This window comes from Niastella soli, assembly GCF_017742245.1.
Taxonomy (GTDB): Bacteria; Bacteroidota; Bacteroidia; order Chitinophagales; family Chitinophagaceae; genus Niastella; species Niastella soli.
Window position 1 is genome coordinate 57,672 of sequence record NZ_JAGHKO010000024.1, and the last position, 115,343, is coordinate 173,014.

General features: G+C 43.4%; 88 protein-coding genes (1 of these 88 only partly in view). 54 read left to right on the forward strand and 34 right to left on the reverse strand.

Features of this window, described 5'->3' with window-relative positions:
* Both J7I42_RS33075 and J7I42_RS35255 read right to left on the reverse strand, forming a co-directional pair.
* Nucleotides 1-115, reverse strand: the beginning of a protein-coding gene (locus tag J7I42_RS33075) for a lysylphosphatidylglycerol synthase transmembrane domain-containing protein (protein ID WP_209144467.1). Its footprint begins 809 nt before the window's first position; the window shows 115 of its 924 coding nt (coding positions 1-115); its start codon is at nt 113-115; its stop codon lies beyond the left edge, outside the window.
* A 10-nt stretch (nt 116-125) separates the two neighbouring features.
* Nucleotides 126-785: a phosphatase PAP2 family protein gene (locus J7I42_RS35255; protein ID WP_209144469.1), complete on the reverse strand. Its 660-nt coding sequence runs from the start codon at nt 783-785 to the stop codon at nt 126-128.
* A 175-nt stretch (nt 786-960) separates the two neighbouring features.
* On the opposite strand from J7I42_RS35255, the gene J7I42_RS33085 reads away from it, so the two are divergent.
* Both J7I42_RS33085 and J7I42_RS33090 read left to right on the forward strand, forming a co-directional pair.
* Nucleotides 961-1,566: a GDSL-type esterase/lipase family protein gene (locus tag J7I42_RS33085; RefSeq protein ID WP_209144471.1), complete on the forward strand. Its 606-nt coding sequence runs from the start codon at nt 961-963 to the stop codon at nt 1,564-1,566.
* 98 nt (nt 1,567-1,664) lie between these two features.
* Entirely contained in the window at nt 1,665-2,342 is a 678-nt protein-coding gene (locus tag J7I42_RS33090) for an esterase family protein (protein WP_209144473.1), read from the forward strand.
* A gap of 150 nt (nt 2,343-2,492) precedes the next feature.
* On the opposite strand, the gene J7I42_RS33095 is transcribed toward J7I42_RS33090, so the two are convergent.
* Nucleotides 2,493-4,211 (reverse strand): ArnT family glycosyltransferase, encoded by a 1,719-nt coding sequence (locus J7I42_RS33095; protein WP_209144475.1) that lies wholly within the window; start codon nt 4,209-4,211, stop codon nt 2,493-2,495.
* 13 nt (nt 4,212-4,224) lie between these two features.
* Nucleotides 4,225-4,833: a phosphatase PAP2 family protein gene (locus J7I42_RS33100; RefSeq protein ID WP_209144477.1), complete on the reverse strand. Its 609-nt coding sequence runs from the start codon at nt 4,831-4,833 to the stop codon at nt 4,225-4,227.
* 192 nt (nt 4,834-5,025) lie between these two features.
* On the opposite strand from J7I42_RS33100, the gene J7I42_RS33105 reads away from it, so the two are divergent.
* The 8 genes from J7I42_RS33105 to J7I42_RS33140 all read left to right on the forward strand — a co-directional run bounded on the left by J7I42_RS33105 (nt 5,026) and on the right by J7I42_RS33140 (nt 10,071).
* Nucleotides 5,026-5,598: an RNA polymerase sigma factor gene (locus tag J7I42_RS33105; protein WP_209144479.1), complete on the forward strand. Its 573-nt coding sequence runs from the start codon at nt 5,026-5,028 to the stop codon at nt 5,596-5,598.
* A 176-nt stretch (nt 5,599-5,774) separates the two neighbouring features.
* A complete protein-coding gene (locus J7I42_RS33110; protein ID WP_209144481.1) occupies nt 5,775-6,830 on the forward strand; it encodes a FecR family protein in 1,056 nt (351 codons plus the stop codon).
* A 134-nt stretch (nt 6,831-6,964) separates the two neighbouring features.
* Complete coding sequence (locus J7I42_RS33115; protein ID WP_209144483.1) at nt 6,965-7,120, forward strand: hypothetical protein; 156 nt, start codon at nt 6,965-6,967, stop codon at nt 7,118-7,120.
* Nucleotides 7,121-7,276: 156 nt separating this feature from the next.
* A complete protein-coding gene (locus J7I42_RS33120; protein ID WP_209144485.1) occupies nt 7,277-7,453 on the forward strand; it encodes a hypothetical protein in 177 nt (58 codons plus the stop codon).
* Between the two features lie 26 nt (nt 7,454-7,479).
* The gene (locus J7I42_RS33125) at nt 7,480-7,794 is read left to right on the forward strand and encodes a RagB/SusD family nutrient uptake outer membrane protein (protein WP_236065636.1); all 315 of its coding nucleotides are present in this window, start codon (nt 7,480-7,482) and stop codon (nt 7,792-7,794) included.
* Between the two features lie 162 nt (nt 7,795-7,956).
* The gene (locus tag J7I42_RS33130) at nt 7,957-8,793 is read left to right on the forward strand and encodes an endonuclease/exonuclease/phosphatase family protein (RefSeq protein ID WP_209144489.1); all 837 of its coding nucleotides are present in this window, start codon (nt 7,957-7,959) and stop codon (nt 8,791-8,793) included.
* Nucleotides 8,794-8,877: 84 nt separating this feature from the next.
* Nucleotides 8,878-9,447 (forward strand): helix-turn-helix domain-containing protein, encoded by a 570-nt coding sequence (locus J7I42_RS33135; protein ID WP_209144491.1) that lies wholly within the window; start codon nt 8,878-8,880, stop codon nt 9,445-9,447.
* Nucleotides 9,448-9,768: 321 nt separating this feature from the next.
* Nucleotides 9,769-10,071: an FAD-dependent oxidoreductase gene (locus tag J7I42_RS33140; RefSeq protein WP_209144493.1), complete on the forward strand. Its 303-nt coding sequence runs from the start codon at nt 9,769-9,771 to the stop codon at nt 10,069-10,071.
* A gap of 1 nt (nt 10,072) precedes the next feature.
* Here the strand turns inward: J7I42_RS33140 and J7I42_RS33145 are convergent, their stop codons facing one another.
* Nucleotides 10,073-10,330, reverse strand: coding sequence for a hypothetical protein (locus J7I42_RS33145; protein ID WP_209144495.1), 258 nt, complete (start codon nt 10,328-10,330; stop codon nt 10,073-10,075).
* A 194-nt stretch (nt 10,331-10,524) separates the two neighbouring features.
* On the opposite strand from J7I42_RS33145, the gene J7I42_RS33150 reads away from it, so the two are divergent.
* On the forward strand, nt 10,525-10,989 hold the full coding sequence (locus tag J7I42_RS33150; RefSeq protein ID WP_209144497.1) for a hypothetical protein: 465 nt from the start codon (nt 10,525-10,527) through the stop codon (nt 10,987-10,989).
* Between the two features lie 291 nt (nt 10,990-11,280).
* Here J7I42_RS33150 and J7I42_RS33155 read toward each other — a convergent pair whose 3' ends face one another.
* Nucleotides 11,281-11,619, reverse strand: coding sequence for a hypothetical protein (locus J7I42_RS33155; protein ID WP_209144499.1), 339 nt, complete (start codon nt 11,617-11,619; stop codon nt 11,281-11,283).
* Nucleotides 11,620-12,315: 696 nt separating this feature from the next.
* Here J7I42_RS33155 and J7I42_RS33160 point away from each other — a divergent pair.
* The 10 genes from J7I42_RS33160 to J7I42_RS33205 all read left to right on the forward strand — a co-directional run bounded on the left by J7I42_RS33160 (nt 12,316) and on the right by J7I42_RS33205 (nt 27,142).
* Nucleotides 12,316-12,903 carry an RNA polymerase sigma factor gene (locus J7I42_RS33160; protein WP_209144501.1) on the forward strand — a complete coding sequence of 196 codons (588 nt, stop codon included), beginning with the start codon at nt 12,316-12,318 and terminating at the stop codon, nt 12,901-12,903.
* A 9-nt stretch (nt 12,904-12,912) separates the two neighbouring features.
* Nucleotides 12,913-13,416, forward strand: coding sequence for a DinB family protein (locus J7I42_RS33165; RefSeq protein WP_209144503.1), 504 nt, complete (start codon nt 12,913-12,915; stop codon nt 13,414-13,416).
* A 58-nt stretch (nt 13,417-13,474) separates the two neighbouring features.
* Nucleotides 13,475-14,476, forward strand: a complete 1,002-nt coding sequence (locus J7I42_RS33170; protein ID WP_209144505.1) for a FecR family protein — start codon at nt 13,475-13,477, stop codon at nt 14,474-14,476.
* A gap of 62 nt (nt 14,477-14,538) precedes the next feature.
* Complete coding sequence (locus J7I42_RS33175; RefSeq protein ID WP_209144507.1) at nt 14,539-17,712, forward strand: TonB-dependent receptor; 3,174 nt, start codon at nt 14,539-14,541, stop codon at nt 17,710-17,712.
* A gap of 46 nt (nt 17,713-17,758) precedes the next feature.
* Nucleotides 17,759-20,443 (forward strand): MBG domain-containing protein, encoded by a 2,685-nt coding sequence (locus J7I42_RS33180; RefSeq protein ID WP_209144509.1) that lies wholly within the window; start codon nt 17,759-17,761, stop codon nt 20,441-20,443.
* Between the two features lie 42 nt (nt 20,444-20,485).
* Nucleotides 20,486-21,595, forward strand: coding sequence for a type IX secretion system outer membrane channel protein PorV (porV, locus tag J7I42_RS33185; RefSeq protein ID WP_209144511.1), 1,110 nt, complete (start codon nt 20,486-20,488; stop codon nt 21,593-21,595).
* Between the two features lie 341 nt (nt 21,596-21,936).
* Nucleotides 21,937-23,304, forward strand: coding sequence for a hypothetical protein (locus J7I42_RS33190; RefSeq protein ID WP_209144513.1), 1,368 nt, complete (start codon nt 21,937-21,939; stop codon nt 23,302-23,304).
* Between the two features lie 94 nt (nt 23,305-23,398).
* Nucleotides 23,399-24,136 carry a hypothetical protein gene (locus tag J7I42_RS33195; RefSeq protein WP_209144515.1) on the forward strand — a complete coding sequence of 246 codons (738 nt, stop codon included), beginning with the start codon at nt 23,399-23,401 and terminating at the stop codon, nt 24,134-24,136.
* 26 nt (nt 24,137-24,162) lie between these two features.
* Nucleotides 24,163-25,596, forward strand: coding sequence for a T9SS type A sorting domain-containing protein (locus J7I42_RS33200; protein ID WP_209144517.1), 1,434 nt, complete (start codon nt 24,163-24,165; stop codon nt 25,594-25,596).
* Between the two features lie 241 nt (nt 25,597-25,837).
* Complete coding sequence (locus J7I42_RS33205) at nt 25,838-27,142, forward strand: S41 family peptidase (RefSeq protein WP_209144519.1); 1,305 nt, start codon at nt 25,838-25,840, stop codon at nt 27,140-27,142.
* A 65-nt stretch (nt 27,143-27,207) separates the two neighbouring features.
* Here J7I42_RS33205 and leuB read toward each other — a convergent pair whose 3' ends face one another.
* The 4 genes from leuB to leuC all read right to left on the reverse strand — a co-directional run bounded on the left by leuB (nt 27,208) and on the right by leuC (nt 32,031).
* Nucleotides 27,208-28,281, reverse strand: a complete 1,074-nt coding sequence (gene leuB, locus J7I42_RS33210) for a 3-isopropylmalate dehydrogenase (RefSeq protein WP_209144521.1) — start codon at nt 28,279-28,281, stop codon at nt 27,208-27,210.
* A gap of 77 nt (nt 28,282-28,358) precedes the next feature.
* Nucleotides 28,359-29,852, reverse strand: coding sequence for an alpha-isopropylmalate synthase regulatory domain-containing protein (locus J7I42_RS33215; RefSeq protein ID WP_209144524.1), 1,494 nt, complete (start codon nt 29,850-29,852; stop codon nt 28,359-28,361).
* A 134-nt stretch (nt 29,853-29,986) separates the two neighbouring features.
* Nucleotides 29,987-30,583 (reverse strand): 3-isopropylmalate dehydratase small subunit, encoded by a 597-nt coding sequence (gene leuD / locus J7I42_RS33220; protein ID WP_209144526.1) that lies wholly within the window; start codon nt 30,581-30,583, stop codon nt 29,987-29,989.
* A gap of 44 nt (nt 30,584-30,627) precedes the next feature.
* Nucleotides 30,628-32,031 carry a 3-isopropylmalate dehydratase large subunit gene (gene leuC / locus J7I42_RS33225; RefSeq protein WP_209144528.1) on the reverse strand — a complete coding sequence of 468 codons (1,404 nt, stop codon included), beginning with the start codon at nt 32,029-32,031 and terminating at the stop codon, nt 30,628-30,630.
* A 257-nt stretch (nt 32,032-32,288) separates the two neighbouring features.
* Here leuC and J7I42_RS33230 point away from each other — a divergent pair, with 257 nt between their 5' ends.
* From J7I42_RS33230 to J7I42_RS33250, 5 genes are all read left to right on the forward strand, one after another.
* Nucleotides 32,289-32,837 (forward strand): hypothetical protein, encoded by a 549-nt coding sequence (locus tag J7I42_RS33230; RefSeq protein ID WP_209144530.1) that lies wholly within the window; start codon nt 32,289-32,291, stop codon nt 32,835-32,837.
* A gap of 138 nt (nt 32,838-32,975) precedes the next feature.
* Nucleotides 32,976-35,354 (forward strand): glycoside hydrolase family 3 N-terminal domain-containing protein, encoded by a 2,379-nt coding sequence (locus J7I42_RS33235; RefSeq protein WP_209144532.1) that lies wholly within the window; start codon nt 32,976-32,978, stop codon nt 35,352-35,354.
* A gap of 237 nt (nt 35,355-35,591) precedes the next feature.
* Nucleotides 35,592-36,119 carry a hypothetical protein gene (locus tag J7I42_RS33240; RefSeq protein ID WP_209144534.1) on the forward strand — a complete coding sequence of 176 codons (528 nt, stop codon included), beginning with the start codon at nt 35,592-35,594 and terminating at the stop codon, nt 36,117-36,119.
* A 224-nt stretch (nt 36,120-36,343) separates the two neighbouring features.
* Nucleotides 36,344-37,741 (forward strand): hypothetical protein, encoded by a 1,398-nt coding sequence (locus tag J7I42_RS33245; RefSeq protein ID WP_209144536.1) that lies wholly within the window; start codon nt 36,344-36,346, stop codon nt 37,739-37,741.
* 229 nt (nt 37,742-37,970) lie between these two features.
* Entirely contained in the window at nt 37,971-38,426 is a 456-nt protein-coding gene (locus J7I42_RS33250; protein WP_209144538.1) for a YhcH/YjgK/YiaL family protein, read from the forward strand.
* A gap of 95 nt (nt 38,427-38,521) precedes the next feature.
* Here the strand turns inward: J7I42_RS33250 and J7I42_RS33255 are convergent, their stop codons facing one another.
* The 8 genes from J7I42_RS33255 to J7I42_RS33290 form a co-directional block, all read right to left on the reverse strand.
* On the reverse strand, nt 38,522-39,847 hold the full coding sequence (locus tag J7I42_RS33255; protein WP_209144540.1) for a vanadium-dependent haloperoxidase: 1,326 nt from the start codon (nt 39,845-39,847) through the stop codon (nt 38,522-38,524).
* Nucleotides 39,831-43,166 (reverse strand): VCBS repeat-containing protein, encoded by a 3,336-nt coding sequence (locus J7I42_RS33260; RefSeq protein ID WP_209144542.1) that lies wholly within the window; start codon nt 43,164-43,166, stop codon nt 39,831-39,833. Before J7I42_RS33260 ends, J7I42_RS33255 begins: the two co-directional genes overlap by 17 nt.
* Before the next feature lie 115 nt (nt 43,167-43,281).
* Nucleotides 43,282-45,168, reverse strand: a complete 1,887-nt coding sequence (locus J7I42_RS33265; protein ID WP_209144544.1) for a RagB/SusD family nutrient uptake outer membrane protein — start codon at nt 45,166-45,168, stop codon at nt 43,282-43,284.
* A gap of 18 nt (nt 45,169-45,186) precedes the next feature.
* Nucleotides 45,187-48,723: a TonB-dependent receptor gene (locus J7I42_RS33270; protein ID WP_209144546.1), complete on the reverse strand. Its 3,537-nt coding sequence runs from the start codon at nt 48,721-48,723 to the stop codon at nt 45,187-45,189.
* A gap of 265 nt (nt 48,724-48,988) precedes the next feature.
* Nucleotides 48,989-50,050, reverse strand: a complete 1,062-nt coding sequence (locus J7I42_RS33275) for a FecR family protein (RefSeq protein WP_209144548.1) — start codon at nt 50,048-50,050, stop codon at nt 48,989-48,991.
* Nucleotides 50,051-50,257: 207 nt separating this feature from the next.
* Nucleotides 50,258-50,707 carry a hypothetical protein gene (locus J7I42_RS33280; RefSeq protein WP_209144550.1) on the reverse strand — a complete coding sequence of 150 codons (450 nt, stop codon included), beginning with the start codon at nt 50,705-50,707 and terminating at the stop codon, nt 50,258-50,260.
* An 88-nt stretch (nt 50,708-50,795) separates the two neighbouring features.
* Nucleotides 50,796-51,686: a PD40 domain-containing protein gene (locus tag J7I42_RS33285; RefSeq protein ID WP_209144552.1), complete on the reverse strand. Its 891-nt coding sequence runs from the start codon at nt 51,684-51,686 to the stop codon at nt 50,796-50,798.
* 31 nt (nt 51,687-51,717) lie between these two features.
* A complete protein-coding gene (locus J7I42_RS33290) occupies nt 51,718-52,293 on the reverse strand; it encodes an RNA polymerase sigma factor (protein WP_209144554.1) in 576 nt (191 codons plus the stop codon).
* A gap of 303 nt (nt 52,294-52,596) precedes the next feature.
* Here J7I42_RS33290 and J7I42_RS33295 point away from each other — a divergent pair, with 303 nt between their 5' ends.
* On the forward strand, nt 52,597-53,202 hold the full coding sequence (locus tag J7I42_RS33295; protein WP_209144557.1) for a DinB family protein: 606 nt from the start codon (nt 52,597-52,599) through the stop codon (nt 53,200-53,202).
* 86 nt (nt 53,203-53,288) lie between these two features.
* Here J7I42_RS33295 and J7I42_RS33300 read toward each other — a convergent pair whose 3' ends face one another.
* From J7I42_RS33300 to J7I42_RS33310, 3 genes are all read right to left on the reverse strand, one after another.
* Nucleotides 53,289-53,861: a hypothetical protein gene (locus J7I42_RS33300; protein ID WP_209144560.1), complete on the reverse strand. Its 573-nt coding sequence runs from the start codon at nt 53,859-53,861 to the stop codon at nt 53,289-53,291.
* A gap of 134 nt (nt 53,862-53,995) precedes the next feature.
* Entirely contained in the window at nt 53,996-54,370 is a 375-nt protein-coding gene (locus J7I42_RS33305) for a hypothetical protein (protein ID WP_209144562.1), read from the reverse strand.
* A 489-nt stretch (nt 54,371-54,859) separates the two neighbouring features.
* Nucleotides 54,860-55,714 (reverse strand): MBL fold metallo-hydrolase, encoded by an 855-nt coding sequence (locus J7I42_RS33310; protein ID WP_209144564.1) that lies wholly within the window; start codon nt 55,712-55,714, stop codon nt 54,860-54,862.
* Between the two features lie 143 nt (nt 55,715-55,857).
* Between J7I42_RS33310 and J7I42_RS33315 the strand changes: the two genes are divergently transcribed.
* Genes J7I42_RS33315 through J7I42_RS33325 form a run of 3 tightly spaced genes read left to right on the forward strand, consistent with a single transcriptional unit; the run spans nt 55,858 to nt 57,828 of the window.
* Nucleotides 55,858-56,595, forward strand: coding sequence for a dioxygenase family protein (locus tag J7I42_RS33315; RefSeq protein ID WP_209144566.1), 738 nt, complete (start codon nt 55,858-55,860; stop codon nt 56,593-56,595).
* 11 nt (nt 56,596-56,606) lie between these two features.
* Nucleotides 56,607-57,128: a hypothetical protein gene (locus tag J7I42_RS33320; RefSeq protein WP_209144568.1), complete on the forward strand. Its 522-nt coding sequence runs from the start codon at nt 56,607-56,609 to the stop codon at nt 57,126-57,128.
* Nucleotides 57,115-57,828 carry a pirin family protein gene (locus tag J7I42_RS33325; RefSeq protein ID WP_209144570.1) on the forward strand — a complete coding sequence of 238 codons (714 nt, stop codon included), beginning with the start codon at nt 57,115-57,117 and terminating at the stop codon, nt 57,826-57,828. The genes J7I42_RS33320 and J7I42_RS33325 overlap by 14 nt, the downstream gene beginning before the upstream one ends.
* Nucleotides 57,829-57,996: 168 nt before the next feature.
* Here the strand turns inward: J7I42_RS33325 and J7I42_RS33330 are convergent, their stop codons facing one another.
* The 3 genes from J7I42_RS33330 to J7I42_RS33340 form a co-directional block, all read right to left on the reverse strand.
* On the reverse strand, nt 57,997-59,481 hold the full coding sequence (locus J7I42_RS33330; RefSeq protein WP_209144572.1) for a RagB/SusD family nutrient uptake outer membrane protein: 1,485 nt from the start codon (nt 59,479-59,481) through the stop codon (nt 57,997-57,999).
* A gap of 141 nt (nt 59,482-59,622) precedes the next feature.
* Nucleotides 59,623-60,843: a TonB-dependent receptor domain-containing protein gene (locus J7I42_RS33335; protein ID WP_378573371.1), complete on the reverse strand. Its 1,221-nt coding sequence runs from the start codon at nt 60,841-60,843 to the stop codon at nt 59,623-59,625.
* Nucleotides 60,844-61,010: 167 nt separating this feature from the next.
* Nucleotides 61,011-62,660, reverse strand: coding sequence for a SusC/RagA family TonB-linked outer membrane protein (locus tag J7I42_RS33340; RefSeq protein WP_209144574.1), 1,650 nt, complete (start codon nt 62,658-62,660; stop codon nt 61,011-61,013).
* 386 nt (nt 62,661-63,046) lie between these two features.
* Between J7I42_RS33340 and J7I42_RS33345 the strand changes: the two genes are divergently transcribed.
* The 7 genes from J7I42_RS33345 (at nt 63,047) to J7I42_RS33375 (ending at nt 73,758) form a co-directional block, all read left to right on the forward strand.
* Complete coding sequence (locus J7I42_RS33345) at nt 63,047-63,517, forward strand: DUF5991 domain-containing protein (RefSeq protein WP_209144576.1); 471 nt, start codon at nt 63,047-63,049, stop codon at nt 63,515-63,517.
* Nucleotides 63,518-63,627: 110 nt separating this feature from the next.
* Nucleotides 63,628-64,233, forward strand: coding sequence for an RNA polymerase sigma factor (locus tag J7I42_RS33350; protein ID WP_209144578.1), 606 nt, complete (start codon nt 63,628-63,630; stop codon nt 64,231-64,233).
* A gap of 102 nt (nt 64,234-64,335) precedes the next feature.
* Nucleotides 64,336-65,499: a FecR family protein gene (locus J7I42_RS33355; protein ID WP_209144580.1), complete on the forward strand. Its 1,164-nt coding sequence runs from the start codon at nt 64,336-64,338 to the stop codon at nt 65,497-65,499.
* 367 nt (nt 65,500-65,866) lie between these two features.
* On the forward strand, nt 65,867-69,379 hold the full coding sequence (locus J7I42_RS33360; RefSeq protein ID WP_209144582.1) for a TonB-dependent receptor: 3,513 nt from the start codon (nt 65,867-65,869) through the stop codon (nt 69,377-69,379).
* Nucleotides 69,380-69,410: 31 nt separating this feature from the next.
* Nucleotides 69,411-70,985, forward strand: coding sequence for a RagB/SusD family nutrient uptake outer membrane protein (locus J7I42_RS33365; protein ID WP_209144584.1), 1,575 nt, complete (start codon nt 69,411-69,413; stop codon nt 70,983-70,985).
* 20 nt (nt 70,986-71,005) lie between these two features.
* Complete coding sequence (locus J7I42_RS33370) at nt 71,006-72,103, forward strand: glycan-binding surface protein (RefSeq protein WP_209144586.1); 1,098 nt, start codon at nt 71,006-71,008, stop codon at nt 72,101-72,103.
* 23 nt (nt 72,104-72,126) lie between these two features.
* Nucleotides 72,127-73,758: an endo-1,4-beta-xylanase gene (locus J7I42_RS33375; protein WP_209144588.1), complete on the forward strand. Its 1,632-nt coding sequence runs from the start codon at nt 72,127-72,129 to the stop codon at nt 73,756-73,758.
* A gap of 110 nt (nt 73,759-73,868) precedes the next feature.
* Here J7I42_RS33375 and J7I42_RS33380 read toward each other — a convergent pair whose 3' ends face one another.
* On the reverse strand, nt 73,869-74,468 hold the full coding sequence (locus J7I42_RS33380) for a 3-keto-disaccharide hydrolase (RefSeq protein WP_209144590.1): 600 nt from the start codon (nt 74,466-74,468) through the stop codon (nt 73,869-73,871).
* Between the two features lie 306 nt (nt 74,469-74,774).
* On the opposite strand from J7I42_RS33380, the gene J7I42_RS33385 reads away from it, so the two are divergent.
* The 12 genes from J7I42_RS33385 (at nt 74,775) to J7I42_RS33440 (ending at nt 101,270) form a co-directional block, all read left to right on the forward strand.
* Entirely contained in the window at nt 74,775-76,451 is a 1,677-nt protein-coding gene (locus J7I42_RS33385; protein WP_209144592.1) for a glycoside hydrolase family 43 protein, read from the forward strand.
* Nucleotides 76,452-76,941: 490 nt separating this feature from the next.
* Nucleotides 76,942-78,003: a saccharopine dehydrogenase family protein gene (locus tag J7I42_RS33390; RefSeq protein ID WP_209144594.1), complete on the forward strand. Its 1,062-nt coding sequence runs from the start codon at nt 76,942-76,944 to the stop codon at nt 78,001-78,003.
* A gap of 150 nt (nt 78,004-78,153) precedes the next feature.
* Nucleotides 78,154-79,047 (forward strand): DUF1338 domain-containing protein, encoded by an 894-nt coding sequence (locus J7I42_RS33395; protein WP_209144596.1) that lies wholly within the window; start codon nt 78,154-78,156, stop codon nt 79,045-79,047.
* 142 nt (nt 79,048-79,189) lie between these two features.
* Nucleotides 79,190-79,933: a ThuA domain-containing protein gene (locus J7I42_RS33400; RefSeq protein ID WP_209144599.1), complete on the forward strand. Its 744-nt coding sequence runs from the start codon at nt 79,190-79,192 to the stop codon at nt 79,931-79,933.
* A 729-nt stretch (nt 79,934-80,662) separates the two neighbouring features.
* Nucleotides 80,663-81,106: a hypothetical protein gene (locus J7I42_RS33405; RefSeq protein WP_209144601.1), complete on the forward strand. Its 444-nt coding sequence runs from the start codon at nt 80,663-80,665 to the stop codon at nt 81,104-81,106.
* Between the two features lie 37 nt (nt 81,107-81,143).
* Nucleotides 81,144-82,058, forward strand: a complete 915-nt coding sequence (locus tag J7I42_RS33410) for a hypothetical protein (protein ID WP_209144603.1) — start codon at nt 81,144-81,146, stop codon at nt 82,056-82,058.
* A gap of 41 nt (nt 82,059-82,099) precedes the next feature.
* Nucleotides 82,100-84,409, forward strand: a complete 2,310-nt coding sequence (locus J7I42_RS33415; protein WP_209144605.1) for a hypothetical protein — start codon at nt 82,100-82,102, stop codon at nt 84,407-84,409.
* A gap of 1 nt (nt 84,410) precedes the next feature.
* Entirely contained in the window at nt 84,411-85,481 is a 1,071-nt protein-coding gene (locus J7I42_RS33420; protein ID WP_209144607.1) for a hypothetical protein, read from the forward strand.
* Between the two features lie 27 nt (nt 85,482-85,508).
* Nucleotides 85,509-92,444: a hypothetical protein gene (locus J7I42_RS33425; RefSeq protein WP_209144609.1), complete on the forward strand. Its 6,936-nt coding sequence runs from the start codon at nt 85,509-85,511 to the stop codon at nt 92,442-92,444.
* Nucleotides 92,445-92,463: 19 nt separating this feature from the next.
* Nucleotides 92,464-93,321 carry a hypothetical protein gene (locus J7I42_RS33430; protein ID WP_209144611.1) on the forward strand — a complete coding sequence of 286 codons (858 nt, stop codon included), beginning with the start codon at nt 92,464-92,466 and terminating at the stop codon, nt 93,319-93,321.
* A 36-nt stretch (nt 93,322-93,357) separates the two neighbouring features.
* Nucleotides 93,358-100,815 carry an RHS repeat-associated core domain-containing protein gene (locus J7I42_RS33435; protein ID WP_209144613.1) on the forward strand — a complete coding sequence of 2,486 codons (7,458 nt, stop codon included), beginning with the start codon at nt 93,358-93,360 and terminating at the stop codon, nt 100,813-100,815.
* A gap of 8 nt (nt 100,816-100,823) precedes the next feature.
* A complete protein-coding gene (locus J7I42_RS33440) occupies nt 100,824-101,270 on the forward strand; it encodes a hypothetical protein (protein ID WP_209144615.1) in 447 nt (148 codons plus the stop codon).
* A 95-nt stretch (nt 101,271-101,365) separates the two neighbouring features.
* Here J7I42_RS33440 and J7I42_RS33445 read toward each other — a convergent pair whose 3' ends face one another.
* The 9 genes from J7I42_RS33445 to J7I42_RS33485 form a co-directional block, all read right to left on the reverse strand.
* Nucleotides 101,366-102,010, reverse strand: coding sequence for a hypothetical protein (locus J7I42_RS33445; protein ID WP_209144617.1), 645 nt, complete (start codon nt 102,008-102,010; stop codon nt 101,366-101,368).
* Nucleotides 102,011-102,108: 98 nt separating this feature from the next.
* Nucleotides 102,109-102,594, reverse strand: coding sequence for a hypothetical protein (locus J7I42_RS33450; protein WP_209144619.1), 486 nt, complete (start codon nt 102,592-102,594; stop codon nt 102,109-102,111).
* A gap of 32 nt (nt 102,595-102,626) precedes the next feature.
* Nucleotides 102,627-103,157: a hypothetical protein gene (locus J7I42_RS33455; protein WP_209144621.1), complete on the reverse strand. Its 531-nt coding sequence runs from the start codon at nt 103,155-103,157 to the stop codon at nt 102,627-102,629.
* A gap of 17 nt (nt 103,158-103,174) precedes the next feature.
* The gene (locus J7I42_RS33460; RefSeq protein WP_209144623.1) at nt 103,175-103,813 is read right to left on the reverse strand and encodes a M949_RS01915 family surface polysaccharide biosynthesis protein; all 639 of its coding nucleotides are present in this window, start codon (nt 103,811-103,813) and stop codon (nt 103,175-103,177) included.
* Between the two features lie 40 nt (nt 103,814-103,853).
* On the reverse strand, nt 103,854-104,357 hold the full coding sequence (locus J7I42_RS33465) for a DUF2004 domain-containing protein (RefSeq protein ID WP_209144625.1): 504 nt from the start codon (nt 104,355-104,357) through the stop codon (nt 103,854-103,856).
* Between the two features lie 281 nt (nt 104,358-104,638).
* Nucleotides 104,639-105,607 carry a YeiH family protein gene (locus tag J7I42_RS33470; RefSeq protein ID WP_209144627.1) on the reverse strand — a complete coding sequence of 323 codons (969 nt, stop codon included), beginning with the start codon at nt 105,605-105,607 and terminating at the stop codon, nt 104,639-104,641.
* A 53-nt stretch (nt 105,608-105,660) separates the two neighbouring features.
* Nucleotides 105,661-106,557 (reverse strand): LysR family transcriptional regulator, encoded by an 897-nt coding sequence (locus J7I42_RS33475; RefSeq protein WP_209144629.1) that lies wholly within the window; start codon nt 106,555-106,557, stop codon nt 105,661-105,663.
* 20 nt (nt 106,558-106,577) lie between these two features.
* On the reverse strand, nt 106,578-107,204 hold the full coding sequence (locus J7I42_RS33480; RefSeq protein WP_209144631.1) for a hypothetical protein: 627 nt from the start codon (nt 107,202-107,204) through the stop codon (nt 106,578-106,580).
* A gap of 44 nt (nt 107,205-107,248) precedes the next feature.
* On the reverse strand, nt 107,249-108,034 hold the full coding sequence (locus tag J7I42_RS33485; protein WP_209144633.1) for a hypothetical protein: 786 nt from the start codon (nt 108,032-108,034) through the stop codon (nt 107,249-107,251).
* 238 nt (nt 108,035-108,272) lie between these two features.
* Here J7I42_RS33485 and J7I42_RS33490 point away from each other — a divergent pair, with 238 nt between their 5' ends.
* The 5 genes from J7I42_RS33490 to J7I42_RS33510 all read left to right on the forward strand — a co-directional run bounded on the left by J7I42_RS33490 (nt 108,273) and on the right by J7I42_RS33510 (nt 115,110).
* A complete protein-coding gene (locus J7I42_RS33490) occupies nt 108,273-110,897 on the forward strand; it encodes an RHS repeat domain-containing protein (protein ID WP_209144635.1) in 2,625 nt (874 codons plus the stop codon).
* A gap of 31 nt (nt 110,898-110,928) precedes the next feature.
* The gene (locus J7I42_RS33495) at nt 110,929-111,801 is read left to right on the forward strand and encodes an RHS repeat-associated core domain-containing protein (RefSeq protein ID WP_209144637.1); all 873 of its coding nucleotides are present in this window, start codon (nt 110,929-110,931) and stop codon (nt 111,799-111,801) included.
* An 11-nt stretch (nt 111,802-111,812) separates the two neighbouring features.
* Entirely contained in the window at nt 111,813-112,307 is a 495-nt protein-coding gene (locus J7I42_RS33500; protein ID WP_209144640.1) for an Imm26 family immunity protein, read from the forward strand.
* A gap of 816 nt (nt 112,308-113,123) precedes the next feature.
* Entirely contained in the window at nt 113,124-113,741 is a 618-nt protein-coding gene (locus tag J7I42_RS33505; protein WP_209144642.1) for a hypothetical protein, read from the forward strand.
* Between the two features lie 79 nt (nt 113,742-113,820).
* Nucleotides 113,821-115,110, forward strand: a complete 1,290-nt coding sequence (locus J7I42_RS33510) for an RHS repeat domain-containing protein (RefSeq protein WP_209144644.1) — start codon at nt 113,821-113,823, stop codon at nt 115,108-115,110.
* Nucleotides 115,111-115,343: the final 233 nt, after the last annotated feature.

The following is a 115,343-nucleotide window of genomic DNA, read 5'->3' on the forward strand; positions in this document are numbered from 1 at the left end:
TCAGATCTATTTTATGCGAAATATACCAAATGCACAAGGCAGTGATGACGATCTTTATTGCCAGTTTCAACCATTTTCGCACGTTCTCTGACGGCATACGGAATGTAAGGATCATGACACTTTGTTTAATAGTATTTCAAATAGGATTCCCCCCTCTCGACGCCTACCCATTCAATTCTTACCTGACGCAAATACCAGTATACCAGTAACCCCGACAATGTTCCTATTAAAGCACCGGCCGTTACATCGGCCAGAAAATGCTGTCCCAGGTAGATGCGGGAATAGCCAGTAATAATAGCGGTGATCAGATAAATGAGTGAAAAACGTTTATCCTTTGTGTTCAATGCAAGGATGGTGGCAAGGGCAAAAACCGAAGTGGTGTGACCCGATGGAAAACTGGTCGTGCCCGTATGAGTTATGCCTTCTATAAAATAAGGGTACTCGGCATTGGAAATAATGGCATGCGGCCGGGGTGCCTGTACTGCCCGTTTTAATAGTTGTGAAACAATGCCTGAGAACAGGTAACTCGTGATCACCTGCATGGCCAGGGCAGTTCTTTCCACCAGTAACAGGATTAAAAAAATGGCAATGGAAAAAACGCCATCGCCCAGTAAAGTATAATTCTGAAAAAAAGTATCCAGGTATAGTGTATGGATTGAATTAAGACTGAAAAAGATCTCTCTGGAAGAAAAAACGGCCAAACTAATTCCGCTTATGGTGAATACGATAAGCAAAACACTCCAGAATGCAGGATCAGCTTTACATGTACGAATAAATCCCTTCACGGTTTTTGACAAAATTATCCCGGGTGTGCTACCCCAATGTTACAGCAACGTTATCAGTATGTTACGCACATTTAGTAGAATAGGCGGTATCCCATTAGTAATTACTGTAATTTCGGTGCAAAATTTACGTGACCCCGCGGAGACCGCGGGGTATTGTTGTAAGTAATTCAATCACATGTACTGGTACGAAGACGACGTCAAAAAACTGGAAGCATTAAAAGGAACTTTACCATATACCCCCGAAACAATTCTGTACGGCAGTTCCTCCATCAGATTATGGACAGATATGTACGAAGACCTGAAACCGCTTCATCCCGTTAATCTGGGTTTTGGCGGTTCCACCCTGGCAGCCTGCGTTTGGTTCTTTGATCGCATCATGGAGCCCTATGCGCCCCGTCACATTGTTTGTTATGCCGGCGAAAACGACCTGGGCGATGGTCGCACGGCCGAAGAAGTGTATATCTTTTTCTGTCAGTTCCTGGCCTGTTTAAAAAGAAGGTTTCCTGATGTGCCCATGACATATATTTCTATAAAACCCAGCATTACCCGCTGGAGCCTGGAAAAAACAGTGCGCTATGCCAATCAGCTGATCAAGGCTGAGATTGAAAAAAACAACGGGCATTATTATTACCTCGATGTGTTTGATCGCATGCTGGATGCAAATGGTCTTCCCGTAAAAGATTTATATGACGCCGATGGCTTGCATTTAACCAGAAAGGGGTATCTTATATGGAAAGACGTGTTGCTGCAGCATTTTGCAACAATCTTCAAAATTTCATAACAGGCATGTAACAAGCTTTTTGCTGAAATTACCTGTCATTTGAGTAAGTAATGACGCGCAAGTATTATAAGTGGTTTAGTCCTTCTCTTTACAGGCACATGGAATTGCTTGTTTTCGGTCATGCCGGAGCATCAGTGCTTTTTTTCCCCACCCGCACTGCCCGCTTTTATGATTATGAGAACTGGAAGATCGTAGAAGCGTTACGCGATAAAATAGAGCAGGGGATTTTGCAATTATTTTGTGTAGACAGTGTTGATATAGAAAGTTTTTATGCGCCTGTTCCCCCCAATGAAAAAATTGCCCGCCATCTCCAGTATGAATACTACATTTTAGAGGAAGTGTTACCCCTTATAATGTTCAGGAATAAATTCACCACGCTCACTGCGGCGGGGTGTAGCCTCGGTGGTTACCATGCCATGAACATTGCCTTTAAATACCCGGAATATTTTAATAAAGTGCTGGCCATGAGCGCCCGATATGATCTTACGTTATCTGCTCATTCTTTCCCCGATCTGTTTAATGGGTATATCGATGAGAAGATATACTACAATATGCCCAGTATGTATATGCCCAATTTAACCGATACGGCTATGTTGAACAGGATCCGAAAACTCTCGATCAGTATGGTGGTGGGCAAGGAAGATCCCTTTTATGAAAACAACCTGCAATTAAGTACCGTGCTTACCGGTAAAGACATTCAGCATACGCTGTATGTGTGGGACGATGAAGCTCATCGGCCCTATCACTGGCGAAAAATGGTACGGTTGTATTTATAGGGCAGAAGGCAGAAGGCAGAAGGCAGAAGGCAGAAGGCAGAAGGCAGAAGGCAGAAGGCAGAAGGCAGAAGGCAGAAGGCAGAAGGCAGAAGGCAGAAGGCAGAAGGCAGAAGGCAGAAGAATTTTGGAGACGCAAGATAGTGATTAGTCTCAATAGTCGCGAGTTATGTTTGCCGTTTGCCGTTTCACGTTTGCCGATAATGTGGCAATCACAAAATGATCAATTGCCTGATCGCGCTTCTTGTAATAAAGGAATTTTCCGGTAAGCTGACTGATATGGAAATGCGGGAATTGCTGCATTACCTGCACCTGGTATCCCAGCCGTTTTAATGAATCTACTTTTACCTGTGACGTATATACCACTATATTGTTTTTAATGGTATCCAGCTGATGGGTATCGATCTTATGTACAGGTCTTTTATAATAAAACTGAAAAGCATATTCCGAAGATACCCCATTAAACATATACACCGGCCCCTGGTGTACTACATTCAGGGTAGCCGCCGCCGCATTGCCCGACTGGTACTTAAACAAGGCCGGGTAGAACAAGGTATTCAAAAACAGGTTCACCACCATTATTACTGCGAACGATCTGAGCAGTACAGGCTGTAAGGAATTTCCAGGAAACAGACGCATGATGACAAATCCCCAAAACGCCAGTATAACAACAGTCAGGACCTGGAACGGAAGACCTACTATAAAAAGTAAACCAATACACGCTGCAAAAAACAGGTAGTACAAAGTGTTCTGGGTGTATGAAATTGCCTTCAACAAACCCTTGTGCTGAAGATTTAACAACCAGGTAGCCAGTATTATGGCAAAAAACGGATACAGGATATTTAAATAGTGCGGTAGCTGAAAACGCGATAAAGAAAATACCAGAAAGCCGGTCAGGGAAATGCCGCTGCAGATATAATTGCCGGTTTTTGCAAGACGCGTTTTGTAATTCTTTATTGAATCTCCCACCATCATAAAAAAGATGACTGACCAGGGAAGGAAGGCCCATAAAAGAGTATGAACGTAGAATAATTTATCACCCTTGCCCTTTATAGGACCAGTATTGAAAAAGCGACCAAACTGGCTATCCCAGAAAAAGAAGCGAATGCCGGAAACATGGTGTTGCCCGAAGACCAGTTTTTCGGGGTGTTGGTCAAATTGCAGGTACAAAGCGATCAACTCTGGCAGTATAAACACGAGCATCAGTATAATACTCAGCCACCAGCGATAATTAAGGAATTGTTTCCAGTCTTTTTTAATTATCCATTCTATAACAAAACCCGCCATTACCATACAGGCAATGAATATGCCCTTTGTCATTACAGCAAAAGCCAGTAATAAAGAGCCGGCCACATAATGTGTTAACTTATTATTGCGATAGGCCAGGTAATAATAATAGGCGGCACCGATCATTAGGCCGGTTAAAAAAGGTTCGGCCCGAACATCGTTGTTGGAAAGAATTAAATGCTCTATGGAAATGTAAATGAGTACTGCCCATTGAGCGGTTTGCTTATTATATAATTTATTGGCAAACGCATAAGTGTAGTACATACCTGCCAGCCAGAATAATAGTCCCGGCAATTTATAAGCAAATGAATTTATGCCAAAGAGTTTGAAACTAAATGCGGTGATCCAGAAAGGGAAATGCGGTTTGTCGAGCCAGTCATTGCCTTCCATCATCAGTTTAACATAGTCGCCACTTTGCGCCATGTTTTTGGCAATGGTGGCATACAGCGCGCCATCCGGTTCAAGAATGGGCAACAGTAAACCACTGGCATTCACTATAACACCAATGATGGCTAACCAGATGAACCAGTTATCAAAAGGGAACTCCCCCTTTTGGGGAAGTTTCGGCGAGGGTAACAACTTCATATCGATTTAAAAGCTAGGGCAAACTTAAGGAAGGATTTTTTAAATACTTATCATAATCCCGTTTAACCCAGGCTTCAAATAATTTAAACATACACAAACCGGAAAAAATGCCCAATGTGCCGCCACCAACTATGTCGAGCGGAAAATGTTTACCAACATATACCTGTGCCAGCCCGATGGAAAAAGCCCACAGCCACAGCCAGTGCCACCTTTGCTGCTTTAAATGAAGAACAGTAAAGAACCAGAAGGTGGCCAGTCCAAAATGATTGGCCGCATGTGAAGAAGGAAAGGAATATTTACCACCACAACCAATGATACCACGGATCACAGTGGTCATATCCTCATCATAACAGGGACGTAACCGTTCAAAATGATATTTAAGAATACCACCGCTGGTGAAATCAGTGATGGCAAAACATAATAAGGTCAAACAAAGGAACTTTAAACCCGTTGGCCTGTCGAGCTGGTAAGTCCAATATAACATGAACATGTATATAGGTATCCAGGTGTATTGATTGCGCAGTAATAGCATAATGAAATCGAGCCAGCGGGCGCTCATGTCTTTGTGAATAAAAGTAAAAGCAATTTTGTCAATGTGATCGAGCCAGTCGAAAAAATACATTCCTGGTAATTTTAATGGTGAAAATAGTAGCGGTATATGATGTCACTTTTACCGGTGTATTAAGTGTGTGTGATCATATACGTTGGAATAATATATATGCCGGGTGGTGTATTAAGTAATTATTTATTGTACCTTTTTCTTAACAATCAGTTAATCTGGCTCTGCCTGTATTGTATAATAACTTGCATGCCAATGAGAGAGTTGAACACGGATTTGGTATTGATAACTGACATCCGGTCGGGTTGTGAGAAGGCGTTCTTATTGGTGTACCGTCAGTTTCACGAAAAACTGTATTTCTATTTTCTGCAAAAGACCCGGTCAGAGGATGTAAGCGAAGAATTGGTGCAACTTACTTTTATAAAACTCTGGCAATACCGGCAAAGTTTAAATCCCCAACTTCCCATCTCCCAGCAAGTATTCCGCATTGCAAAAACCACGTTGATAGATGTATTACGCAAAAAAGCTGCTAACAGGCTTGTTCCAATTGAAACCATGGCAACTATTGACCTGGTGGAAGAAGAGAACAGCGCAAACGCTGAACACCAGGTAGAACTGGTGCAGGCCAGTCTGTCGCATTTGTCGCCCATGCAACAAAAGATCCTGTCGTTCAGACTGGAGGGGTTGTCGAACAAAGAAATTGCCGGACAAATGGCCATTTCCAAAAAGACGGTAGAAAACCAGGTGAACCGCGCCATCAGGAGTATAAAGAAGAAGGCTAAGATCTCCTTTGTTGTTTTGCTCCTGCTTAATCTGCTTAACGCCTAAATATAACAGGTGGGGTTTGGCAAGTTGGCGAAGGCTCTCCTTGAGCGATAATTCAGGGTGGATGCTCCCCAGTCGGTGGAGGATCCACCCTTTTCAATATTAAAGAATTGTTGCCCGTGGGTGTAAACGCATCCGTAAAACGTAATCTTTAATAACAGCACACCGAAAAGTATACGATGCAAGTAACGAAAGCTTTATTGGTAAAATTTATAGAGAACAGATGCAGCAGGAAGGAAGCGGAACTGGTCTACGACTACCTGATGAACAATCCGCATGCACTGAATGAATTACTGAACGAAGCCGACTGGGAGGCGTACAACTCAAATGGTGTTGTTGAAAAACAACGAAGTGAGCACTGGTTTGCCGCCATCCAGCAACAAAAAGGGAATGGCAACATAATAACCCTGAAAAAAGTATTGCGTTTTTCTGCGGCTGCAGTGGTCTTGCTGACAGTTAGTTTGGGTGCTTATCAATTTATAAAACCGGCCGGTGAAAAAACTGCGCCACTGGTGACGATTGTACGCCCCGAAACTAAACCGCCTGCCACAAAACAAAAGCGATTTGTAAACAGTGGCAGTAAACCGGCTACTTATACATTGACAGACGGGTCAGAAATAACCCTGTATAAAAACAGTATCCTTGAATGTAACCAGCCATTCGATAGCAGTAAACGAGACCTGGTATTACATGGCGAGGCATTGTTTAAAGTGGCGAAGGATAAAACCAAACCCTTTACGGTGTATACCGATGATTTTTCAACCACCGCATTGGGCACGGAATTTACTATCAGGGCCTATTATGAACAACGCCAGTCGAGCGTAAAATTGTTAAGTGGGAAAGTAGTAGTAAAGAACCTTCAAATCGCCGCTGATCCGGTTTATATGAATCCCGGTGATGAATGTTTCTTTAAAGCAGATCACAAAACACTGGAATTGCATACTATAAAGACAATGTCGGTTAGCAAGCCGGTTATGCAATATGAGCAGGCTGTTGTAGAAACGGAAGAGGCCATTGTGTTCTCAAATGCTCCTTTGCAACAGGTATTCAACAAGATCAGTGGTCTTTACCATATAATTATAAGAGTGGAGGGAAAGCAGCTGGAGAACAGGAAGTTTACAGGCACACATTTGAAAAGTGATCCACCCGATGATCTGTTGAGTACCATTGCCTGGTTGAACAATTTACAGTTAACCAAAGAAGGGAATGATTTCCTGTTACAGTATAACGAATAGCATACAACGGGTTAGTTAATACGCTACATAAAATTGGCAGGATCTATAGTAACACCTCTTTAACCGGGAGGGAACGCCAGTCCTATGCCCTATGATCAACCTGCAATTGAAAAATTAATACAAAATACGCTGATATGCGACACATGTACCAAAACCTGAAATGGGTCAGTTGTATACTATGGCTGCTCATTGCGCAACTCTCTTATTCGCAGGAAAAACAACCTGCAGTAAAAGGGATCATTAAAAATCAAAAAGCAGAACCACTCGAAGGGGTCTCTGTATTAATTTAAAACAGAAAAACACAATTTAAAAAGATTGCTTTAACCGATGCTGCCGGCACATTTGTAATTAATGAGCTGGAAGGGGAAGGTTCTTACAGCTTTACTTTTACCTATGTAGGATATGATAAGAAAACCCTGACCGGGTATCGTTATAAAAAAGGCGAGATGATCACCCTGGCCATCAAGCTGGAACCCGCCAGTAGTGCTATGGAGGATGTGGTGGTCGTTGGTTATGGTACAACCCAAAAGATCAATTTGACCGGCGCGGTTGACCAGGTAAGCGGGGAGGAACTGGAAAACCGTTCAGTGCCTTTGAAGGTTTGCGCTTTTATGATCTGGTAAGATGGCACAAGGGTGACCTGCTGTCAATGCCCTGGAAAGGTTTTTATGTGCCTGCCCTTGATGTGCCTATGGACCTGAACGGCGATGGCAAAAATGATGTGTGCTTTTACAAAACGTTGCCCACCACCCAGGAAAAAGGTGTTACCTATGTAAATGTAAGCGCCACCTTGTCGCCAAACAATACCGCCAATCCACAACGATTGTCTAACGACACGTATGGCGAGTTGACCTGGTTGAATACGATAAAGCGGGACTGGCAAGAGAAAAAATATGTATATCCGGTGCCCCAGGCTGATATTGTAATAAATCCGGCCCTGGACCAAAATCCGGGATGGAAATAAATGCAATAAATTTTATGATGGAGCAAGCGTCGGCTTGTGCCATTATAGGGCGCAACTTAAAGGTGGGTCACTCTTTCAGAGTGGCTCACCTTTAAAAGGTGAGCCACCCTTTAAGGGTGACCCACCCTTATATCTTATTTTCGTAACAAATAACCTTATATAATGGCAGTAAAGAAGATTACGTTTTTCACTATTGCGTTTTTTTGCGTGGTGCTTGTACAGGCCCAGTCGCTCGTAGTGGGCACCTTTAATTTGCGGTACGACAATCCCCGCGATACCGGTAACCTGTGGGTAAACCGCGCGCCGATTGTTGCTTCCCTTATTCAGTTTCACGATTTTGATGTGCTGGGTACCCAGGAAGGATTACGGAACCAGCTTGATGATATAAAAAATGCATTGCCCGATTATACTTATTATGGTATCGGTCGTGATGATGGCCAAGCCAAAGGCGAACATTCAGCCATCTTTTATAAATCCGCTAAATTCAATGTGCTCAAAAGCGGTGATTTCTGGTTAAGCGCCACCCCTGAAAAACCTGGACCCGGCTGGGATGCCCACCTGAACCGCATCTGTTCCTGGGTGCAATTGCAGGATAAGAAATCTAAAAGGAAATTCTATTTCTTCAATGTGCACTACGATCACCAGGGTGTACAGGCCCGCCGCGAAAGCAGCTTGCTTATTCTAAAGAAAATAAAAGAGATCGCAGGCAATGACCCCGCTGTATTTACTGGCGACCTGAATGGTGGCCATGACAGTGAATGGTATCAAAGCCTAAGCAATTCCGGCTGGTTAAAAGATACCTATAAACAGGTGGCTCATCCTTATGCCAATAATGGTTCTTTTAACAGTTTCGGTACCGCTTTGCAACGCACGGAGATAATCGACCACATCTTTATTACTGCGCCATTTACCGCGCAAAAATGGGGTATCCTGTCAGATCATTATCATGGCAAATACCCATCTGATCATTATCCGGTGCTGGCTGTAATTAAATTATAATTAAAACAGACCTAGGGGCGAGCTTAGACCAATTGGTCGGGGCTCGCCTTTTTATTTGGTAACTTTTCAACTACCTTGCCTGCTATGCACGAAGATCTAATTCTACTGATAGGGCAGCATATAAAATCGAAACGAACTGATAAGAACATTACTCTGGAAGAACTGGCCAACAGGGCAGGGGTCACCAAAGGTTTGATTTCTCAGATCGAAAACAACCGTACTGTTCCCTCCTTGCCCGTACTGTTTAATTTAATACATGGGTTGAATGAAGACATCAAAACCTTCTTCGATGATATGCATGAGCATTTCACCAATGGACATGTATTAATTGTTCGAAAGGGGGAAGAAAAGACATTTGAAAAAGAACCGGTAAAAGGGTTTTCTTACAAACGGATACTCACCAAAAGTCTCATTACACAGGCGGTTGATTTTGTGTTGCTGGAATTGAAAAAAGGGGCCGGAAGAAAACAGATGATCCGTACCGATGCCTTTGAATGTAAACATGTTTTAAAAGGAAAGATCGAATACGAAATAGAAAAAGAAAAATTCATCCTGGAGGCTGGGGACACTTTATTCTTCGATGGGCGGGCCCGTCACAGACTACGCAATATAGGTACGTCAGACGCATCGCTGCTAGTGGTTTATTTCTTTTGACGGCAAATGGGCCCTCCTTCGCTAAAGCTTCGGCGGGCGAATCAATGGGAGGCGGGCAGGCTCCACCATCCTCGTCAGCTGATCATCTGATCAACTTCCTATTTCATACCTCTTACTATCTATATAAATTCCTTTATCAACTCTTTCAACCCTATTTGTTACCTATCAACTTCTTCCTCCTTGTCAACTGATCAACCGACCAACTAATGTCTATATGTAGAATTTATTAATACTATACAATCGTTTAGTATGTGTATACAATTAATATTTTCATAAAACAGCTTTAACACGTCCTTTACAGCATCCTTCTACGTGCATGTAATGGTGTCACAAAACAGCCGGTACGAACTAACGGTGGAGGATTCCCATGAATACGGGTTATCGCCTGATCCATTCGATAAGACCAGCATTAATCAATTGATACTTGATTACTTACAAACCTTTGCCCGGTTCAAGACCAATGCCATTACCGCCACCTGGAATGGGGTGTATGCAAAACTTACCAACGGAGAAAACCATCTGTTTGAATCGCCCGAGTCAGGGGTTTATATTTTTAATGGGCTGGGAGGGGCAGGTATGACCCTCTCGTTCGGATTGGCGGAAGAAATTATCGCTGCTTTGTAAGTTATTGAGAAACAGCAGTCTTTTCTTTCTTTGCTGCTTTTTTACGACGAGCTGATTTATCTTTTTTAGGAGCTTCTTTTTTCAGCACTTTAGCAATGTCGCCGGCCAGTTGCTTACTAACCTTATCTAACCGGTTTTCGAGTTTTTTATCTTTTAAATGGTAATCAGTAAGGCTACCGGTTAATTTTTCATAGACAACTTTGGAAAGCTTTTTCTTAGATACTTTTCCTGATGCAGGTTGTTTTTTTGTAGTGCTCATGCAAGAATAGTTTTTTAAAGACTTAATATAAAGATAACAAAAGGGTAATATTCCCAATGTTAAGTTTTTGACCAAAAATCCAATACCGGTATCTGATAAATCTTGTATAAGATAAATTTGGTAACAGTGATTTAATATTGGACTTTCTATGTAAAGGCTACCTTGCGGCGATTTTGACCATATAAACTAACTGCATGAAATGGACCCTGATAAGCAACGTATCAACCGGCATTAAGGAATATCATCTGATAAAGGATGAGTCGGTACTGGCTGTAATGAAATTCAGCATTGAGCAACAATCGGTACGTATTTCATATGAAGAAGAACGACTGGTATATTTTATGGAAACAGCAGGCAATGCCAATCGCCTCGTTTTTAAAAATGTGTATGGTGTTGATCAGGGAAAGTTTGCCCACCATAACCACAATAACACCGGCCGCCTTGAGATCAACAATCAGATCTTCGACTATAATATTGTAGACAATAGTCAGCCAAAGCTCATCATTCATCAGCATAACAAACAGGAACCACTGGCAGTATGTCAAATACCGGCTAGCTCCCCACGACAAACTTCGTTTTTTGAACAGGCTGGAATTGTATTGGGTATTTGCCATTTTGCCAATATGGCTGCAGTAAGAAAAACGCAGGAGGTATTATAAAGGATACGGCTGGTTATTTGTGCCGTGGAATTATTCACATCTGCCATGTCAGATTATATTTTTCATCAATAAACTAGCGACTTTACAGCCAGCCAGATTTTTCTGGATACCTAAGTAGGTAAAAGATTTTGAAGAAAAGGTGCCGTAAAACTAGCTAAAAAATAATAAGGCTAACCAGGTCTGCAGACCGTAGATAGCCTATATTGTTCTTCGTTTTGTAAAAAGTATGTCCCTATTTAGCTTGCCTGTAGCTTTGGAAGCGTTTCTAAGGAAAACAAGCCGGTTTATCCATCAGTTAAGTGAGGAAATGCTGAGGCTTTGCGTTACCTTATCTTCAGCAAGATGTACAAAATCGGCAAACTCTTTTATGGAAACATAATCTTTTTTCTTTCGGCCCAATTCTTCCCGAATAGTTTGTAATAATCGCTGTGCGGTGCGAATGTTTATGCCAAGGATCTTGGTGATATCATTGGTATGTATTACCAGACGTTGAGTGGTTGTTTTAGAGCTGGCGGATGCTTTTTTTACAGTCTTTTTCTTTTTAACGGCAGCCTTCTTTTTTGGAGCAGCTGCTTTTTTCTTTACCAAAACGGTCGTTCTTTTTGCAGCAATGCGTTTCTTTTTAGCCATGCTGTTCAATACATTTAATTGGTTAAGCCAATAGTGGCAAGTTGGCTTACTAATCTGAGCTATGTGTACAAAACTTCCAAAGTGAAAGAATTAGAAGTTTTATTGATCTGACTGTGTAAATTAAAGGACTTTTTGAAATCAGGCAAATAAAAATGCTATTTGAAACCTATACTATTGTAATACTGCCCTGAAACCAATTTACCAGCGCCAGGTTTCAGAAAGCAACCACGCTGATAAAAAGAGGTAGGGGTAGTTAATGCTCATGGCGTGCCAGGTAGGAACATTATGAGCTAAAGGTGTTTGTTGCAACTGATCATGATTCAGCAAATCAGGGTTAGTTTTTTTAAGAAATGGCTATATTATTGGGGTTTATCGAATTTGTTTTATTATACGCCATTCATGACCATCAAAAGTAATCATGACAGGTTTGTTGAAAGCAACCGGCAAATGGGCAAGTGGAATCTTATATGCATTCCATTATGAGATGGAACGGTATTGTAATAACACCAATCGGATTTTTATTGAGGTTAAAAGGTGTATAACGGGTCAAACATCCGCCCGTCCAATGGTTGAACGGATTGTAAATATTCTTACTGCAATTAGGCTGCAGTTAATATTAACTTTTTGCATGTGTTCATATTTTGATAACAGTATAATTTAAAGCGTTGGTATAATTTGCACATCTCTGTTATAGTTATGTGGCAGGACCGACCAAATAAACCGAAAGCCCAATCCCCCAATACTGATGAACATCTCTTTAATGAATGGTATCATCAGCATTGGGAGCTATTATTTAAGCTGGCCTGTAAGAAAACAGGGTCGTCTGATGACGCATACGACCTGGTGCATGATCTTTTTGCCGACATCTGGCGCAATATGCCTAAGATAACCGATGATACCACCATTAGGTCTTACCTGGTAGCCTGTTTGTACAATAAGATCTTCAATTATTTCCGGTCAAAAGGGTTAAGGGAAAAGCACTATAAAAATCTGGAAACCTTTTTAACGCATCAGTCTATTGCCGCCCCTAATTATACACTGGTACAGGAGGAGCAGCATCAGGAAACCATCCATCAGGCTATTGAAAAAGAAATCACGGGCATGCCTGACAAAATGAAAAGGATCTTTATCCGGAATTATTATCATGATCAATCAATTGCCGAAATAGCAGGCGAATTATCACTTTCCCGGCAAACGGTAAAGAACCAACTCCATATTGCTTCCAAACGTTTACGCCGGGCTGTCAGGCAGTTTGCAGTACACATTTTCAGTATTTTCCCGTAAATTGGCTGAATGAGATACTCAATCAGCGATGGATTTCCCTACTATATTGAATTATTAGGCGACAGGGATTATATTCAATTATTCAATTCAAAGGAACATGTAAACCTGCTCAAAGCACTCACCGATGAGCAGGCTGCTTTTAGGTACGCACCAGGTAAATGGAGTATTAAACAGATCATCGGGCACATTACAGATCACGAACGCATTATGACCTACCGGGCATTGCGTTTCAGCAGAAAAGATAAAACGCCTTTACCTGGTTATGACCAGGATACGTTTGTTGATAACAGCCGTTTTGATGAACTTCCTGTTAGCCAGTTGGTAACTGATCTTGAAAATGTAAGAAACGCCTCTGTCAGTTTCATCAATTCCCTCTCCCAAACGCAACTGGCGCTTACCGGCACCGCCTGGAAATATGAACTTACTGTAGAGTCATTCCTGAAGGCTACCATTGGTCACGAATTGCACCACATGAATGTTTTAAAGCACCTTTACTCGCCCGCGCTCCCTTAACATTTTGGTAATATACACGGCATGGTACTATCTGCCGTCCGTGTTATTACTATGATGTATGAAACAAAGCCCCCTACCAGTTGAAGAACTTATTCAACGGTTCAGGAATAATGAATGCACTCCCCAGGAAATCGAGTTATTACAGCAATGGATGGCCCAGCTCGATCTCTCTGATGAATTGACCATACTGTCGCCAGAACAGCTGGATGCGGTTAAAAGCCGTATGCACCTGCAATTGATGAGCGAACGTACGATAGTGCCTGAACGTCACAGATTGCCGTATCGTCGTCGTTTGCTGGTAGCTGCCAGCTGGCTGGTATTGGCAGTTTCTACAATATTAATATGGTATTTTAACCGGCCATCTTTTCCCGGGAATGCCGATAATAAACCCCTTTTCACTGTTATAGAGAACAATCATGCCGGCATCAGGCGCGTCACACTGCCAGATGGTTCGCAGGTATGGTTAAATATGTATTCCCGTCTGGAATTTGACCCCAAACAATTCAACCGCACCAGGCGCCTGGTGAAACTATCAGGCGAAGGTTTTTTTGAAGTAGTTCCTTCTCTGGAACCTGGTACCGCCAATAAAAAGATCCCGTTTGTTGTTGAAACCGGCAGCTTGCATACCCGCGTATTGGGAACTGCTTTCAATATTGAAGCTTATGAACAGGAATCTGAAGTACGGGTTTCCCTGGTTCATGGGAAGGTGGCGTTGGATGATACCGCTACCGATCAAACAACCGAGCTTTCTCCCAATCATATGGTGCGATATTCAAAGCAAACTCAATCATGGGAAGTGTTGCCTGTAGAAGCTGCCAATGTAGCACTATGGACACAAGGTTACCTGGTCTTTAATGAGGTACCCCTGAAAGAAGCCCTAGAACGGGTTGAAAACAGCTATCAGGTACATATAGAATATGAACCTGCACTGGTACAACATAAACGCATTACGGCCAGTTTCCGCAACAGCACCTGGTCAACAGTTCTCACTAATATTCTCTTTGTACATGACCTGCAGTTTAAAAAAGCAGGGGAGAAGATTGTCGTTGTCAGGAAGTAAGGAGCTCCGCATACAAATAGCTATTAATACTGTAAATAAAGCCATCAGAACAAGACTGTGATATGAATAAACTAACTGGTATACTAACTGTAATCATTTTTTTCTCCTTTCACCTGTTTTCATTTGGACAGGTCATTACTTTAAAAGATAAGATCTCCATTCAGTTAAAGAACACCACGGCTGCCCAGGTTATTGAAGAACTGGACAGACAAAGCAATTATACATTTTCCTATACCCGCGAACAGCTGGAGAAGATTGCGATTAAATCATTCGTATTCGACAACACTTCGTTGGGTGTAGCATTGGATAACCTTCAACGCCTTGCCAATCTTGAATTCAATTTGCTGGGTAATACCATTGCCGTAAAGGTTAACGCAAAATCAGCGACTGTTCCAGTTCAGGCCAGTCAGGGAAAGCCTGGTAAGCTCATTGGTGTTGTACGCAATGAGAAAAATGAGGTAATGCCCGGTGTGACGATCATTGTGGATGCGACAAACAATTCAACTACTTCTTCAATCAATGGGGATTATGCACTGACACTTCCACCAGGAACGTATACTTTATTGTTTTCATTCGTAGGATATCAATCTAAAAAGATCACCGATGCGGTGGTAAATGAAGATGAGATGACCGACCTGAGCGTTGTGCTTACGGCAGCTTCAAAACAGATGCAGGCCGTGGTGGTAACCAGTGGCGCCCGTAGGGAAAGTACCCGCTCCTTACTGCTGGCGCAAAAGAACAATGCCAGTATGACGAATGGTATAAGTGCTGAGCAAATACGCGTTACACCCGATAACAATACCGCACAGGTATTAAAGCGCGTAAGCGGGATCACCGTACAGGGTGAAAAGTTTGTTACTATACGCGGCGTAAGTGACCGTTACAATAATGTATTGATCAATGGAGCCACTTTGCCCAGTACTGAGCCTAACAGAAGAAATTTCAGCTTTGATATTGTTCCCAGTGCACTGGTAGATAATATTGTAGTGAATAAAACCGCCACTCCCGATCTGCCCGGTGAATTTACCGGTGGACTTATACAGATCAATACCAAAGATGTACCCGTTGAAAACTTTCTAAATCTGACAGTAGGAACTGGCTTTAACTCTGCCAGCGTGGCTAAGGAATTCATTGGGTTCAAACGTGATAAAAAGGCATATCTGGCCAACGTGGATGGAGATAGAAAGTGGTTTGGCGACGGAAGAATATTTCAACAGCAGGAATATGTAAAATACTATGGGAGTAATGATACGGCAGCTATGCGTAAAATAGGCGCGCAAATCCCCATTCGGTGGCAAGCCTATCGATATAATTATACGCCGCAGCAAAATTATCAGCTTGCTGGGGGCGTGAACAAACACTTAAAGAATAACTCCGTAATAGGTGCAATTGCGGCAGTCACCTATTTGAATGAACAGTTTTATGAAGAGGGCGAAGCCCGCAGTCTTCAGAACTTTGACGTATCCTCAGATCGCTACCGCTTTAACACCACTATAGGCGGCTTATTGAATATAGCTTACAAATCGAAACGGCATAAACTGGCCTGGAAAAATCTGTACAATAACCGCTACAGCAATCAGTACGACGAACGGTATGGGTATCAGTTCAATAGCGGCAGAGGTATTGAGAACCGTACGGGAGAAGTAACATTGACAAACCGCTTGTTACATACCCGGCTTGAAGGCGATCATAATTTGATAAAGGGTATTAAACTTGATTGGTATGGTGATTATATAACCTTGAGACGGGAACAGCCTGACGGGCGTTTTTTAGTTGCTGAAGAACAGGATTCTTTGGGGAAACATGTATATGGTTATGATTTTAATACCCGGTTGTTGCTATATGGTGGATTATATTCTTCCCTGTTGGATGAAAAACGGAAAAATACCGGCGGTAATCTGAACATTCCTTTCAACCTTGCAAAAGAAAAACAAAACTTTAAAATAGGGTATAGCTGGTCAAAACGGGAGGCTGATTATGATGCTACAGGCTTGAGAATATTGAATCCGAACGGTTCTGACTATGCTCAGTCTAAAAAGGGCTTACCTTATTACGAAGTTATTAACCGGAACGCTATAACCAGCGGCCAGCTAGTTTATACACCAACTTATGTAAGGTCAGAAACTACGGGTGATCAGTATACTGCCAGTCAGAAGTTGCAGGCATCATACGCCATGCTTGATCTTAAACTGTTAAAACAGCTTCGACTGGTGGGAGGTATGCGGTATGAAAACAATAAAATGACTGTTTCTACCGTGTTTTACGACGTTCTTACCGGTTATCCGGTATTTAAAGACTCCTCTTATTACGAAAAAGACTGGCTGCCATCAGCTAACCTGATCTATAGCGTAACCGATAAGTTTAATATACGGGGTGCTTTCAGTAAAACACTGGCAAGACCCGATTTTGTAGAGCGGTCTCCATATGTGTATTATGATTTTATGGAGCAGGTACAGGTAACCGGGCAGCAATCACTTGAGGTGTCACGTATCAAGAACTATGATCTTCGTTTTGAATATTATCCTTCTGGTAATGAAATAATTTCCGCTTCCGTGTTTTATAAAGATTTTTCCAATCCTGTTGAACGCTTTTATAACCTGGGTAACCCGAGCAACAGCGTGGAATACAGAAATCTGTATAGCGCCACCGCCAAAGGATATGAAATAGATATCCGTAAATCTCTGGGATTTATTGACCCCGGTACTCCCTGGCTCCAAAATCTGTATATCAGTAGTAACTACACGTACCTGAAAGGCGAGATCAATTATGCTGTAACCTCCAGTCCTTTTACCTTGAAAGATACCTTTTACGTGGAAAAAGGAAAACGGCCCATACAAGGCTTGTCGCCATACATCATCAATGCAGGGCTTAATTATCAAAACAAAACCTGGGGATTCAATATCGCGTATAACCGCTTTGGTCGCAGAATTGTAAATGGCGGGACCAATCCGCTTTTAATTCAGTATGAAAATTCAAGGGATGTGGTAGACCTGCAGTTGAGCACCAGAGTATTGAATCAAAAAGCAGAATTAAAACTCAATGTGTCCGACCTGCTGAACCAGTACATCATTATCTATTGTAATAATGTTAATAGAAATCCTGACGGTTCACGCAATCCTGGTCTCGGCGGAAACGATGATCCCAAAGGGGAAGCATTTAATGAAGCGCTTGATCTGATAATTTATAAGGCCAAAAAGGGGACTAATTTCAGTGTGAGCCTAAGCTTTAAATTTTAAGATTATCTAACGATAATAATATTATAAATCTTTTACGAGTCAAAATATGAAACGCATTTGTTCGATCATAATCAGTTTACTAATTACAGGTATTGCATTCAGTCAACCATCAATTACCCCAGTATTCGTTCCTCAATATATGCAGGGGACCGGTAATCAGAATGCTGCTGATGACCGTAAAGTCCCTTTTGCATGCAGGTTAACTATCAATGGTTTAACTGCTAATGCAACGTATCGTTATTATAATAAATTTGTTGCTGATCCCAATAGCACAGGCATTAATGGTGATGGCAATTACATAATTGTTAAACAATCTGACCGGTTTTACCGGGTCACTGCGGCTTCCCTGTCTGGTGCCAATAAATACGGCGAATTTAAAACAGATGCAAATGGATCTTACACCGGATGGTTTGCCGGCGAAGCCAATACTGAATTGACTTTTGCTCCAGGTAATAAAGTGTATGTCCGGATCATAACCAATAATGGTTCTGGGGGAAGCGGGGTTGTAAATAGAATAACGGCAAGCAGCAGTCCTATTACCGTTATTAATTTTGGCAATGGCGCTTCTGCTAATACAGGTACCGGGATCCGCAGCACGCCGGCCGCATCGGGTACTGCCCGGAATTTCGTGATGCTTTATGATAATACAACAGGCGCTGGCCGTCCGCTAGCTGGGACTTTTATTGAAAGCGATACAACTGATAATACCGTTGCAAACGGGTATGTGCCTTTTTATGAAAGTTGGGTAAATGGTGTAGAGAAAGCCTGGGGTACCATTATACCTAATAACCTGCCCAATGGCATTCAAAAGATCGTACAATATAGCCTTGCAACCGGCAATAAAGTGGGAAGTAAAACTTCCGCCAGCGGCAGTTGGGCAAAAGAAGGCGGTGGTACATTTAGTACGGTGAATTACAATGGTGCCGATATTTTGGTAATAGACGGTGCTGCCGTACCATTAAGCCCACCTGCAGCACAAACCATTACATTTAATGACCTTGCCAAAAAATATGGTGATGTGGATTTCGATCCGGGAGCCACTACTAGCTCAGGATTGCCTGTTACGTATGTTAGCAGTAATACCGGCGTGGCAACCATATTAAATGGTAACACTGTACATATTGTTGGCGCGGGAACCACGGATATTACTGCTACACAAGCTGGTGATGATGACTTTACGCCCGCTACAGATGTTTTAAAAACATTGACTGTAAATAAATCCGATCTCACTGTTAAGGCTGATAAAAAATATTGGGTACTGGGAACAACTATGCCACAGTTAACCGTAAGTTATACTGGTTTTGTTTATGGCGAAGACGAGCACGTGCTTGCTCCCAGACCCCAGATTGTCACACCGGCGGATGCTTCTTCTCCTTTAGGCTCTTACCTTATTACCGTAAGTGGGGCCGGTTCGCCTAATTATAATTTCATCTATGAAAGCGATACTATACATATAGTCCCTAATAAACAATCCCAACAGATCACCTTCACTGCGTTTCCCGGTAAAGTATATGGAGATGCAGACTTTAGTCCGGTAGCAACCGCCAGTTCAAAATTACCCGTAACATTTACAAGTAGCGATCCTAATGTGGCTACTTATGATGCAGTAAACAATAAAATACATATTGTAAGGGAAGGTACTACTATAATTACCGCATCACAAATTGGTGATCAAAATTATCAGGCGGCCCAGAATGAGGTCCAGGTATTAACGGTTAACAAAGCAATTGTTACCATTAAAGCTATAGATACAATCCGGCTGGTTGGTCAGTCCAACCCCACATTCAGACTGACCTATACGGGTTTTGTAAATGGAGAAAACAAGAGTGTTCTAACAACCCAGCCAAGTGTAACCACTACTGCGCCTGATAATTCAATAATACCAGGCACCTTTCCAATTGAAGTAAAGAATGCTGCAGCTGTCAATTATGATTTTAGTTATATGAATGGAACATTGACAGTATCCAATAAATTACCACAAACAATCAGTTACCCTGCTTTGCCTGTCAAAAAATACGGCGAGGCTGATTTTAAAGCAGGGGCAAAAGCCAGTTCAGGGCTTGCAATTGTGTATACAAGTAGTAATGCCAACGTAGCAACTATTGTAAATGATTCGATGATACATATGGTTGGAGTAGGCTCCGCCGATATCACGGCATCACAACCTGGCAATACAATTTATGACCGTGCGGCAAATGTTATACAAACCCTGACTGTGCAGAAGCCAGTCCTGGTCATTAAAGCCAATAACCAAACAAAGAACGAAGGCCAGGCCAATCCACAGCTTACTGTAACCTACAGCGGTTTTGTAAACAACGATGATTCCAGTAAGTTGGCGAATTTACCCATTGTAACAACCGGCGCAACAGCTAATTCAATGGCAGGCACGTATACCATTTCAGTGGAGGGAGCCGTGTCACCCAATTATACAATTCGCCAGCAAAACGGTACGCTTACAGTGTTGCCACCGCAAGGGGAAGGGCAGGATAATTTATACGCTTACGTCAGCAGTCCGGGCCAGCTCCAGGTGAATGTTTATGCAGCTAATGTTGTAAAAGTTTATGTTCAGCTTTTTGACGGGAATGGAACAAGACTGGTAAATACACCGGTGACACTCGTTAAAGGATTCAATACCTATCGTATTCCAATCGGGAATCTGACAGCAGGGATATACAATGTGCGGGTGGCAGGTAATGAGTTAATGCAGAAAACCAAAGTGATCATTAGATAATTTGATAAGTAATTGGTTGATGAACAGAATTAAAACTAACAAATGAAAAAGTTCAATATGTTCCGCTATATTTCTTTCTTTTCTTTCCTGCTTATTGTTGCCATGCGGGCGAACGCACAGGAGAATGGCAATAATATTGGTATTACAACAACAGCCGTTCCTTTTCTGCGCATTTCGCCAGATGCCCGCGCAGGAGGTATGGGTGACGCCAGTATCGCTATCAGTCCGGACGCCAATTGTGGTTTTTACAACCTGGCCAAAACGCCTTTTGCGAAAAACAGATCAGCTATTGGGGCTACCTATACTCCGTGGTTAAGAGAAGTGGCAGATGACATGTACCTGGCTACGCTGGCGGGTTTTCATAAACTGAATGAAGGGGAGGTGGTGTCTGCCTCGCTGCGCTATTTCAGTGCAGGCAATATAGCACTCATAGATAATAATGGTAATAAATTACAAACAGCCAATCCCCGGGAGTTTGCTTTTGATGCAGGCTATTCCCGGAAGCTGTCTGATAAATTTGGATTGGCAGCCGCATTGCGTTATATCCACTCCAATCTGGCAACCGGTTCTGTCAATGGTACCAGTTACAAAGCAGGCAATGCGGTGGCCGCAGATCTTTCTGTTTATTATAATGGACAGAATGACAACAATCGTGGATGGACAGCCGGTATGACTTTGTCCAACCTGGGGACCAAGATCGGGTATACTGAAAATACAGCCCAGAAAGATTTTCTGCCTGCCTCTTTAGGCATTGGAGCTGCCTATAGGGAAGCATGGGACGAGACCAATTCAATTACATTCGCCCTGGATGTAAACAAACTATTAGTGCCAGAAGTGCCACAAAATGAAGAAGGCATGGCTGCTTACCGGGAAAAAACTGTAGTGGGCAGCTGGTTTAATTCATTTGGCAATGAAGCCTGGCAATTAGGATTTGGCGCTGAATATGGGTTCAAGGAACTGTTGTATTTACGGTTGGGATACAACAGTAAAACCTATTCATATGGGAACTGGCAATATGTTACTGCCGGGGCTGGAGTTAGATTCAATATGGCTACCGTTAATTTTTCTTACCTGATTCCGACAGGCAATAAAACAAGCAGAAATCCTTTGGCTAATACTGTGCGATTTGGGTTGCTGTTTGGCCTGAATTGATCTTCCTGATTTGAAGCAATGAATGAGTAGGTGTTACATGTATAACCGAATAATGCAAATGCAATTTAATTTGTATAGTGTATTATATTGGGCGTACTGTTATTGCATATCCTAAACCGTTATATTAACTAAACAATAACTAATTGCTAATTCGTGGCAGTAGTGCCTTTTTATATTCTTTCGGAATGTAAATTTACAAAAGCAACGATGCATATCCGAAATCATGAAAAGCCATGAATCCCCAATCGCTGAAATCAGCATTCACATGTAAAAGGTTACCTGTTTCATATTTCATTGTTTAATTGTTAGATTGTTTAACTTTCAAAATTTCGAGATTATTTATGAAAAAACAATTCCTTGTCCTGGTAGTTGCTGTGGCTGCTACCGTTAGCTGTAAAAGAAATATCGATAATTTTGCTCCCCGGGGAGCCAATGCGGGCCCTAACCCCGATGGTCTTCCTGAGTCAGTATTGCCCCTTGTTATTGATGGTGATAAAACATTAACCAGCGATACTCTTTGGGTACTTGACGGTAAAACCTATGTTAAAAATGGTGTACTTACCATCGACGAAGGAACCCGCATTGAAGGTGTAAAGAAATCAACCAATGATTCAGCTTCTGCTCTGATCATTACACGTAGTGGCCAGATCGACGCTCAGGGTAGCTCAAGCAATCCCATCATTTTCACTTCACACCAGGAAACAGCTGCAGTAGGTGACTGGGGTGGTGTGGTGATCCTGGGTAGCGCTCCCATCAACAAGCCTGACACCTCTATTGAAGGTATCAATCTGCCAAGTGTTCCAGATGGCGTTGATATTAAATATGGCGGTGGCTCTGCTAACGCGGGTGATGAGAATGATAATTCAGGTACATTGCGTTTCGTGCGTATTGAGTATGCCGGAGCCGCCATTGCACCTAACAATGAATTGAACGGTTTAACCCTGGGTGGTGTTGGTCGTGGTACTACACTTGACCACATAGAATCGGCTTTGGGTGCTGATGATGCATTCGAGTTCTTCGGTGGTACTGTAGATGCTAAATACCTGATAGCTTATTCTCAGAATGACGATGCATTTGATTTCGACTTTGGTTACAAAGGAAGAATTCAATTCGCCGTTCATGTACGTAGAGAAGCTGAAGTGTTTGCTGATGGGAACGGTATCGAAAGCGATAATGATGGTCAGTCTTCAAGCGCTTTACCAAATACGCAAGCTCAGATCTCCAATATGACTGTATTGGGTTTGAAAGATGCTTCAACAGCTTCTAACAGAGGTTTATTGAATGCAGCTCGCCTTCGCAGAAACACGAACTACCTGATCCATAACTCAGTATTTGCAGGTTATCCTAATGGTATCGCTTTTGATGCTGGTGGTACTCCTGGTACCGGTTCGTATGCAAGCAATTTTGCTTACAATACCGTACATGGTTATAACAGCGTTACTACAACAATCAGTCTGCCTACTAACAATGACGGGGTCCTGGGTGGCGATGCTAACACTTTGTTGTCGTTGATCGATCCTTTCAATCAATCAGCACCTGATTTCAGACCAGCAGCTTCTTCCAGTCTGGTAACGGCTTCTACTTATTTTGGAGATTTCCAGAACGCCGATGGTTTCTTTGATACTGGCGCAACTTTCCGTGGTGCTTTTGCCGCAACCGGCTTTAACAGCACCTGGGATAGAGGTGGCTGGGCAAAGTACAACTATTAATAATTCTAATTCCTGAAATTGAAACAGGTAATTTTTTAACTACCAGGTTTTGCCTCCGTAAAAAAGAGGCACCTGGTTTTAATTTTATAAAATAATGAACGGCAGAATTATAAGAATGATAAGTGCAGTAATACTGATTTTATTTGTGACGGCGTGTAATAAACGGGAGGAAGCGATTACTGAATCCAAATATGCAAATGCGACCATAACCACATTCACGGTTGATAGTTTATTGTTTTCAGTACGGATCAATAATACCTTATTAATTGACACCCTTACATCGCCGGCAGCATCAGTATTTAGGCAGTTTTCCTTTTATGATACTGTTGTTCACCTGCAGGTTTTTGAGAAGAATATCTTTAACAGGATGGTGATCGATACTAACCTGAACATACATCTTGGCAATAATAATATTAATATTGTTCAGATGAAAAGTGATGAAAAGCCTTCATTGCCAACGCCACCTGTTGGATCATCCCCAGACAGCGGATACTGTAATGTAAAGTTTGTTTATACCGCTCCATCAAGTGTGTCTTTCCTCGATTCTGTTAAATGTGAGATCATTGTTGATGCAAGCACTGCAGGCAATGGGTCCGTTCCAAAATCGGTAGACACAGTTGTGTTATCCAGGTATGAATTTACTGATGAGTATTATTTAGTCAAAAAAAGCACCAATAGCTTTCGGATAAAAGTGTATGATCCTGTCACCAACTCGCTGATCAGACAAACGGAATTTGCAAATGTTACTTCGTACGCTAATTACAATGCAGTTAATCTTTCAGCTTCTACTTTCTATGGACAAACTGTTTACAACTTGATCCGTGCTTTTTAACACTCAATTAAAAAACAAACAAATTTATGAAATTGAAATTTATCATGCTCATTTTACTGTTGGCCACAACAGCTTCATATGCGCAGACGATTTCTGAAGTTTTTTTTCCGCAATATATACAAGGGGTTGGAAATTTTAATCCAGCAGATGATAGAAAGGTGCCTTTTGTATGCCGGATGACATTGGGTGGATTGACACCAGGCGCTACCTATCGCTATTTTAACAGATTTGTATTAAATCCAACCAGTACAAGTACTGGGGAAGGAAATTATATCCTGGTAAAAGACAGCGCTTTTGTACGTGTAACCGCCGCCTCTCTGGCCGCTGCCGGCCGTTATGGCGTGTTCACTACCGATTCTACTGGTTCTTATACTGGCTGGTTTGCAGTTGAACCTAACGCAACTTCTACTTACGTGCCAGGAAGCAAGATCTACTTCCGGGTGTGCCTTAACAATGGTGCTAATGGCGCTGCCGTAGTTGCCCGTATTACAAATGCCAATCCCGTTAGCGTTATCAATTTCAGTACCATAAATGATTCATTAAGCGGTACCGGATTGCGCTGTTCTCCTTTGAGAAATGGTAGTGCCAGACAATTCGTTTTCCTTTATGATAATATTTTGGGCCAGTTCAGCGGATGCAGGCCAATAAGCGGCACTTTCATTGAAAGTGATAGTTCTGATAATTCTATTGCAAATGGCTATGCTCCATTTTATGCCGATAGCGTAAATGGCGTTAATAAAGCCTGGGGTACTATTATTCCGAATAACCTGCCTAATGGAATTCTGCATATTGCTCAATATTCCCTGCAAGACGGCCAGTATGCCCGATTCCCTTACCTGTCTTTTGATGGCAAATGGCCTTCCTACAATCACACATCGGCCAATACGAAAAACGCTGCTGGTGGACTGGATAATGTTCTGGTTATAAATGGAGCCCGTCTTTCTATCCTAAACCTGTGGCTGAATGGCGAGGCAGTAACCAATGAAACTATTACAATGGAATGGAGCACGCCAGATGCGGCTAACGCTCGTGAATATGTGGTAGAAAAATCCATTGATGGTGGAAAAACCTTTGCTCCGCTCAGCACTGTTAAGGCCGGAAATAAAGCTGTTTATGAACTGTCTGACAATCGTTCTGAAACAACTACTTATTATCGTGTAACCCTCTTAGGTAAAGATGGGGCTAAAATAGCCAGCGATGTATTGTCTGTACAGGGCATTGTAAAGATCAATGTATATCCTAATCCTGTACAGAACAGCCTGATTATGCAACATCCTCAGGCCGTAGCAGGTGCTACTGTAAGTGTAGTTGGTATCGATGGACGTCAATTGTTTGCTCAAAATATTCAACTGGGTGCTTCCCAAACTACGCTTAATGTAAGCAAACTGGTGCCTGGTAACTACCTGATCATACTTAATATGAATGGACAGCGTCAAAGCAAATCATTCATAAAAAAGTAAGCTTACATCAGCAAGTGCATCATAACGTCTTGTAAACTCGTATCCTATATATTACTAACATAACCTGTGAAGTGTCATCACTTCATGGGTTATGTTTTCAAAATAAAAACGGCCACCCGTAGAAACGGGCAGCCCTAATTGTTATAATTGTTTAATTCCATTACAAAATTAATTATTGGCAGTTAACGAAAAAATAAAAAATATTTAAAACCGGGGCCTTATCCAAGAATTTACTTCTACAATGATTATACAAAAATTGATCATATATGCGCTGCTGTTACTGGCTGTTGCACCTAATTCTTCCTGTAGCAAAAGTGATACACCCTATATACCTACAGACTCATTAGGCAAGCTGAATAAGTGGGTGTACGACAGCATGCAATTATATTATTACTGGAGTGCCGATTTACCAGCTAATCCTGATTATAGCCTGCCAACGCAAGATTTTTTTAAAAAGCTATTATCACCAAAAGATCGATTTTCCTATATCAGTAACCGAAGCAATATCGGCCCCGTAAAAACATCAGCTGAGTTATACGGCTTTCATTACACGTTAACACCTGATCCTTTTGATGCCCAAAAACTAGTGGGTATTATCACTTGCGTAATGCCTGGTAGCAATGCCAGCAACATAGGGCTTAAGCGAGGGATTATGTTTACAAAAGTGAACGATCGGGCCATTGCTTCGCAGAACAGGGGGGAGGTTGCACAGGATCTCCAGGCGCCAAATGCTATGCTGCAACTTGTAACTTTTAATTACAACCGAACGACGCTGGTTGATTCAGCCAGGGTTGCTGTACAGTCCCCCGCATTTACCCCAAAAAGTGTATATGCTACTAAATTATTTGAAAGCAATGGAACAAAAACCGGGTACCTGGCTTATTATTTTTGCATTGAGAAAGATGACGGTACTGTTTTGCAAGGTATTCAAAAATTAAAGCAACAGGGTATTACTGAATGTATTCTCGATCTTCGATACAATCCAGGTGGGAGTGTAGCCTCTGCGACCAAACTGGCGGCTATGCTTGCCAGCAATTTCAATCCTAATAGCATCTTCATAACTTACCGTGGTAACAAGCATGGAGGCACAGTTAAACAATCTTTTCAGGATGCCATTGCTTTTTCCGGGAATGCCAGTGGCAAGAATATGCCAGACCTACAATCGGCGAATCTCCGCCTATCCCGTCTTTTTATTTTAACTTCTCCGGAAACAGCCTCTGCTGCTGAATTGCTGACCCACAATTTAAGGCCATATGTTAATATCATTCAAATAGGTGAAACAACTTTTGGTAAAGATGAAGCTTCCTTTACTATAGAAGATAAACGCAATCCAAGGCAGGTTGAATGGCTTATTGCACCGATCGTTTATAAAATTGCAGATGGCCTGGGAAAAGGGGATTACGCAACCGGGCTGGCTCCGGATCATGTGGTGATAGAGACCAGCAAACTGCCTTTATCGCCTATTGGGGAACCAGGTGACCTGTCTGTTGATAAGGCCCTGACTTTAATTTACGGAACTACAGCAGTGAATGTGATGAATTTATAGGCAGTGCACAAAAAAAGTGGGCTTCCAGTAAGGGAAGCCCACTTTTTAATATGAGAAGGTCTTGATTACAGGAACTTCAATACTTCTGCACCAATAGCATCTGTACCTAATATCTTATCTGCAGGTGTTTGTGCATCGGCAATATCCCGGGTACGGAATCCAGCTTTCAATACTTTGTCTACAGCATTGATCACTGCTTCTGATTCGGCTTTCATGCCAAATGAAATATCCAGCAACAGGGCGGCTGATAAAATAGAGGCAAGCGGATTAGCCACCCCTTTACCGGTGATGTCATGCGCTGAACCGTGAATGGGTTCATAAACGCCAGTGCCATCGCCTATAGAGGCAGAGGCCAGCATACCCATTGAACCGGCGATCTGTGATGCTTCGTCGGTAAGGATATCGCCAAACAGGTTGGCAGTTACCACCACATCAAAACGACGGGGATCTTTTATCAGCAACATGGCAGTAGCATCAACAAACTGATGTTCTACTTCTACATCAGGATATTCCTTTGCTACTTTCTGTACCACTTCGCGCCACAGGCGGCTTGTTTCTATTACGTTGGCTTTATCAACAGAGCACAGTTTCTTTCTTCTGGTGCGGGCCGCTTCAAAAGCTTTGCGGGCAATACGTTCCACTTCATAACGGCTGTATTCTGCGATATCAAATGCCGTATCGCCATTGTTCTTTCTGCCTTTCTCTCCAAAATAAATATCACCGGTTAGCTCACGGAAGAACAGGATGTCAGCTCCTTTTAAGATTTCGGGTTTTATGCTGGAAGCGCCCAACAACTCATCGAATAATTTAATAGGACGTAAGTTGGCGTACAAGCCCAATTCCTTACGCATTTTCAATAACCCCTGCTCGGGACGTACTTTAGCAGATGGATCGTTGTCGTATTTTGGATGGCCTACCGCGCCAAACAACACGGCGTCGGATTTGCGCATTTTTTCCAGTGATTCATCGGGCAGGGGATTACCGGTTGCCTCAATGGCCACATGACCAATCAATGCTTCGTCGTATGTAAAGGTGTGTCCGAATTTTGCAGCGATCTTATCTAACACTTTTTTACCAACTGCAGTTACTTCCTGTCCAATACCGTCGCCAGGAACGATGAGTATGTGCTTGCTTGCCATGTTCTACTATTAGATTGTTTTTCTAAAAAAATGGAGCGTTTGTATTCTAAAATTCATTTACCGGGTACCGGTAACTATTATATCAGATTCAACATTTTCTGGGTTGCCTTAATAGCCGATACGGTCTGGTCACTATCGAGACCGCGGGTTTTAAATTCCTTGCCATTAAAACTCCAGGTGATAATGGTTTCGCACAAGGCATCGCTTTTTCCGCCAGGTGGAATGCGTACGGCATAATCCGTTAACACAGGCAGATCCTTTTTCATTCGCTTATACACCTTCTTCAGCGCATTTACAAAGGCATCGTATTGTCCGTCGCCTTGCGCATGCTCTTCATATAATTCCCCATTGATAGATATTTCTATTGTTACAGAAGGACGAAGATTCTTTGAATGGGTCAGTACGTAATTCTCGATACGTACTTTTTCTTCAATGTTTTTACTGTCGATCACATCGGAGATGATGTACGGCAGATCGGCCTGGGTAACCACTTCTTTTTTGTCGCCCAACTCAATGATGCGCTGGGTAACTTTTTTCAGATCGGGTTCGCTTAACTGAATGCCAAGTTGGGCCAGGTTATTTTCAATATTTGCCTTACCGCTGGTTTTTCCAAGTGCATAACGCCGCGTACGGCCAAAGCGTTCAGGCATCAGGTCACTGAAATAGAGTTTGTTCTTCTTATCGCCATCAGCATGGATGCCTGCTGTTTGTGTAAATACGTTTTCCCCTACAACCGGTTTGTTAACGGGTATGCGGAAACCCGAAAAGGTTTCAACCAGTTTACTTACCCGGTATAAAGAGGCTTCTACTACCGAAGTTTTTACTTCGGGCATAAAATCGTTCAACACCGCTATGGCGCTGGCCAACGGAGCATTACCTGCTCTTTCGCCCATTCCATTGATAGTAAGGTGTATACCATGGGCGCCGGCTTTTACGCCTTCCAGCACATTGGCTGTGCCCAGGTCATAATCATTATGTGCGTGAAAATCGAAATGGGTGTCAGGATACCGTTGTACAATAGCGGAAATGTATTCAAATGATTCCGAAGGAGTGAGTATGCCCAATGTATCAGGCAGCATTACACGTTTTATCGGCTGTTTTTGGATGAAGTCGAGGTATTGGAATACATACTCTTTTGAATGACGCATCCCATTGCTCCAGTCTTCCAGGTATACATTGACTTCTATTCCTTTTTTCCTGGCCAGCTTTACCACGTCTGCTATTTCGGCAAAATGTTGTTCAGGCTTTTTCTTTAACTGGTGTGTTAGGTGATTCAATGAACCCTTGGTAAGCAGGTTCATCACTTTGGCACCGGCTTGTTGCATCCATTGTATAGATACATCGCCATCAACAAATGTCAGCACTTCGACCTGGTTCAAAAAGCCATTGGCTTTTGCCCATTTGGTAATGGCTTTTACCGCTTCAAATTCTCCTTCGCTTACACGGGCGGAAGCAATTTCAATGCGGTCGACTTTTACCTCTGTTAATAATAGCTGGGCAATGGTTAGCTTTTCGGTGGGGGAGAACGACACGCCGCTGGTTTGTTCACCATCGCGGAGTGTGGTATCCATGATCTCTATGTGTCGCTGGTCACCAGGCATAAGAAAATGAGAAATGAGAAATGAAGAATTAAAAATGAAAAAGTAATCACTCCAATGGTATTCACTTTCTCATCCTTCATTTCTCATTCTTAATTTTTTAATTTCTAATAGATGCTTTTTTCTGAGAATGTCTTGATCTCTGATTTCAGGCTTTGCAGGAAATCGATATCATCATAACCATTCGTCATGTTATGCTTTTTATAGCCATTGATCTCGAATGACTCCGAAGCGCCATCACCCAAAATAGTGATCTTTTGCTCAGGAAGGTTCACTTCCAGTTCGGTGTTGGGATTGGCTTCAATAGCTTTAAAGATCTTATCGAGGAATGCTTCACTTACCTGTACTGGTAAAATGCCAATGTTTAAAGAGTTGTTCTTAAAAATGTCGGCAAAGAAGCTGCTCACCACGCAACGGAAACCATAATCATAAATGGCCCAGGCGGCGTGTTCGCGGCTACTACCACTACCAAAGTTTTTACCACCTACCAGTATTTTACCAGAGTAAATGGGATTGTTTAACACGAAATCCTTTTTCGGTGTGCCGTCATTTTCAAAACGCCAGTCGCGGAACAGGTTATCACCAAATCCCTTGCGCTCAGTAGCTTTTAAGAAACGGGCCGGAATGATCTGATCGGTATCTACGTTTTCAATAGGCATAGGTACCGCCGTGCTCTTTAATACTGTGAATTTATCGTACGCCATGTTTGTTATCTGTATTGATAGTTCTTTCTCTTTTTAAATATCAGTTATATCAACTCGCGGGGGTCAGTTACAAAACCCGTAACCGCTGCCGCAGCTGCTACCAGCGGGCTGGCCAGCAATGTTCTGGCGCCAGGACCCTGACGGCCTTCAAAGTTGCGGTTGCTGGTGCTAACTGCATATTTGCCGGCGGGGATCTTGTCATCATTCATCGCCAAACAGGCTGAACAACCGGGTTGACGTAATTGAAATCCTGCTGCCAGCAAAATATCCAGAATGCCTTCATCCTTGATCTGCTGCTCAACAATGTGTGAACCGGGAACTATCCAGGCAGTAACATGATCTGCCTTTTTACGGCCTTTGATAACTGATGCAAAAGCACGGAAATCTTCAATACGGCCATTGGTACAGCTACCAATGAATACATAATCTATTTTTTTGCCGATCATAGTGTCATCCTCATGGAAATCCATGTAGGCTAACGACTTATCGTAGCTGGCTTTGCTGCTGCCAATTTGCTCGGCCGTAGGGATATGTTTGGTAATGCCGATACCCATACCCGGGTTGGTACCATAGGTGATCATGGGTTCAATATCGGCGCCATTGAAATCATATTCTTTATCGAAGTAAGCACCTTCTTCTGTTTTCAGCGTTTTCCAATAAGCCAACGCTTTATCCCAGGCTTCGCCTTTGGGGGCCTTTTCACGTCCTTTAATGTAGTTGAAAGTGGTTTCGTCAGGAGCGATCATACCACCGCGGGCACCCATTTCAATACTCATGTTGCACACGGTCATACGGCCTTCCATGGTCATATTTTCGAACACGTCACCGGCAAACTCAACAAAATAACCGGTGGCACCGGCTGCGGTGAGCTTTGAAATAATATACAGCACCACATCTTTAGGCACAATGCCTTTACCCAGCTTGCCATTTACTTTAATACGCATTTTCTTGGGGCGGGGCTGCATAATACACTGGCTGCTAAGTACCATCTCAACTTCAGAAGTACCAATACCAAATGCAATAGCGCCAAAAGCTCCATGGGTAGAAGTATGCGAATCACCGCAAACGATGGTCATACCCGGGAGGGTAATACCGTTTTCGGGACCCACAACGTGCACAATACCATTTTTAGGATTGCCCAGTCCCCAGTGTGAAATACCATATTTAGCCGAGTTGTTTTCCAGGGCTTTCAGCTGGTTGGCCGACAGGGGGTCCTGAACCGGCAAATGCTGGTTAATGGTGGGGGTGTTATGATCGGCGGTAGCGAAGGTCTTTTCGGGGAACATCACTTTCAATCCCCGGCTTTCCAGACCCAAAAACGCAACAGGGCTGGTCACCTCATGAATAAAATGCCGGTCAATAAACAACACATCGGGGCCATCGTCAATATGCTTTACCACATGCGAATCCCATACTTTGTCGAATAATGCAGCGGGGGTTTTGCTCATTTTATATTATTTAAATCAAGTTGCAAAATTCTTAAAATATAGTCAGATTATAAGGGCTTTAAGTGTATTTTTTCTAATAGTATGGTTAAAAATGAAAAAATGTCAAATTCTACCATGATATATTGAACAAACCGCGGTATGTTACCCTTACATTAAAAAATTTGCAAAGGAAGCTTGCAAAAAACAAGATATTTTAATGAATTTCAAGGTCCAAACGGCCTAATTCTTTTAACAATACAGTACTCAACTCGTTCAAAATGGAAAAAGCGACCGCTTATTTGCTTTTATGCCTCGGCACCCTGGGGTTTCTCTTTTTTCTGATGTATGGAGGTACAGCTATTCCTGAGAAAGAAATGTGGTTTGTTTTAAGTCTTGTTATCGCGGGAATTGGAGGCTTTTGGGTGTTATATCACAAATGGCGGAAAACAATGAACGATAATGCTGAGCATTTCTCCCGGTCATACGATCTAAGACAAAAAGGCGAAAAAATTAGAGTTACCCTGGATAATTGCGAAGTGAAATCGCGTACTTATTTCCAGGAAATCATCAACGGCCGCCATCCCAGCCGCATTGAGATGCTGGACAGCCTGCACAGTGACAACAGCAATTACAAAACCTGGGAAGTACTTCAAACCTATATTGTATATTATAAAAAGATCAATGGGACTGTACACACATTTGTTAGTCAGCCCAAAAGTATTAGCCGTGAAGCAATGAAGCAGTATCTCGAACAGCGTAGAGGCGTTGATCTGTATTTTGATAAAAATGACGCTACCATATATATGTTCGATTTGCCTAACCTGTAATCAGGGTATTCATTTTTTTCCTATCTTCAGCCTCTTCTAGCAATTCCCAACCAAATTTCATGACAGTGCCCGCATGTTTCGCTATTCAATAAAATGGCGGCATGAACACTTGAATTATCAAAAAATCAACTGTTCAATATGAAATTTGCTACGCTTATCTGTTCATTTTTTTGTTGCCTCCACCTTACGTTTGCACAACAGCCGGCATACAAAGATGCCAAACAACCTATTGCCAAACGGGTAACAGACCTGCTCTCTCGTATGACGCTGGATGAAAAAGTGGCCCAGTTACAGACCATGCATGCCGGCCGGCCAAAACTGGATGACAAACTATTTAATAATACCCCCAAACTCGATTCCCTGTTCAAAAATGGCATGGGAATGATGAACCCTGCTTTTGATGAAACCATGGAAGTTACTATTGCCGCCCGTAACAGGTTACAGGATTATATGGTGCACAAAACCAGACTGGGCATTCCTATAATATTTATTGATGAGGCCCATCATGGGTTGGTACAACGGGAGGTTGATGTATTTCCTCATGGAATTGGCCTGGCATGTTCATGGGATCCTGCTTTGCTGGAAAAAATTTATACCCATGCAGCCAAACAGGCCCGCGTACGGGGAACCAGCCTGGTGCTGGCGCCGGTTGTTGACGTTTGTCGCGACCCCCGTTGGGGCCGTACCGGTGAAACGCTGGGGGAAGACCCTTATTTGTGCGGAATGCTGGGCAGCGCCATAGTAAGAGGTTTTCAGGGTAGTACTAATGGCACCATTGCTGTAGACCACGTGGCCGCCACGTTAAAACATTTTTCGGGTCACGGACAATCGGAGGGGGGCGATAACCAGGCGCCTGCTAACTATTCTTTACGGGTTATTCGTGAAGCTCATATGGAACCCTTCCGCCTGTGTATTAAAAATGCCAACCCCGCCGGCATCATGGCTTCTTATAACGAAATTGACGGAATCCCTTCCCATGCCAATAAATGGTTGCTGAAAGAAGTGTTACGTAAGGAATGGAATTATAATGGAGTAGTGGTGAGCGACTGGTTTGGGATAGACCAGTTGTGGAACAAACATTTTATAGCCACCGATCAAAAAAACGCTGCGCTCAAAGCTTTCAACGCCGGCGTAACTACTGATCTTCCGTATGGTGTTAATTATCGCTACCTGGGCGCATTGGTAAAAGAAAACAAGATCAGTACCAAGGCGCTTGACAGCGAAGTGGCTAAAATACTGGAGTTGAAATTCAGACTGGGGTTGTTCGATGAACAACAACCTATTGATCTGGAGAAGGCCAGACAAAACGCTGGCGGTACCGAAGGGCACGCACTGGCGTTGAAAATTGCAGAAGAATCGATGGTGTTGCTAAAGAATGCGAACAATCTGTTGCCATTAAAAAAAGATCAGTATAAAAAGATAGCAGTGATTGGGCCCATGGCTGCCACCAATTACCTGGGCGATTATTCCGGCCTGCCTTCAAAAAATATTTCGTTGCTGGAAGGCTTAAAGAATAAGGTGCAGGGCACAGCTGAAATATTATATGCAAAAGGCTGCCGCATTACAACCAATGGCGATACTATTAGCCAAAATAATTACCAATATATCGATACCATTATTTTCCCTTCCGCAGCAGAAAATGCACAATTGATTGACGAAGCAGTTAAAACTGCACAACAGGCAGATGTAGTGGTACTGGCCATTGGAGAAAATGAGCAGTTATCGCGTGAGACCTGGGGCCCTAATCACTTTGGCGATATGCCCGACCTGCGTTTGCAAGGTCAGCAGGAAGACCTGGTAAAAGCCATCGTGGCCACAGGTAAACCAGTGGTTGTTTATTTATCACATGGGCGCCCGCTGGCTATTCCTTCCATTGCACAACAGGTAACTGCTATTGTGGATGGCTGGTTTATGGGGGAAGAAGCCGGCAATGCGTTTGCCAATATCCTGTTTGGTGATGTGAGCCCCTCTGGAAAATTGACCATCACTTATCCCAGGTCAACCGGACAGGTGCCTGTTTATTATAACCACAAACCCAGTGCACAGTACTTTGACTACGTTACAGAGGAAAAATCACCCCTGTTCCCATTTGGATATGGCTTAAGCTATACCACCTTCAATTATTCAAAACCCCGTGTAATACTGGCAAACGCATCACCTAAAAAAACGGGTGGCACTTCTATGGAGCCATCTGATAAGGTTTACGGAACAGTTGAGGTGGATGTAACCAATGCCGGTAACATAAAAGCAGATGAAATTGTCCAATTATATATTCATCAAAAAGTTAGCAGTGTAACGCGGCCAGTAAAAGAGTTAAAAGATTTTGTCCGCATAACACTCGATCCTGGACAAACAAAGAAAGTTTCCTTTACCATTGATGCCAGCAAACTCGCTTTCTGGAATGCCGATATGCAATACGTTGTAGAAGATGGCATTTTTGAATGTTTGGTAGGACGTAGCTCTGCTGATATTCAGAAAGTGGAGTTGAAAGTTGGCCATGATTTGCTTTCAAAATGATCTCGTATGTAGTGAATACGGGATTAATGCTATCAGTGCCCATCCTGCTTATACAGGATGGGTTTTTTATTTTCATACATAGTAATTAATTTAATACGGCAAATAAATAATTGCTGTAATTTTGATAGCTCAACTCCTCATAGCTATACATTGCCCATCCCACCCAATCTCCACATGAGATCATTTTTGGCTCCATATGCCTAGGCGGTTACTGAGCTCCTGTTCAATACATAAAACATGAAAAGATTGTTTTTCCCCCTGATGATGGCCGGTGCGCTATTCCTCATGCATGTTGTTATACATGCCCAAACTGCAGTAAAAAAGCAGGAGTTGACAGATGTTGTGGCTTTCCAAAAAGCCAGTCCCCTGGTCAATAGTATGACCACCTTCCGTAACCTTCCTATTAAAGCAGTCAGAAGTTTTAAAACTACCTGGCAGCATGTTGATAATGAATCCTGGTATGAAGTGCCGGATGGGTACCGGGCCCGGTTTAATAACAATGGGGTTCTTTACCTGGTAACCTATAATAAAAAGGGTAATTGGCTGCATACCCTGCGCCAATATGAGGAATTCCGATTAGATCGGGATATTCGCAGTGCGGTAAAATCAATTTATTTCGACTACAACATAATACTGGTGGAGGAAATTGAACAAGCTATGAAACCGCTGGTCTATGTGATCCATATGGAAGACAAGACCCGCTTTTTGAACATCCGGGTTTGCAACGGAGAATTGGAAGAAATGGCAGAGATCAATAAATTATGAGCACAAAAAAATATTAGTTACATTTGTTTTGCCTCTTGTGATTGTGCCATTAAATGACCATGCCCAGGTCTGTATTGGGCGGCTCGATTGTTTGTCATTCATGAAAAGTCCCCATTTATCTCTCCCAATAATACTGATTCTTAACGTCTTTTAATTTTTTCGGATACCCGAAGTAGATTCTCGTTACTATATTCGCTGTCCTAAAAAAACCTAAAGAAACTACCATGAGATCAGTGTTTATTGTATTTGTTCTATTGCTATCGGTGTGCGCCCGGGCACAAGTGGAACAGGGAATTGCGGCTACCACGCCACCTGCGCCACCCCCTCCTCCGGAAAAAGATGCGTTAAAATTCAATCTGAATGCAGATGGCAGCCATTATTTCCAATTTACGGTTATGAACCAAACCTGGCTACGGTTCAACCAAAGCAACCCTGGTACATTGGTCGAAGGGCGTATAAAGGAAAACACAGTTGATATTGGCTTACGCAGAACCCGGTTTCAGGCGTTTGGACAACTGACTGATAAGGTTTTTATCTATTTCCAGTTCGGGATGAACAATTTTAACAGCCAGTTCAATACAGGTAACAACCGAAAGCTGGCGGCCTTTTTTCATGATGCCTTGTGCGAATACAAAGTATCAAAAAGCAATCAGTTAAAACTGGGTGGGGGATTGACCATCGCTAATGGCTTTTCTCGGTTCTCCCAACCTAGTGTCAGCTCAATTATGACCATGGATGTGCCGGTGTTTGCGCAGGCAACCGTTGACCAAACAGATCAATTCAGCCGTAAACTCAGCGTGTATGCCCGTGGCCAGGTTGGCAAATTCGACTACCGCTTTATTTTAAGCGATCCCTTTCCCATTACCTCTTCAGGTACCGCCACCCCGGGACTGACGAACTATGCACAGTTTGCTGCGTTAGGACATCAATTGCAACCCCAGGGTTACCTGATGTACCAGTTCTTTGATCATGAAAATCACACTACGCCCTATATGACTGGTACCTATCTGGGCAAGAAAAAGATCTTTAATATCGCGCTGGGCGGCATCCTTCAAAATGAAGCCATGTGGAAGTCGGGCAACAACATTAATGATACTGTTTACCAGGATATGAAACTTTTTGCTGTAGAGAGTTACCTGGATATGCCATTAAGCAGCAAACAGGATGCAATTTCGGCCTATGCCGGTTTCTTCAATACCGATTATGGCACCAATTACTTACGTTATAATGGATCAATGAACCCGGCCAATGGTAGAGCGGTTGAAACCCCACCCACTTACATTACAGGTCAGGGCCCCACTCATGGCAATGCCTACCCGATGTTTGGCACCGGAAAAGTTATCTATAGTCAGGTAGGTTATTTGCTTCCGGAGAACTTTTTGAAAGGCAAAAGCAGGTTTATGCCATATGCTTCTTTTACGGCCGCTAAATTTGACGCCTTACAGGGGTTATGGGCCAATGTATACAATGCCGGCATTAACTGGCTGGTGAATGGGCATAAATCAAAATTTACGCTCGACTGGCAGAACCGGCCCACTTTTGGCGTAGATCCTGCCAATGGAAATGTCTTGAAAGGCGACCGCAAGAATGGAGTAGTATTACAGTATCAGATCTTCTTTTAAAAAAGGAAGAAATTTGAAGTGAGGTCTTATCCAACACAGTGCGTAGAAGTAGGAGGTAGGAAGTATGAAATAAGAAATCCCTGTATTTCCTACCTCATACTTCATATAGTGCTTCAAAGAACTATTGCACCTGTTTGTTTGCTCTTTCTTACATCCATAAAGATTGTACAAACTGAGTTTCATGTTTTTAAGTATCTTGCCACACCTTAAATACATATAATTTTACGCAATGATCATTGATTTGCTGTCAAACGCACACCTGTATTTCAATCAGGGCCCCCTGTTTAAAAAAGCTTTTGAGTATTTGGCCCAGACTGATTTTTCTAACGTAGAAAAGGGCAAATATGAACTGGATGGACAAAACCTGTTTGCCATTGTTAATGAATACGACACCGTGAACCCGGCTAATGAGCAAATGGAATCACATAAAAAGTATATCGATATTCAATACATCGTTAGCGGTGCCGAACGCATTGGGCATGAGTTCCTGAAAGGGCAAACACCTTCCAAAGCTTATGATGAGGAAAAGGATTTTATGTTGTTTGGGGAGAAGCCGTCATTCTTCTCTGTAATACAACAAGGCATGTTTGCGGTTTTCTTTCCGCACGATCTGCATATGCCGAATATCATGATTGATGCACCTGCTCCTGTAAAGAAGGTAGTGATCAAGGTAGCTGTAAAGTGATCTGAAAATACCCTTACAAGTTACAGGTTACAGGTGGCAAATTAATGAGCCTTGTAGCCTGTAACTTGCAACTTGAAACTTGAAACAGTATCTTATTATTGGGGGTTTATCTTTTGAACTACCAACGCTCCAACTTTCCCTCCAACCATCAACCCGTTATCGATAGCATCCATAAAATGAATGCCCCCATAAAAACGGCTGATGGCCGCTTCCTGGGCTGCTTGTTGAAAAGACGTAAATGAGCGGGGTGGCAAACCATAAGCTACTTCTACGCTATCTGTATAAGAGAAATTATTCCCAAAGAAATGGGTGAGAATGGTGGCAGAGCAGGCCGAAATAACCGAATGTCCGCTCAGGTATTCAGGAAAGGGTGGTGTTTGCAGTACCGGCACCCAGGTTGGATCAATGTATTTTCGAATGGCCGTTTCAGGTCGAATGCGATTGCTGCGGTATTTTTCATCCCAACAGCATATAAACGCATCCAGCAAACCAACTGCTACGCTTGTATATATATGCATGGTTTCTTCAAAACCTTTCCCGGCTTTTTCACAAGCAATGCCGGTGATGCCTAACCAATGGGCGCCTGGGGAGATCTTCTTTCTGCTTAAGATCAAATGGCCGTCGTCCTGGATCGCAAACGGGTTACAATCCCAAAATGCAGCTATAATACGATGCTCAGCCGGCACTTGTTGCCCTTCCGAATAATTCTGCAATAACATTTTGTAAAACGCCGTCTTTTTACCGGTTGAGAACGCCACAGGCCGCGGTGGAGGAAATTGTGAACAGGAATCTAATGCCAATGGACGTACTGTATTGAAATAGGGTTCAACAGCTGCTAAAAATGCCGGTGGGGTAGGATACCAGCAGCCTTCTTTATCAATCGGCGTATAACGCGGATAATTACTGATCATATTGTAACGATCTGCTTTGGCATATGCCAGGATCTTTTTACTCACCGCCTTTGCATACCGGCTGGAATGGTCGATCACTTCTTCTTCAAACCCCAACCGGCGACAGGAATCGAGCAATTGCTGTTCATACGCAGCTAATATTTTTCCCGACGGTTGCATTTTCTGTGCAGTTTGCAACATGGCTAGCACGGCACTTAATCGCACATCATATCGTTTAATGGTGTCTGACTTCTTTAATTCCGGATATTCTTTCAACACGCCATACATGCTTTTGAATGCCGGGTCATTTTGTGCAACTACCTCATACCCGGCCAAACAGGCGTATGAAAAAAAACGGGCCGCCAGCGGTGGATTGGTTATATCGTGTATCATTACCTCTGTCATCTGGTTTATTACCTGGCCAATGACCGCTGTTGTTAAGGAGGGAGGAAGCTGTGGACGTGATGTGCAGCCTGTCAATCCAATCATGAGCAGTGTTATAAGGTAACTGGTCCTATTTGTTCTTTTCATAGGCTTGAAGGGGTTGTTGATTGATGCCAAATAATAACAGGTTGTTGATGGAAAGTACGCTGCGCACATCGCCCTTAATATAAAATCCCGATCGTTGCTGGTCAATATAGGTAAATCCGCCTTTCCCATCATTCTGTAATAACAGTCCATAGTTGGCATCGTATTTACCGGGCCGTAATTTGGCCCGGTTCATATTGCCGCATAGTAAAAGGTCTTCACGGCCATCATTATTGTAATCGAATGGCGTGATGGTATAAACGGGAGCATACTGCGTTTGTACAGGCAATGAATGCAACTGGTATTTACCCGTCGGACTGCTTTCGAACAGGGCTGTTTGCAGGTAATTTGCCTGTAAATGATTTACATCCTTTAATTCCTCTGTTGTAAATATTTGTTGTAAGGTAGCATCTGCATAGCTTTTGTAATCGGTAAAGCGCGTCCGCATCAGGCTAATCTGGTCGAGTAATTCATCACGGGTACAATAGGGATATGATTTGCCCTGGATATAAAAACAAAATAGCGGATCAATCGCCCCATTGTCGTCAAAGTCTTTATAAAATAAGTCGGCAGGCTCCTTATCACTGGCGCGGCATTGGGTATTTAAACCCAGATTGCCGATAACCAGGTCGGGCTTACCATCCTGGTTAAAATCGCCAGTAGCAATTTTGTTCCACCAACCACGATATAATGTATTGAAATAATGGTTCGTTTGGTCCTGTAACTGATGATCAACACTGATGTAAACGGTTACCGGCATCCATTCCCCAACAACTACCAGGTCTTTCTGAGCATCATTATTCAGATCAATCCAGAGCGCATCGGTTACCATGCCGGCTTTTGCCAGGGATGGGGCAATAGCAGCCATCTGGTTGGTGTAATGCCCCTTACCATCATTAATAAGCAGAAAGCTTTCGGGGGTTTCGGGATACCTGCCCGGAATTACACGCCCGCCAACAAAAAGATCTGGGTAGCCATCCCTATTAATATCATTTACCCGTACACAACTTTTACTTACGCGCATGACAGGTAATCCATTGGTACTTTTGGTAAAATTGGCCTTGCCATCATTGAGGTATAAACGGTCCTGTAATAAAGGATCATTGGGTTGGTAATTGTGAAAACCGCCACTGGCTACATAGATATCTTTGTACCCATCTCCGTTTACGTCTACTATAACGGCATCAGCGTCCTCACAAGACGCGTCCAATTCAAAAACTGGTTCTTTCTTTAGCAGGAACCGGCCATTTTTTTGTTGCAGGTATAACGTCGCCGCCTGCCCACTACCGCCACCTGCATAAACATCATCCAGCCCATCGCCATTCACATCGCCTTTTACCAAACAGGGGCCGTTAAATGACAATGGATTCACCAGCAATGGTTGTCGTTTAAAATCGTTGATAGTATTTGCTGGTGATTTATAAGGTAGGGGAGAATTGATCGCTGCAAACTGGGTAGGAGTGGTTGGCGTTGTTTTAAAAATAGCATGGGCTGCTTTTTCATCTACCACTAATAGCTGATCGCTTGAAATTGCCCGCAACAGTTGTTCTTTTCCGCTTACCCAGATCACCCTAACTGAATCAATGGTAGTTTGCTCACCCAGCCCGAAGTGCAGCGTGGGCGAAACAGTTGACAGGTAGCCCCGGGTTGGCATTTGTTCCTGAAATTGTATACCAGCTTTGCTGTAGAGTAAGATCCTGGCGCCAATACCTTGCGTATTGCCTGGCATCCCATGCAACTGAACCTGTAAGTAATGGGAGGCGGTTTGTTGTCTGGCTTCATTGCGGTAGATAAAAGCCGGCTGATCGATATTGTTGATCACCAGGTCCAGATCACCATCATTGTCAAGATCGGCATAGGCGGCGCCATTGCTATTCGATGGACTGTTGAAACCCCATTGTGCGGATACATTGCTGAACGTACAGTTCTTATTATTAGCGAACAGGTAATTGATCACATTGGAGGCAGGCATTTGATGAACAAGCTGTAACACATCTTCCCGTTTCAGGCGGCCTTTGCTTTGTACATAATCGTTCATGTACTTTATAAAGTCTAGGTTGGTATAATCGCGCAGGTAGCCATTGGTTACCATCAGGTCTTTCCACCCATCGTTGTTATAATCCGCCAGCAGGGGTGCCCAACTCCAATCGGTATTGGCGATGCCCGCCAATTGTCCGATCTCACTGAATAACGGACCAGGAGATCCCTTACTCCGGCCAATATTCAACTGCAACATATTTCGCATATACTGGTAGTAAAAACCGGATCGGATATTCAGATCGAACTTCTCATAATTATCGGGCGCAAACAATAATTTCTGCCGGCGATTGTCTTCGGGTAACATATCCAATGTATAAATATCGGGCAGCGCGTCGTTGTTGATGTCGGCGATGTCGTTACCCATCGAAAACTGGCTGTTGTGTCCCAGACAGTTTTGCAATTGATTGGTGAACGTACCATCATGGTTGTTTATATACAGGTAGTCGGGCACTGCATAATCGTTTGATACGTATATATCGGGCCAGCCATCACTATTTATATCTGCAATACCTGCTCCCAGTCCATACGTTAAAGAAGAGCTGCTGATACCGGCTTTACGGGTTATATCGGTAAAGTAGTTTTTGTCGTTTCGTAACAATCTAACGCCGATTGCCGGGTCTTCCTTTTTAAGAATGTCGGCGGTAGCAGCTTCATCCAGTATGGGTAATGAATTAGGATTATGGTTTAACAGAAAAGCATCGAGATCGCCATCACGATCAGCATCAAAAAAATAAACCTGGGTGCTATAGCCCGAATCAGCTAGTCCGTATTGCCGGGCCTGGTCGCTGAAATGCGGATAGCCTTGCGGGTCGTTGCCATTATTGATGAACAGTTGATTGGTCCTTTTTTCACCTCGCAGTTTACCGGAGTAACACAAGTAAATGTCCAGCAGGCCATCGCCATTTACATCAGCCATGGTAACACCGGTTTTCCAGGGTCCTGGTCTGCCGTTTACACCTGCTGAAGAGGTTATATCCTCAAAATGCATGGCGCCTTTATTGAGGTAAAGCTGGTTGTCACCCATATTGGCGGTGAAATAAATATCGGCCAATCCATCCCCATTCACATCACCAGTAGCAACCCCGCCACCATTATAAAAATACTCGTACATCAACACATTGGTATTAAGCCCTTCAGTTAATGTATTAGAGAATGTTATTCGCGTACTATCAGCCGGCAGCAAGGTGAACAGCGGGAACACCGTTGGTTGAGATCGATCAGTTTGGGTACAGCTGGTTAAGACGAGTACCATGAAAATAATAAACGATAATTTACTATTCATGCATGTAGGATGAATGAAGTAAGAAGCAGGAAGTAAGAAATACCAGTCCTTCCTACTTCTTACTTCCTACTTCAATTGTTAATAGTTAAAAGCATGTTTCAATGCCAACGGAACGTCAATTATATCCGGGGTTCTGTATCAATTTCAGATTCGTATTCATTTCATCCTGAGGGATAGGCCTGAAATACATTTTATCATCCCATTTCCGGTTCTCTTGCGAATTCACTTCCAGCGGTGTATAAGTATAATTATACCTGGTTTCATCATGTTTATAAGGCGAAACAGCACTGGCTCCTGGCTTCAACGTTCCAACTACATCAATATATACCAGCTTTCTGCCCAGGGTGGCAGGAGCTATCATCCAACGGCGGCAGTCATGGTATCGCTGATCTTCATAAGCCAGTTCAATCCTTCTTTCATTCCGATACCGGTCTTTAAGGGCAGCGCCCGTTTGAGTAATAGCCGGCATGCCTGCCCGGAACCGGATCTTATTCAACCAGGTTTTTGCTTCTGTTTCCTCTCCCAGTTCTATACAGGCTTCAATATAATTCATCACCACTTCTGTATACCGGAAGAAAGGCCAGGGCACAACCTGACGGGTAGTATTATCAACAAGGTCAGGGTCGGGATCAATAAATTTGCGTACATAGTAACCTGTCCAGCTCCCATTCCAGTTTTCAATAGAACTGGAGCGGGTATCCAAACCAGGAAGAAAGACACCGCCACCCCGGTCATATTTTCCGGTTTGGATCTGGTTGGCAGGATCAACATTGCCAGATATTTTATCACGTGGTTTCCAATCGGCGCCATCATACAGGATGGACGCATAAAAGCGAGGATCTCGGTTGACATAAGGTTGCGCTTTATGCGCAGGATTGCTCCAGCTGAATTTGAAATCGGTGGCATCCATCATTTCATAATCATCCACCAACTCCTGAACCGGCGTATTCCCGGCCCAGTTATGATATCCATTGGGTCCATTGGCCAAACCAACATACATGCCGGCATATTCATCTTTATTGATTGTCCAGTAACGGCCAAACAGGATTTCCACCTCAGCGCTTTTGTCTACGTCAGGGCCTTTGCTGCCGCCACCCATGGCCAGGGATACATAATTCTTTTTACCATCAGCGGCAGATACCGGTGCTGTTAAATTCAACTTATAGCCTTTGGCCGGCGCTGCATCTATCAGGGCCTTGGCAGCGTTTTTGGCGGCTGTCCAACGGGCTATGCGGTTGCCGCTTAGATAACCTACTAATTCGGGATGGGCATAGCCGCTGATCAGGGCAGATTTCGATTTGGCAGTGGGAATGTCGTATAGATCGCTGGCTGCATATAAAAGCGTGCGCGCTTTTAATGCCATAGCCGAAAGATCACTGGCTCTTCCAGCCGCCAGTGTTTTTCCCTTTAGTAATACAATAGCGCTATCGCATTCTTTGAGCACGAAATTCACGCATTCTTCCCAGGTGTTACGCGTTACGCTATAATCTTCTCCAAGTCCATAAGTTTTATCAATGATAGGAACCCCGCCGTAATAGCGAATCAACTGGTGATAGAAAAAGGCCCGCATAAAATGCGATTCACCCTGTAACCGGTCATTAAGGGCTTTATCATCAAACGTAGCTGTGCGTAGATTCTCCAATGCCAGGTTGGTCGCCCTTATCTTAGCATACATGTCATTGTTACCGGCATCCTTGCCCCAGCGATAATTTACATTCACCCAGCCAATGTTCGATGGGTTCAGTGTGCCTTCGTTTACGATATTGATACCTCGCCCGGGATGGGTAAAAACCGCTTCATCTGAAAGTGCTGCCAGCATTTGTTCATCAAAACCGCCCTGTCCCAGACCGGAGTAAATACCGGTAACAAATGCTTCTGCCAGTGCGCCGTCTTTCCAGGTGTCGGTTGATAAAACTTTATCGAGTGGTTTGGTATTCAGAAAATCTCGTTTGCAAGCTCCTGCAATCGCCAGGAGGAGAACACAAAACAGGATCTTTTTCATCTAATAATTATTTTATTGTTAGAATGATATTCTGGCCCCCATATTCAGGATTCTTGATTGTGGATAGTATTGTCCATTGCCACTGGTTGATTCCGGGTCCCAGATCTTCATTTTGTCGAACGTAATCAAATTGATACCATTTACATATAATCTAAAACTGTTTATCCCTGCTTTCTGACCAATTTTGACGGGCAGGTTATACCCAAATTCTATATTTTTAAACCGCAGATAATTGCTGCTTCGCAACCAGTACGTATTGATACCAAAGGCGCCGCCATTAAAATAGCTATTGCCGCGGTTGGCAAGACGGGGGTCTGAACTGCTCGGATGTTCTACCGACCAGCGATGGTCATAAGAATATTGCAGGAAGTTGCCAATAGTGCCCGACTCCGTACCAAAGAACAATAATCCACCTGTCGCGCCCTGTAACAATATTGAACAATCGAAATCCTTATACTGCAGATTTATATTCATACCACCGGTAAACCAGGGGTCACGGTTTTTTTCAAGGCGTACCCGGTCATCTGCATTTATTTTACCATTGTTATCTACGTCCTTTAATTTCATATCGCCAGGCAGCAATTTGTTGGTAGCCGCACTATAATCAATCGTGTTTTTGTTAATATCATCCTGGTTAACAAAAACACCGTCGTATTCATATACCAGGAAGGCAGCTCCATCGGTACCGAATGTATGTCCTTTGGAATACTGATAAGGTTGTAAGCCTGGTGTTTCCGGCAAATTGATCACTTCATTTTTAGCATAGCCACCATTTACACTTACACTGAACCGCAGGTCGCCAAAGTGATCATTATACCCTATGTTAAATTCAAAACCCCTGTTCTTCACTTTTCCCAGGTTCTCAGGTGGCAGGGTCATCCCGGCTGAGGCTGGCACCACGGCCGAATTCTGCATCAGGATCTTGGTGCGGATATTATTGAACACATCCAGTTCAAAGGTGAGCCGGCTGTTCAATGCCGAACCTTCCATACCAATGTTTGCGTTGTTGGCTACTTCCCAGGTATAACCCGGATTGGGCAATCCTGTTTCGGTAAGCGTTTTTACCGGATTGTTGCCTATTATATAAGTGTTAAAACCATAGGTAGATAAATACCGGTATTCCTGCAATACATTGTTGAATAGAATGTTGTCATTCCCCATTTGTCCCCAGGAAGCCCGCAGTTTTAAGTTGTTGATGAAGGTGACCGGCTTAAAGAATTTTTCTTCCGATAAACGCCAGCCAAGTAGTATGCCCGGGAAGAAACCAAAGCGATCGTTTTCGGGAAAGATATAGGAACCATCATAACGCCACAGGAATTCAGCCATATATCGCTCCTTGTAGTTGTAGTTGGCCCTGCCAAAATAGCTTAACCGCGCCCGGTTATAAGCACTGCCGTTATTATCTTTCTGGGCATCGCCGCCAGCAAATAACTGATCATTGGCCGTGGAAATGTAATTGCGGCGAAACGCATTGAAATTCTGATTGTCAATCGTTTCCCGGGTAACAGCGGCCATCAGGTTCAGGGTATGATCGCCAAACGTTCTATCATAATTAATAAACCCCGACAGATTAATATTTAATTGATTTTCCTGTGATTCAGTAAGCCGTGGATCTGTAAAGGTAGAACGTACTGATTTGTTTAGCTTGGGCGTAACTCCATCCGCCTCATAGCTTGTTTTATCCCAGAAATACAGGTACCACGGTGTTTCCCACCTTTTGGTGCGGCGAAAATATTTATCAAGGGCGGCAAAGCCAGCAATCTTTAATCCTTCCACAAATGGTACCTGCAGGTCTATTCTGCCATTGGTTTGAAAGTAATCCCGCCAGTCTTTATCATATCCGGTTTGATTGGTGGTGATCACGATCGGGTTTTGTCCATTCTCGATATCCGGTCCTGGCAATCCGTTGGGCCACACTTCCTGCTCGGTAGGTTTACCACGCATGAGCATGCGAAATATGGGCTGGGCGCCTACTGTAGGAAAGAACCGGAACTCTTCCCGGGCCGTTACACCCAGATTGGTATTTATGTATTTATTCACCCTGGAATCGAGGTTAAACCGCATGTCGTACTGTTTATAACCAGTAGCTGAGTTTTTATAATAGCCGTCCTGATTTTCATAACCCAGCGAAGCAAGGTATTTGGTATTTTCATTCCCGCCAGACAATTGCACGTTATGGCTCACCTGGGGCGACCAATTTTTCAAGGTTGTATTGAACCAATCGGTGTTTGGATGTCCCCATGGATCAGAGCCGTCCTTGAACTTTGTGACGTCGGTAGGGGAGTAAATCGCATCTACTTTTAAGCCATTATCGGTGCGGGTATAAGTACCATTTTGTTTAAATGCATTCCAGCCCGCGCCCCATTGGTCGGCAGGTAACCCATCGAATAAGGTAAGCTCATTAATGATAGTGGCATATTCAACGGCATCTGACATTTCAGGTATGCGGGTAGGCTGCGCCCAACCCTGGTTAAAATCATACGACAATTGCGTCTTGCCAGATTTCCCTCTTTTAGTGGTTATCAAAATAACGCCGTTGGCAGCGCGCGAACCATAAATGGCAGCTGCTGCATCTTTCAAAATAGACATGCTTTCTATGTCTTGTGGGTTCAGGCGTTCCAATCCACCGGCCCTGTCGGGCACCCCGTCAATTACAATTAAAGCGCCGCTGTTGTTGGGCGTATTGGAACCACGTATACGGATGGTAGAGCCATCGTACCCCGGTTCACCACTCGATTGAATGGCGGTAACACCGGGTAACCGGCCTGCCAGTGCATTGGATAAATTCACTGAAGGAGATTTGGCCAGTTCGGCACCTTTTACCTGAGCTACGGCCCCGGTAACCGTTACTTTCTTTTGCGTGCCATAACCCACTACCACGATATCGCTTAGTTGTCCGGCCACACCAACCGTCATAACGATCGCAAGCGATGTTTTTCCCGCAATATTTACTTCCTGTGTTTGGAAACCAACGGATGAGATCACCAATACGGATTTTCCATCAGGAACAGTGAGGGTAAAATTGCCGTTTATATCTGTGTTAGTACCGGTAGTGGTACCTTTTATAAGAACGCTCACCCCTTGCAGGGGATTTCCCTTATCATCTGTAACCTGGCCTTTGATCTCCTGTATTGCTTCAGAAGATAACTGCACGGCCAATACATTAGTGTTAGGCGTGTAATTAAAAGCATTCGATTCTACTTTGTATAAAATTATGCGGTCCTTAATTAATTTAAAGGTGATACCAAACGGCGAAAGCAATTCCTCCAACACATCGCCCAGTTTTTTCTGACTGGCTTTAATAGAAACTTTCCGGCCTGCTTCTATCGTTTTTGAACTGTATACAAACCGGGCTCCAGTTTGATTTTGCAATACGCTGAATACATCTTTCAGTTGTCCTTTGTCAACTGAAACTGAAACTATTTTATCGAGTATACCTTGTGTTTCTGCATGATTATAATAGGCAAAAGAGCCCAGATAAAATACAAGCAGGACTTGCAGAAAACCTAATCGAATGGCAATAGGAATGATGGTAACCAATCGTTGATGTTTCATAATTAAGTTTGAGGTGAATGGTCAGTAGTAAATGCGCTCCAGACTGAACGTCGTTCGGGCGGGGGCAATCGTATATGGTCAATAAAAATCTGTTATTCCGGATTGCACCGGAATGTAATGACCTTATCGATCATTCTCTTTTATATGTATGAATGATGATTCCCGAAAATGGGACTAAGTGATGTAAGTTTTTATTCTCATGCGACAATCGTTTTGGATGTTTGAAAATGCTTGGGTATTATATGATGCTGATATCTCTCTTTTATTAATCGCAACCGGCGCCTTTTATAAGTATCCGCGTACCGCGGATCTCATACGTAGCTTGCACCGATTCACAAATAATTTCCAGTTGATCATACAGGTTTTGCCCCTTTATATCACCTGTAAAAAGGCATTTTGCCAGGTTTTCATGCTCCATCACCATTTCAATATGATAAGCCTGTTCCAGGTAGTTAAGTACCCGTGCTATTGGGGCCTCCTCAAAAACGAAATTCAGTTCCGTTATTTTTTCTTCGGCATTCTTACTGGTTATTACCGGTAATGGTATTTCCACCAGCATGGTCCTGAAGTGGTGGTCAATGCCACTATAGATCACCTTTTGATTGGGTTTCAAGATCACACCACTCGATTCTTCATTCTTTCTTTCCTGTACCGTCTCCCGGCCGGCTTCATATACGGCAACCTTACCCGTTTGAACAGACACTTCAACATTTTTTGTCTGAGGGTTTGTCTTTACAAAAAAACTGGTGCCTAAAACCTGGGTAACAATATTCTTACTGTATACATAGAAAGGCGATTTGGGGTTACGGGTCACTTTAAAAAATGCATTCCCTTCCAGGTATACTTCCCGCTTAGGACCTTCAAACTGGTCGCGATAGCGCACAATGGCTTGGGGTTCCAGTATCACCAGGGAGCCATCGGGCAAGTGCACCGTATCATTAAAAAGCTGACTATTCTGCACCTGGTGCAAACCGGCGATCTCTTTTTGCTGTGTGGCAGTTTCTGGCTTTCTAATTGCCAGGTACCACCAGGCCGCTGTAACAATGCTCCCCGAAATCACAGCGGCGCTCAACCAGCGTATCCACACTGGTATAAGCTTCGCTGGTGGTATTACCTGCTTCCTGTTTTCAGTGAGCAGGGTTTGTTGTTGTATTTTCGGCCAAAGGCGTTCCAGGGTTTCTTTTATTTCGCCAGATGCAAGGCTAGGGGCTCTACCTTCCTCATCACCTAATAATTCATACCATTGTTCAACCAGTTTTCTTTCTTCCTCTGTACAATCATTTTCTACATACCGTTTTAGCAAATGATAAAAGGCCTTTCGATTCATGTAGTGTTGTTTGGTACTGCCCGATGAGCAGATTTTACTATAAGTCGGCTGTGCGGGAGACTTCCCTAAACAAGTGGAGAATTAATATGGTGGGTAAGATAAAAAAGATCACCTGGCAACCCATGCAATTATTGCAAAGTGGTGTAGCCAGGTTATCATAAATGCAAAAGATAAATTAACGGTTGCTATATAACCTGCTTGCCTGGGTTAGTCCTCCTCCACAACAGTAATTTGCAGAGAATCAAATTCCTCGGCAATCGTGGACTCTTCTGATTCATAAAATCGAATAACCGGCGGATTTTCCGGGTCAGCACTGAGGTCAAGCAGCAAGATCCCGCCATGGAACATTTCTGCATAGCTTTCGGGGCCATGGCAAAGACCCAACAAACCAATTGGAAGCCACTCTTTGTTCTCAACTCTCTCTATACAATCATCATCCATAAAGTAATCGTAAATATCCATCAGATCACAGCTGTTGCCCTGTAGGAAATCTCCCATTTGTTCCTGGGTCATTCCTTTCATCTTGCTGCTCATTTCAGCATATTCCCCATCTAATTGCTCCCAGTCAAGCATGATCAGATTTTCATTTTCTTCGTTAATTACAATCGTTAGATCTTTACCAATGTACGATTGCAATCTTTTTTTAATGGCTTCCATAGTTTTCAAAGAATTTTAGATTGGCAAGTATAATAAATTATAATTATTTATATTATGAAATTGGACAAGTTACAACCTGACAATGTACCTATTTCAATACACTGCTGCTGATCCATTTTACCTCATATTCGCTGCTATAAAAGAAGTAGCGGCCATCAGGAGTCAGGTACGGACAGTATTCATAGGTTTTTGTGTTGATACCGTAACCCATATTCCGGGGATTGCTCCACCGGCCTTTTACGTTATGCGTTATATACAGGTCTGCTTCGCCAAAACCATCGGGCCGGGTAGAGGTATACACCAGGAACGATTCATCGGGAGCAATCATTGGATCATGTTCATCAAAGACGGAATTGATCACCGGACCTAAATTAACCGGTTCTTCATAGCCTTTGGCCGACTTTTTACTCATATACAGGTCTAGATTTGCATTGCGGTCTGAGGCGAAATAGATATTCCCCGACCGGGCAACAGAAACATAGTATTCCGTACTATCGCTATTTACCCCGGTCAGGTATTCGGGCGCCGTATATTCATCGCCCTGCTTTACCATTTGATAGATATTGTAATCTTTGGTGGTATCGGCTTTGCCATTGGGCCGGTTAGAGATAAAATACAGGGCGTTGTCGACCCCAATAAAAGGATCAGCATTTGAATACAAGGTATCAAACAGGGTGCTAATGGTGGCTTCCTGCCACTGGTTGTTTTTGTACCTGCTTTCATAAATGATGTATTTCCCATTGCGACCCCGGGAAAAATAAAAGGTCTTTCCATCCGGAGAAAAAGCAGCATTAAAGTCCAGTCCCTCTTTTGATACAATGCCTGGCAAAAATATTTTAGCAATAGAATCGGGCCCTGGTTCCGGATAGGCAATGGTCGTACTATTTTTTCCGGAAGTATTGTTGGAAGAGCAGCTTATTATATGGAAGGCAAATACAATTAACAGCCATATCGGCAATAATGATGTATTGAATTTCATCGATAGGTTTTTTATTGGCTATCTGCCTTTCTCACAGGTGCATCAGGAATAATTCTACAATAATGAAATCTTTTAAATGTAACCGCATAAACTTAAGTGATTGCGTTACATGATATTCAACAGCCTTTTCAGAAAGATTCATGTGTTGGGCTATTTCCTTGGTAGAACGTTTTTCATACCTGCTTAACCGGAAGATCTCCTGGGTTTTCTGTGGCAGCTTTTTTATAGTATTATCAATGGCAATAGATAGTTCGTGTAACAACAACCTTGATTCTGAGAGGTTTTCCTGTACATTCATTTGCGCTGAGGCTGACTGGTAATATTTCTCACGAATAAGTTGTGCACGAATGTAATCGATTACCTGGTAACGTATGGCCGATTGGAGATAGGCCTGTAGTTGTTGTATCTGGGCAGTTTCCCGCTTTACCCATAAACTGACAAAAATGTTTTGTACCAGTTCTTCGGCTATGGGTTTTGATTTCACTTTTTTCAATGCGGCGAGCAACACCATTTCACTATAGCGCGCATAAATTTCCTCCAAAGCAGATGCATCACCGGCTTTGAGTAGTTTTAGCAATATCGCATCGTCAAATAGCTTGTAATTCATATGGCTGGCAATACAAATATAACTAATTAGAACGTGTGAAAATGTATATAAAGCGAATTGTATTACTAACACTAAATGTCGAACTAATTAAGGAATAATCAGCTTTCGGTTGTACTAACAGGCTAATTGCCGATATAAAGAAGCTAATATAGGATAAGGATGTTATAGGCGCTTTTATGCGCTGTTTTTAAATAAATATTACTTATTAGAAATTTTCTTAATTTTGAAGCCTTCTTCATTTTATCCTCTCTATTAAAACGGATAACCGATACCCGGTTTTGTTCACCCATAAAACGATTGTATATGAAAAAAATGTTTCTAGTGGCGTCATCCATCGTGATGCTTTCCTTTTTGGTTGCAGATAATACCATTAGCAAAAAGGAAAGGAACTATGCCACCAAATTGCTAAAAGACACCGAAAAAGCTGTTTTTGAACAGGTAAAAGGATTGACCCCGGCCCAATTGACGTTTAAGCCCGCACCTGACCGGTGGAGTGTTGAAGAATGCGTTAAACATATTGCCGCCAGTGAGGAAATGTTGTGGCAAATGGCTGATGGAACAATAAAACAACCGGCCAACCCCGAAAAGAAATCTGAAATAAAGTTTACCGATGAACAACTGGTGCAAAAAATTGAGGATCGCACCAATAAGGTAAAGACGGTAGAAAAGCTGCAACCGGAGAATATTCCATTAAAGAGCACCGAGGAAGCATTGGACTCTTTTAAAAAGAACCGGGAAAAACTGATTGATTATGTAAAAGGGACCAATGAAGATCTGCGTGCGCATATTGCCACCATGCCCTTTGGTTCGGTAGATAGTTATCAGTTGTTTTTATTTATTGCTGCGCACAGCAACCGGCATACTCAACAGATCATGGAGGTAAAAGCCGATCCTAATTTTCCCAAATGAAGAAAGGTGGCGAAACGAAAAACTGAAATGTTGACAAAATAGCTATAACGGTCAAAGGAATACACTCCTTTGACCGTTTTTTATTTTTAATTTTTAGTGATACCTGCTCTGGTCTTCTCTAAAAGGGTATTCACTTTAAATTTATTGGAGTAACTGTCATAATGAGCCAATTCAGCATCGTTGCGGAACTGCGCATCAAGAAACAGGTGAAAGGGGGAGTTATCGGGAAATGAACGCTTGAGGTTATCTACAGTCAACGGAACTATTTCTCCTTTGCCATACGTGGAATAGAAATACTTCCGCACCCGTTGTGTTCCCTTGGGTTGTGAAGTGTACACATCTCTATAATAGATCCAGACCGGGCCTTTTTCCAGGAAATAATAAGGGGTGAAGTTCCAGGTGCGAACAATGTCTTTTTTGTTCTTATAAGCATAGATCTCATCTTTGAACACATGTACCTTTTCGCCCTTGTGCTTCACAATAATATATGGCTTTGCAATAAATTCATTGAACCTTATTTTGTTATCCTCCGCTGGGCTGTTTGTGGCATAAGTAAGTCTGTTGTTTTCAAAATCATCGTAGGTGACGTATACTCCACTTTGGGCATTAACTCCTATTCCGGACGCTATAAATGATAATGCCATAAATATCGTTCTCATGATCTAATGTTTTAGTGATGATGCTATAAAGGCTGCAGGAACAGGTTAAAATGAACCGGTAATAGTAAATGATCAATAAAACAGCATGATCGCTGCTATTCAATCCATTCAAGAGATGGGGGAGTAGTGAAGGATCAGATCCGGTGTATGCAATTAAGAATAAAGAGGGGAATGGAAGCCGGCTGTGGTGGTGCATTGTTTAGAGGATACGCTTCTGTTAGCGTAGCCACTGCATGAAATGAATAGCCAGGAAAATCAGAAGCGATGGTTACTGGAAAGCTTTTTGCAACCCTGATCTGATTATCGGTATGTTTTTGCTCATGGCCCAGCTTTACCTGTTTGTGCTCCTCATTGCAATCCTTATTTTCCTTATTCAAAAGATCATGGTGAGCACTTTCACCAAGACCAACAGCAACCAGGTTTTCCAGGCAACAATCCAGCCGCAACGTAGCACCAAGGGTGCTGGTGAGATAAACGAGGGCCAATATGGTTACCAAATACTTTTTCATGAGTTGCTACCGCAAAAATAGCAATAGTTGTGCTTGGTTTTACTCTTTCGATTTATTGATTTATAGCTTTTAATACCAAATTAACAGGGTGCAATTGAATGCATTAATTAAATAAGCAAAACCGAATTATGAATGTTTGGGATGAAGTTGATCGCAAATGAAGGCAGGCGGTAGGAAGATCTGGAGAATTTTTACTGTTTTGATTGTGAAACTGAACTTAAAGGTGGAAGGGTGTTATTTTGCTTTTGTAAGACACAATATTGCAAAATAAAAAAAGCCGATGACCCGGCTTTTAGTCAAGGTCATAAAATGATTTTGCCATAGAAGGTACAGAAAGCATTTTAAGGAAATAGCTTTTTAAAAGCTGTTTTCAAAACAAATTTCGGGAGACCTCACCTGGCTGTAGAGAAGAGTAGATGTTGATAAACGAATATAAGAAATTATCTTTATGAATCAATCGAGCAACCAAATTTATGTTTATATACCCATCTACCACAAACGCAATTGTGTATACGATTGCTTGATGCGCAAAGATGCGTCTGTTTTTTGTGGGAGTGAAATAGGATCTGTATCTGGAGTTGACTGCACATGGTAAACTGCGGTTTCTTCAAATCGGCTGGCCACTATGATCTGTGTGTTGCCAGCATACTCATTGAACAATTGCTGAACCAGTTGGGGTGAATTATTGTCTCGCGATAGGTGGGCGAGTAACAGATGGCTCATGTAAGATGGCCGGTGTTTGGTAAATACTTCCAACGCCTGCTTATTGGAAAGATGTCCATGACCACCACGGATGCGATTTTTTAAATGCCGGGGATAGCTTCCTTTCTCCAACATCTCTTCATCATAATTGGCTTCCAGAAAAGCTGCATGGCAATATTTAAAGTGTAACGCCAAATGATCGCAGGGTGAACCTATGTCGGTAAAGATGCCAATGTTCACATTGTTGCCATTGACAATAAAACTATGCGGTTCGGCGGCATCATGAAATTTGGGGAATGCCTGAATGGCGAGCTCGCCGATCTGAACCGGTTCATACGGTTTAAAGGCAATTACCTGCTCTTTTTTTATATCAATGTTGCCGTGGTACAAAGTAGCATCGGTTATATATACCGGCAATTGGTATTTTTTGGCCAGTACCGGAATACCACTGATGTGATCAGTATGTTCGTGTGAAACAAAAATGGCTTTTACAGTTTGCATCGATAATCCTATGCGGGCCATGCGTCGTTCGGTTTCGCGGCAGGAGATGCCGGCATCTACCAGGATGGCTTCCTGGCCGTTGCCCACGTAATAACAGTTTCCATTACTTCCCGAATTCAGCGATGCAATATACAACGACATGTTGGGTGCAAATATAGGTTTTAATTCATCGACACAATTTCCATTTTCACCGAGGAACCGCCTGTCAGGCGCGAATAAGGCTTAAACTTTACAAATAAATCCGGTCAGACAAAGCATAACTCTACACAACCAAATCAAAAAGCATGGAAAGAAAACATTTTCTGAAGAATGGATTAGCCGCCCTTGGTCTGGCCGCTATTGCTCCTTTAGCCAGTGCCTGTAAAAAAGAAGCAGATTCCACAGATGGGGATTCCTCTTCCGGTACCGAAACGGGCTCCTGCACGGTATCGCCAACAGAAACTGAAGGCCCGTTTCCCACCAAATCGCCCAGCACGCTCGTAAAATCCGATATTACGGGCGACAGGACAGGGGTGCCATTCACCATCAAGATCACTGTCAAAAACAAGAACGGCGATTGTTCGGCATTAAGCGGCGCCCTGGTCGATATCTGGCATTGCGATAAGGATGGCAATTATTCTGAGTACGGCGGTACTGGTATGCAATCAACCAATTACACATCGGTACACTTTTTACGGGGCCGACAAACCACTGATTCTAATGGCTTAGTAACATTTACCTCCATTTTTCCTGGTTGGTATTCCGGCCGGTCTACCCATATTCATGTTCACATTTATAACACGGCTGGCAAGTCTTTGCTGGTAACCCAGATCTCCTTTCCCGAAGGCAGTGATAGTGCTGTAGTTGCCGTAAATGGCAGCGGCGGTACTTCTTATGGTTATACCAAAGGCATGAGTGGATATACCTATAAAGAAAAAGATAACGTATTCAGCGATGATAGTGCCAATATTGAATTGTCAACGGTGACCGGCAGTTTGTCTGGCGGCTATACGCTTACCCATACGATTAATGTGGCAGCTTAATAAGTGGGTGTATGTATAAAGGAACAATCAGATTGTGTTATAGAAAAGTGATTGATGTTCATTCGGTAAAACCATGGGACAAACTGGTGTTTGAGGATACCTATAATGAGCTCCTGCTGCAATCGCAATACTATAACCAGGAAAAGAAATATACTTCCTTCAGCGATCTTATTACTCATGTGCCGGCGGCCGAAAAGTTACATTTTCTCGTAAGCGCCGCCGTCATTGGGTATTTGCAACAATTGCAAGGAAAGGTTCCCGATCTGTTAAACAGCCTCGGCCGATTGTTTCTCCCGTTTAATAACTACCGGTTCGAGATCATCAACTCTGATTTGCTACATAAAGCCAAACACCAGGTGGCAATTAATTTTTTTTCTGACCACCTGGAATGGCTTGACACGATCAACAACCAGTTATTACTCTCCATTCCCGGTAATCTGGAAAATGGAGAACAATTGACCGAGCTGTTTACGATACCGCCTTTTGTAAGCGTTTATTCAATAAAACCAACAGCAAACCATGGTGCAGCATAACAAGGGAAAAATATTCCTGGCTGAAGAACGGGGGCATCAGGAGATAGATTGGTTCCGAAGTTACAACACGTTCAACTTCGGCCACTATAACCAGGCGCACAAAACTCCGTTCGGTCCATTGTATGTACTGAACGATGATACCCTGGCTGGTGGCAAAAGCATCTCTATGACCGTTGAAGCTGATTCGGTAATAGTGCTTATACCGGTTGTAGGAACTATTGCTTACACCGACAGCTGCGGACATGCAAACTATATTTCAGCTGGTGAATGTCAGTTGTATACAACACCAAAAGATACTACCATTCAAATAAGCAATCCGTATCAGGACGAACTGGTGAACTTTTTGCAGATCTGGTTGCATGCTTCAGGAACTGATACCGATAATGCTCCGCTTGCAATTGCTTTTGATATTATAAATAAGAATAACCAGGTAGTGCCAATACCCGTCAATCACCCGCATTACAAATTCAGCATTGGTAAATTCCAGGGGCGTCAGGAATCTGTATATAAACTGAGCGATACCCGGAACGGACTATTCGCATTTGTTATTCAGGGCGCTTTTGAAGTACAATACCGCTTATTGCATCCACGCGATGGGCTGGCTTTGTGGGAAGCCCCGGAAGTAGAGTGGGAGGCATTAAGCAACGAGGCTATAATCTTAGTTATGGAAATCCCGTTTTTGAATGAAAATGACCTGTAAGATTCATCGAGTGTTGCATTATTGGGCTGTTGTATTGAATCTGACAGGTCATTTTAATGAACTACGACTTGTCAGAGCCTGCCCCGCTTTGCAGGGACCGCTTAATCGCACTAATTGTTCAGCACCCGATGGCGGAATCTTACAGGTCTAAGCTATCTCTTACTTCAATTAATTAGCCAACGGATTGTTCTGTAATTCAACATCCGGTAAATTAAACAGCACCCTCGTAGGCACTGGTTTGCGGTTGGGGAACTTGATCACTGCATTAACGCCATTGATGGTTTGCGCTACCCGGTTGGTACGCACCATGTCGAACCAGCGCTTGCTTTCGCCAATAAACTCATAACCCCTCTCCCGGAATACCAACTCATCAAATGAGGCTTCACTTAACCCGGCAGGCAGATCGGCCACAGCGCTGGTTGTATTAGTCGGCAATCCATATGCCCGGCGACGCACCTGGTTAATAGCACCATAGGCAGCAACTGTTGGTCCGCCAGCCACCTTGTTGTCGGCTTCTGCAAATATCAATAGCACATCTGAAAATCGATATAAATAAAAATCATTGCCATTGCCTGTGTCAATAGGCGCATCGGGGTCTTTGTATTTACCCAGTCGCATATCATAAATATCTTTTTCAATTTCCGCGGCTGTTACCACTCCATTGATCAAATACTTATCATATAAACTGAATTTCTTACGCAGGTCATTATCATCCCAGTTTTTAATTAAGGGCGCCTGGGAAATAATGCCACCAAATTTATTCCCGCTTACTGAAAAGCCGGCTGCCTTTGCTTTTGAATCGGCCCAATAAGAAGCCATGAAAGCACCTTTATCAACTATCTGGGAGAACTTCAAAGAGAACACATCTTCTTTATTGGTCGCTAACGTTGGGGAATAGACCGTTGCAAGCGAAGATTCCAGCTCATAACCATAGGTAGCTTTGTTGTCAATCACCTCTTTGGCTTTATCACGCGCCAGTTGAAACTGGCCCATTGTCAGGTAAATATCGGCTAAAGCAGTTTTGGCTGCGCCTGCTGTTGCCCGGCCTGGCGAAGTAGTGGTATTCGGTAAATTAGCTTCGGCAAATTTCATATCTTTTATAACTGAGTCGTATATGACATTGACCGGAGACAGCGCCATCCCTACATCATTGGCGTTTACAATGGGTTGCAACCGCAAAGGCACCTTGCCCCACACCCGAACGGCAAAATAGTAACAATAACCCCGCACAAAATACGCTTCGCCATAGGCTTTGTTTTTTATGGCGTCAGACAGGGTCGTATTTCGGTTCAAATTATCGATCAGGGAGTTGGCGCGACCAATAGCTTCATATAACGTTGTCCAGGGTTGGGCCAAACTATTGGGCTGGCTCATCACATTATTGTAATTGCTCCAGCTTAATTGTATAGATCCGCCATCCGCATATTCACTCATCAATTCAAGCCCCAGTCCAGTAGTAGACTCCCATAACCGGCCACGGCTGCGCGTCAATGGTTCATACATTCCTATAACTGTTTGGTCCAGCGTAGTGGGGTCCAGCGTACCTAAAGTAGCTGTGGCCTTTGGTTTTTCATCCAGTAATTTTTTACAACCAGTATTGCTAACTAGCAGCATGGTTGTAGTGAGAAGTATATAAAATATCTTTTGTTTCATCATACAAAGTTTGAAGTGAGTTATCAGTTGTGAGTGGACTCGCAATTTTGAGAATACTTTACTACCTTGCATCTCCAAAATTTTTCTGCCTTCTGCCTTCTGCCTTCTGCCTTCTGCCTTCTGCCTTCTGCCTTCTGCCTTTTAAAATGTGATCCCAAACCCTATGTTATAAGTCCTGGCAGCAGGATAAGCACCCAGGTCCACCCCTTGCCGGCGATCATTACCATTGAACGTATTTACCTCAGGATCGTATCCCGAATAATCGGTAATGGTAAGCAGGTTCTGCGCGCTTACATACATATTCAGGTTTTTAATGGCCTTGCTTTTCAAGGCTATGTTATAATCCAATCGAATGTTACGCAATCGGAAAAAGGAGCCGTTTTCCATATACCGGTCACTGCGGAAATGATAGTTGCTGGCAGTAAGGCTGGGGGTGCTATAGAGATCATTGACCGCTTTCAGTTTGTTATACTGGTTCACTGGTGTTGGGATGGTCATATCAAACAAAACGGCATTATTGATGCGTGACCCGCTTACGCCAGCCCACACAGAAGATAACGTTAGGCGTTTATACCGGATGGTGGGGTTGATCCCGTAATACAGATCGGGGTATGGACTGCCAATGATCTGGTTGTCCAGCGCATTGATAAGGTCGCGGCCCGTAGCATCTTTATCGCTATTCAGGTTTTCATATAAAGGAATGCCGTCTTTATCCATGCCCAGGAACTTCGGTCCAAAAAAGGCCGAAAGTGGTTGACCCGGACGAATTATACTGTTGGAACCGGAGGCGTCGTTCCCACCGGCTATAGTAGGTATATCTTTGCCATCCTTTGTTTTGGTAACTTTATTCTTATTGTGCGACAGGTTTATATCGATGTTGATCGCCCAGTCATCATTATTGTAAATGTTTGTCCCTAACGTAAATTCCCAGCCTTTGTTTTGCACTTCACCAACGTTATCGATGATCTGGCCCGGGCCAGAACCAATACCGGCACCCACGCCGGCACTGGGCGGCAATTGCACCAGTGCCAGGAGGTCGGTGGTTGTTTTTATATAATAATCAAAGCTCAGCCGGAATCGTTCATGCAGAATACCGGCGTCGAACCCTACATCGGTTTGCGTGGTGGTTTCCCATTTCAGATTGTCATTGGGGAAAGTAGGCGCCAACCCCACAGCTAAACCTGTTCCGGCACCCTGGCCTGTGTTTACGGTTTGTCCCAGTAATAACGATTGATAGGGTTTTATGGCAGGGTTGCCCGCCTGTCCCCAACTACCACGTACCTTTAAACTCGATAGCCAGGTGACATTTTGCAGAAACGCTTCTTCCGACATCCGCCAGGCAGCAGACAGGGAAGGGAACACCCCGTATTTATTATTTTCAGCAAAAACGGAGGCGCCGTCCCTACGTATGCTGGCAGCGAAAAGGTACTTCTCTTTCAGATTCAGTCGTACACGGGCAAAGGCGCTGACAATCGCATTCTCAATAACGTTAGTGAGCGGTTTGCTGACTGAATTGGCAGAATTGAAATTTAGTTCTTTAACTGGTCTGTTCCAAAACCAGCCGCAGCCAGGTCAATTGTATTGAGTCGTTCTTTTTGGTATGATACGCCACCAATGGCTTCCAGGTAAGAAGCGGGCGTGAGGTTGTATTTATATTCCAGAAAGTCTTCAGCCAGCAGCGATGTCTTATCATAATTGCCCAATTCGGCTGAGCCAATGTTATTACCCAGACGCGGTAAAATGCGGGGGAAATACAGATCGCGGCGTATACTATAAAAGTCGGCAGACAACCGTGTTGTATTAGTTAATCCCTGGGCGATCGTTACTTTAAGATCAACACCGCCCTGAATACGGGTGGTAGTATTTTGGTCAAGCACCTCAATGGCCATCGCCACCGGGTTCTCGGCATCAATGCCATTAAAGCTAAACGGCGTAACATCTGAATACGTACCATCCGGGTTCTTTATCGGCACTGTACTTATGGCACGCAGTACAGAACCGATCCCTGATTTACCCAGGTTGCGGGTATTATCGCCAACAGAAGGAGAAAAGCCATTTTGTTTCGCCCGGGAAACTGTGAGGCGCGATTGAATGGTAAAAATATCACTTACTTTACTCTCAAGATTTAACCGAAGGGAACCACGTTGGTATCCGCTGTTACGCACAATACCCTGTTGATTGGTGTAACCGGTAGAAATGTAGTAACGCGTTTTTTCGTTCCCGCCGGAAATGCTCAGGTTATTATTGGTAAGCAAAGCAGTGCGGAACACTTCATCCTGCCAGTCGGTATTCACTTCGTTCACCCCGGGCGTATATGCGGCCAGGTCAGCAGGGAAGGCAATCCCTGAATTGGTATAATACCGTTTGGAAAAATCAACATACTCATCGGCGTTCATCAACTCCAGTTTCCTGCGTATCTTTTGCATACCGGCAGAACTTTCAAAAACCACCCTTGCCTGTCCGGACCGGCCCGAGCGGGTAGTGACCATCACTACACCATTGGCACCGCGTGATCCGTAAATGGCAGTGGCCGAAGCATCTTTCAATACTTCAATGGATTCAATGTCGGAAGGATTGATGGTAGCCAGTCCGTTGGCACCCCGTACATCGTCATTAAACTGCGGCAACCCGTCAATAACATACAGCGGTTCATTACCACCCGCAATAGACGAAACGCCGCGTACGCGCACGCTGATACCGGCCCCTGGCTGCCCGGAGGTTTGTTGCACCTGCACACCTGCCAGCCGGCCCGATACCGCCTGCTCCACGCTTACTACCGGCATTTCGCGCAGCTTATCACTTCTGATAGAAGAAACAGCGCCGGTGAGTTCGGTCTTTCGTTGGGTGCCATACCCAATTACAACCACATCCGATAGGCCCTGGGCTTCTTCTTTTAACTGCAGCTCAAGCGGCATACCGGCGGTAGCCAGTATTTCTTTTTTTTCAAAACCAACGGAGGAAAACACCAGCATTACTTTATCTCCTGGTGCTGTAATAGAGAACCTGCCATCGGCGGCAGTAGCAGTAGTTACTTTACTATTCTTGATCTGAACAGTGACCCCAGCGAGCGGGGATTGCTGCGGGTTGGTAACTCTTCCGGTAAACTGTTTGTTTTGTGCAAAAGCAACAGTACACCAGCTCATTACCAACGCAACAAAGGTTAGTTTGGCTGTCGGCATAGCAATAGTTTTGATTTGTAATTGCAAGACAATAAATCCAGGCCAATTTGATGTACCTGTTTTGCTTTATTTACGGAAACGTTTCCGTGTGACTGCCTGTTAACTTAATGCATACATTATAAATCTTCATAAAGCAACACATGCTGAAAATCGATAATATCGGTCTGTTGGTCTGCGATTTTATCCACAACAGCGAAAAATCAATGCCGCATAACAGATAAAGCGTGAAATTGCCTCGCATAACGGCACTATGCTTCTATTATGATTTAATGGCATTTGTAAAACACCTCGCCCGCAACCATTGAAATGATCATAACCCCTATCAATAGTCTTTTGATATTGCCGTAGTTATTGCCCGGTCCATACTTAAATTTTATATCGTCTTTATGAAAAGATCGTTACGCCTTGTTGTGCCTGTATTTTTCATCCTGTGTATAACATGCGCTTGTTCAAAGAATGATACAGGTGCGCATTGTATAAACTGGGTAGGCGATTATTCTTTCCACGAATTGCCGGTGCCTACCGCTACAGGCATTAATAAGATCATGGAATGGGAGTTATCTGTATCACTACAACACGACACCTGCTTTGGCGAATTGGAAATAACGGGTTTAACTACTTATATAAAACTACTCACCATCTTATCGGGCGATTCTTCCAAAGTAGCTGTTACCTATTTCAAATACCTCGATGGTTCACAGGATTTTAAACCGGGTGAAGTATTGTTCAACCTGAACAAAGAAGGTGATCAATTGATCACCGACTGGAAGAAGCTGCAACCTATGCTGGATGAGTTCCCGGCACTGGAAGGCACTTGTTTTAATAAATTGAAAAAAAGAAAACAGGACGATCTCTAACATGGCAGGGTTAAAAAAATATTGTAACCGTTTACATTAATTAAAATCTTTTCCTATTTTAGTTACCGGAACATGTAGCCTATTTAACCCAACCAACGACTGCTGCCATAATGAGATACGTGGATTTTACCAGTGAAGAACTGTGGAAACAATTTCTACCGGGCGATCACCTTGCGCTCGATACCATTGTAAAACGTCATTACAATTTACTCTATCAATACGGTTGTAAATTTACCCGCGATGCGGCCCTGGTAAAGGATTGTATCCAGGACCTGTTCCTGTACCTGTGGCACAGACGGAATACTATTAATGAGACCGCTTCGGTAGAACATTATCTCATGAAAGCATTGCGACGCCGCCTGGCTCGTGCACTTTCAAAAAGCGGTTCAATGGAAGGTATTGGTTTTCTCGAATTCAAAGATGTTGCCGCATCCCCAGATGAACAGCTCATTCAACAGGAACAAAAAGCTGCGTTAGCAGACAAAATAAAAAAATGCATCCTCCAACTCTCCAGGCGGCAACAGGAGATCATATATTTACGTTTTTACCTCAATGCAAGCGCAGCCGATATCGCCGATATTATGCAACTAAACCGTCAATCGGTATATAATCTCCTGAACGATGCGCTTAATAAATTACGTCAACATACCGGCGCTTATTTCAAACCTGCCATGGCTTTATCAATCATCTTATTATTGGTACTTAGCCAGTTATAGATTTTTCCAATTACAAAATCGCGAAATCTCAAAATTTCTTCTTAAAAAGCCAGTAGATATTCTTAATCCGTGTGTATTGGATTGGTAGGAGTATACAACCAGATGAAAAATCCGGATATTAACAGCATAGATGACTTACTGGCCAATGAATTGTTCAGAAAATGGATCCTCGAAAAAGATGAAGCAGCCGCCATATTCTGGAGCCAATGGATTGAACAAAATCCAGCCCGACTGGAGTGGGTAGCCGCCGCTAAAGCAATTATAGAAACGCTAACAGAAAGCGATAAACAGCTTACTGACCTTGAAATAAACAGGGAAGCTGACCTGATTCAACAGAAATTGTTATCCCTTAACCCAGCAATGTACGATGACGAAGAACCCGGATACCTGGAGACCTACAACAACGGTAAAGAGTTAGGTTCGAAAGGTATCCTTTTTTTACCGCGCACGCGCGGTACCCGGCATTTGGTAGGCATTGCAGCTTCGCTGTTAATGATCGCAGGCGTTTACTGGTATTATAATAATAAGCCGCGCCCGTTGCCCATCAATGCATACAAAGCCTTTATGCAGGAAACAAAACATAAAAGCTTTGAGTACAAAAATAATTCAGATGGGGAGCAACACATTGTATTGTCAGATGGGAGTGAAGTAGTGCTGGAAAAGAACAGCCGGTTAACCTATGCGGCCAATTTTTCATCGGGTAAAAGAGAAGTGTACCTCGAGGGCAATGCCTTTTTTAATATAACCCGCAATCCAGAACGTCCTTTTATTGTATATACCCAAACAATAGTGACCAAAGTATTGGGCACCAGCTTTTATGTAAAAGCCATGAGCAGTGACGAAACTGCCAGCGTTGTGGTAAAAACAGGTAAAGTATCTGTTTTTAAACGGGAGAATTTCACCAGTACCGATGCTGGTTCTCCTACTTTGAAAGGAATGGTAGTGACCCCCAACCAACAGGTGGTATACGATATCACCAACGAACAAATGAATAAATCGCTGGTTGAAAAGCCGGCCATCGCACCCCAAACAACATACAGCTTTGATTTTGACGATACCCCTGCAATAGAAGTATTTAACCGGTTGCAGGCCGCTTATGGCGTACCCATCCTGATCGATGAAGAAGTGCTGAAAACCTGCACCATTGCTGCCTCGTTAGGCAATGAACCGTTCTATGAAAAACTGCGCATCATTTGTAAGATCATAAATGCTACTTACGAGGTTATAGATGGCACGGTAGTGATAAACACCAGGGGATGTAAATGAGGGAAGGGGAAATACTTTGCCCGCTGAAGCTTTGGCGAAAGCGGGGGCAATAGGCCTCAACGCGGCCCACAAAAGGCAGAGAAAACACAACTAATGTACTAACTGCAACCAACATAAAAACCGAACTCGGAACTCTTATTCTGTAACCAAAACTAACTGTATATGTAACCAACTATTGCTTGCCATTTGCCATTCTTCCTTGCCCGCCGAAGCTTTAACGGAGGTGCCACCTTCCAAAGGCGGGTAAAAAAAGAAGCCTGTAATGTTGGCCCATTACAAGCTTCCGGTTGTTACCTGTATCTGCTTTTTGCACAGTAGGATACAGGCCGTTGATTTCAATTATTATTAAAACCAAGGATTGCAATTTATGAAAAATTATTTTTCATTAGTGACTGCCATTATGAAACTATCTGCCATCCCGATCTTGTTGCTGTTGACCTCCTTTTGTAGCCTTGCCAAAGTCACCACGGCCCAGGACATACTGGCCAAAAATGTCACCATTTCAGTTTCTAATAAAGAACTGAAATCGGTACTGAAAGAGGTTGGTAAAATGACCGGCGCCAGGTTCCTGTACAGCCGCGAAATTATTCAATCTGACCGCCGCGTTACCATCAGTGTAAAGGATAAACCGCTGTCAGACTTTCTTTCCCAAATGCTTACTCCTTTGCACATTAGTTTCGAAGTAGATAAGAATGGGTACATTTTTTTAAACACTGTCGCTACTGCCGGAGCTGTCTTCGGCAGTGTTGGTGATGTCTTTGACAATAACACCGGTCTGGAAACATTGCCGGTGGTACTACCGGGCAAGATCACGGGGAAGATAGTAACAGAGGAAGGGAATGCCGTGGTTAGCGCCAACATTCAGATAAAAGGTACCAGTCGTGGTACTACAACCAATAAAGAAGGGGTGTTTGAACTGAATACAGCCGATGAAGATAAAGTATTGATCATTTCAGCTATTGGATATGAGAAGCAGGAAATAGTGATCGCAAAAGAAACCCGTTTTCTTATCGTCCTGAAAGCGCAGGTAATAAACCTCGATGATGTGGTAGTGATCGGGTATGGCACGCAGAAACGGAAAGATGTGAACAGTTCTATTGTTTCTATAAAAGCCGAAGACCTGAAGAACCTGCCCCAAACCGGCATCGATCAAATGCTGCAGGGCAAAGCCTCCGGCGTTACCGTAACACAGAACTCCGGCGCCCCCGGTGGCGGCGTATCCGTAAAGATCCGCGGTATCTCCACCTTTGGCGGCACAGAACCCTTATATGTAATAGATGGAGTTCCGCTGGAAGGCAATAATAACAAAGACGCAATTTCATTTGTAGGCGATGGTGAAAGCAATATGAGCGCCCTGTCCTTTTTAAACCCCAACGATATTTTATCAGTAGACATTCTGAAAGATGCTTCCGCCACCTCTATCTATGGTAACCGCGGCGCCAATGGCGTTATTATTATCACCACCAAAAAAGGAAAAGCCGGCGATGGTAAAATAACCTTCGATGGTTATTATGGTATTGCGAACGTTACCAAATACCTCGATCTGATGGACCTGAAAGGGTATGCCGTGTATAAGAACAGTATTGCCGATTTTACCGGAACAGAACGGACGCCACAATTCGCCAATATCGATCTGCTGGGACCTGGTACCGACTGGCAACGGGAGATCTTTAAATCCGCGGCCATTCAAAACTACCAGCTGGCATTGTCGGGTGGTAAACTGGGAACTACTTATTATATCTCCGGTAACTATTTCAACCAGGAAGGTACTATTATAGGCTCGGGTTTAAAACGTAAAACCATTCGGGTTAACCTCGATAACCAGGTAAAGCCCTGGTTAAAACTGGGTATGAATGGCAGTTACAGCAGCACCGGTCAAACCATTACCTTGACCAACAATTCCAATAACAATTACGGCAATGTGATCGCCATGGCCATACAGCAGTCGCCCGATGTGCCTGTGACAAATGTTGATGGTACTTATGGCGGACCAAGTGATATTACCGGTCTGGGTGCTATGAGCGGTGGTAATCCAGTAGCGCAGGCCACTACCTTTCATACGCTGCTTACAAAAAACAAACTGCAAAGCAACCTGTACATACAAACGACCTTCCTGAAAGACTTCACTTTCCGGTCTGACTTCGGCAGTGACCTCAACTGGAACAATAGCGAGGCCTGGATGCCAACGTTTGCCTGGGGCCGCAGTATCAACAACCTCAATAGTTATAAAGTACAAACCAATAAAACAACATTCTGGAACTGGCGCAATGTGCTCACCTGGCAAAAAAGAATAAAAGAACATGACGTCACCGTATTGGTGGGACAGGAATCACAGAAGTATGAATCGAACAGTGTAACTTCTTCAAGATCGAAATTCGTTTCGAACGACCTGTATTCATTGAACCTGGGTGACCCTGCTACGGCCAGCGCCACCCAAAGCCTGGGACAAAGCACGCAGGAATCGTACTTCAGCCGGATCATTTATTCATACGATAACCGCTATTCATTTACCGCCAATATAAGAAGGGACCGTACCAGCAAATTTGCCCCTGGCAAACAGGTGGGCTGGTTCCCTGGCATCTCCGCCTCCTGGACGATCTCGAATGAAGAATTTTTCAGGTCATTTGCTGCCATCAATCACCTGAAAATAAGGGTCGGCTATGGAGAAATAGGCAATCAGAATGTACCCAACTATGCTTATGGTGCCGCACTTAGCCCTACATTCATCAACACGTCGGCCTTTGGCAGCGGGTTAGGGCAATACCTCAGCAATTATGCCAATCCGGATGTGACCTGGGAACACCAGGCGCAAACCAACCTGGGGATCGATGTAGGCATTACACAGCGGTTCGATGTTACTGTCGATCTGTACAATAAGCTCTCTGATAAATTTCTGTTCCCGGCTACCTATCCGGCGTTTACAGGTATAGGTATACCCAACAGCGGCACCCTGGCAATGGCAGCGCCGTGGGTGAACTATGGCAAAATGCAAAACAAGGGATACGATCTCTCGGTTGTATATCACACCGGCAAAAATGCAAAAGTCGAATGGAAGAGCTCGTTGGTATTCTCTCATTACCGCAATACGGTAAAAGAACTGAACAGCCAGACCAGTAACATCATACAAACCCTGGCGGTGAATGGCAACCCACCGATCACAAAAACACTGGTGGGCCAACCGGTTGGTTTATTCTATGGATATGAAGCAATAGGCCTGTTCCAGTCAATTGAACAACTAAATGGCGCTGCCATTCGTGCCGGCAAGGACCGGGATGCCAAGAACGGTACTTACCTGGGCGATGTTCAGTTCCGGGACCAGGATAAAAGCGGCGCTATTGATGGTGACGACCGGGTGATCATCGGGAACCCCAACCCCAAATTCACGTTTGGCTTTACCAACAACCTCTCTTACGCAAATTTCGATGCTTCCATCTTCCTGACCGGTACTTATGGCAACGATATTTTTAACTATACGCGGGTATGGGGGGAAGGCATGTCGGCCACTTCCGGCAATCAAATGGCCACGGTAAAAGACCGCTGGACGTATGAGAACTGGAACACATCCATGCCGCGTTATGCAAATGCTGACCCCAACGAAAACTCAGGTATCTCCACCCGGTTTATTGAAGACGGTTCCTACCTGCGTATTCAGAATATAACGCTGGGCTACAACTTTACCACGTTGGTGCACCGGCAACTGAAAGCCATTTCAAGGATCCGGGCATATGTTTCCATCCAAAACCTGCACACATTTACCCACTATTCCGGATATGATCCGGAGGTAGGGCCGGTAAATGGGAACGTATTCCTGAACGGCATCGATCTGGGCCGTTACCCGGTACCCCGAACAATTACCGGTGGCATAAACGTTGAGTTTTAATATCTCCTGAACCAGCCAAAATATTATAACGATGAAGCCAACTTGTAAAAATATAATAGGTGTATTGGGTATGACCCTGGCAGTATCGGCTATGGTTGCCTGTAAAAAATCTTTCTTCGACGGAACACCCAAAGGACAATATACAGAAGTTACTTATTTTAAAACCCCGGCAGAAGTACAGGCCGCTACGGCTGCTTTATATGGCGCACCCTGGTTTAATTTTAACTGTACTTACAGTATGAGTATTGGCGATGTGTACTCGGGCAACTCTACCGGCGATGCCAACTCGGCTATGACACAGTTCCAGAACATGAACGTTACTCAATCAAATGAGTACCTGTACAAAGGCTGGGCCTCACTGTACAGCGTCGTTGGGCAGGTAAACGGCATTTTGAAGAACCTGGCCAATAATCCCAATGCAGCCAGCCTGGATGCCATCACCGTAAATACAGCCAGCGGCGAATGCTATTTCATGCGGGCCGCCGCTTATTTTTACCTGGTAAGAAACTATGGCGCGGTGCCTATTGTTACAGAAGCAAATGATTACTCAGTCGATTACCAGTTACCCCGCCACATAGTATCGGATGTATACAAGTTAATCATCAACGATCTTAAACAGGCTGAAGCCAAATTGCCTGCAAAGGCAAGTGCTCCCGGCCGGGTTTCGGCAGGCGCCGCCAAAGCCCTGCTGGCAAAAGTATACCTCACGCTCGATGACTTTGCTAACGCCAAGGCCAAAGCCTGGGAATTGATCAGTAACGAAAGCACTTATGGATATGGGTTAATGGATAAATTTGAAGACCTGTTCTATACCCGTAACAACAATAACAAGGAGTCTGTGTGGGCCCTCCAATGGATAGCCAGCAATGCCGAAGGCGCTTATGGCACCGGTAATGTTACTCAGGCCTATTGTGCCGCTTACGGCCAGGAACTCACGGGTGGCACCGATGGTTGGGGCAGTTTTAAACCCAGCATTGATTTACAACGGGATTCCATTGCCGGCGACCTGCGCAGAAAACCCACGTATATGCGTGCGAATGATAAATACCCTGAATTACTGCAGGCAAGAGGTGGGTATACCTATCCATCCTGCAAATCGAAAACAGGCGCCAATGTAAAAAAATATGTAGTGGGCAATTATGAAGACAATGTAGCCACAGGCGGCGCATATAGTATGTCAACAGGCATAAACACCTATATGATCCGCTATTCCGATGTGTTGCTCACTTATGTAGAAGCAGTAATAGGGAACAATACTTCTACCAGTGATCCTGTTGCCATTGCACAGTTCCTGCGGGTAAGGGCCAGGGCCGGTCTGGGCGGTACGCCTGTTGCCAGTATTTCGACCGATGACCTGTTACGCGAACGCAGACTGGAATTCGCATTTGAAGGCCAGTACTGGTATGATATACTTCGCCTGCCTCAGGACATAGCACTGAAGAAATTAAGCAACACCGAAAGAGGTATGTTTGAAGGCTGGTGTGGCGATGGCGCCGTTGTTACAAACAAAATATCTGTTAATGCCAACATGCTGTTGTTCCCATTGCCTCAATCGGAAATTGATATAGATCCCAAACTGGCAGAAACACCGGTACCTTATTATTAAACACAAAATCTGGCCAACAAATGAACAAACATATTTTACGTTGTACAGTGTTTTGTATACTGGCAACCATTTTATATACAGCCTGTAAAAAGGATGATATCCATACTCCCGGCAACTTATCGGTAAGTCCGGCTGCCGCCTTGCCTGAAACCTTTATCACCCTCAACGGGACCGATATACAGGATATAGTATCCATAAAATTTGACACCGCCACGGCGTCCTTTAGTTCCGTGTTCAATACCGGTTCAACCATTTTTACCAATGTGCCCACCAATCCTAAATTCGGGCCGCAACAGATCAGTATTACCAATCGGGACGGGAAAACCGCTACTGTTGATTTTACCGTGCTGCAACCAGCTCCGAGAATTACCAGTTTCAGTCCAACCAATGTGCCGGTAGGTGATACGGTAACTATTACAGGTACCATGTTCACCAATATCAATGGGGTGTATATCGGTAATATAAAAGCTCCTGTTATAGATTCATCTAGTCGTACCCAGTTAAAAATAAAAGTGCCGGCAGGCGCTGCCTCCGGGTTGCTTTCCATAGTAACATGGGGTGGCACCACGTATGGTACTGGTACCCTTACCATAGGGGAGCGGGCTTACCTGATCTCCGATTTTGATGGCGGCGGTATTGTTGCTAATAGTAACGACTGGCTCTCGTATGGTGATATGAAATCGAAAGCTATTACCAATACTGATCCTGCTCCTAAGACCGGCAACTTTATAAAAGCAATACCCCTTCAGGCAGCATCCGCCAATTATGGCGGTGTTTCTTCTCCCTCGCTAAGCACCACCTTTGGCATGACGTCCACAACAGCAGGTACTACATTGAAGTTTGATGTAAACAACAATGGTCAATTAGCTACCGTGCTGCAGGTAATTGTGCAGGAAACGGCATCGGATATCCCGGATAATAATTATGCTAAGAACGTATCCATAAATGGAACGGGGTGGAACACCATTGAGATCCCTTTAACCCAGTTGCGCAGCGGTTATGGCGGCGGCAGCCTGAACCCCGACCCGGCAAAGATCACCAAAGTGAAATTCCACTTTCAGGGCTATGCCTCAAATCCAATGGAAGCGGATATTGACAATGTGCGGTTTGCTTATTAGAAAGAACAACAAACTAAACAACAATGAAACGTATCAATATATTGCCCGGCCTGTTAGCGATTGTTTGCATAACCGGTTGTAATAAAAAGATCAACAACGATCCGGATATTATTCAGGCCAATCTGGAGTTGTCACTGAAAGACGCGGCTCCCTTTCCTTTAGGAGTGGGAGTCGATTATGATGCCTTCATGGCCAATGGAAACTATACTGCGCTTGTTAAGTCACAGTTCAATACGGCCACAGCCGGGTATGTTATGAAACACGGCGCCATTGTTCAGGGCAACGGCAGTTACAATTTTACCAGGGCCGATGCCTTTGTAAATGCGGTTACTGCCGCGGGTATGAATGTATATGGACATACCCTTTGCTGGTACCAGAACAACAATGGCAACTATCTACGAAACCTGGTAACGGTTCCACCCAATCCCAACCTGGTTACGGATGGTTCTTTTGAAGTGGCCGGCAGCGGTTCCCCCTTTGCCAGCTGGAGTGTGTATAATGGCTCTACGATGGTAAGTGCCGGCAGCGGCGCCAATGAGACCTTTGCGGGCTCCCGTTCCCTGAAAGCGGCGCCGGTTACAGCTGGCAATCCCTGGTCTGTACAGGTGGCAAGCAGTGCCATGGCCCTCACGGTTGGGGTTGGTTATAAGGTCCGCTTTTATGCTAAAGCAGCTACCGCAGGGGGAAAGTTCAGGTTGTCAAACAGCGGCGGCTCATTAGCACAATATTCAGGCGATTATCCCATAACAACCAGCTGGGCGCCTTATGAATGGACATTTACCACAAATGAGGCCAGCAAACGGATCCTGTTCGATATGGGTTCTTCAGCCAATACCTATTATGTTGACAGTGTGACTGTATCACTGGCTGCAGTAACAAATTTTTCCGAAATACAATATCGTGTAGATACAACATTGAAGAATTTTATCACTGGCATGGTAACGCGGTATAAGGACAAGGTACATGCCTGGGATGTGGTCAATGAACCCTTTGATGACAATGGTGTTGTTAGAAGCGGCACCAGCGCAAGCGATGCGTTCTATTGGGGCGATTACCTGGGCGATCGGGACGCTAATAAAAAAATGCTTACCAATGGAGATAGCATGATTGCAAAAGCTTTCCGGTATGCGCATGCCGCCGACCCCACCGCCAAACTGTTTTTAAATGATTATGCCCATGAGACCAACAACGTCAAAATGGACAGCCTCATTTCCCTTGTTACGAGATTAAAAGCCCGGGGCGTTCCAATTGATGGGGTAGGGTTGCAAATGCACATGAGCTACCTGGTGGCCAATACGGCCATTGACAACGCATTGATGAAAATGACGCGGCTGGGTCTGTTGGTAAAGATCACCGAGCTGGATATCAGTGTAAACCTGGGTGATCAGAATAATCCGCAAACAGCCAATTTTGTATTGTCGCCCACCATGTTGCCACAACAGGCCGCCAAATACAAATATGTGGCAGAATCGTACCTGCGCAATGTGCCCGAAGCGCAACGCTATGGTATAACGGTATGGGGTGTAGGCGATGCCGATTCCTGGTTGCGCAACCGCACGCCCTATCATACCAAAGATTACCCCTTGTTGTGGGATGAGAGTTATAATAAAAAAGAGGCCTATACAGCATTCCTGACCGGCCTGCAATTGAAATAGATCGCCAAAGACCGCCTGTTAGGGCTGGGCGCTTAATCGTGCTCAGTTCTGACAGGCTTTTTTATTTACCCATTACCTGGCGCAAGCTTCCGCTTGTGCACATTCCCTTATCAACCCAACACTTTGATCCTGATCTTCTTCCACCGCACTTTGATGCCGCCGCCGGAATGGATCTGCAAGGCAATAAACCCTTCCCCCTGGCCAATTTTGGCATCTTTCAGATATACCATCTGGTGACCATTCAACCAGGTTGTTACTTCGTCATTGATGACCTTGATCCTTAACGTGTTCCATTCACCTTGTTTCAGCAATTGCTCATCTTCCGGCTTGGGCTGGATCAGCCAGCCGCGGCCATACGACTCATAAATACCGGCAGTATGCCCATTTAACGGGGCCACCTCAACCTGCCAGCCGCTGATCTTTACCCCCTCAATCGCGGAACGGAAAAATACCCCGCTGTTGCCGTTCGCTTCCTGTTTGAACTGCAGCGTTAATTCGAAGTTCTTATACTTTTCATTGGTACTCAGGTAGCCATATTCCTTATCGGGACCGCTTTCACAAACCAGTTCGCCCTTGTCGACATACCATTTTTCAGTCCCGTGGATCGTCCAGTCGGTAAGGTCTTTACCATTGAAAAGCGATTGGTTCTTTTGGGCCGATAAACTGGCCGTCAGCAACAGGAAGGCTGGCAAAAGCAATAGTTGTTTCATAATTTGATTAAATTACTAACTTATTGTTGCAATACCTGAACAAGACCTGTAAGTGCCTGTCCGCCTTTGGCGGATTCGCCATCGGGTGTTGAACTTGCGGTCTGAAGAAGCGATCCCCGATAAATCGGGGAGCAATTCAACCCACTACTATGGCAGGCTCAAATGATGCTTACAGGTCATGTCTAATCACATAACTGGCGCAAGCCTCCGCTTGTGCCTGTTAACTGTTAAACTGGTCAACATCTTTTGTATATTTGAAGAACAGCGCCTGATCATTAACTGTACCTTCAATACAACGATCTGTCAATGAATAGCAAGCAACTCACCCAAACAATTATCTTTCTAATAGTAGTCAGCCTAAACACTACCGCACAAACAGCCAGGGTCAACAATCCCATCCTGGCTGGTTTTTACCCCGATCCTTCTATTTGCCGGGTAGGCAATGATTATTACCTCGTCAATTCCACCTTTGCCTATTATCCCGGGTTACCTGTCTTCCACAGTACCGACCTTGCCAACTGGGAACAAATTGGTTTTGCCATGGACCGGCCTGAACAGCTGGACCTGGATGGCGCGCACGTGTCTGGCGGTTTATTTGCACCTACTATCCGTTTTAATAAAGGCCTGTACTATATAACCTGTACCAATACCACGCATGGCGGTAACTTCATCATTACCGCAAAAAATCCCAAAGGACCCTGGAGCAATCCTGTTTTTCTGCCTGCAGTAAAGGGTATAGATCCCTCTATGTTCTTTGATGATAACGGTAAGGCCTATATTGTTTACAACAGTGAGGCCCCCGATAATAAACCACAATACGAAGGGCACCGGACCATCAGAATGTATGAAGTTGATCTGAACACGCTGCAAACAAAAGGGGCGGAAATAGTCCTGGTAAATGGCGGGTCTGATATTTCTCAAAAGCCGATCTGGATTGAAGGGCCGCACCTTTTTAAATACAACAAGACCTACTATTTAATGTGCGCCGAAGGTGGCACGGGTTATAATCATTCGGAGGTGATCTTCAAAAGCAAAAAAGCAGAAGGGCCTTTTGAATCCTATACAGGCAATCCCATTCTTACTCAGCGTCAATTAGCGGTGGGCCGGAAAAGAGCGGTCACTTCAACAGGCCATGCCGACCTGGTAACAACACCCGATGGCAGCTGGTATGCCGTATTCCTGGGTTGCCGTCCTTATAGTGACGAACACTACAATACCGGCCGCGAAACCTTTATGGCGCCGGTTGAATGGAAAGAAGACTGGCCCATTATTCTGCCCGGTAATGAAACTGTGCCTGATAAAGTAAGTATAAAAGGCGCCATTGCCAAAAATCCCCTTACATTCAGCAGTGATTTTCTATTCAGGGATAATTTTAAAAGCACCGAATTAAATAACCGCTATGAGTTTTTACGAACGGTGCGCGAACCCTGGTACCATATCAATAGCATTAACGGAACCCTTTCCATACAGCTAAAGCCAACCACTTGTTCAGATAAGGCTAACCCCGCGTTTATCGGGTACCGCCAATCGCACTTGCGCGGATATGCGTCGACTGCACTCACCTTTGCACCCGCCAGCTCCCAGGAAAAAGCCGGTTTGCTGGTATTTCAGAATGAAAACTTTTATTACTACCTGTGCCTGTCGGTTGAAAATAACCAACCCGTATTACAATTGTATAAAGGACCAGGTAAGAGTGGAGGAGAACCATTGCTGCTGAGTACACAAAAAATTCAGGCAAGTGGACAGGTACCGGTTCAATTAAAAATACAGACCAACGGTCATGCCTATTCATTTTATTATGCCGAAAAAGGCAGTACCATCTGGAAATTATTCAAGGAAGGTCTTGACGCCAACTACCTGAGCACCCATACGGCTGGTGGGTTTGTAGGCTGTATGTACGCTATGTATGCCACCTCAAACGGGGCACCCACTACCAACAGCGCGGTGTTCAATTATTTTGAAAGCAAGGGGAACGATGATTGAATCGTGAGACGGCAAACGGCAGACATGGCTCGCGAGTGTTGAATTAATAACTATCTTGCGCCGCCAAAAATCCATTGCCGATTGCCGATTGCTCTCGGCTAAGCCGAGACCGATTGCCTCCGCTGTGCCATTACAATTCCTTTGCTGTTTTCTGCCTCTATGTAATAAATACAGGACTAATTACTTAAATGCCTCACTATAAGGAATTTCAAACATGCAGTTTGTAATTTAACCAGCTTTGAATACATTCGCATAGTGAATTACATCGTAAAAATATTCTACTCATACCTCGCTTTCCTGCGTAGCGCTTGCGCTAACATTCCATAGTATTAATAGTCTTTAATACATAGTTATTCCTGTTTGTAGCCCTGAACGTTTACCCTTAGCGCATTGCGAACCGAAGCTTTGCTTTGTCCTCCGAAGCCCTGGCATAGGAGGAGCGAAGGAGTGGGCATAGGGCATATTATTCATTTTATTTAATCAAAAAATTATGAAACATATTGCCGTTATCGGATTGGGCAAGGTGGGTTCACTGGTGGCCACTTTGCTGAACGATATTTTTACTGTTACTGGTGTTGACCAAAAAGCCCCGGCCGATGTGCCATTTAAGGTAGTTACCGGAAATATTAACGATGCCAAATTCCTGGAAGATCTGTTATCAAAACAGGATGGGGTAGTGTCCTGTTTACCCTATAACCTGAATTTACCGGTAGCCGAAGCTGCTTTTAAAACCGGGATTCATTATTTCGATCTCACGGAGGATGTGCCTACTACCAGCGCTATCCGTAAAATGGCGGAAACCTCCAAAGGCGTAATGGCCCCGCAATGCGGACTGGCACCCGGTTTTATTGGTATAGTAGGCGCCGATCTTTGTCACCGGTTTACCAAATTGCGTGATGTGGAATTGCGGGTAGGCGCTTTGCCCCGTTATCCCAATGGATTAATGGCTTATTCTTTCACCTGGTCGCCGGCGGGGGTGATCAATGAATACATCAACGATGCCGAAGTGATCCACAACGGTGTTCGCAAAATGGTGCCTTCCTTAGATGGCATAGAACAGATCAATATAGAAGGGCAGGAGTTTGAGGCCTTTAGCACCAGCGGTGGTTTAGGTACTTTATGCGAAACCCTGGAAGGAAAAGTAGATACGCTCAATTACAAAACCATCCGGTACCCGGGTCATGCCCGTCTGATGCGATTTTTATTATATGAACTGATCCTGAAAGACAAACGCGAGTTAACGGAACAAATACTAACGGAAGCCAAACCCCCGGTGCGGGAAGATGTAGTGTATGTGTATGCCGTAGTGGAAGGCTGGAAAGGACAGGAACTGGCGCGGGAAGAATTCTACCAGGCGTATCACCCCATTACTATCAATGGGAAGGAATGGCGCGCCATCTCATGGACAACCGCCGCTTCCGTAGCCGCCGTGGTTGAAATGGTAGCCAATAAGGAATTGCCGCAAAAGGGTTTTATTAGGCAGGAAGAGATCCCGTTTGAGAAATACCTGAAAACGAAGAATGGAAGTTTGTACGGGAAGCATGAGAAGTAGGAAATAGGAGGTAAGAAGTAAGAAGTGCCTGAGTTTTCTGAACTCTTAATATTATTAAAGATTGCTGAAAAGTAGCAAGTTTCTTACATCTTACCTTCTACATCATACATCTTTCTCCAGCCCCAACTATAATAAAAAAAAGAACAATCTATGTCAACGACTCTTGATAAAGTACTATCCGGTTTAATGACCCGCTACAAAGAACGCGTACCCGATGTATCGGCCATTATCGATACCATGATCAGGGAAAATGTTATACAACAACCGGATGATATTGAGAATGACCATATTGCCTTTCGCACCATGGGCGTGCCGCAACTGGGCGTACAATCACTGGAGAAGATCTTTTTGCATTATGGGTACGAGAAAAGGGATTACTATCATTTCCCGGAAAAGAAGCTGGATGCATTCTGGTATGCTCCGCCATCCCCGCAATACCCACGCATTTTTATCAGTGAGCTGCGGGTGAAGGACCTGTCGCACGAAATACAACAGATCATCACCAGTTATACGAACGAGGTAACTACCGAACCTGTTAGCCAGTTAAACCTGGATGATGCCCAGGCCGTGGACCAGTTCCTCCACAGCGGACTGTGGCGTTTACCCACCTGGGCGGATTTCCAAACCCTGGCTGCCCAAAGCGAATACGCTGCCTGGGTTATTTACAACCGGTATTACCTTAACCATTTTACCATCAGCGTACATAACCTGAAGGAGGGATACAATACCATTGCGCTGTTCAATGAATTCCTGGAGCGCAATGGATTTAAACTGAACAATGCCGGTGGCAAAATAAAGACCAGTCCCGATGGCGGGTTACTCCAAAGCTCTACGGTGGCCGAAATGATCGATGCGGAATTTGCCGGTGCGGAGGTACATGCCATTTCAGGGTCCTATATAGAATTTGCGGAACGACGTGTATTACCACAATTTGCGCATTTGCCCAAAGACCAGATCCAGCGGATACACCGCCGGGAAGGGTTTGAAGCAGGTAATGCAGATAAGATCTTTGAGAGTACCTATAGCTCACAAACCAATAGATAATAATAGAATATGTAAAAAGGGTGAGTCTTGGCCAGTGGCCGGGGCTCACCCTTTAACATTATCACCATGCAACTTTTCAAGAAGCATTACCGACTTCTATGTAACTTTCAGAATTGGAAAGTATATAAAATAATCATTCTATATGAAGAAAGCGATAGCACCTGCCCATATGAAATTTGTATTGACCGCGCTCTTATTATCCTTCACAATAGTTTCCCTGGCAAAAGATAAGATCCTGGTATTTTCAAAAACAGCCGGTTATCACCACAAATCAATTGATGCGGGCATCAAAGCCCTTCAGGAAATGGGGCTGAAATATCATTTTGATGTAGATGTCACTACCGATTCCACGAAGTTTGTGGCTTCCAACCTGAAGCAGTATAAAGCGGTTGTTTTCTTAAACACCACGGGCGATGTATTGAATGAGGAGCAACAAGTTACTTTTCAGCAATACATCCAGTCCGGCGGTGGCTTTTTAGGCGTGCATGCCGCCACCGATACCGAATACGGCTGGCCCTGGTATGGCAAACTGGTAGGCGCTTATTTTGTAAAACATCCGCAAATACAGCAAGCCACACTGATCATTAACGACAGCATTAATATTGCTACCAAACATTTGCCCCGTCCCTGGAAACGCACCGATGAGTGGTATAATTTCAAAGATATAGCCACCGATCTGCATGTGCTTGTTTCCATTGATGAAACTTCTTATAGCGGTGGCACAAATGGCCCTAATCACCCAATGGCCTGGTACCATAACTTTGAAGGCGGCCGCGCCTTTTATACAGAATTAGGACATACCGATGAATCCTATTCCGATCCTTTATACCTGCAACACCTGTGGGGCGGTTTGCAATATGCCATGGGTAAGGTGAAGATGAAGTAGAACGATTCTAACTTATTTATAATGCCTGTTCAGTTTGTAATAAACCGGACAGGTATTTTTTATTTGTTATATACAAGAATTTTAGAAGTTAACAAAGCGGCCAGATGTCTGAGGTTTGGTTTGAAGTTACATATCTATCATGTTTCGGTCTTACACATTTATCGGCCAAAAATGCACACTTATCGCCCCAAACTGCACGCTTATTAAATTCCGGTTGTAGAAATGTTATTATTACATATATTCGTTTCCAATAGCAACACTCCCCGGTTAATTACCACGTGCCATATCGAAAATGAGGTTAAGAGCCAGGTATCTAACTGTTTTTCACTATTTCCCCAAAACGGAATCTATTTACACTAGCTTATCATTGTCAATAGTTGATTGTTGACAATGGTGGATTGGTAGATGATTATTTATTAAATATCAGGTAACGCAATTAGTTATATCCAGTAATATGGATCAGACTGTATTGTATTACCAGTAATGACCTAACAACCAAAACGATACTTGCCAGTGAGCGTCTTTACCAGGCTCAGCCCTGATATTATTGCGTGCCCTGTAAAACAGCCAGTCTCCTGTTTGCAGACAGACACAAACGGTTATATACAACCGGTTATGACACACATATCTCACTTGCTTACTATTGGTATTGGCAACAAGACGCCTCATTTAATTTGTTTCCCGGAAATACAATCTAATTTGAAACTAAATCATAAACAGTCATTGGTTATGCGAATAACATTGCTGGTAATGTTGCTAATTATTTCATCCCGGATCTTTGCACAGGACACTGCCCGCGCTAACTGGAACCAACAGGTAAAAGTGGCGCTGAATATGAAGGAGAAGCAATATGCCCGGTATATCGCGGCAAATGAAACATATGACAGGCAGGTCTCGAAGATCATGAATGATACCTCTTTGGACAGGCGCACTCAAATAGCGGAAATTTCAAAGGCACTCACAGAAAAAAGGACAGTCATTAAACAGGTGTTAACCGAAGACCAGCTAAAAAAACTTGCAGAGCCTGGAATGCAACGCCCAATTGTAAAAGGTCCAAATTATTACAAGCATCAGCAGGAGCGGGAAGCGTACATGAAGAAAAAGATTCAGGACAGGGCTCGCGCAGACAGCGCCAGGCTAAAACCACCCTGCCAAATAGCACAATCTTATTAATGGAAACATTAAAATGTTTAACAAGTTTAATTGCGAAATGGAAATCAAAAACTATATGAGAAGGGTTCTGCCTGTATTTCTTATGCTGCTGTTAAATACCCTGATTGGTTTGGGGAATACTCCATTTTTAAGTAAGTGTGAAAAAATAGACCCTGAAAAAAAAGCGACTCCACTTAAAGGTGGTTGTGCTACTCCGCTGACGCAATACGTTTTAGTTGGCACCCAGCCTAATTTAATTAATTGTTCCGATGCAAGTGGAGGTCCAATTGCAAATAATAGCTACGTGTACCAATGGCAATGGTCCACGGACAATGTTCACTTCCAGGACATTCCGAACGCCACTTCCTATTACCTCCCTTCTACCAATAACCAGCCTTATGCCAATTCGCAAGCAGGGACTACCATTTATGTACAAAGAAAAGTAACCTGTGGGATAGATGTGCAATATAGCAATAGCTGTAGCCTGGTCTATGTAACAACTCTCCCCATCTTTGCCCGACTTGAAGTCAATACCAGTGAATACAATCCTTATGATGGAGAATATAATGGAGAATTTTACGAAAAATATCTTAATTGGTATGTTTCCTCCTATATCCGATTCTATGCTGATGCAGCATGCACTGTTCCGATGGCATTGCCTGCTAGTATAAACTGTAAGATCCGGGCGTGTAGATATTATGAAAACGACGGGTACATTAATACAAACGAGTGTTCTGTGGAACCCTGGTATGATGTTACTGTAACTGCTGGCAGTACACAATTTGCAAATGGCGATTTAGAAGACTTTGAATATTATTATATGGTACAGGACGCAGTACCAAACGCGCCGTGGAGGTTTGTCGAAAAGAGCTGGTCCGATTATGAATTGATCGTGGCTGAGAACTGTATTATCATGCCACCGGTTTATCCATCTCATTCCACCGGCTTTGGCATTGCAAGTCAACAACAATAGCATGTAGAAAACCAAGCTAACAACCAAATCGATTCCTGCCAGTGAAAGTGTTTGCGTGGCTACGCCCTGATCTTATTGTGTGTTATAGAAGTATGCTGATTGCCTGTTTACTGGCCATTAGTGCAGGCTGTTATGCACAGTCAGGCGCGGAGCATCCTGTAAAACGCAGGGGCGATACTTTAATATTCTTAAATAAAGGGACCTGTAAAGGATCTTATGCATCACTACAGGACATTGGCGACTTTCAGGAGGGAGCGGCTACTACGGATAAAAAGCTTTCACCTTTACAACCGGTGCCACATACACCTTTCCTTAAGATCCATGGCAATGTTCAATATGATTTCTTATACAGGTCATTTATCGACACCCCTTTTTCTCAAAACGATTTCCAGCAACATACCATACAGACATTTCTGGATATAACCGTGAAAGACAAATATCCGCTGAAGTTGAATTTATCAAACCGGATCAGTAATTCCTTCTATTTCAAAAACTTCATGGATGTCAATCTGCGGTTCGACAGAAATGAATTCCTGAAAAAAGCCAAACAGGAATTACTCAATAAAATTGCATCCCGGTATTATCAAAAGCCCGATCTCGCTGCGGCAGAGGCAGCACTGAAAGAGGCAAAAGACCGGTATACGCAGTTAAGCGGGTTGGTAAATGACCGCGACGAGTGGGCACGTTTAATGAAGGAAAAGGAAATACTGTATTATAAAGAATTAGCTGCGGCAAAACGAAAAAGCGACACTTCTTCAAAAGACGTTAACTGGCCTGACCTTGACAAAAGCAGGTTGTATAAACTGGCCAATGGGAAGGTTGATTCGCTGGCAGACAAAGTGGATAGTTCTTATTTCAAAAAATTTGAACAAAGGAAAAAGGAATTGGATAGCCTGCAGCAACGGGTCCAGGCACTACAGGCTAAAACTGACAGTGTAAAGAATTCTATACAAAAAGATGTGGAAGGTGTTCGTCGCAAAATTTACAAAGCAGCCACCATAGCTGACCTCAATAACATTGAATCGGAGAACGAAGTTGCCAGCCGGAAAAAGGAAGGGTTGGAGAAATTCCTGGGCAATATAAAAAGTATTGGCATTGGCCGGTCGGTAATAAATTATTCTGAGCTGACCGCCTGGAATGTCTCGTTGACAGGGTTCAATCTTGAATATAATGACGGCATATATGCAGCATTGGCTGTAGGTAAAATTGATTATGGCTTCCGGGATTTTATGGGAAAGAATACCCGGCGGAATGGACAAAACTTCTTAATGGGTCGCATAGGGGTAGGAGACGTTGACCGCAAAGCAGTAATTCTATCTGCGTTTGCCGGTAAAAGATATAATTATGGAAGTATCGTGGCAGATACCGCCAACAATTTCACCAATGTGGTAGGATACGCTATTGAAGGCATCTTGAAGAAGGATGAGAATACGGGCATTAGTGTAGAGCTGGCAAAAACCACCATCCCCGTCAGTGGAAGCCTGCGAAACAATGGCGGCATGAAGTCGTTGTTTCAGTTTGCAGAGAATGCAAACGTTGGTGTCAGTATCAAAGGACAAACCCTGTTACCAAAGACAGATACCCGCATCAGCGGATTTTATAGAAAAACAGGCGCGCAATTCCAATCGTTCAGTTTGTACACGATCAATACCAGTCAAACCGCCTGGTTATTCGGTGTTGATCAGTCCTTTTTTAATAATAAAATTGGCGTAGTCGCTGCACTTCGGCGCAATGATTTTTCCAATCCCTTTGCAGAAAAGACATTTAAATCAAGCACGGTATTTAAAAGCATTCAGTTGAATGTGCGGATACCGCGCTGGCCTTCGCTTAGCGTAGGATACAATCCTGGCACCCAGTTATATGTAATAGACAAAGAGCGCATCCGGGAGAATGCCTATTGTATTTTAAACGCATCCCTGGTGCATAATTATAAGGCCGGTAACATTCGCATGTTGTCGTCTTTGCTTTATAATAAATATTTCTCCAAAGGAACTGACTCGGGTTTTATAGCTTATAAGGGCATTAATTACATGGCTTCTCAAACCCTTTTCTTGTCTAAACTGCAATTGCAGGGAATGTATATGTATGCCGATCAGGAGCAGATGCAATATTACACGCTCGACGCCAATGCTGATTATGCACTATTCAATTTCTTAAAAGTAGGGGCCGGTATTAAATACAATAAAATAATGGGCGGCACCACCTGTATTGGCAACCGGGCGCAGGTAGGAGTGGAGGTAAAGAAACTCGGCAGTTTGCAACTGCATTATGAAAAATCTTATTTACCAACTATATGGCAAACACTTTATCCGGTAGAAACAGGCAGGGTATCGTGGTTTAAATATTTCTGATATGAAAATAAAATTTATACTTCTGCTGGCATTCTGTATTCCGGCGCTGTTACAGGCCCAGGTTACTATTAATGTAGTAATGCCGCCGGCCGGCCTGGTCACCAAAGATCAGTTATGGAATCTCGTGCTTACTAACAACAGCAATACCGGCTCGCAGGTAACCATTCTGATGAACCTGAAAGACGCGGTAACCGGGCAACTGGTCCTGTCTGCAGGAACAAGAGGTATCCTGCTGAACAAAGGAGTAAAGGTGCTGACTATACAGGACATTCAACCTGTTCAGTATACCACTGGTACCGGCAATGTTACCGCCACCTTTTTACCACTCGGCTCTTACATAGCCTGTTATACCGTAAGTAACTACGGACATGAAGCATTACAAACACTCGCAACAGAATGTGTACGGTTAAATATCACGCCATTGAGCCCGCCCTTGCTGAGCACACCAGTCAACAGATCTACCATCCAAACACCAGCGCCACAATTAACGTGGATCCCGCCGGCACCTATGGATATGTTCGATAACCTTACCTATGAACTGAGCGTGGCTGAAATAATGGAGGGACAATCTCCGGCAGAAGCCATCCGCTATAATACGCCTGTTTATTCAACTGCGCATTTGAAGGCACCCTATGAAATGTATCCGACCACTTATTCTACCTTGGAATCAGGGAAGACCTATGCCTGGCAGGTAACAGCAAAAAATAACGAGAACTATGCCTCGGCCACCGAAGTATGGACGTTTACGATTGCAGGCGATTCAACCAAAAAAGAAGAGAATCAGGCCAGCTTTCTTTTACTAAATGGCGATGGTAACGGCGGGGGCGCTCATCTTGTTACGGACAAGGAACTGCGTGTGAAATATCACTGCTTCGACAACACCCATGAAACGCTGGTCCGGTTCCTGGACAGCGATAGAAAAATAATACAGGAGGTAAAGCAAAAGATCCTTTACGGTGATAACTACCTGCGGTTTAAGCTGGGAGGCAGGTATCATTCCGGCAAACAGTATTTTATTGAGATCACCGACAATCAGCATCATCAGTATTCCACTTCATTCAGCATAAAATAGTCTAAACAGTCGCATAATAACTTTATCATGATCCAGTTACTCGCTACAAAATATACAAAGCATATAGCCGCTGTTTTGTTTATTATTTTCTTTCGAAGTATCCTGCCCGCCTATGGAAGCATCAATAGGCACCCTTCCAGCACGATCAATTATCAACCGTTTTACAGTACAAAACGGCCACGTGTTGATAACGGAATATCCGGCGGCGTTTCCACAGCAGTAAAAAATAGTACTCCGCTCAAGCAGGCAGCTATCGCTGAAAACAAAGCCCCTGTCAAAAAACTGCGGACTACTAATATCCCTGCCAAAAAGAATATTGGCGGGCCCAGTCAACCGGAAATGTCCTCCTTCAAATCGGTAGGCACAGATAACCTGGTTAACCTGTTTACCGGCGACTTTAACTATAATATCCCGTTACTGGATGTAGGCGGTTACCCCGTAAACATTTTTTATGACGGCGGCATTTCGATGGAACAGGAAGCGAGCTGGGTCGGATTAGGCTGGAATATTAACCCGGGAACCATTTCCCGCAATATGAGAGGCGTGCCGGATGATTTCAGTGGAGAAGAAAAGCTGATACAAAAGCAGGAGATGAAACCCAACAAAACCTGGGGCGTAACCATTACGCCGGATCTGGAGTTGCTGGGTATAAAGGATTTTTTAAACCTTGGGTTCGATGTGTCGCTGGGCGCATTAAATTTCTCTTACAATAACTACCTCGGCCCTGCACTTGACCTGGGAATAAAGGGCGGCACCAGTATTACCCTGGCTTCAAAGGCCGGTTCTGAAAAAAACACAGGTTCTAATTTAAAATTAGGATTAAGTCTTGGGGTCAATATCAGTTCTAGGAACGGAGTAACGCTCTCTCCCAACGCTTCTTTAACAGCCAATTCATTCGATCACAATAAGGAATTATCTGCGGGGGTCCGTTTAGGTACCAGCTATAATTCAAGAAGCGGTATCAAGCAACTGCAGATAAGTGAGCAGATGTCTTATAACTATACGACCCAAAAGTTAAAGGGGGTAAGTAAAGATTTCAAACTTATTTATTCCAAGAATCACTTCGGCGGCAGCATGGGCGGCACCCTCTTTTCGTCTGCTATCAGTTTCACCAAGCCAAGTTATGTACCTTCCATAAGAATGCCGCTCGAAAACGAATCCTATTCCGGCAACTTTCAAATAGGGGGTGGCATCTTTGGCGTATATGGTTCCCTGCAGGCGGAGGTATATAAACAAACCTCCAAAACCGCACAGATACAACAAACCAAACCATTAGTGGGTTATTTGTATTATGAGAAAGCAAAGGATAATTCCCAGTCGGTAATGGATTTCACGCGCCTGAATGATAATGAAGTTACGCCCAATACACCCATCATTTCAGCGCCGCAATACTCTTATGATGTATTTAGCATCCAGGGTGAAGGAACAGGTGGCAGCATCAGAGCCTATCGCAACGACATGGGATATGTAAGGGATAATTATACCAGATCGAAAGACAAGAGTTTAAGTGTGGGCGCCGACATCGGTATTCCCGGTCACTATGGCGCCAACTTCAATACCATAAAAACACCGTCCACCATCAGTGAATGGCAGAGTGGCAACGGACTTCGTTCCACCATTGGATTTAGGGGTGCAGACAAGGCATTTGAAAATGTTTATTTCAGGAACCCGGGTGAAACAAGCGTATTGATCCCGGATCAGTATAATAAGATCGGGGGTCTTGACATGGTACGATTTCAACTGGGTGGAAGTAATTCAGCCCCGGGTATTAATCCGGTACTGGAACATTTTTCAAAATTAAATCAGGCTATCGGCACTACCAGCGTCGCGCTGCCCGATATTACCGAGCGCAGGAAAAGATCCCAGGTAACAAGCTTTTTAACAGCGAAGGAAGCCACAGAGGTCGGATTAGACGGAAAAATAAGAAACTACGCCAGTGGCATTCCGGGAGCCGGCAATACCCTGCAATCAGACCCTATCGACCGGGTAGATGCAAACCCTGCCGGCTATCGTAAAAAACAGCATATATCTGAGATCACGGTAACTGAAACCAGCGGCCGAAGATATGTATATGGGATCCCGGTTTATAATACCCTGCAAAAAGATTACACATTTGGCGTTGGTGGTACTGGCGACGCCGATGACCTGGTTTCCATTAATTCCAGTGAAACTGACCATGCAAGCCCGTTAGAAGGCAAAGATGGCTATTATCAAATAACTGAAACGCCCGGTTACGCCCACTCCTTTCTGCTTACCGGTTTGTTGTCTTCAGATTATGTTGATGTGAGCGGCAACGGTATTACAGAAGATGACCAGGGAGATGCCGTAAAATTCAACTATTCGATGGTGGGCACCCATAGCTGGCGCACACCACATACAAAAGACAACAATAAAGCGAATTTCAGCGCGGGTAATATGTCTGAAACAAGAGATGACAAAGGTATCATTTCCTACGGCGAACGCGAATCCTGGTATCTCCATTCCATAGAATCAAAGACCATGATCGCCCTGTTTACGCTGGATACCCGCGATGATGCCAAGGGCCCATCGGATGTATTTGGTGGCGTAAACAGTTCGGATAACAGCGCCAGGCTGTTAAAAAAGATAGACCTGTTTAACAAAGCAGACCTTAAGAAAAATGGCCTCACTGGCGCCAAACCGGTTAAAACGGTATGGTTTCATTACAGCTATAGCTTATGTGCAGGCACACCCGATAACAAAAATCAGACTGGCGGAAAACTAACCCTGGATAGTATCCGGTTTACATTCAATGGAATGAACCGGGATAATAATTCGAATAAATATGTATTCTCTTATACCAGGGATAATAAAGGCAACCCGACCTACAAGGCTAATTCGTCAGACCGGTGGGGGAACTATAAACCTGCCAGTGCCAATCCCGGCCAGGTAAGAAATTCTTATTTCCCTTATTCAACGCAACCTTCTGCTGCTGTTTCAAAAGAAACCATCGATGAAAATGCTGCAGCATGGTCGCTTAAACGCATTCTGCTGCCATCGGGCGGACAAATGGAAATAAACTATGAAAGTGATGATTATGCTTATGTGCAAAACAAGCGCGCCTGTGCTATGATGGAAATTGAAGGGTTGAGCAGTAAAGCTTCGAATTTCACAAACAAACTGTATGGGTTCGATCTGTCGGGACAAACAGTAAGCACTGTTGAATATGATCACGTCCTGATAAAAGTGCCAGAAAAATGTACCACTAAACAGGAGGTGTTTAATAAATATATTAAGGGGCTGGACCAACTGGCATTCAAGTTGTCGGTGAATATGCCCAAAGGACCGGAGTACATCCATACCTATGCAACAGTAGCCGATTATGGCAGAGTTGACGATTCCCACATCTGGATCAGGTTAAACCAGGTAAGCGGATTAAGTCCCTTGTCACTGGCGGCGCTTGACTATTTGCGTGAAAAATTGCCCGGACAGGCTTTTCCCGGTTATGATGTAAGTGATAACAGTGGCCTCAAAGCCGTTGGCGAAATGCTGGCGGGTATGCTCGATGCCATAAAAAGCGCCTTTAAAGATCCCGTGAAATACCTGCGCAGCCAGGGCCGGGTGCAAACGATCAATCCGGCAAACTCTTTTGTCCGGCTGATTGTGCCTGATGGCCACAAATATGGTGGCGGCCAGCGGGTAAAATCAATTAAGTTAAAAGACAATTGGTCGAGTATGACTGCAGGCAAAGAAGTGTCGTCAGAGTTTGGCCAGGAATATGAATATACTACCAGGGAAACGATCAATGGAGTTGAACAAGAGATCAGCAGCGGGGTAGCCTCCTATGAACCATCTATTGGTAATGAAGAGAACCCCTTCCAGAATGTAGTACAGGTTACCGATAAATTACCACTTGGACCAGCCAGCTACGGCGCCATTGAAATGCCCATACTGGATGCTTTCTTTCCTGCACCCGTTGTTGGTTATAGCAAGGTGACGGTACGATCACTGCGTAAAAATATTGACCCTGCAAAGAAATCAAGATCAGGTATAGGCAAACAGGTTACTGAATTTTATACTGCAAAAGACTTTCCGGTTTACTACAACCACACGGCTCTTGCTGACAAACAAAAACACCAGGCTTCTTTAAACTTGTTTTTCTATAAAGACGCATTTGACAGCCGTGCGGTTTCTCAGGGCTTTATTGTAGAGACCAACGATATGCATGGTAAAATGAAATCTCAGTCGTCTTATTCGGAAAATGATTCTACTACCCGGCTGAATTATACCGAAAACTACTACCGCAATACCGGCGGCAAAGGAATGGATGAAAAATTTGATTTTATCTATGCCAGCCAGGGCGGACTGGTACAACCAGGCAATATGGGTATCGAGGTGGAATTGATGACTGACACCCGGGAGTTTTCGGTTAAAAGCAACAGTGTTGAAGTACAGGCGCAGGTTGATCTTTTTCCGGTACTGTTCCCGTTCTGGATCCCCTTTGTATGGCCGGTAGTTGCCAACAGCGAGAACGTATACCGGGCTGTAACCACTACCAAAGTGATCAACTATCATAGCGTGCTCGACAGCGTGGTGGTCATTGATAAAGGAAGTACGGTAACCACCAAAAACCTGGTATATGACGCCGAAACAGGCGATGCGATCATAACCCGGACCAACAACGAATTTGACAAACCGGTTTACAATGTTAAGTACCCTGCCTGGTGGGCTTACAGCGGCATGGGGCCGGCTTATAAGAATATAGGGGCAGAATATTCTTCGTATAGTTTTGTGGATGGAAAAGTTCAGGGTGATCAGAGTTTTTTTGAAAGCGGCGATGAATTATACGCTAGTGTACCTGGCAATGCAGCCGGCTGTTCCGGAGCGCCCGTAACCTTTCCTAAATTATGGGTCTTCGATAAAAATAAGACCAATACTTCTCTGACCGTGCCGGCAAAAGACCTGGTGGTGATGGATGCGGATGGTCAATTGTTATCAAGATCAGGCGTAACCTTCAAAATTGTAAGAAGCGGCAAACGAAACAACCTGGAAGCTATTGTGGCCGGTATCAATCTGATGTCGAACCCCATTAACAGCACTACGCATAAACTGGATATTACAGGCAATGTACTTATCGCCTCGGCTATGGAATTTAAAGAGAAATGGCAGGCCGACAATGAGCTGGTAAAAAAATACAGCCTGGTGTATAATTCAGGCAACTGTACTTTTTCGGAAGTGGAAGACTGCAACGGCTATTTGCAGAAAAATGTTAACCCTTACCGAAAAGGATTGATCGGCAACTTCAGATCATATCGGAATATGGTTTTCTACGGCAGCAGACAGGAGTCAATGCCTGCACCCGGCACCAATATACCGCCTGCCACCAATCTTCCCCAGAATGGTTTTCTGGCTGACTTCCAGCCATACTGGAACTTCGATGGCTACAATAACCTGGTGCCTAATACAGCAAACACAAAGTGGGTGTGGAATAATCTGACTACCCGGTTCAATTACAAGGGAATGGAAACAGAGAGCAAAGACGCTGTGAACATTTATACGGCTGCACAATACGGCTATCATAAAACGCTGCCAACGGCTATTGTAAAGAACAGCAGGACCAATGAAATGGTGTACGAGGGATTTGAAGATAACTACTATGCGGAAGCACTGAATCCAAATACTACCAACATGTGCGCGCAACCGCATTTCAAGCTGGTTGGTTTGGACAATAGCCAGTTAGTAGATGCAGATGCCAATGGGTTTAATGCCCACACCGGGAAATATGTGTTGGGGGTTAAAAACAACAGTACCGTTGTAAAGCAGATACCGATAGCGCCAGACCCTGCCGAAGATTTTCCATTTACTTATTCAAATACAACACCCAGCACCCTTATTAACCGGGGTATGAATGCAGTGATCGAATACGAATCTACGGACGGCATGTTCAGTAACGTTTCCGGTTCCTATTATACTTATGGTCAAAATGGCATGTGGCTTGGAATAGAGCCCTCGGGCGGTGTAAACCGCGCGGACCTGATCAAAAACGGGTATAACTATAGATTTATATTAAGTCAGTATATTGAAATAACGCAGGGGGGGATCTATCACTTCGCTACAACGTCAGTTCGAAAAGATCCGGCACCCAGTTACTACGGAATTGGGGATTTTAATGTAGACGTTTATTCAGTTACAACGGGCCAGAATATACCTTATAATTGGGAAGGTGATATACCTGTGCAAACGCCATCCTACTTCTATAAGTGGAAGACCTACAATGTCTGTTTACCGAAGGGTATTTACAAGATCTCAGGTCTCGCCTATGCCGGTTTTGAATTGTATGAGAACGCCATTTATGGTAACATGTCGGATGATAATTTCTACTTTCAATTTTTTACTCCTCCGTCTAATCCCAGTGCTGTCAATAATCTTCCACCTGGGGGCGGTACCATGCCTGGTTATACAAGCACCACTACCCAAAATAGCTGTACGTATGACCTGCCCATACCAGTTACGGGCAGTATGCTGAACCCAGTATTCACGCTGCCCACCAATAAAAGAATGATCTTCAGCGCCTGGGTGCGGGAGCAATGTACAAATTGTGCAGCAACAGGATATGTCAATAACCAGGTAATCATAGACGGTAATACGGTTCCCTTAACGCCGAAAGGGCCAATTATTGAAGGGTGGCAACGGTATGAAGGGGAATTTACCACCCCGACAGGCGGCTCATCCATGAATTTAAAACTGGTGAACAACAGCGGTAGTATGATCTATTTTGATGATATCCGCATTCACCCCTACAATGCGAACATGAAAAGCTATGTCTACGATCCGGTTAATTTAAGGCTCACGGCAGAACTGGATGCTAATAACTACGCTTCTTTTTATGATTACGATGCAGAGGGCGGGCTGGTGCGAACCAAAGCCGAAACCCGGGAGGGAGTTAAGACCATCAATGAGACCCGTAGCACCCGGCAAAAAAATATCAAAACCATTCAACCGTAGCTGTAAAAACAGAATGAATATGCAAACCAGTAGTAAAAATATTGTGCAGATAGGTTTGATCCTTGGATGTTTGTTTATGACAGGAACCATGCAGGCCCAAAAAAAACGCGCCCGTGCTGTAAACGGCAATGATACCTTACAGGTGTTGCGTGAGTTTATACAGATAAGCAACCAATACCAGCAGGTTCCTTTATACCTGGAGTTAACCCTGACAAACACTACCAATTTTATTACCAGTGAAGGCGATACCGGCATTACCAATGCCGTGTTTTACCTGACTAAAAACAGTTCCTATACCCGGTTTGGTGACGCAGAACAGTTGACGAACGACTCCATAGCCCTGCTGGTCAATGATAAAATGCAGCGGATGATCGTATTCTCCAATGCCCGACCGGTTATGGCCGGCCTGCGATCGCTGATAGGCGGCCAGGGGAAGGATTCATCTGTACTGGAACTGGCAAAAAAGTTCTCTGCTCAAATATTACCCCCACAACAAAACACCCAGGCTATTCGACTGGCTAGCAGGGACCTGCTTTATACAACTACGATCCCAAAGGAAACCATAGAATTACAATATGACATGGCTGCCAGGGAGCCTGTGCGGGTAGTAACTACAAAAAGGAGCTTGTACCCGGTAGAGGAAGATGTATATAAACAGCTACAGACCCGTGATGATATGGCCGGCAAATTACTGACAATTGATACCAGCAGATTTTATGTGGTTAAGGAACAACAGGGCAGTTTTGACTATAAAAAGATCACGCATGAGGCGAATATGCATTTCCCGGCCGTGATCGCCGACCGCATTACCAGGAATGAAGAGGGGGAGTTTATCCCATTAAAGCAATATGAACAGTACGCAATAACAATAAACTAATAAACCGGTATTCCTAATCAAGCCATACAGACGTTTATGCCAAGCATAATAAAAAAATCAAACAACCATCAATGCCTGACGTACAAATTGCCGGTGTTGTTATTGGGAATCATCCTGTTGTTCCTTAATACGACGTCATTTGCCACGGGCGATGATGGTATTGAAACAAGCAATTCTTATGTATTAGCAGGCTCGCCTGGAAAGGTCAGTAGTGGGACGAACGTGATTCAGTTGGCTCAGTTGGCAGATGGCGCGGTTGCACCGATGAATTATGTGTGGGCCAATGAACAAACAAAGAAGATAAAGAATATAATTACATTAAAGGTCTTAGAGGATACATTCGATATTATTCCGGTGGATTTTACCGCATCTGTCGATTTATTGATCGAGTACAGGCTGGCAGGATCGGGAACCGTAAACACGCTGCCTGTTAAAACCCTTTCAGTTACATATACAAAAGACAAAGGCGTAAAATATGATGCCCGGCAATACCTGAGTTTGGATGATGCCGAGTATGTGAAAGTGACCGTTATGCATGTGGAGGGCGCCCCCATTGGCAATTTTGATCCCAAAACCCAGCTGGTGCTGGAAAATGAAATGCGGGTCACCCGTTATTATGACCTGCAGACCGGCGTGCAGCCAACGCTTACGCTTTCGAGTCCAACGGATGATGAACTGCCTGTTTCCTGGACGATACAGCCTAATGCAGGCAACACCCATACTCAGCTGGAATGGGCCTGGGTTGAGGATGAAATGGCGGATGCGTACAAAATAAACGGGGTAACAGATTATAACCTGGTTTTTAAAAATAATTCAACCCGTATTGATCTGCCGGGCAGCGTATTTGCTTATAAAATACCGGCGTTGTACAGCAGCGGAACCATTTACTGTCGCATCCGGGCTGTGAATATAAAGAAGTCAGGCAGCAGGACCGATGGGCCATGGGCACCAGTCCAATTTATAACAGTCAATGGATTCGCAGACAATGCCATGAACTGGCAGGCCAACGTTAGCTATGCAGAAGAAGGCAAGCGAAAAGCAGTGGCACAATTTTACGATGGTTCGTTGCGTAATCGACAAACGGTAACAAAAGATAATGTTACCAATACGGTTGTTACCGCCGAAACCTTGTACGACGGACAGGGACGGCCTGCCGTGCAGATCTTACCCACGCCAAGCGGTGATGCGGCTATGAAATATTACAGCCAGCTGAACCTGTTCAACGGACAGTCGCCAGGTGATGATCCTACTAAATTTTTTGATTTGCAGGCCCTGAACAGTACAGGCAGCACAGTTCCTGAAATGAATGTAAGTGGAGGGGCCGCCAAATACTACAGCGCGGGCGGTGTGGCTATAAGCAATTCACCCAATACGCCCGATGCGGAAGGGTATCCGTATGTTGTTACTCGTTATACACCCGATGGAAGCGGCCGTATTATGGCACAAAGTGCACCAGGCGCCGCCTTTCAAATGGGCAAGGGACATGAAACCAAATATTATTATGGCACGCCTGCCCAGGAAGAACTCGACGGGTTGTTTGGTACGGAAGCGGGGATCTACACCCATTATTTCAAGAACATGGTGAAAGACCCCAATGGTCAAATGAGTGTGAGTTATGTGGATATGCAGGGAAGAACGGTTGCCACCGCATTGGCAGGAAGTGAGCCGGCCAATATCGTAGCGCTTAACAAAAGCGATTACCCGGGACAAGCCGGTGACAGCATTACCCGCAATCTGCTGAACAGAAATTCAAATATTGCAAAAAACAACAGTATTGAATCGATCAATAGCTTATTAGTCCCGGCTACTACCAATTATACATTTGTATACAAACTGGATCCGGAACGGTTACAGTTAAATGCCTGTGGAGGTGCATCCGTTTGCTACGACTGCCAGTATGATCTTGAAATTTCGATCACGGATGAATCCGGCGATACGGACCCCATTATAAAAAAGTTTAACAACGTTAAAGCTTCCGTTACCGATAATTGTGCTGATCCTGTTGGCAGTTTCGCCTTTACCTTTGACACAACGCTGCTGCCAGGGTCGTATTCAATCCGAAAGACATTAACCATCAACGAGGCGTCATTACAGGCGGCCAAAGAGCTCTACCTGTCAAAAGCAATATGCCCAACGACCGAGCAGGATTTGATTACCACTATTACCAATAGTTTACTCTCTACCTCGGAATGCGCGGTACCGCCTTCAGCCTATAGCTGCGCCAGCTGCACAAGCCCGTTACCCACCAAACGTCAGCTGATGCTGAATGACATGATCCCCTACAGTGGTCAATATGCACAGGAAACAGCCAGCAACTCCATGGGTGTTACCTACAATATTTTTACAACGGGTAATTACCGACTTCCCTGGAACCGGACTAAAAATGAAGACCGGTACAGGACCACTGAGGGGTTAGTGGACGAAATCATTCAACCAGGAAATACGCTGGATAAACTGAACAACACCAGTAAAGATGCTTTTAATGAGGCGTTTCAAAACTCCTGGGCCGAAGCACTGTTGCCTCACCATCCGGAATACGACAAACTGGTTTTTGCCGAAGATCATCTAGCCAACAGCTATAACTGGATCAGCAACTTTAACGGCGCCACCACCTATGCCCAGGCGGCTGCTAATAATTATATCTTTACTTCGGCTGGTAATCTGACTGATAACTTTTATTCAGAGGCCCCTGGATATAAAGCGGCTATGGTTGATAAAATATCTAATAATTATTTAAATGGGTTAAGCTTATGGCAAATAGCGTATGGCGATGTTGCCTGTAAAAACCTGGCTGTTGCGTCGGATAAAGACAATTGTTATACGAGTGCGCCTAAAACGCCTCCCTACAATAATCTGAGCACTGCTGAAAAAGATCGTGTATGGAATGTATTCAAAAATCTGTATGCCACGGAACGCGATAACCAGGTAAATGCTTATATAAATAATAGTGTACCGCTTTCAAATGCACAAACGCTGGTTGACCAGGGTTATCTCTTACAATTCCCAACGAGCAATACCCAACTGGCGCAGCAATTTGGGCAAAATCAGCAGGCAAATGGCGCCGGAAATGGCTGGGCCTGGTATATGGGAGCGGAAGCGCCTAATCCGTATACAATTCCTGGCGGCGCAACACCGCAGCAAACCTACGCTGACCGGTGCGCAAGCTATACCGTACAATGGACAAAAGCGTTGTTACAATGCCCAACCATAGCTAATCATGCCAGTAAAGACCAGATAATAAGCGAGATCATGGCTGGCCTGGTAAGTGTTTGTACAAAAGGCAGCGACGACGCCAATCCATTTGGTTCATCAGAGGTTCGGCCATCACTGCCCGATGATGGGTCACCACGTAATTTTGAAAAAGTGATCAATGATGTATTGGTAGTACAGTATGGCATTGCAAAAGATAACTTATGCAATCCATTTATTATCGAATTTCCCAAGCCTTACAATAAAGGGCCCGAATTTGTAAAGAGCACCATTTCACAATTAGACACCTGTACCTGTAAACGCTTTACCCAGTTGAAGGCTGAGGCGGCGGCTGCCGAAATTGACACGAACAATTTAGGTTCCTTTAACGAATACCTATATACAAAATACGGTGAAACTATTACGCCGGAGTTGTTTGCCAGCCTCAAACAAGGATGCCCGGCAATTGGTACATTTACATGTTATGAGAAGATAGTTCGGGTTGAAGTGCCTTCCACCACTACTCCTGCTGAATGTGGATGTAGTTTTGTAGCGTGGGAAGGTTCCGTTAAATCTTGGGACTGTATTAAAAAAATCTGTAACGATTATACCTACATTCCGCTGGCGTCGCCCCAGCCACTACCCGGATTTTTAAAATGTGGGTTTACCGCCGCCAATAATTGCATTAGCTGCGCAACACTGAGCGCGCTGACAGCAGAATTCAAAATGTTGTTTCCCGGTTACAATGCCGCTGTTTTCAGCAGCGAAGACCTTACTGCCAATGATATCCGCGATAATGTGCTCTATGCGCAGTTCCTGAACTACCGCACCGGGTTACAACTTACCTGGATGGACTATGCGGCTAAGGCAAAAGCCAGTAATTGTAACCTCGCCAACTATAATGATAACACAAACGCTACACAAACGGTGGTTTGCCCTGATGCTAAACCATTAATAGATAATACGGACATTCTGAAGCATGAAGATCCCTGCCAGGATGTAAAAGATCTGGCTGTAGCCATTGCCCAGCAGCAATACCAGCAACAAGTAGCAGCCCTGACTGCAGATTTTGAAACGCAATACCGGCAAAAATGCCTTGCTGCCGGTAATATGGAAGAGTTTAAGGTAGGGTATAAGGTTAGCGAATATCACTACACGTTGTATTATTATGATTTGGCCGGCAACCTGGTAAAAACCGTACCGCCCAAAGGCGTGAATCCGGCTTTCAGGCCCTCATTTGCCGATAGCGTTAAAGCGGCGAGGGCTAATGGTTCGTACCTTCCCCGTGACCATAACCTGGTTACCAGCTACCGGTACAACAGTTTGAATAGTGTAGTAGCCCAAACTTCACCGGATGGCGGTACTTCTACGTTCTGGTACGACAAACTGGGCCGCCTGGCTGTTAGTCAGAGTGCACAGCAGTACTTAGATACCAAGTATAGCTATACACTCTATGATGATTTTGGTCGCATCAAAGAAGTAGGGCAAAAACCGCAAAGCGCCGGTATGAATCAGTTCACCAGCCAAAATGAGACCCTGCTTGGTAACTGGATCAATGGAAGCGGAGGAATGAAAGAGCAGATGATCGTCACCGTATATGACAAGGTGTTCCCCTCTGTGCAGGGGCTGAATTTTACCCAGGACAATTTACGTAACCGCGTTAGTTATACGTATGTCAGAGAAAAGGATAATAACGATCCTCATTACACAGCCAGTTTATATACGTACGACATTCATGGCAACGTAGATAAGTTATTGCAGGATTTTCTGGGTGTGCAGGGAATGACGCCTAAGTTAATAACGTATGATTATGACCTTATCAGTGGAAAAGTCAATATGGTGAGCTATCAGCCAGGTTCTTCCGATGAATTTTATCACCGCTATAAGTACGATGCCGAAAACCGGCTGACCAGCGTGGAGACCAGTCGCGACAAATTATATTGGGAACGCGATGCCGCTTACAATTATTACAAACACGGACCGCTTGCAAGAACAGAATTAGGTCAACTGCGGGTGCAGGGCCTGGATTATGCCTATACCTTACAAGGCTGGCTGAAAGGAGTGAACAGTACAACCCCCGGCACCGGTGTGTATGATATAGGCGAAGATGGGTTTGCAGCCGGTAATAATCAAAGGGTTTCCAGAGATGTAGTTGGTTATGCCCTGCATTATTACGATGCGGTAGAAGGGTCCAAAACCTGGTTGGATTACAAACCAGTTGTGGGTACTTCTCTTTTTGCCCGGCCGGCTGCCAGCAGCAATTTTGTCTCCCTGTTTAATGGCAATATAGGCGCCATCAGTATCAACAATAGCGGATTCCCCAAGAACAATACAAGCATCAATGCTGCCCCCTTGTTTTATAATTACCGGTACGATCAATTGAACCGCCTGGTAAGCATGCAGGCATACAATGGATTTGATGCAACCAATAACCTGTGGAGCGCAGGAACTTCTTCCATTGCAGATTATGCAGAAGCGGTAAGTTATGATCCGAATGGCAATATAATGACCTATAACCGGAAGGGAGCGCCCGCCGTTGGAAGTCAGGCCGATATGGATGATCTTACTTATCACTACGATGCCAATACAAACCGCCTTAACTATATAACAGATGCTGTAACCAACAGTACTTATACAGAAGACCTGGAGACCCAGGGTGTTGATAACTATAAATACGATGCCATTGGTAATCTCACCAAGGATGCGTCAGCAGGGATAACCAACGCCGGCGACATTACATGGACAGTGTATGGAAAAATTGCCAGCATTAGAAAAAATGGCAGTGAAATTAAATATACCTACGATCCTTCGGGCTATCGTATCACTAAAACAGTTGCCGGCAAAACCACTGTGTATGTTCGGGACGCCCATGGAAATGTACTGAGTGTTTATGAAACGGATGGAACGACAACGAAACAATCGGAGGTACACCTGTTTGGCAACAGCAGGCTGGGAATGCTGACACAGCTAACGAAAGAGCCGGTACTCGACCTGTTACCGGGAAGTTCAGGGAAGTATGCCATAAGTACCTTTACCCGCAATGAAAAGATCTACGAATTAACCAATCACCTGGGCAATGTACTGGCTACCATAGGGGATAAGAAAATAGCTGTATCTTCGGGCTCATATAGTTCTTTGATCGATCACTTTGATGCAGATGTTGTAAGTGCGCAGGACTATTATCCATTTGGGATGTTACAGCCGGCAAGGAATTATAATGCTGGCGGTTACAGATATGGGTTTAATGGCAAGGAGAACGATAATGAGGTGAAAGGGGTAGGGTTGCAGTTAGATTTTGGAGAAAGAATATATGATCCCAGAGCCGGAAAGTTTTTGAGCGTCGATCCTTTTGTGCGATCCTTTCCGGGACAAAGCCCTTATGTATTCGCTGCAAATAATCCAGTTTTACTTGTTGATATTGATGGGGAAGCACCTGGATTGCCTCCATTGTTTGATGCAGATCAATTTATTCAAAATCTTGCGTTAGCTCATCCACTACTTGCTGCAGGATTTTCCAAAGCTTATAATACCTCTTTGGCCCATTTACAGAAAGCATCCTGGTATGGAGTCAATATAATGGCTTCAGATAAAAGGTTCCATGACGTCAAGACGAATTGGAATACCTTATATGGGATCGCAGGAGAGGTTGAAATGATGGAAAGGTTTTTTGCAGATGCAGCTCCTAACCAGGTGTTAAAAGGACCTGTAAGTGCTTTTTTTAATAGCGATAAGTTAGTTAGGGAAATACAACTCGTACACCAAACTGTTAGTTTTAGTTTCGAACCGGATAAGTTAACCGATTATACAATAACATATACTCCAAAGGCAGGTTCTGAAGGTGCTACTTATCACTATGTTTTTGATGATGTTAGAAAAAATGTCTTCGGTAAATACTTGCATCGTCAATCAATGGACCAGAGTTATAGCGGAAAGACTACATTTGTGCATGAGGTTAAAATAGTATCGCCAGGTAATGAGGATTTGTTTAAAATTATTGAGAGAGGCGTAAACCAACTACTTGAAAACCCATTAGTAACAAAGTACGGAGGTATACCCGTTTTAGTAATTGATACTAAATCAGCGGAAACAGCCTTAAGTCAGGATGCTGAAAGATTTATTGCCGCACTTAAGAGATTAAAAGAATATGGTGGAGGTTTGGCTTCGGAAAATGGACTAAACCAGGCCGCGACAAACTCTGTGAATGCCGCGGTACAAACAATCAGGAGTACATCCGCCGCCCCGCCTCAAGGCTATTATAAAAACACAAGCGCGACCCAAAAAACTGACGATAAAGAAAATCAATAATAAAAAGTATGAAGTATTTATTTATTGGAGTGCCAATTATTTGTCTTATAGTTGCTATTGTAATAAGAACGAGAGACGTTATATTGATAAATAATGGCTGGCTTGTTGGCTCAAGGAATTTACAATACTCCCTGCTGTTTTTGATCGCAATTACCTCCTTAGCCATATTTATTGCGGGGAATAATAACGCATTCGTTAATAAAAGTATGTCTATTTTGTTTGTCGTTTGCTTATTGTCACTTGTTATGTCTTTGTGTGTTACTTACCTTTTATATGAGTTGCCGGATTTTCTTTTTCATAAACCTAGATTTTATGTTACAGTTGATCCGGGAGGTAAAATGAAAGTCGATGTATTATATCCTGTGTTTTTTGCCGGTACATTACTTATTGTGTATCTAGTCAATTTTCTTTGTTTAATAGTAACTATTTTATCTCCCAAAATTAGCCAAATGTAGTGGGTGATGTATAAATAATTGAAGTATTGAACACTCAAAGCCAAGCCTAACCGCCTGGCTTTTTAGTTATAGGTTCGATGCCTTGAGACATCCCTCTAATACATTAACCTGTTCACCTCGTTCATCGTTACGGTGAACTTTTCCGCTATTATATAGGGTTGCAATAAGTAAAAATTATCCGGACTGATACCAGGGTTACCAAACAAAAGCAGGGAGTGTTTATGTTTTCCTTTATCCGTGCTTCTTTTTGAAAAGGTTACCCCGTGTTTATTGAATATGGGCTGGTATGTTTCGAGTAAAGATTCAGGAATATGGATGGTGGCCCCTTCTTTTGTATTGATCCATTGCGGAATACTGAAAAATAACCGGTGAAAATCGATCCAGTTACCACAGGCATTGTTATGTGCAATGTAAAGATCACCTATCAGTTCTGCTACATTGGTAACGGACCCTTGCAAATTCAGGTACAGTATATTATTATTTTCCCAAAGTGCCGGATGCGAGGTGTATAATTTGATCCGGTTGTATGGGAACTTTAATCCTTCTAACCGGCTGGAGGTCCCGTGACCTTCACAAAAGATCTCCCCCTCATACTGAATAAGGTCATTGATGTGGTCAATGATCATAAATCTGATCTTCAGATCAAATGTCTTTTGACGGGCCACCACTTCATTTATGATCAGGTTTCCCTTCAGGATAAATGCTTCCGAATTAGTGATCTCAATTAGCTGTTCTAACATGATTGCAACTTTTAATTTACCTGCATAGGGAAATTACGAAATATTGCTGGAAACCAATTATCTATTACGGCTCTTTAAACAAGAGAATACCGTCCTTTTTACATACTTATTGCCTCCAGGCGGCCTGTTTCTTCTATGGCTTTATTAATAAGGGCCCTGGTCTTTTTGAAATCCATCCAGCATAACACCAGGATCAGTCCTAATGCAAAAAGGTTTATAAATAAAGGCTCATAAGAAGGGTGGCCTGTTGTATACCGGTACATAAACTGTGCAAACAGGGTAACTACTATTGAACAGAAAGCTATTAAAACGCCGTAACTAAATCTTATTTGATAGGAAATGAATTGATCTACTTTTCGAAACCGAAAGATCACTTTGGGAATGGTCCGCCCTGACGATTGTATAAGGGTAATTAAAAATTCCTTGTTATTGTCGAAGCCTAAAAAATACTTTCCTTCAGTTGTAGAACGCCATGGTTTTCTAAAGTCAATTGTGGTAGACTTAATATCAGATAAAGAAACGATCGCATTTTCCACCATTTCAGGGTCGGCGTTCTCAATTTTGATAGTTTTGAAGTATAACATGGGTATAGGATAATTATGATTTTATAAGCTTATTACAAAATATTGCTGGAAAGCATGTCATCATCAAGTGTCCGCTGAATGGCTTTATTGATCAGTTTACGGGTTATTTGTATCTCTTTTAAAATGATTACCGTCTTTACGGTAAGTAAGATTAAGATTATGAAGAGCAGGTCAAAGTCACTCCCACTAACAGATAACGCCCTTGCCACTATTACTAACCAGAAAAAAAAGAAGCAAAGGAGCACGATGGAAGAGAATCCAGGCCGCACCTGGTAGGTTGTGAACCCATTATTCTTTTTAAAACGCACAAAAATCTTCGTTCTTCCGCCTTTACTCCAGGAGTTAATTATTTTTTTTCCGACAAGGCGGTCACTATTCGTTAACCGGGTAATCAGAAAAATATCTCCTCTTTCTATACCAGTAAAGAATTTTTTGTCGTGGTCTTCACCGGCAGTTATTAAAAAATCAAAATAAGAGCTTCTGGTTACTGTATAGGACCGGATCGCCCTTTCAATGAGCTCCGGAGAAGTGTTTGGTATGGTTATGGTCTTAAAATAGAACATAGGGCAGGGGCTGTCTGTTACTCAAACTTTTGCTGTATATTTTTATTCCATAGTTTCACGGCAAACTGCATGAATTCCGCAGGACCTGCGGTAAAGGCCGCATCAAATTTGTATTCACCGCCTTCAAACTCCTTTTCACCCACCTGCACTTTATTGGTGCCGCGCATAGCGTATTTTTGTTTGCCCTGGTACATGATTATTTTCATGTCGCTCGGACTAACATCGCCATGGCAAACGGTCCTGTACATGACCCATACTTCCCCTATACCGTCGTTATTCAAATCGGTCACCTGCAAGGTGTTTTTTACAAAACTGGCTTCCAGATCAACCGGACAGTCACTGATAAGATCATACACTTTCCAGGTTTGTTGTATGGAATCGCTTACTATAAAGTGAAAAGCAAACAGCTCCGCGTCCCGGCCTTCGTTTTCATGTTTGAATTTGGGGTTTGTATAAATACCCGTCTCGCTGGTGACCACAATATTATCACCGGCCAGATCATTCCAGCGAATGGCTTGTTTTAATTTACCGGGGAATTTAATACCTGCCGGCAATTTGCTTTTGTCGATGGCAGTTACTTTAATGGTACCCTGAGCTAATATAGTCAGGGGAAGCAGGGGAGTGAGGCCAAGAAAAAGTACGAGTAAATTGGTCATGCTATTATTTGACAGGAATGCGTTTGGTAAAAAGTGAATATTAGCTTTCCATGGAGATATGGTCCAGCTCGCCGTTTTCGTTTGTATTGATGACCACCAGATAATCGGTAAGTTCCCGGCCAATGGAATAATCAAAAACAACAAATGTATCCTGGGAATCTGGGTAAAAGCCTACCCGCACCAAATGCAGTGCATTGATAAATTGCCTTTCCGGGTCAACAGATGCATTTCCAAAATCGATCAATGCTGCCAGTTCCTCTTCTTCCATTTCTCCCAGGTGATGCTCCACATACGTTACAATGGTATCACAGTCCTCCTCATTCGCAAAATCCTGATCAATATATTGTTTGTTTTTCAGATCATAGCTGGCCAGGTTATCCAAAAACTGCTTTACTTTTTCCAAACGAGCGACGTCAATGGACTTATTGTCAAAATTCAGGTCAAGGTCAATTTCTCTGCCGTTAAATTCAACCACAGCGCCATAATATTCTTCTAATGCAGCCGGATCAATTTCGCCGAAATGAGGTAACATATAGGGATTCATAAGATATATTTGTTGGATCTTTTATTTACTCTTTGCTGATAAATAATATTGTTTGTATTCTTCGGGGTACCAGTCTTTAAACCAGCCGATGCAATCAACGCAATTTACTGCTATGAGCCTCTGATGCGCCATCGAGTAAAAGACGGGCCCAAAATAACACAAAAGATCAATGGAAGAAAGTTCTGAACTGGGATAATTGGGATTTGTGGGATGGTTTGGGATGAAGACAAACGGCGCATGCATCCGCTCCCATTCATCCCAATAATCCCAGAAATCCCAGTTCAGACAATTATCACCACCAGCGCTCCCACTGAAACGATCAACCACAAAATAAGCCCCTGCAAAACGGGTTTCCAGCCTACCGACATAATCGTTTTACCTGAAAGCCCGCAGCCAATGAGGAAGAGCGTGACCGTAAGCGCGCCTTTTGATATGCTGACAATGGTATTACTGAAAGGCTGTATGGCGGGAACATACGTATTCAGACAAATAGCCACCACAAATAGCCCGATAAAATAAGGCACCTTGATCCTGGCGCCTTTGTTTTTAAATAACAACGTACTGAAAAATGCCACGGGAATGATCCACAATGCCCGCACCAGTTTTACAGTGGCGGCTATTTCCAGGGCCTCATTTCCGTATTTGCTGGCCGCACCTACTACAGAACTGGTATCGTGGATGGCCAGGGCGCACCAGAGTCCAAACCGGGTTTGATCGAGCTGTAAATAATGCCCCACCAGCGGGAACAACACCAGGGCGCTGGCATTTAAGATAAAGATGGTGCCCAGGGCAACGCTTATTTGCTTTTCTTCCGCTTTTATAACCGGTGAAATGGCCGCAATGGCGCTGCCCCCACAGATAGCCGTCCCGGCAGCGATCAGATAAGCCGTTTTGTTATTTATTTTAAAAAGGCGACCGATCAGTGTCCCAATAAACAAGGTGCCAAAAATAGAGGCCACAGTAAGTAATAAGCCCGCTTTTCCGGCATGCAGCGCCGTGGTTACATTCATGTTAAAACCCAGTCCCACCACAGATGCCTGCAGTAAAATATGCGTGGCTTTGTGATTTAAATGTAGGTAGGGATGCCCGATAAACTGGGCGATGACCAAACCCAGTAACAATGCCACTGGTGGGGAGATAAGCGGGGACAAACAAAAAATAAGGGCCAGTAAAAAGATCAGCTCCCGGGTGGTGATAGCTTTGTCTAAGAAAGTACGCTTCGTTTTCGGTGTAACATTATCAGTTTCCATGGCGCAAAGGTCAGTAACTGCCAACCGGCCATGAAATGACAAGATTTAATCTGCTATAACTTTAAGTTATTAGAGGTGATGAATTTCATAAACAACTCAGGCAGCGGCTGGTTATCGCCTTGTTGTTTTACGAAGTAAAAATACCTTTCAATAGCCAGTTCTTTGATCTCAATAATGGCCAGCTCATTGCTTTTTAATTCCTTCAGGATTGAATGGACAGACAAAAAAGCAAAGCTGTCAGAACTGCCCAGGTACGACTTTATACTTTCCGTACTTTCCAGTACCATTTCTATATTTAATTGGGAAATTTTAAGGCCTGCTTTTTTTAAGGCCGCGGCAATCACTTCCTGGGAACCGGAGCCCTGTTCGCGCATGAGTAAGGGCAATTCTTTCAATGCTGCCAGCGAAATAGTTTGTTTTTTAATAAGCGGATTGCCCGTGCGGGTACACAATACCATTTCATCTTTAAGGAAGCTTGTGTATTTTAACTGTGGGCGTTTTGACTGGCCCTCTATAATGCCAAAATCAATTTTACCGGCGGCTAGGGCATTTTCAATATGTTCAGTATTGCTGGCAGTAAGGGCAATGTTTATATCGGGGAATTTTTGTTTGAAGGAAGCCAGGTAGGGAGGCAATACATATTGTGCCACGGTAGTGCTGGCCCCTATACGAATGGTGCCCTGTGCATGTTCATTCATGGCCGCCAGCTCAAATTCTATGTTCCGGTAAATAGAAAAAAGCTGTTCAGTATGTTCAAGCAGAACGGCACCAGCCGGTGTCAGTTTTATTCTGGTACCGTTCCGCTCAAACAACTGGGTTTTATAGTAAGATTCAATTTCGTGAATATGTTTGGTGACGGCAGGTTGGGTAATAAACAACTCTTCCGCCGCCCTGGTGAAATTCAATCGGCGGGCAACTGTATAAAATACCTTTAGTCGGAAATCAAACATTTGCCAATGATAAGCGAAATTTACTTAAGTCGGTTAAATCCTTCATAATCTCCATAGTCACGTTTAACTCCATTGATCTCACCTTTTTCTAACATCTGTTTCAATTCCTTTTTTGTATAATAAAGCTGTTCACTTTTTACAAAATAGTCATCGCTGTTAAATGTATTAACATAACCAGCATATTGAAGATGACTATGATAAACCAGCACTGTGTCGCCAGCTACGCTTGCCGCCCTGAGAAAATACCACACTGATGATGCTTTCTGATAGTCCTTAACTATATATACATCGCCTACTTTGGGATTGGCAACAAACAGTATGGAATCTTTGCCATCTTTATTAATACCATACCCAATCCATGTCAACAACAAGACCAATAAAATGAGCATAGAATACAAATACACCGGGGCTCGGGCTGTTTTGGCATACTCTTTTTTTAATGATTCAGTCAGTACGGGAGCCTGACATACATTACATCTTATATCTACTGCATTTTCACCAACGGGTAAAAATGGTATAAAGTAAATGTGACGATACTGCCTGAATACTTTTACTTTTAGATCAAAGGCTTTACAACTTGTACAACTTTGTGTGTGATCGGTAAACTCTTTGATCTTTGCCACTTTACGGCCAGAAAATACAATCATGGGTATACGGATTTTTGGGGTTGGCCAAAATTAATATTATTTATTTATATCATACCAATAATCCGTGCTGCCCCAACGTAATTTACCGGTTCTATTTCGGCGCCATTTATAGCGCCAAAGGAAATGCCCAAAGCTATCAGGATACTTGCATTATCAGGTTTATTGGCAGGAAATCCGTCAATGATCAGTTTGGAAGCATTTGTACGGCTGGTAACGGGTAACCAGTCCGTTGATCTATTTATGGTATTATAGCTGCCGAACTGCGCCTGGTATTTTCCCCTTTCTCTTGTATAATAAAAATCGGGGATCATTGCTGTCAAAGCAATAAATCGGTAAAAAGGATAACTGGCGGGCGTTATGAAGTTGATGCCAGGGATCAATTCAGGAAGATCTATAACGACCTGTTGATCCTGTAAGGAGTAGGAGAGCGGCGCTCTTACAATGGATTCTAACTGGTTGCGGCGGTTCAATTGAACCCCTTCCAGCAGCCGTGGATTTTTTGAGATCAGCACATTTCTTTCCCCCCTGTCACTCACGGTATCTGTAACCTGAACAAGTCTTAATAAAGCATTGAGCGGCCCGGTAAAATTGTAATCAGCTATAACGTTCAGTGCGTGTAGGCTGGATTTTATGTACTTAGCAGCGGTTGACCGCCCGCCAAATTCCCTGTTATTTTCACGAGTCCTTTCAAACTCAGGCGCTTCTTTTACCCGCTTGCCGCTAGGGTCGCCTTTTCTTCGAACTACGATCTTATCTGAGCCGCGAATTTTATAATAGCTCAGGTTTCCAAGTGATCCAGTAATCTGAATGTCATTAATAAGTGTTGCCATAATTAAGGTTTTAATGGTTATGATTTACTACCTAAATATAACGTATATACTAATGTTATAAAAATAATTCATCTGTGCATTTGTGTTAAACCGGAGATATCCCGGGCCCTTAAAAGAGCCGGGATATCTCGAAGTCATCGCTGGGTTAACTCCGGGACATCTCCGGGATATCTATATCTCTGGCATGAATCTGAAGTAGTTATACCGGCCATACAGGCCAGGCGCAGACTGGGTGTATATGGTATATGACATCCGTGACCGGTTGGTGTTTACCCAGGACGGAAATATGCGAAGTGGCAGTAAAGGACAATGGATGGCGACCTTGTATGATGCAACGAACAGGACGGTGATGACCGGTATGATGACTGGTTTCACCAGTAACCGCGATGTATTACAACAAAATGTAAATAGTCAAACAGTAGCAAATTCCTCATCATTGGGAGTACTGGATGGCATAACGATAAACTCCAATCCTCTTCCTGCAGGTTATAACTTTACTGCATTGACAAAAACGTATTATGATAAATACGATTGGACAAATAAAACCTTTATAGACGGGTATAATAGTTACCTGGACGCTGGTAGTAATCTGCATCCCTTAACAATGCAGTCTATAGCGCAAAAATCTACAACAGGTTTAATTACAGGTTCCCAAGTGCGGGTTATTTCAGATCCTGGTAACCTGGCTGCTGGCAACTGGCTGGCTACAGTAAATTTTTATGATGACCGTAACCGGCTCCTACAAACAAACGGGGAGACCTTAAAGGGAACTGATATTGTTACCAATCTCTATGATTTTACCGGAAAACTATTGAGCAGCTACCTTGATCATGCCAATTTCCAGGGTGGAAACCCTTTCCATTTACGTGTAAAAACCAATACAGAATACGATCATGCCGGACGGGTAAGGGAAATATGGAAAATAATAAACGATGAAAGCGATAAAAAAGCGCTGATTACTAAAAATGAGTACGATGAACTGGGGCAATTAGTTCACAAGGCGCTGGGTCATAAGAAAGACATATCGGGAAATTATACAGCTATTGCTAACGACCCATTGGAAGTGTTAGATTACAGTTATAACATCCGTGGCTGGTTGACGGGTATTAATAAAGATTATGTCAATGGTGTGGCCACCCCGAATAGGCAAAACCCCTGGTTTGGGATGGAATTGAATTATGATAAAGGATTTGATATAAGCCAGTTTAATGGAAACATTGCCGGTACCAAGTGGCGTAGTAAAGGAGATGGTGAACGGAGGGCATATGGATATACATATGATCAGGCCAATCGGATAGTAGGCGCCGACTTTACACAGTTTAATGGAAGCAGTTATGCTGATCATCCTACCATTCAGTTTGATATGGAAATGGGAAATGCAGTGAGGGGATTACCTGCTTATGATGAAAATGGAAATATTAGGTCAATGAAACAAAAGGGCCTAAAATTAGGAAGCAGTTCCGTGATCGATGAGCTGGAATATAATTATAATAGTGGTGGGAATAAGTTAAAGTATGTAAAGGATTGGGCTACTAATCCATCAGGCACTGTAGGCGGCGACTGGGGACTGGGTGATTTTACGGATAAGAATGACAACAGCAATGATTATGGATATGATGTAAATGGAAACATGATTGTTGACCTGAATAAAAAAATGATCGGTACCCCGGATATTGATCAGGCAATTGGCGCAATCACTTACAATCACTTGAACCTGCCCTGGCAAATGCAGATAGATGGGGGCAACAAGGGAACTATTACTTATACCTATGATGCTGCCGGGAATAAATTAATCAAAGCGGTTTTAGATAAAAGCGTTGTGGGTAAAACAATTGCCACGACTACCTCTTACGTGGGTGGTATGGCATATGAAAGCAAATCAACCAATCCTGCCGATCCTAATGACTATATTGATAGACTGCAGTTGATCAGCCATGAAGAAGGCAGAATACGATTTACTCCGGCTAGTGGGACCGCTTCAGCCCAAGTGAATTACGATTATTTTATAAAAGACCACCTTGGCAATGTCCGTGCGGTATTAACGGAAGAGCAAAAACAGGATATTTACCCGGCTGCTACGTTAGAAAATGTCACCTATAATAATGGTACTGCTATTTCAGTGGAAAGAGATTTTTATACTATTGACGCCTCAAAAGTAGTTGATCAGGCTGCTGCCTCCGGCATTCCGGTATATCCAAACAAAAATAGCGTTTATAACAATAATTATTATAGTAATGATTCGGCTAACAGTACCAGGTTGTATAAGCTAAATGCTTCTGGGAATACGCCGGCCGACAAAACCGGCCTTGGGTTTATATTGAAAGTTATGGCCGGTGATGCCATTAATATTTTTGGCAAATCATATCATAAGATGCCGGTAGCAGGGTATACCTCATCTGTGAATGGGGCTATCGTTTCTGAAATAATTAATGGTTTTGCTGGTACCTCCTTAATCTCCGGGAAGGGAATTACGGGATCGCAAATAACCGGGCAACCGGGATTTCCTACTTCCCTTGGCCAATTAATAGGCAACCAGCCAGATCAAAGCTCAAGCCGGCCAAAAGCAGGAATAAACTGGATCATACTGGATGAGCAATTCAAATGGGTAGGCGGCGGCTTCGATATGGTGGGAGCGGCAGTTAATCCCGATGGAACATTTAAAACGCATGATAACAATACTATTCCTACTATTAATATTCCGAAAAATGGATACATTTACGTGTACTGTAGCAATGAAAGTCAGTACGATGTGTTCTTTGATAACTTACAAGTAATCCATACAAAAGGACCATTAGTTGAAGAAACGCATTATTATCCTTTTGGGTTGACAATGGCGGGGATAAGTTCAATCTGGTTATTATGAAAATAAATACAAATTCAATGGGGGAACCGAGTTGCAGAATCAAGAGTTCACAGATGGAAGTGGGTTGGAGTTGTATTCTACAGATTTTAGAAGTTATGATCCACAAATTGGCAGATTTCATCAAGTTGATCCGATGGCAGAAGAAGCTGAGCGATTTTCTCCATTTGTTTTTGCGAATAATTCCCCAATTTTATTAAACGATCCCAAAGGTCTTCTTTCTGACAGTTCACATCCTGTGGTTTTAGCACCAGTTACAGTCACTGCTACTTTTCAGAAAAAAGAATCGGATAATAGAGGGGCAGGAACGTTTGCATTTGGAGGAGCCATACCTTTAGGAGGTGGTGTTGCAGAAGGTGTATTAGGTGGAGCCGCAACGAGTTCCACTGGAATTGGCGCTTTAATTGGAGCTGCTGTTTGGGCACGGGTTAAAGTTGGTGAATTTGCAAGAAAATTTGAAGAAAAAAGATTCTACGTTACATATTATAAAGTTGGGCCTGGAGGCAAGATCTATGTGGGACGATGTAGCGGTTATGGTAAAACTGCTCAAGAGGTGTTAGATAAGTATGATAAAACCCATAGGATGAATGCAGCTGGTTATGGTCAGGCAGTAATGGATAGGAGCATAAGCGGAAGTGTATTTTCAAAACTCGAAAAAGCAACCGGAATGCCTGCTATGCCCGGTTTGGTAGATCCTGGCTCAGAGGTGATTATTACCGAAATTTCCGGTTATGCTGCTATAAGGGGACGGGAACAACAACTGTATGCAAGTTATAAAAATGCCGGTGCTTCCATGGGGAATATACAAAATCCAGTTTGGGAATATAATCCTTTAAATGCAACTTATTACGCTGCATCTAATTTGGCTTTTGGGCCATTGGTGAATTATAATGATTTGTACAAATAAATTAATAAAAAATGGCCGTAAAATTAAAGGTAGGAGATCTGATAAAAATCCCTTTTAAGGAAGGATGGCATACATATGGACGAGTTCTTATAGATGAATCCTTTGCTTTTTATGACTGTCCTTCAAAGGATGAAAGAATCGATTACGATAACATTATTAAATGTGATATTCTTTTTACAGCGCATGTAAACTTTTCAACAATCAAAAGCGGTTATTGGACTAAAATTTTGAACATTCCATTAGAGGGTAAATTGGAAAATTTCTACCCAAGGTATTTTACTCCTTCGCCGACTAGTGTTGAAAATTTAAATTTCTATGAAGTATATAAAGAAGAAATTGAAGATGCTATTAAAAAAGATTGGATTAAAACAGGTAAGATACAATTGGCAGGCACTCATGATCGAATTCATGTAGAATCAAGAATAAATGATTATTACAATGGCGTAAGGAATGTACATAACGAAAGGTTGATCGCGTTGTTTAAGAAGATGTTTGGGTTAGGGTAGTTTTGATATCCATCACTGGAAACGGAACAAGTATCAAATCCAGATCAAATAAAATGCATAGATTCTATTGGCAGTTAAGTTGTTCTAGTTAGTATATGGTCTGACAGTTTGAGGATTTTTTTTAGTAATTCTAGGGAATCGGATTAAATAGTTTATGCTGCAGGTGGAAGATCTTGCAGCATCTTTTGTTTAGATAAAGGTAAGGGTTCTAAAAATATTTGCATTGGAGTTCGTTCATAACAGTATTTGCCAGGGTGAGTACGCTGATTATTATACTCATCTAGCCACAGGTCAAGATCAGCTTGTAATTTGTCGAGTGTGTTGGGGAATTTTTTTCTGAAGGTAACTGTGTAGAACTCTTCTTGTATGGTTCTGTGGAATCGTAGTGGTATAACGAAATCAATGAAATAAGATTAGCCCCATTTACTTGATCATTGCTTAACAAAAAAGAAGTCATTGATTTTATATTAATTAAATTATAAGACTCCAACGAATCTGCTTGTAACCTGTAACCACCCAAAAAAATTACTCAGAATTGTCGTTTCGTTACTACAGGTTCCTAAAAAGCTTGCCAATTCGTTTTATTTGCTATCGTGCCTCGTATAGCTTCTATGTCTTTCCAGGATTTATAAGGTAGCTTGTATTTTTTTTTTGTTATATAATCGCTCCACCTCCAAAATGCGATAAGGCTAATTGGCGTAATTCTATAAAGCAATGTGTCCTTTTTTTGAACAGATTTAAATGCCTGAAAATTGTCTAAACACAATTCATAGTTTCTGCCTGAAATATTTGCCTCATCAAATGTAAATGTGCCTGTTGCGTTACTGTATAGTAGATCTTCTGGCCCAAAACCAATGTACGGGCGGTAAATTAATTATAACAATTACTACAACTGCAAAAACAATTATTTTCTTCATTTACTTGAACCTGCCCTGGCAAATGCAGATAGATGGGGGCAACAAGGGAACTATTACTTATATCTATGGTGCTGCAGGGAATAAATTAAGCAAAACGGTATTAGATAAAAGCGTTGCGGGCAAAACAATTACCACGACTACCTCCTACGTAGGTGGCATGGTATATGAAAGCAAATCAACCAGTCCTGCCGATCCTAATGACTATTTTGATAGACTGCAGTTGATCAGCCATGAAGAAGGCCGAATACGATTTACTCCGGCTAGTGGGACCGCTTCAGCCCAAGTGAATTACGATTATTTTATAAAAGACCACCTGGGCAATGTCCGTGCGGTATTAACGGAACAGCAAAAGCAGGATATTTATCCTGCAGCTACGCTGGAAAATGTTACCTATAATAATGGTACAGCTATTTCAGTAGAAGATGACTTTTATAATATTGATGCTTCAAAGGTAGTTGATCAGGCTGCTGCCTCCGGTATTCCGGTATATCCTAACAAGAATAGCGGATTCGGCTAACAGCGCCAGGTTATATAAGCTAAATGCCTCCGGAAATACACCGGCTGATAAAAACGGCCTTGGGTTTGCGTTAAAAATAATGGCTGGCGATGCTATTAATATTTTTGCCATATCATATCACAGGAAGCCGGTAGCAGGGTATACCTCATCGGTAAATGGTGCTATTGTTTCTAAAATAATTAATGGTTTTGCTGCTACTTCCTTAATCTCCGGAAAGGGGATTACTGGCTCGCAAATAACCGGCCAACCAGGATTTCCTACCTCTCTTGGCCAATTGATAGGTAACCAACCTGATCAAAGCTCAAAGGCAGGAATAAACTGGATCATACTGGATGAGCAATTCAAATGGGTAGGCGGCGGCTTCGATATGGTGGGAGCGGCAGTTAATCCCGATGGAACATTTAAAACGCATGATAACAGTACTATTCCTACTATTAATATTCCGAAAAATGGATACATTTACGTGTATTGTAGCAATGAAAGTCAATACGATGTGTTCTTTGATAACTTACAAGTAATTCATTCGAAAGGGCCATTGCTGGAAGAGACGCATTATTATCCTTTTGGGCTGACGATGGTGGGGATAAGTTCGAAAGCATTGAACTTTGGAGAGCCTGAGAATAAGAAAAAATTTAACGGAATTGAGAAAGAAGATGGTTTAGTTATTGAAATTTATGATGCGCAGTTAAGAGAATTAGATCCGCAATTGGGCAGATGGTGGGAAATTGACCCGAAGGTTGAAAACATGGAGAATTGGTCGCCGTATGCTTCCAATTATGATAATCCAATAAGGTATAGTGATCCGTTAGGTGATGTAGGGCAATCATGCTGTGAAGGATTAGTAAATTGGCTTAGTGATAGATGGGAAGCAGAGAAAAGAGGTGTTTGGCTTGTTGGTAAGGCTTTAAGTAATGCGGTAGATCAGGCATTGGAAAATGCAAAGGATAACTGGAATGCAGGTAATGACCCTATACATAAATTTGCAGCTGATCCTCTAGCAGCGGTGACGGGACCTGTCGGTCCAGAATTAAATGCTGCTGAAAATATCATTGGAGCAGAAGTTAGGGCTACGGCTTCCGAAGCTAACGCAGCAATTGTAAGAAAATTATTGCCTGATATCAAATGGCATGAATCTTATATCGAGTATAAGAATAATCAGAGTATTGAAAAAAAATTCAAAGAAAATAAAACATTTAATATGATTTGGGAAATAACAGAAAGTTATTTTAAAAATTCTGCAGATAGCGAATATATCATAAAAATCGCAGGTAGAAGTGCAGAATTTCATGTCATTAATAAATTGCTTATTGATGCGCCAAATACAAAAATTGAGGGAATTTCGCTTACTAAAACAGTGATAGCACGTTGATATTTTTTGCATTCCTGTTGCTACGATAATGATTGTCTAAACAGAGAATGCTTCTTTGATTAATGAATATATGATACTCTTGCTGCCTTACAACGTTTTTTCAGGGACGTGAAAATGGGTGATATAATTATCCCGTTTGGATTAAGCGGTGGCGGAATTAAAATGGTGCTAAAAATAAAAATATCAGAAAACTCCGGGATTATTCGGAGTTTTCTATTTTATAAATTTTCTCT

What these genes read in the sequence shown, in the direction of transcription:
- J7I42_RS33085 (WP_209144471.1), top strand. Translation starts at nt 961, where the DNA reads ATGTACTGGTACGAAGACGACGTCAAAAAACTGGAAGCATTAAAAGGA.
- J7I42_RS33090 (WP_209144473.1), top strand. Translation starts at nt 1,665, where the DNA reads ATGGAATTGCTTGTTTTCGGTCATGCCGGAGCATCAGTGCTTTTTTTC.
- J7I42_RS33095 (WP_209144475.1), bottom strand. Translation starts at nt 4,211, where the DNA reads ATGAAGTTGTTACCCTCGCCGAAACTTCCCCAAAAGGGGGAGTTCCCT.
- J7I42_RS33100 (WP_209144477.1), bottom strand. Translation starts at nt 4,833, where the DNA reads ATGTATTTTTTCGACTGGCTCGATCACATTGACAAAATTGCTTTTACT.
- J7I42_RS33105 (WP_209144479.1), top strand. Translation starts at nt 5,026, where the DNA reads ATGAGAGAGTTGAACACGGATTTGGTATTGATAACTGACATCCGGTCG.
- J7I42_RS33110 (WP_209144481.1), top strand. Translation starts at nt 5,775, where the DNA reads ATGCAAGTAACGAAAGCTTTATTGGTAAAATTTATAGAGAACAGATGC.
- J7I42_RS33115 (WP_209144483.1), top strand. Translation starts at nt 6,965, where the DNA reads ATGCGACACATGTACCAAAACCTGAAATGGGTCAGTTGTATACTATGG.
- J7I42_RS33120 (WP_209144485.1), top strand. Translation starts at nt 7,277, where the DNA reads ATGATCACCCTGGCCATCAAGCTGGAACCCGCCAGTAGTGCTATGGAG.
- J7I42_RS33125 (WP_236065636.1), top strand. Translation starts at nt 7,480, where the DNA reads ATGCCCTGGAAAGGTTTTTATGTGCCTGCCCTTGATGTGCCTATGGAC.
- J7I42_RS33130 (WP_209144489.1), top strand. Translation starts at nt 7,957, where the DNA reads ATGGCAGTAAAGAAGATTACGTTTTTCACTATTGCGTTTTTTTGCGTG.
- J7I42_RS33135 (WP_209144491.1), top strand. Translation starts at nt 8,878, where the DNA reads ATGCACGAAGATCTAATTCTACTGATAGGGCAGCATATAAAATCGAAA.
- J7I42_RS33140 (WP_209144493.1), top strand. Translation starts at nt 9,769, where the DNA reads ATGGTGTCACAAAACAGCCGGTACGAACTAACGGTGGAGGATTCCCAT.
- J7I42_RS33145 (WP_209144495.1), bottom strand. Translation starts at nt 10,330, where the DNA reads ATGAGCACTACAAAAAAACAACCTGCATCAGGAAAAGTATCTAAGAAA.
- J7I42_RS33150 (WP_209144497.1), top strand. Translation starts at nt 10,525, where the DNA reads ATGAAATGGACCCTGATAAGCAACGTATCAACCGGCATTAAGGAATAT.
- J7I42_RS33155 (WP_209144499.1), bottom strand. Translation starts at nt 11,619, where the DNA reads ATGGCTAAAAAGAAACGCATTGCTGCAAAAAGAACGACCGTTTTGGTA.
- J7I42_RS33160 (WP_209144501.1), top strand. Translation starts at nt 12,316, where the DNA reads ATGTGGCAGGACCGACCAAATAAACCGAAAGCCCAATCCCCCAATACT.
- J7I42_RS33165 (WP_209144503.1), top strand. Translation starts at nt 12,913, where the DNA reads ATGAGATACTCAATCAGCGATGGATTTCCCTACTATATTGAATTATTA.
- J7I42_RS33170 (WP_209144505.1), top strand. Translation starts at nt 13,475, where the DNA reads ATGAAACAAAGCCCCCTACCAGTTGAAGAACTTATTCAACGGTTCAGG.
- J7I42_RS33175 (WP_209144507.1), top strand. Translation starts at nt 14,539, where the DNA reads ATGAATAAACTAACTGGTATACTAACTGTAATCATTTTTTTCTCCTTT.
- J7I42_RS33180 (WP_209144509.1), top strand. Translation starts at nt 17,759, where the DNA reads ATGAAACGCATTTGTTCGATCATAATCAGTTTACTAATTACAGGTATT.
- porV (WP_209144511.1), top strand. Translation starts at nt 20,486, where the DNA reads ATGAAAAAGTTCAATATGTTCCGCTATATTTCTTTCTTTTCTTTCCTG.
- J7I42_RS33190 (WP_209144513.1), top strand. Translation starts at nt 21,937, where the DNA reads ATGAAAAAACAATTCCTTGTCCTGGTAGTTGCTGTGGCTGCTACCGTT.
- J7I42_RS33195 (WP_209144515.1), top strand. Translation starts at nt 23,399, where the DNA reads ATGAACGGCAGAATTATAAGAATGATAAGTGCAGTAATACTGATTTTA.
- J7I42_RS33200 (WP_209144517.1), top strand. Translation starts at nt 24,163, where the DNA reads ATGAAATTGAAATTTATCATGCTCATTTTACTGTTGGCCACAACAGCT.
- J7I42_RS33205 (WP_209144519.1), top strand. Translation starts at nt 25,838, where the DNA reads ATGATTATACAAAAATTGATCATATATGCGCTGCTGTTACTGGCTGTT.
- leuB (WP_209144521.1), bottom strand. Translation starts at nt 28,281, where the DNA reads ATGGCAAGCAAGCACATACTCATCGTTCCTGGCGACGGTATTGGACAG.
- J7I42_RS33215 (WP_209144524.1), bottom strand. Translation starts at nt 29,852, where the DNA reads ATGGATACCACACTCCGCGATGGTGAACAAACCAGCGGCGTGTCGTTC.
- leuD (WP_209144526.1), bottom strand. Translation starts at nt 30,583, where the DNA reads ATGGCGTACGATAAATTCACAGTATTAAAGAGCACGGCGGTACCTATG.
- leuC (WP_209144528.1), bottom strand. Translation starts at nt 32,031, where the DNA reads ATGAGCAAAACCCCCGCTGCATTATTCGACAAAGTATGGGATTCGCAT.
- J7I42_RS33230 (WP_209144530.1), top strand. Translation starts at nt 32,289, where the DNA reads ATGGAAAAAGCGACCGCTTATTTGCTTTTATGCCTCGGCACCCTGGGG.
- J7I42_RS33235 (WP_209144532.1), top strand. Translation starts at nt 32,976, where the DNA reads ATGAAATTTGCTACGCTTATCTGTTCATTTTTTTGTTGCCTCCACCTT.
- J7I42_RS33240 (WP_209144534.1), top strand. Translation starts at nt 35,592, where the DNA reads ATGAAAAGATTGTTTTTCCCCCTGATGATGGCCGGTGCGCTATTCCTC.
- J7I42_RS33245 (WP_209144536.1), top strand. Translation starts at nt 36,344, where the DNA reads ATGAGATCAGTGTTTATTGTATTTGTTCTATTGCTATCGGTGTGCGCC.
- J7I42_RS33250 (WP_209144538.1), top strand. Translation starts at nt 37,971, where the DNA reads ATGATCATTGATTTGCTGTCAAACGCACACCTGTATTTCAATCAGGGC.
- J7I42_RS33255 (WP_209144540.1), bottom strand. Translation starts at nt 39,847, where the DNA reads ATGAAAAGAACAAATAGGACCAGTTACCTTATAACACTGCTCATGATT.
- J7I42_RS33260 (WP_209144542.1), bottom strand. Translation starts at nt 43,166, where the DNA reads ATGAATAGTAAATTATCGTTTATTATTTTCATGGTACTCGTCTTAACC.
- J7I42_RS33265 (WP_209144544.1), bottom strand. Translation starts at nt 45,168, where the DNA reads ATGAAAAAGATCCTGTTTTGTGTTCTCCTCCTGGCGATTGCAGGAGCT.
- J7I42_RS33270 (WP_209144546.1), bottom strand. Translation starts at nt 48,723, where the DNA reads ATGAAACATCAACGATTGGTTACCATCATTCCTATTGCCATTCGATTA.
- J7I42_RS33275 (WP_209144548.1), bottom strand. Translation starts at nt 50,050, where the DNA reads ATGAATCGAAAGGCCTTTTATCATTTGCTAAAACGGTATGTAGAAAAT.
- J7I42_RS33280 (WP_209144550.1), bottom strand. Translation starts at nt 50,707, where the DNA reads ATGGAAGCCATTAAAAAAAGATTGCAATCGTACATTGGTAAAGATCTA.
- J7I42_RS33285 (WP_209144552.1), bottom strand. Translation starts at nt 51,686, where the DNA reads ATGAAATTCAATACATCATTATTGCCGATATGGCTGTTAATTGTATTT.
- J7I42_RS33290 (WP_209144554.1), bottom strand. Translation starts at nt 52,293, where the DNA reads ATGAATTACAAGCTATTTGACGATGCGATATTGCTAAAACTACTCAAA.
- J7I42_RS33295 (WP_209144557.1), top strand. Translation starts at nt 52,597, where the DNA reads ATGAAAAAAATGTTTCTAGTGGCGTCATCCATCGTGATGCTTTCCTTT.
- J7I42_RS33300 (WP_209144560.1), bottom strand. Translation starts at nt 53,861, where the DNA reads ATGAGAACGATATTTATGGCATTATCATTTATAGCGTCCGGAATAGGA.
- J7I42_RS33305 (WP_209144562.1), bottom strand. Translation starts at nt 54,370, where the DNA reads ATGAAAAAGTATTTGGTAACCATATTGGCCCTCGTTTATCTCACCAGC.
- J7I42_RS33310 (WP_209144564.1), bottom strand. Translation starts at nt 55,714, where the DNA reads ATGTCGTTGTATATTGCATCGCTGAATTCGGGAAGTAATGGAAACTGT.
- J7I42_RS33315 (WP_209144566.1), top strand. Translation starts at nt 55,858, where the DNA reads ATGGAAAGAAAACATTTTCTGAAGAATGGATTAGCCGCCCTTGGTCTG.
- J7I42_RS33320 (WP_209144568.1), top strand. Translation starts at nt 56,607, where the DNA reads ATGTATAAAGGAACAATCAGATTGTGTTATAGAAAAGTGATTGATGTT.
- J7I42_RS33325 (WP_209144570.1), top strand. Translation starts at nt 57,115, where the DNA reads ATGGTGCAGCATAACAAGGGAAAAATATTCCTGGCTGAAGAACGGGGG.
- J7I42_RS33330 (WP_209144572.1), bottom strand. Translation starts at nt 59,481, where the DNA reads ATGAAACAAAAGATATTTTATATACTTCTCACTACAACCATGCTGCTA.
- J7I42_RS33340 (WP_209144574.1), bottom strand. Translation starts at nt 62,660, where the DNA reads ATGCCGACAGCCAAACTAACCTTTGTTGCGTTGGTAATGAGCTGGTGT.
- J7I42_RS33345 (WP_209144576.1), top strand. Translation starts at nt 63,047, where the DNA reads ATGAAAAGATCGTTACGCCTTGTTGTGCCTGTATTTTTCATCCTGTGT.
- J7I42_RS33350 (WP_209144578.1), top strand. Translation starts at nt 63,628, where the DNA reads ATGAGATACGTGGATTTTACCAGTGAAGAACTGTGGAAACAATTTCTA.
- J7I42_RS33355 (WP_209144580.1), top strand. Translation starts at nt 64,336, where the DNA reads ATGAAAAATCCGGATATTAACAGCATAGATGACTTACTGGCCAATGAA.
- J7I42_RS33360 (WP_209144582.1), top strand. Translation starts at nt 65,867, where the DNA reads ATGAAAAATTATTTTTCATTAGTGACTGCCATTATGAAACTATCTGCC.
- J7I42_RS33365 (WP_209144584.1), top strand. Translation starts at nt 69,411, where the DNA reads ATGAAGCCAACTTGTAAAAATATAATAGGTGTATTGGGTATGACCCTG.
- J7I42_RS33370 (WP_209144586.1), top strand. Translation starts at nt 71,006, where the DNA reads ATGAACAAACATATTTTACGTTGTACAGTGTTTTGTATACTGGCAACC.
- J7I42_RS33375 (WP_209144588.1), top strand. Translation starts at nt 72,127, where the DNA reads ATGAAACGTATCAATATATTGCCCGGCCTGTTAGCGATTGTTTGCATA.
- J7I42_RS33380 (WP_209144590.1), bottom strand. Translation starts at nt 74,468, where the DNA reads ATGAAACAACTATTGCTTTTGCCAGCCTTCCTGTTGCTGACGGCCAGT.
- J7I42_RS33385 (WP_209144592.1), top strand. Translation starts at nt 74,775, where the DNA reads ATGAATAGCAAGCAACTCACCCAAACAATTATCTTTCTAATAGTAGTC.
- J7I42_RS33390 (WP_209144594.1), top strand. Translation starts at nt 76,942, where the DNA reads ATGAAACATATTGCCGTTATCGGATTGGGCAAGGTGGGTTCACTGGTG.
- J7I42_RS33395 (WP_209144596.1), top strand. Translation starts at nt 78,154, where the DNA reads ATGTCAACGACTCTTGATAAAGTACTATCCGGTTTAATGACCCGCTAC.
- J7I42_RS33400 (WP_209144599.1), top strand. Translation starts at nt 79,190, where the DNA reads ATGAAGAAAGCGATAGCACCTGCCCATATGAAATTTGTATTGACCGCG.
- J7I42_RS33405 (WP_209144601.1), top strand. Translation starts at nt 80,663, where the DNA reads ATGCGAATAACATTGCTGGTAATGTTGCTAATTATTTCATCCCGGATC.
- J7I42_RS33410 (WP_209144603.1), top strand. Translation starts at nt 81,144, where the DNA reads ATGGAAATCAAAAACTATATGAGAAGGGTTCTGCCTGTATTTCTTATG.
- J7I42_RS33420 (WP_209144607.1), top strand. Translation starts at nt 84,411, where the DNA reads ATGAAAATAAAATTTATACTTCTGCTGGCATTCTGTATTCCGGCGCTG.
- J7I42_RS33425 (WP_209144609.1), top strand. Translation starts at nt 85,509, where the DNA reads ATGATCCAGTTACTCGCTACAAAATATACAAAGCATATAGCCGCTGTT.
- J7I42_RS33430 (WP_209144611.1), top strand. Translation starts at nt 92,464, where the DNA reads ATGCAAACCAGTAGTAAAAATATTGTGCAGATAGGTTTGATCCTTGGA.
- J7I42_RS33435 (WP_209144613.1), top strand. Translation starts at nt 93,358, where the DNA reads ATGCCAAGCATAATAAAAAAATCAAACAACCATCAATGCCTGACGTAC.
- J7I42_RS33440 (WP_209144615.1), top strand. Translation starts at nt 100,824, where the DNA reads ATGAAGTATTTATTTATTGGAGTGCCAATTATTTGTCTTATAGTTGCT.
- J7I42_RS33445 (WP_209144617.1), bottom strand. Translation starts at nt 102,010, where the DNA reads ATGTTAGAACAGCTAATTGAGATCACTAATTCGGAAGCATTTATCCTG.
- J7I42_RS33450 (WP_209144619.1), bottom strand. Translation starts at nt 102,594, where the DNA reads ATGTTATACTTCAAAACTATCAAAATTGAGAACGCCGACCCTGAAATG.
- J7I42_RS33455 (WP_209144621.1), bottom strand. Translation starts at nt 103,157, where the DNA reads ATGTTCTATTTTAAGACCATAACCATACCAAACACTTCTCCGGAGCTC.
- J7I42_RS33460 (WP_209144623.1), bottom strand. Translation starts at nt 103,813, where the DNA reads ATGACCAATTTACTCGTACTTTTTCTTGGCCTCACTCCCCTGCTTCCC.
- J7I42_RS33465 (WP_209144625.1), bottom strand. Translation starts at nt 104,357, where the DNA reads ATGAATCCCTATATGTTACCTCATTTCGGCGAAATTGATCCGGCTGCA.
- J7I42_RS33470 (WP_209144627.1), bottom strand. Translation starts at nt 105,607, where the DNA reads ATGGAAACTGATAATGTTACACCGAAAACGAAGCGTACTTTCTTAGAC.
- J7I42_RS33475 (WP_209144629.1), bottom strand. Translation starts at nt 106,557, where the DNA reads ATGTTTGATTTCCGACTAAAGGTATTTTATACAGTTGCCCGCCGATTG.
- J7I42_RS33480 (WP_209144631.1), bottom strand. Translation starts at nt 107,204, where the DNA reads ATGATTGTATTTTCTGGCCGTAAAGTGGCAAAGATCAAAGAGTTTACC.
- J7I42_RS33485 (WP_209144633.1), bottom strand. Translation starts at nt 108,034, where the DNA reads ATGGCAACACTTATTAATGACATTCAGATTACTGGATCACTTGGAAAC.
- J7I42_RS33490 (WP_209144635.1), top strand. Translation starts at nt 108,273, where the DNA reads ATGGTATATGACATCCGTGACCGGTTGGTGTTTACCCAGGACGGAAAT.
- J7I42_RS33500 (WP_209144640.1), top strand. Translation starts at nt 111,813, where the DNA reads ATGGCCGTAAAATTAAAGGTAGGAGATCTGATAAAAATCCCTTTTAAG.
- J7I42_RS33510 (WP_209144644.1), top strand. Translation starts at nt 113,821, where the DNA reads ATGGCTGGCGATGCTATTAATATTTTTGCCATATCATATCACAGGAAG.